This window comes from Hoylesella buccalis ATCC 35310 (assembly GCF_000177075.1).
Taxonomy (GTDB): domain Bacteria; phylum Bacteroidota; class Bacteroidia; order Bacteroidales; family Bacteroidaceae; genus Prevotella; species Prevotella buccalis.
Genome location: NZ_ADEG01000045.1, coordinates 1 through 115,343, shown reverse-complemented (window position 1 = coordinate 115,343; position 115,343 = coordinate 1). Strand labels below are relative to the sequence as shown.

The following is a 115,343-nucleotide window of genomic DNA, read 5'->3' as shown; positions in this document are numbered from 1 at the left end:
TCCAAGGCCGATTGCATGTCCCCCTGGCCGAATGCCGTCACAGCATCATGATATTGTTTTTCGGCTTTACTTTGTTGTAAAGCTTTGTCGAGAGAATGCTGGTCATTGTAAGTCTTTGCAAAACTTGTGATTTCTCGACTGATAAAAATATTTTCTTTCTTGATGGGGGCTTCAAGGTTAATGCCTTCCAACGAGCGGCAACGTGACAGGGCAACGTAAGTTTGGCCTCCAGCAAACACGCCTCCCGATAAGTCGATGTTAACTTGATTGAAGGTTAGTCCTTGACTTTTATGAATAGTGATGGCCCATGCCAACCGAATGGGGAACTGACGAAATGTACCAATTACTTCTTCTTCAATCTTTTGCTCTTTCTCATTGTAGGTGTATCTAACGTTTGACCAAATGTCTTGTTCTACATCTACATCCTCACCTTGTTCAGTCCTCACGTAAATTAAACCATCGCTCTCATCTCCCATGCCAATGACGGTGCCCAAGGTACCATTCACCCATCGCTTGTCCCTGTCGTTCTTGACAAACAAAACTTGCGCACCTGTTTTGATTTCAAGTTTCATGGGAGTGGGCAGATTGTTTTCGGGAAATTCGCCTTCGATGATGCCATAGAAGACAGTGGGTTCGCCTGGTAATTGTTGAAGGTGTTGCTGGTTGATGTAGTCCACGCTATCTCTTCGAGTAGATAAGGTGATTGCCAGTCCGTCATGATTTTGTTGAGAGATGTTTCCTACTCTTTGATTGAGAATGGACAAATCGGTTTGCGATGTGTTGGACGTTCTGATATGGTCTAATATACTGATGAAAAGCGGGTCAGTTTGTCGGTAAACTTTCTGAAGTTCGATACAAATCAACTGCATCTCCCTGAAAACATGAGCATCAAAAAAGAACTTTGACGGATAGAAAGGTTGTAGCAAAGCGCGTTCTTCCTCTTTTAATACCGGCTCTAGTTGATACATATCGCCAACGAGTAATAATTGCTTTCCTCCGAAAGGAACGCGCATGTTCTGGGCATAAACGCGCAGTATCTTGTCAATGAAGTCGATGATGTCGGCTCTCACCATCGAAATTTCGTCGATGATGATGAGTTCTACTTCCTTGATAAGTTTGATTTTCTCGCTGTTATATTTGAGCGTTTTCCGAAGGTTTCGTACGCTATACCTGTTGTCGTTAGGAAATAGAGGATGGAATGGGAGCTTGAAAAAACTGTGCAAGGTGCTTCCTCCCACATTGATGGCAGCAATGCCTGTAGGCGCAAGAATAACATGTTTTTTCTTGGTTGTCTGTGAGATGTATCGAAGAAACGTTGATTTACCCGTTCCAGCTTTCCCTGTTAAGAATAATGAGCGATGGGTATACTGAATAATCTGCAGTGCGTTTTGCAACTCCAGATTATTCAGATCAATGTGTTCGATGTCAGTTTCCTTAGCCATACCCATTATAGATTATCCAAATGGATTACCTTTTCTGTTGGTGTATGGTTTTCATGTGATTTGTCCGAACTGTCTTTTTGTTTCTCATTCTCATCTTTGATGGGTTTTGAGATAGGGTTGCCATCTTCGTCTAGAATGATTTCTTCAGAGATGGAGCTCAAGCTATCTGTTGCAGTTGTGTCCACTCGCGCCTGCTGGTAATAACTCGGACAGTTGTACATGTCGCTGGTGATGTCTTTGTCTTTAGGCTTACCAAACTTGCCATGATATTGTTTGAAGTTTGGATCATCCAATACTGCTTCCAAGAAGTAGCCGCAGATGGGTAGTGCTGTTCTTGATCCTTGTCCCAAAGCACCAGTGCGGAAATGGATGCTACGGTATTCTCCGCCTACCCATGCGCCTACCACCAGTTTTGGACTGATGCACATAAACCAAGCATCTGAGTGGTTATTGGAAGTTCCTGTCTTTCCTCCCCATTCCGTATCATTGTGTTTTCCCACATATCCCCATAGGCTTTGTGACGTTCCGCCTGGTTCTCTTAGTCCGCCCAGCAATAGTTGTTGGACGAGGAACGCACTCTTGTATGGAATTACTTGTTCGGTCTTGTTGGGTGCGATGTAGACTTGTCTCCCATCACGATCAACGATGTGGGTAACCAGGATAGGCTCATGATGCTTTCCATCATCGGCGATAGTACTATAGGCATTTGCCATTTCCAGCAGGTTGACATCGCATGATCCTAACGCCAATGATGGTTCGTCTTGCAGTGGACTCTTGATTCCCATCTTCTCAGCCGTGTCAATGATTCGTTTGATGCCCATCTCTTGTCCGAGTCTCACTGCGATAGAGTTGATGCTTCTCGCAAAGGCACTCTTCAAGGGGATGGAGTCTCCGGAAAAACGTCCATTGGCATTTCCCGGTGTCCATGTAACCTCTTCTTTCTTTTTCTTGTCATATACTTTCATGGAGATGTATTCATCCCGGCGTTTGTCACAAGGTGTCAGTCCTTGGTTCATCGCCTCGGTATAAACAAAGAGTTTGAAGGTGGATCCCGGTTGGCGCATGGCTGTTACTTTATCATATTTCCATGAGTTGAAGTTGATGTCGCCTACCCAAGCCTTTACGGCTCCTGTCTGTGGTTCCATCGCAACCATGGAGCAGTGCATGAAGCGCACCATGTATCGAATGGAGTCCATGGTTGACATTTCTTTCTCTATGGTTCCTTCGTCATAATCAAACAATTTAACTTTGTGGGGCTTGTTCAAATAATAGGTAATGGAGTCTGGATTATTCTGATATTTGGCGGCAAGGTATTTGTACACAGGCTGTCTTTGTGCGATTTGCTCAATGAATCCAGGAATAACCTTTCCGTTTTCATCAATCCATGGATCATTTTTACCCCAGTGGTTGTTGAAGTTGCGTTGAATTTGCTTCATTTGTTTACGTGCAGCCTCTTCAGCATACTTCTGCATACGGGTATCAATCGTGGTGTATATTTTCAGCCCACTGCTATACAAATCATATCCATTCTCCTCGCACCAATCCTTCAAATAGTTGGCGACAGCTTCCCTAAAGTATAATGCCTGACCGTCATAATTAGATTCTACGCTATAACTAAGCTTGATAGGAATGACACTCAGGCTGTCATATTGCTTTTTAGACAGGTCGCCTTTGGTCATCATGTTTTGCAAAACAACATTTCTACGTTTAAGACTATTCTTGGGATTTGCTATCGGGTTATAATGTGTTGTGGCTTTAAGCATGCCTACCAGCACGGCACCTTGCTCAGTTGTGAGATTCGCGGGTGTTGTGTTGAAATAGGTTTTACTGGCTGTTTTGATTCCATACGAGTTTGATCCGAAGTCGACCGTGTTGGCGTACATGGTAAGAATATCCTTTTTATCATACAGCATTTCAAGCTTCAAGGCAATAATCCATTCCTTGCTTTTCATGATAAGTATCTTAATACCAGGTATCTTACCAAGCAATCCAGTGGAATATTGCGTGCGTACGCGGAACATATTCTTGGCCAACTGTTGCGTAATGGTTGATGCACCTCGGGCTTCACTGCCAACAATGGCATCTTTGGCAGCACCAAAGAGTCCTTGAAAGTCAATGCCAATGTGTCTGTAGAATCGTTCGTCTTCGGTATCAATCAGCGCTTTCCAGAACTGTGGATTCACTTCTTCATACTTGACGGGTGTTCTGTTTTCATTAAAATATTTTCCTATGAGCTTCCCATCTGCACTGTAAATCTCTGAAGCCGAGGAGGTGTTAGGATTCTTGATCTGTGCGAAACCTGGTGATTTGCCAAACAACCAGAGGAAATTTAGATCAACAGCTCCAAGATAGATGATAAGTGCTATCAGCCCTGAGAGCAAAGCCACGCCCGTCTTAACATACCAAGGTCGCCCTTGATACAGGCTTTTATACCATGGCCATACGCCGCGTAATTTGATCCACAACCTGCTGAAAAAACTTTTTATTTTGTGAAGCATAATGGGAATAATTGATTTGCAAATATAGCGAATTACTTGATTTCTATCGTTGATCGTCTATATAATTTATGATTTCTTCAATGTTCGTAGGGGAGAACCATTTGATTTGGTTGTCACGTTTGAACCAAGTAACTTGTTTTCTCATATATTGTCTTGTGTTGGATTGTATCTTTAGGATAGCATCATCCAGTGAGATGTCACCGTCGAAATAGGCAAAAAGTTCTTTATAACCTACCGTATTCAAAGCGTTCAGACCCTTCTGTGGATATACCGCTTTGGCTTCTTCAATCAATCCTTGCTTCATCATTTTCAAAACACGGTTGTTGATTCGCTCATACATCTCTTCTCTGGGACGGTTAAGACCAATCTTGATGATATTGAAAGGTCGTATCTTCTTTGTGTTTGTGCGATATGAAGAATAGGTATTCCCAGTCATATAGCATATTTCAAGCGCATGAACCACGCGTCTGGGATTGTGTAAATCCACAATTTTGTAATGCTCTGGATCCAGAACTTTTAACTCTGCAACGAGAGCATCCAAGCCTTCAGTCTCCAGTTTTCGTTTCATCAGCCTCCTTGTTGCCTCGTCGACCGTTGGTATGTCGTCGATACCTTGGCATACAGCATCGATATACAACATACTGCCTCCTGACAGCAAAGCCATTTGTTGCTGGTTGAAAAGCTGGTTTAAAAGTTGTAAAACATCTTCTTCATATTTGGCTGCACTATAATAATCTGTTAGATGCAACGTGCCAACGAAATAATGTTTTACTCGTTCTTGCTGCTCTTTGGTTGGGGCTGCTGTACCAATAGGTATCTCAGCAAATAGCTGTCGAGAGTCGGCATTGATGATAGGCGATTGCAAATGTTCTGCTATTTGCAGCGCCACCTCTGTTTTTCCCACTCCAGTAGGGCCTAAAAGCACAACAAGTGTGTTCATTTATCTGATGATACCTCGTTGAGAACTTTCTACAAAGTCAATGATGTATTGTATTTCTGGGGTAACGTTCAGGTTCTTTCTGATTTCTTCAATTCCTTCTTTTAAAACACCTTTGCTATAAAGCAATCGATAAGCTTGGTGTATCAGTTGGATTAATTCGTTGCTGAATCCTCTTCGTCTCAGCCCGATAATGTTGATGCCGGCATATCGGATGGGTTCTTTGCCCGCCATGACGTAGGGCGGAATGTCTTGTGAAGACCTGCTGCCACCCTGAACCATGACATAACCACCGATGTGACAGAATTGATGACATAAAACTGTTGCACTGATGATGGCGTAGTCATCTACAGTCACTTCACCGGCAAACTTGGTGGAATTGCCAATAATCACATTGCTGCCTATGATGCAATCGTGTGCTACGTGCATGTTTTCCATCAGCAAGTTGTTGCTTCCAACCTTGGTCGTTCCTTTTGATGCGGTGCCCCTTGAAATGGTAACATTCTCACGAATGCTGTTTTTGTCACCAATTTCGCAGATAGTATCTTCGCCAACGAACTTCAAATCTTGCGGCTTCGTGCTGATGCTGGCACCGGGAAAAAACTCGTTGTCATCACCTATTCGTGCTCCATAATTGATGGTGACACTATTCTGTAAGATATTACGGTTGCCCAGTACTGTATTTTTATCAAGATAGCAAAAAGGGCCAATGACATTATTGTCACCGAGTTGCGCTTCTGGATGTACAAAAGCTAATGGGCTTATTTGATTCATAGGGTAATGATGACTTTATGATGATGAAAAACATCGAGTGACATTTCTGTTTATTTGTTTTTGATGATCTGTGCAGTAAACATTGCCTCAGATACCACTTGGTCGCCAACAAAGGCATAACTTTTCATGGTACTGATGCCATGTCGTACAGGTTGAATCATTTCCACGCGAAAGATAACCGTGTCACCAGGAACCACTTTCTGCCTGAACTTCACGCTGTCAATCTTCAGAAAGTACGTCGACCATCGTTCTGGTTCTTCTACTTGGTTTAAAACCAACAACCCTCCACACTGTGCCATGGCTTCAACCTGCAACACTCCAGGCATGACTGGCTCTTGTGGAAAATGCCCCGTAAAGAAAGGTTCGTTGCTTGTAATATTCTTTACCCCAACAATCGTGTTAGAACCAATGGCGATAATCTTGTCAACCAGCTGCATGGGATAACGATGGGGGAGTAGTTCCCTGATTCTCTTGTTATCCATGATGGGTGGCTCATTGGGATCGTAAATCGGTGCTTGTATTTCATGTTTGCGAATCTCTCTGCGCATCAGGCGAGCAAACTTGTTGTTGATGGTATGTCCTGGTCGTGTTGCAACAATTCGTCCTTTGATGGGTTTGCCTATCAAGGCCATGTCACCGATAATGTCCAGCAATTTGTGACGTGTGCACTCGTTTTCCCACATCAAGGGCTTATGCTGAATGTATCCTATCTTGGTCGCATCCATGCGTGGCACTTTCAAGATATCTGCCAGTTGGTCCAGTTGCTCTTGTGACACTTCTCTTTCGTAAATCACGATGGCATTGTCCATGTCACCGCCTTTGATGAGGTTCGCTTCGAGCAAAGGAAGGATGTCCCTGACGAATACAAAAGTACGCGCAGGCGCGATTTCTGTCGCATAATCATCGATATTGTCGAGTGTCGCAAATTGACTGTTGATGAATTTTGACTCGAATGAGCACATGGCCGTTATGCTGAACTGGTCATCAGGAAGTATCGTAATACACGAACCTGTTTCCTCATCCTTCACTTCTATTTTCTTACGAATGATGTAAAAATCTTTCGGTGCATTTTGCTCTACGATACCAATTTCCTGGATTTTATTCACATAAATGCCGGCAGAGCCATCCAAAATAGGAAACTCAGGTCCATTTACTTGAATCATACAGTTGTCTATCCCCATTGCATACAGGGCAGAAAGTCCGTGCTCAACAGTTGAAACGCGCACGTCGCCACGTGCCAGAACCGTACCACGTTGCGTGTCAACCACGTTTTCGGCAATGGCCTCAACGATGGGTTGTCCTTCCAAGTCTATTCGCTGAATTTTATATCCAGTATTTTCAGGAGCAGGATTAAAGGTAACTGTTAAGTTCAGACCCGTGTGCAATCCTTTGCCACACAGGGAAAAACTACCTTTTAGTGTTCTCTGTTTGATTGTATCCATTCTATGATTTATTTATCGAGTGCAATAGTCTTATTTGATGTTCTTTTTCAATCGCTCCACCTCTTCTTTCAGGTTGTTGATTTCTTTATAAAGTTCAGGAAGTTTTCGGAAGATGGCTTGTGAGCGAAAATAGGCTCTCTCCTTCATGGGTGGCGTGCCAATAAGTTGTTGATTGTCCTTAATGCTACCAGGTACACCCGACTGTGCGCCAAGGAACACCTTGTTGCCAATGGTGATATGACCGGCTACACCCACTTGTCCACCAAACATGCACCACTGTCCAACCTTTGACGATCCGGCCACACCCACCTGTGCACTCATCACGGTATGCTCACCGATGTCGGTATTGTGGGCGATTTGAACCAAGTTATCTAGCTTCACTCCTTTCCTAACATAGGTGCTACCCATGGTCGAACGATCAACGCAAGTATTGGCACCTACCTCAACATCATCTTCAATGGTCACGATACCAATTTGGGGTATCTTGTCGTAGCCATCTTTAGATGGAGCAAATCCGAAGCCATCGGCTCCAATGACAGAGCCTGCATGCAGGATGACACGGTTGCCTATCTTGCAGTTGTGATAGACAGTTGCGTGTGGATAGATGATACATTCCGAGCCTACGGATGCATTTTCCAAAACCACTGCGTGTGGGAATATCTGTGTGTTGTTGCCAATCACGACATTCTCACCGATGTAAGCAAATGGGCCAATGTATGCATTCTCACCTATCTTAGCCGTTTTGGCGATGTTGGCCATGGGGTGGATGCCTGTCTTTCGGGGCTTAGTCGACTCGTATAATTGAAGTAATTTGGCGACACTATCGTATGCGTTCTTCACGCGTATCAAAGTCGTCTGGACGGGTTTGTCCAACTTCAAATCCTCATCAATGAGAACAATCGACGATTGTGTATTATATATATAATGTGTGTATTTTGGATTAGATAGGAATGAAATCGCCCCATTGGTACCTTCTTCTATTTTTGCGAAGGTGTGGACGGTTGCATCTTCATTGCCTTCAATTTTGCCTCCTATATATTGTGCTATTTGCTTGGCAGTAAATTCCATACTTTAGGTATCTCAATTGATTATTTTGCAAATATACCTATTTTTACTCAGACTTTTGACTGACGAATGTAATATTTGCGTTTTTTCACTGAAACATTTATTTCTTCCACGCTGTGTCTAACCCCATTGAACCCCAAGTGGTGCAGGTGTTCCCTCACTGTTTATGGGTATCGGTGCACAATGAGAGTCGAGTAAAAAGGGGGCCATTTGTTATTTGCGAGATGATAACCTTTCTAATTCTTTCTCCATTTCTTGCTGAAGGTTCATCGCACTCTTTGCAGCTGCATCAGCAAAGTCCTCTCCTTGGCTGGCATAGATAATGCCGCGTGAACTATTGACGAGCAATCCGCAATCCTTCGTCATTCCATATTGGCAGACGTCTTGCAGGCTTCCTCCCTGCGCACCCACGCCAGGTACTAGCAAAAAGTGATGAGGAGCCACCTTTCTGATTGCCTCAAACATGTTGCCTTGCGTTGCACCAACCACATACATCATGTTTTGATCGGTCCCCCAAGATTGAGAAGTCTTGATGACTTTCTCAAAAAGTTTCTCACCGTTCTTGTCTTCCGTTAACTGAAAATCATGCGATCCTTTGTTGCTCGTCAGTGCCAATACAACGACCCACTTGTCTTCATATTCGAGAAAAGGCGTCACGCTATCTTCTCCCATGTACGGAGCAACGGTCAATGCATCAACATCGTATTCTTCAAAGAAGGTCTTGGCATACATCGCTGATGTGTTTCCGATGTCCCCTCTTTTGGCATCAGCAATGATGAAATGGTTGGGATAGTGCGCTTTCAGATAGCTGACGGTTTTCTCGAACGAGGTCAAGCCTTCAACACCTCTACACTCATAGAACGCTAAATTTGGCTTGTAGGCCACACAATAGGGTGCCGTAGCATCGATAATGGCTTTGTTGAAAGCAAAAATGGGATCCTCTTCATGCAGCAAGTGTGGCGGTATCTTCTTGATGTCGGGGTCAAGTCCTACACATAAGAAAGACTTTTTGTCGAAAATCTGTTTTATAAGTTGTTGTCTGTTCATAAATAATCTGTGAATATATAAGTGGTAAATTTATTGAACGATTTTCCCTTTTGCGATGCTGTTTATAGCCATGCTTCACACAACTCATAGGGGATGGATTTCAATCTCCATGACTTTGACGTCCAATCTCCATGACTTTGCCATCCAATCTCCATGACTTTGGTAGCCAAACTCAATGCTTTTGGAAACCGTCTTCATGTTGTTTACTAATCGTTTGTATATCAGTTTGTTACGTTGATGATTCATCTTGTGCTTGGGACTGACCTTTTGTTGTGATTAGCTGTTTTAAAGTTGTTGTTGTATTGCAACCTATTCTTGTGTAAAAATGAGGACATTTTTGTTTAAAGTTCATTCTCTTTGAGCTTTTCCGCATTCTCTTCTACTGTCAGCGCATCTATCATTGCTTGAATGTCACCATTGACAAAGCCTTGCAAATCGTGGGTAGTGTAGCCAATGCGGTGATCAGTGACACGTCCTTGTGGATAGTTGTAGGTACGAATCTTCGCACTGCGGTCGCCAGTAGATACCAATGACTTGCGTCGGTTGGCAATATCATCAATGTATTTTTGATGCTCACGGTCGTAGATAAAGGTACGCAAGCGTGACAGCGCACGTTCCTTGTTCTTAGGTTGGTCGCGTGTCTCAGTACATTCAATGAGAATTTCCTCCACTTCGCCAGTGTTGGGGTTCTTCCATGGATAGCGAAGACGAACACCCGATTCAACCTTGTTGACGTTTTGTCCTCCTGCTCCCGAACTTCTGAACGTGTCCCATTTAATATCACCTTCGTTGATGTTCACCTCGAATTGGTCTGCTTCTGGCAACACAGCCACCGTAGCAGCCGATGTGTGCATGCGTCCCTGTGTCTCCGTGGCAGGTACACGTTGCACACGATGTACACCACTTTCGTATTTTAATGTACCGTAGACATTGTCGCCGCTCACCGCAAAGTCGATTTCTTTGTAGCCACCCACCGAGCCTTCGTTGACCGATGTGACACTTAACGTCCAACCTTTCGAGTCGCAGTAATGCTTATACATGTTAAATAAGTCGCCAGCAAACAAGGCTGCCTCATCTCCTCCCGTGCCAGCACGTATTTCCATTTGTACGTTCTTGGCATCTTCAGGGTCTTTTGGCACTAATGCTAATTTTATTTCTTCTTCCAATTGTGGCTGCATATCTTCGTTGGCTTGCAATTCCTCACGAGCCATCTCTTTCATGTCAGCATCCGTTTCATTGGCAAGAATATCTTTCGACTCACGTATGGCATTGAGGCATGCAATGTATCGCTTGCGAATGTCCATGATGTCGCCAAGGTCTTTGTATTCCTTGGTTAGCTTTACATAGCGTGGCTGATCGGCTATGACATCTGGGGCGGTAATCAAGGTAGATACTTCTTCAAACCTTGCCTCTAATCCTTCGAGCTTGTTCAGTATGCTGTTGTTTTCTATCATATATTTAATATTCGAATGTTCCTAATTCAGATTGAATGGTGAGAGAGCGTTTTCCTTCCTCGATATGACCGATGATTTGGGCGTCAACATTGAAACTTTTGCTGATTGCAATGATTTCTTGTGCGTACTCGGGAGACACATATATTTCCATGCGATGTCCCATGTTGAAGACTTTGTACATCTCTTTCCAATCGGTGCCACTGCAACGTTGGATGGTTTTGAATAGGGGAGGAACGGGGAACAAATTGTCTTTTACCACTTTGCAATTGTCGCCGACAAAGTGTAACACCTTAGTTTGGGCGCCTCCTGTGCAGTGAACCATGCCATGAATGTGACTTCGGTGTGCATCTAACACCTTCTTTATAATAGGTGCATAGGTGCGAGTAGGCGAGAGTACCAAATGACCTGCATCAATCTCTACGCCTTCTATGCTATCGGTGAGTTGATATTCACCGCTATACACCAAATCATCAGGCACGGCATTATCGTAACTTTCGGGGAATTTTTCTGCCAAATATTTGGCAAAAACATCGTGACGAGCACTGGTCAGACCGTTACTTCCCATGCCTCCGTTGTATGTTTTCTCGTAGGTAGCCTGTCCTGTACTGCTCAATCCGACAATGACATCGCCAGGACGGATGTTAGCATTGTCGATGACGTCGCTGCGTTTCATGCGGCAGGTTACGGTAGAGTCGACGATAATGGTGCGCACCAAGTCGCCTACATCAGCCGTTTCGCCGCCTGTGGGGTAAATGCCAATGCCCATGTCTCGCATCTCTTGCAACAATTCATCCGTGCCGTTGATAATGGCAGAAATCACTTCACCGGGTATTAAGAGCTTGTTACGCCCAATCGTACTCGATACCAAGATGTTGTCTACCGCACCCACACACAGCAAGTCGTCGGTATTCATCACAATGGCATCCTGTGCAATGCCTTTCCATACGCTGAGATCACCCGTCTCTTTCCAGTACATATAGGCCAAGGATGATTTGGTTCCGGCACCATCGGCGTGCATGATATTGCAATAATCAGGGTCGCCTCCCAGTATGTCGGGAATGATTTTGCAGAAGGCTTGTGGGTAAATGCCCTTGTCGATGTTTTTGATGGCGTTGTGAACATCTTCCTTTGCGGCAGAAACACCGCGCATCATATATCTATCCATGTGTATCAATGTTTTTAAAGTTTGGTGAGTAAACCGTTGATGTGATGACGAACAGCTGCATGAACTACTCTGTTCTTCCTGTGGCTATTTGTCTAAACACATCATTTCTTGAGAGAGTTTAGGAAAGAGCAACTAGGCTTCGTGCCAAAACTCCCATGAAACAAAAGCCTGCAACAGCAGCATTTCTAATCCATTTTTGACCGTTGCGCCCTGCCTGGCTCCTTGTTTCATGAAAAGCGTTTCATCTGGATTGTATATCAAATCGTACAGCAAATGATGGCTGCCCATTGCTTCGTAAGGAAGCTGGGGACAAACGTCGGCATGTGGATACATCCCTACGGGCGTACAGTTGATGATGACATTGTATTCTTGAATGATTTCGGGAGTGATGTCATCATATCGCAATACGTTTGGAAGGTTTTGTCGAGAGACATACTTTGTTTCAATTCCCAATGACTTTAGCCCCACATCTACCGCTTTTGCAGCCCCTCCAGTACCTAAAATTAGTGCTTTTTTATGAAACGTGTCGAGCAGCGGTTCGATGCTGCGTGTAAACCCAATGACATCACTATTGTAGCCCTTCAATATGGTTTTCTTCCCCTTGTGTGTGACCTTGATTACGTTAACGGCACCAATAGATTTGGCCTCCGGACTGAGTTCGTCCAGATAGTGGATGACCTTTTCTTTGTAAGGCCTCGTGACATTTAATCCTTTGAGATCGGGGTTGGATGCCAACACTTCTTGAAGATTCTCTATATTTGGAATCTCAAAATTCACATACTTGGCATTGATTCCTTCGTTTTGGAATTTCTCATTAAAATAACCTATCGAGAATGAATGCCCAAGAGGGTAGCCTATCAGTCCGTATTTGTCCATATTCATGTCGTTATTGCACGCAAATCCATTGGCGTAGTTCTTCTAAATCATTCTTTTTCTGCAAAATACATCGTGCAGACACCTAATGTCAATCTCTTGAACTTTGCGTTGGAAAAGCCCGCTTTCTGTAATATCTCAACCATCTGTTCACCTTGTGGAAAGGCTTCGATGGTTGACGTGAGGTATTTGTAGGCGCTTTTATCCTTAGAAAGGAGTTTGCCATAAAAGGGTAGAAGTGTGTGCGAATATACCTTGAACAATTGTTTCATCGGGAACGACACAGGTTGTGTCAGCTCAACAATGCTCAGGTGTCCACCTGGTTTTAGTACCCTATAGATTTCTTTCAGTCCGCTATCTAGGTCCTGAAAATTACGAATGCCAAAAGCTGCTGTTACGGCATCAAACGAATGGTCTGCAAAAGATAGGGCCAGACAGTCTTCTTTTTGAAAGGAAACGATGTGGTCTAAATGCGCTGCAGCAACTTTTCGTTTGCCTATTTCCATCATGCCAACCGAGATGTCTGCACCAATCAATTGTTTGGGTTGCAGCATTTTGGCTGACAAAATGGCGAAATCACCGGTACCGGTGGCTATGTCCAGTATGGTTTGGGGGGCGAAAGGCTGCAGTTGCTTGATGGCTTTTTTGCGCCATCCCCTGTCTATGTTCCATGACAAGCGATGGTTCAACTCATCGTACGTGGGCGCAATGCGATCGAACATTCGCTCTACTTGCTGTTTCTTCTCGCCCTCCTGACCATACGGTTTTATCTTTTCTTGTCCGTACACGCTGTTGAATGAATTGTCTTTTTTTATTTTAGCGAAGCGAGATAATCGCTGACATTCTTTTCAATGCGTGCAGCCAAATCATCATGGTCGGCCGCCTTCTTGAATTTTTCGCCAGTGATGTGCTCGTACAATTCAATGTAACGCTCGCTTACACTTTCAGCATATTCGTCCGTAATCTCTGGCATGGTCTGCCCAGGTTCGTTCATGAAGTTGTGTTCGATGAGCCATTGACGTACAAACTCTTTTGACAATTGCTTCTGTGGTTCACCTTTCGCCAGCTTCTCCTCATAGCCGTCGGCATAGAAGTAACGACTGGAGTCAGGGGTATGAATTTCGTCAATGAGATAAATCTTGCCGTCTTTTTTGCCAAACTCATACTTGGTGTCCACAAGAATCAGTCCTTGTTTGGCTGCAATTTCCTGTCCGCGAGCGAACAATTTGCGCGTGTAATCCTCGATGATGGCGTAATCTTCTGCCGGAACAATCCCCTGACTGATGATTTCTTCTTTTGAGATGTTGAGGTCATGTCCTTCGTCAGCCTTGGTTGTTGGTGTGACGATTGGCTCTGGGAAACGTTCGTTTTCCTTCATGCCATCGGGTAATTTCACGCCACAAAGCTCTCTGGCTCCGGCGTTATATTCGCGCCAAGCGCTGCCCGTCAGAATGCTTCGGATGATCATTTCAACACGAAAGCCTTCACATTTTACGCCTACCGTCACCATTGGGTCTGGTGTGGCAATCTTCCAGTTGGGGCAGATGTCTTTGGTAGAGTCAAGAAATTTGGCAGCTATCTGATTGAGAACCTGTCCTTTGAAAGGAATTCCCTTGGGTAGGATCACGTCGAATGCAGAGATTCTGTCAGTTGCAACCATCACGATCAAGTCATCGTTGATGTTATAAACATCACGTACTTTGCCATGGTAAACACTCTTTTGTCCATCGAAATGGAAATCAGTTTTTGTTAATGCTTTCATTGTTGTATGTTTAATCTTTAAACTCGAGTTTCTTTTCTTGGTTCCTGACATTGTCGTAAGCTTCATAGGCGTTCACTATTCTCGTGACCAATTTGTGGCGAACGATGTCCTTCTTGCCCAATTCAACCACAGAGATGCCTTCAACATCGCCTAATATTCTCAGTGCTTCTTTTAAACCACTTTTTTGTTCGTGCGGTAAATCTATTTGGGTCATGTCGCCCGTGATGATCATTTTAGTGTTCCATCCCATGCGGGTGAGGAACATTCTGATTTGGGCTGGGGTGGTATTCTGCGCTTCATCGAGGATGACGACAGCGTCGCTTAAGGTTCTACCGCGCATGAAAGCCAGGGGGGCAATTTGAATGATGTGTTTCTCCATCATGTCTTGCAGCTTCACGGCTGGAATCATGTCTTCAAGAGAATCGTATAAAGGTTGTAGGTATGGATCAATCTTGTCCTTCATATCTCCAGGCAAAAATCCAAGTTTCTCTCCGGCTTCCACTGCGGGGCGGGAGAGGATAATCTTCTTGGCAGCCTTTTCTTTCAGGGCTTTTACGGCTAAAGCAATACTGAGATAGGTTTTTCCAGTGCCTGCCGGACCAACGGCAAACACCATGTCCGAAGTATTGTATGCTTCGATGAGCTTTTGCTGGTTCTCGCTCCGACTCTTGATAGGGCGTCCCGAAATACTATACACTACAACATCCTTGATGGCATCAGCCTTTGTTTTGTGGTCATGAACGATGTCCAAGATATCTTCTTCCGTGATGGAGTTGTACTTCAAGACGTGCTTCTGCATCAGTTCAATGTCCTCTTCAATCTTGGCCATCTCTTCCTCGTCGCCCAAGATACGGATGACGTTTCCACGAGCAACTATTCGCAATTTGGGAAACAGCGACTTGAGCATCTGCAAATGATCATTGTTAACCCCATAGAATGTAACAGGGTCTATGTCTTCCAGAACAATATGCTTCTCAATCAATGTGATGTATAAGTTTAAATAATTGTTGCAAATGTACGAAAAAGATTAGACTTTAAAGATGTGGTATTGGAGTTTTTTCATAAAAGTGAAAAAAAAGATTGGTACAGGGATTAACTGTTTTCTTTTTATTAACTTTGTCGCTAAGAAACTGTATTGATGAAGATTTCAAAGAAGAGATACTTACAAGGTTTTGCCCTCTGCGTTGTGTTTTTGGGCATGGTACGTTGCGTCTTTCCTGATGTTGCAGGCAATAGGACTGCAAAAGATATCTCTTCCCCGAGTAATCATTTTGATTCGCTGACGCTGAAAGAAAAGTCTCATGAAGATCATGCTGTTAAATCCGTAGCTGCGAACAATCCTGAAGCTCGTCCGAGTATGCGCTCAAAATTTTTCAATGCAGATGGATCACTTGTTAAAAACCGAATTTATAGCGTCCAGAACTTTTCCAAATCGTTTCCTGATCAGAATGATGTTCAGCTCGTTGCCGCCAATAAGTTGGGGGTGAAGCCGGTGCTTGATCGTGCCGAAGCAGAAAGTAGGAAGGCTGAGTTGGTATACATTGGTGCGAATCCTTATTTCTATGTTGATCGTTTAAAAAGCAGTATTCCTTATCTGGTGCCACAGGCTGCCGTCTTGCTTCAAGATATTGGTCGCAATTTCTTTGACAGTTTGCAAGTGAAAGGAATTCCCCTTCACAAAATTATTGTCACCAGCGTGATGCGAAGTCGTGAGGATATTGAGAGATTGAGAGGCCATAATGGCAATGCAATGCCTAACAGTTGCCATCTCTATGGAACAACTTTCGACATTGGTTATAATCGTTATATTACTGTACAAGACCCAAATGGACCTGCCCGCCGACAGGTTCGTAATGATAGTTTGAAGTGGGTGTTAAGTGAAGTGCTGAACGATTTGCGCAATCTTAACCGCTGCTATGTTAAATACGAAATACACCAAGGATGCTTTCACGTTACGACACGATAGGTCAGAAGTGGTACTCGTATTCAGGTAAGGTAACGGTAGCTTGGCCCATCAAGTCGAAATGATGATCCCTGACCATCCATCTTTGTCGTGATTTCGGTGCTCTTGGATTTAAGCACCTGGAGGTTTTGCGAAGAAGAAAACCTTCTTTTGTTCTATCAATTGTAAATCCTGAGGCTATTCGTGTGGATTTTCTGTTAAATGAGTTGATTCGCCATAGTTCGAATCTATCTTCCAGTACCCATCCTGATTTGTTCCCCTTGTCAAGGCAGATGAACATGTATTCACCGTCAGGACTGAGGTAGGAGGATAAAATTTTATCATATTTGTGTGGCGTAAAGTTGAGTTCTTCATTGATGTTGAGCACCACATCCAGACAAAAAAGCTTGTCCTTGCGAATGTAATACAGACTATGACGCTTGTTATCCGTATACTTGGCCACCACTGAGGCATCTTTTGATACATGTTTGGCCGCCTCGTTAACACGGTTAGCAATGGGCGTTTGAGCAGACAAAATCGTTGAGACGAATATGGATAAGAATAATATTTTAAGTCTTCTTAAGAGTATCATAATCAATTGCAAAGGTAAATTAAGAATCTGATACTCCCAAATAATTGATTTATTTTTTGCATTGCGTATTTTACATACTCGTGGGTAGCAGCTCTTGTTATTTGCGAGTTATACACTCAGAATAAATCCTTGTTTACCTTTCAATGAACAACCGCCAGCTTTGAAGATGCAAAGCTGGCGGTTAAGTCATAACCATGAGAGGCTATTGCGGTCTGTTATTTTGTGCAATTAGGCGTCCAAGGTTTCAGTTGTTTGAAGAAATCGTTTCCCTTATCGTCAACTAAGATGAAAGCAGGGAAGTCGACAACGTCAATTTTCCAAATAGCTTCCATGCCGAGTTCGGGATATTCTACGCACTCAATGCTCTTAATGGAGTTCATCGACAGCACAGCAGCAGGACCGCCAATGCTACCCAAATAGAAACCTCCGTGCTTTTGACAAGCATCGGTAACCACTTGTGTGCGGTTGCCTTTGGCAATCATCACCATCGAACCGCCATGATCTTGGAACTCGTCTACATAAGGATCCATGCGGTTTGCGGTAGTAGGACCCATACTGCCACAAGGCATTCCTTCTGGAGTCTTCGCCGGACCAGCATAGAGAATAGGGTGGTTCTTGAAGTATTCGGGCAACTCTTCGCCTGCATCGAGACGTGCTTTGAGCTTGGCATGTGCGATGTCGCGTGCCACGATGATCGTACCGTTGAGACTTACACGTGTAGATACGGGATATTGCGACAGTTCTTTGCAGATTTCTGCCATGGGTTGATTGAGGTTGATTTCCACCACATCGCCTTCACCAGCTTGACGTAATTCCTCTGGAATGAGTGAACCGGGATTCTCGTCCAACTTCTCAATCCACAAACCCTCTTTGTTAATCTTGGCTTTGATGTTGCGGTCTGCCGAACAACTGACGCCCATTCCGATGGGACACGATGCACCATGGCGCGGCAAGCGTACCACCCGAATGTCGTGAGCCATGTATTTTCCACCAAACTGAGCACCCAGTCCAATCTTGTGTGCTTCGTCTAAAAGCTCCTTCTCTAATGCTATATCGCGGAAAGCACGTCCTGTTTCGTCCCCCGAGGTGGGCAGGTCGTCATAATAATGAGTAGACGCCAACTTCACGGTGAGCAGGTTTTTCTCTGCCGAGGTGCCTCCGATGACGAATGCAATGTGGTAAGGAGGACACGCAGCTGTACCCAATGATTTCATTTTCTCTACCAAGAAAGGAACCAAGGTGCCAGGGTTTTGGATAATGGCTTTGGTCATTTGGTACAGATAGGTCTTGTTGGCAGAGCCGCCTCCCTTGGTGACAAACAAGAATTTGTATTCCATTCCCTCGGTTGCCTCTAAGTCAATCTGTGCAGGAAGGTTGCATCTGGTGTTCACCTCGTCGTACATATTGAGGGGTGCATTCTGTGAGTAGCGCAGGTTGTCTTGTGTGTAGGTGTTGTAAACACCACGAGAGATGGCTTCTTCATCGCAAAAGCCCGTCCATACCTGTTGTCCCTTTTCACCGTGTACAATAGCCGTACCCGTGTCTTGGCAAAGTGGCAGTTTGCCTTTTGATGCTACTTCTGCATTGCGCAAGAAGGAGAGTGCCACATACTTGTCGTTGTCCGATGCCTCAGGGTCGGTTAAAATCTTCGCTACTTGTTCGTTGTGAGCGCGGCGCAACATGAAACTCACATTGTGAAAGGCTTGTTGGGTGAGCATGGTGAGTGCTTCCGGAGTCACTTTCAGGACAGGTTTTCCCTCGAATTGACTAACCGATACGCCGTCTTTTGTTAATAAATAATACTCAGTTTCGTCATTGCCCATTTGAAACATGGGCGCATACTTAAATTCAGGAGTTTGTGCCATAATGTTTTTATTGTTGTTATTGTCTTGTTATTCTAAACGTATTTTATTGTTATTTGCGCCATCAATATCCAAATATCTCTTCGGTGGAAAGACGTTTGATGTTGCCGATTTTCTGTAGAGCCTCCATGTTTAAATTCTTCTCATCGCCCAAGATGACGTAACGATAAGGTTTGCGTGCCATGTTTTTTTGCTCGAAATTCACAATATCTTGCATGGTGATGCTGGGCAAGGCTTGATAAATTCTTTCGTTTTCATCATAATCAATGCCTCTTTCTTTGGCATCCAAATACGCTTGTAGTACACCACTGCGTGTGACGCGAAGACTGGCCAGTTGCTTCGTCAAACCCTGTTTGGCAATGTCGAAGGCTGCTTTACTTTGTGGAATGGTGTCTAAGATGTTGTTGAACACCTTGATGCAATCCATCATTTTGTCGTTTTGAGTGATGATATAAGTTTGTGCATACTCAGGATGACCTTTCAACGGACTGTTGTTGTAAAATGCTGATGCGCTATAAGCCAACCCTCTAGCTTCACGCAACTCTTGGAAAACAATGGTGTTCATACCACCGCCAAAGTATTCATTGAATAGAGTTCCTACTGCTACTTGCTTGGCATCAAAAGGTTTGTTCTCGTTGTGATACATCACCATGTAAATGTTTTTAGCATTGTAGGGAGCAATGTACACTTCGTTTTGAGGTGTGGTTTGTTCTTGATATTCTTTGTTTTTCAATGCAGGTTTTCTGTTCTTGGCAGGCTCATACAGTTTGTCAAGGCAGGCAGAAAGCTGCTTTGTACTCGTTGGACCGTAGTATAGCACAGATTGTTCGTATTGTTTGAGCGATTGAAACAAATCAACCAAATGCTGTGGCTGTAAGGCTTTCAACTCTTGTTCGCTTACAATATTGCGCACTTGATTGTACGGTCCGTACATGGCAAACCTTCTTAAAGCATTGAAATTTTTGCGTTGATCATTCTTGTCGTCTTGCCTTGCTTTCAATGTCACCGCAACATATTTTTCGTACGCTTTTGCATCGGGTTTCGCATCGGTCATCAGTTCGTTGAGCAGTTTTACCGCTTTGGGCATGTTCTCATCCAATCCTGACAACAAAATGGCGATCTTGCGCGGATTGGCTATGATGTTGAAGCTGCAAGCCAGTTTGTAAAACTCGCGTTTGATGTCCTCTGCCGATTTCTTAGAGGTACCCAGGTAGTTGATGTAATCACACGCCACTGCATACTCTTTGTTAGCAGTTGTGCCGAAATCCCAATTGAAAACCAGGTTAAAAAGTCCATCATCGCTGTTGTGTTTGTACACAATAGGTAGCTTCTTTTTAGTCTTAGTGAAGGTGAGGTCGCGTTTGAAATCAAGGAATTGTGGTTGTATGGGCGTGGCGTGTGCATTTTTTATGTCACGCAAAAATGCACTGCTCTCGTTGCGGTTGCTGGGGATGGGGGTAATTTGTGGTTTGTCTATCTTCTTTTGTGTGGTGTCTTCGCCTTGCTTCTTGTATACACAAACAAAATTGTCTTTGAAGTGTTTGTTGGCAAAGGCCATGATGTCTTGCTTTGAAATCTTTGCCAATCTATCCAAACGATTGACCACATCTTCCCATCTCTGATTGTTAATGAAAGCGTCGGTCAGCATGGAAACCCGCGAACGGTTTGACTGTAGCGATTTGTAATAATCGCGTTTGGTGTTGTTGATGATTGACGAGAGCAAATCATCGGCAAATGCTCCCTGTTTTAGTTTGTCAACCTCAGCCAATAATAGCTGTTTGACCTCTTCCAAAGATTGTCCCTCTTTGGGTAATCCCTCCATGCAGAAGGAAGAATAATCGGCCAAGGCATTGACGAACGAACCACTTTCCAAAACCTTCATGCTTTGATTGAGGTTTAAATCTAACAATCCCGCATGCCCGTTGCTCAATATTTTATCCACCAAGGTGAGTGTGTCATTTTGCAGTGATGCAGCACCATCGAACTTCCAGGCCAGCAATACATTCTCGGCTTCCAATCCCACCACCGTGGTGTCTACACTCGCTTTCAGGTCGGGTTGCGGTGCGAAGGTAGGGTAGGATAGTGTTGGGTTCTTCTTCCATGTTCCGAAATATTTGTCCAAGATGGCTATCACTTCATCCGGATTCATGTCGCCTGCCATGCAGATAGCCACGTTGTTGGGCACATAGTAGCGCTTGAAATAGTTTTGAATGTTTACGATAGATGGATTTTTAAGATGAGCCTGTGTGCCGATAGTGGTTTGTGTGCCATAGGGATGTGTAGGAAACAGTTTGGCATTGAGAGCGTTCCACTGTTTTCTTCCATCGTTCGATAGCCCGATATTGAATTCTTCGTACACAGCTTCCAATTCGGTATGAAAGCCTCTGATCACCATATTTTGAAACCGGTCGGCTTGTATTTTAGCCCAGTTGTCTACTTCATTGGCCGGAATATTCTCTACATAACAGGTGATGTCGTTGCTCGTAAAGGCGTTAGACCCTTCAGAACCGATGGCTGCCATCAGCTTGTCATATTCATTGGGAATGTTGTATTTGGCAGCCAACTGTGATATACTGTCAATTTCATGGTATGCCTGTTTGCGTTCGGCAGCATCGGTCAGCAAGCGATATTTCTCATATCGCTGCGTGATGTCTTGCAGATAAGCAGCTTCTTTCTCCGCATTGGTGGTGCCAAACTGTTTGGTTCCCTTAAACATCAAATGCTCCAAATAGTGCGCCAACCCCGTAGTTTCAGCTGGATCGTTCTTACTTCCTGTCTTAACGGCAATGTAAGTTTGAATGCGCGGCTTTTCTTTGTTCACGCTCAGGTAAACTTTCAATCCGTTATCCAATGTGTAGATACGGGCTTTCATGGGGTCACCCGTCACTGTTTGGTAATCGTATACTTTTGCATAAAGACTACTTTGAAACAGTATGAGCAGTAAGCTTGACCATATAAATCTTGTTCTCATTTTTATAATAGTTAATGACCTGTTAGTAATATCCAATTTTGTTAGGCTTTGTTTTCTGCGGTTGAACATGCTGTCAATTCTCATATTCACCCTCTCGATCCAGTTTTCCAATGAAGTTATCGAATAAATTTTGTTCTACGTCACCCATGGCAAACTCTTTCTCAGCATCTTTTCTAATCTCGGCTATCCATGCCCGACGCGCCTTGATGTAATCTGTACGAATGCGATCGGCATCAGCCAAGGTGATGGTGTCGAGTTGATAATAATTCTTAATGAGTTCGTATGTCCAAGCCCACTGGTATTCTCGATAGTGTTCGTTGATGTCCGTGAATCTTTGCAGCACATCATCTATCGTCTCGAGTTCGCCATTTTTAATGTCGTCTATCAATCGTTCTTCTTCTGAAACAGGCAGCAGCAGTCCGGCCAGGTCTGTCCATTTTCCCGTTCCAATCGTCGTAGTGGGCGGTGTAAGTGCCGGGTCTTTCTTCAAAACTCGTTTCAAAACCGCACCCATATAGATGTGGAGTGCGATGTCATAGTATTTGATACCTTTTTTTAGCGAACTGGCATTGATGACATATTCATGATAATTATAGGTTGAAACATCATCACCCGAGGCTTCGCGCAGCTTCTCCAGAATCTTTTTTCCTTCCACAATTTCGCCTACAGAGAAGGGAGAAAGCCAATCGAAGTTTACGATACTCTTTTGTGAATGTTGCGGACGCAAATCTCTTTTCGGCCACTTGTTGATGTCTCTGTAAAGGCCAACGGTCGTAATGTTTCGTCCCGGCGACAAGTACATGATGTCACCATAGGCGATGAGGTAGGAGAACGGAAGGCTGCGCGTGTCGGGATGATACATCAATTTGCCGAAACATACAGAGAATGTGCCGATGTTCGCTGGCATCAGCAGATAGGCACCGCTGGCCGTCTTGCATCCACGTTGCAGCACGCCATAGTGCATCGGCCCCATTTTATACGCATGGTTGCTAAAGTTGGTGGCTGAACCAGCATTGTAGAAAGAGAACATTCCGCCAATCAACAGGCTGCTCTTGTGATGACTGGATGAGAAAGGACCACAGAAGGCTGCACAAGCCTCACCGTTTGCCATATAGCTGTTGGCGAAGAATATACTGGAAGATGCCGTAAAACCATTTGTTATCTGGCAGGTTTCACCCACAAAGCAATCTTGCATTTTTACACTATTGATGATGGAAGACCCGTGCGAGATGATGGAGTTTTCGCAAATTACGCCCGTTCCAATATATACACTGGCGGCTTCTGAACTAAGAATCGTACAGTCGCTCAGACGTGATGCACCGTTGATTTCGCAATCATCAAAGATGATGGTGTTGGTGATTTCTTTTGTGTTCACGATTTTCACACGATTGCCAATCCATGCTTGGTCTGACTCGTTTAAAGCCATGCTTTCCTTGATGAGACGGAGTATGGCGTCTTTGAGTGCCTTGTCTTGAAAATGTTGTACCATGAAGGCGGCAAACTGACTGTTTAATTCTCTGAACAACACGACGTTACCATCGCCCACTTCATTTAATACTGAAATGGTGTTGCCTTCGCCATACGTGGCTCCCTCGGTAGTCTCGAGTGTGCAAATGTTTGAAATAAAACAACTGTCGCCAATTGTATAATTATTGATATAATTGCCAACGTTCTCTATCAGGTTGTTATCACCTACGGTTACGTTTCTCAATGTGGCGTTGATAATGCCCGAATGCTTGAAAAACCCCTTCGTTACCTCCAACATTTCTTCAAAGGCACCAAGACGATTCTCGCCATAGAATAGGACGCGACTCAAATACTTTGGACTGAATCCCTCGGCAACCATGACGGATGACCAGTCTTCTGCCCAACAGCCATGACTTTCTAATACATTAATCTCTTCGCTTGTTAATGGCCTGAACTCTTTCATTTATTTCAATTAATCAGTTGGATACAAGAAGTCGTTATACGGATATTTCTGCACATGCAACTGCCGCACGGCTTTGTACAACGTTTCCCTGAATTCGTCAATGTTTTGCTTTTGTTTTGCCGAAATGAAGACACAGTTTTCATTCAACTTAGCCATCCAGGTGCGTTTCAAGTCTTCTAACGAAAGGTTTTCTGGTGTAGGAGGTGTCAAGTCATCAGGAGCTTTCTCAACCCATCTGTATTGATCTATCTTGTTGAAGACGATCATGGTCGGCTTATCTGCTGCATCCAATTCCTTCAGTGTGTTGTCAACCACCCTGATTTGTTCTTCAAAGTCGGGATGCGAAATGTCTACGACATGCAACAGCAGATCGGCCTCGCGCACTTCGTCAAGGGTTGATTTGAACGAATCAACAAGGTCGGTGGGCAATTTCCGAATGAATCCCACCGTATCGGCCAGCAAAAAGGGAAGATTTTCAATCACTACTTTGCGTACCGTGGTGTCTAACGTGGCAAAAAGTTTGTTCTCTGCGAACACCTCACTCTTGGACAACAAGTTCATCAAGGTAGACTTACCCACGTTGGTATAACCCACCAAGGCCACGCGAATCAGTCTTCCACGGTTCTTGCGCTGTGTGGTTTTCTGTTTGTCAATCTCGATGAGCCGTTGCTTGAGCAGCGTGATGCGCTGTAAAATGATTCGGCGGTCCATTTCAAGCTGCGTCTCACCCGGACCACGCAGACCTACAGAACCCTTTCCACCACCTGAACCAGAGCCGCCACCTTGTCGTTCCAAGTGGGTCCACAAGCGTTGCAGGCGAGGCAGCATGTATCGGTATTGCGCCAATTCAACCTGTGTCTTTGCATTGGCTGTCTGAGCCCGCATGGCAAAAATGTCGAGAATCAGGGAGGTTCGGTCTAAAATTTTAACCTGAAGTTCTTTCTCTATGTTTCTGATTTGCTTGGCAGAAAGCTCGTCATCGAAAATAACCATCCCAACAGGGCGGTCGTTTTCTTTCTCGTTTTCTATATACTGCTTAATTTCTTCCAATTTGCCTTTACCCACATAACTCACCATGTTGGGGCCCCCCAGCTTCTGTGTGAATCTTTTGACGGTAACTGCGCCTGCAGTGTCTGCCAGAAATTCCAACTCATCCAGATATTCATTGGTCTTCTCCTCGTTCTGATTCTGTGTGATGAGACCTACGAGTATGGCTGTTTCGGCTTTTGCTTCTGATATGACAAATTCTTTCATTCGGTATATAAATATGGTGATTGCAAAGTTACAATAAAGCGATAAAATGACAAAATAAAAACATCTATTTTGTTGCAGAGGCCAATGCAACCCAATAGCAGCTCATCTACAATGTCAAGATTTCTTCGATGTTTGATGGACAGGGCGTAAAAACATGAGGCTGATTGATTAAAAATTTTCTTGACAACGTCCTCTCTTATCCTTGGCATATTTACAAACTCCGTCGTTGAAGTTTGTAAATACGCCAAGGAATTAGCGATATTTGCAAATACGTATGCCACAATGTTTTATAGATGTATGGTTGCACTATGCGTCTGCATTTCAGACTATTTTGTATCAAAAGCAATGCTTTTTGTACGTAATAGATATGCTTTTACTGGCCAACAACATGCATATTGCGCCATCAAGTAATGCTTCTTGTCGAGTAAACTCAATGCTCTAACGTCATCAAGTCGATTGACAGGGTACCGAAATCGCTTGTTTTGCATCCTCTGTGCCTATCGATTTTTTCTAGATTGGAAGTTTATAAGGGTCGTTTTTTGCCCACTTTTTTGATAAAATATCTTACAAATTTGACGAGATGCGAGATGATTTTTTTTATTTGTAAAAAATATGAAAACTCAAAAAATAGTGCGGATTTTGCGTTTCAAATAGCAGGCCATATGTTAACAAAACTATAAAAATGGATTGAAAACCTTTTTTTTAAGAAACGATGGCAGTCATTTCAATAAATTATGATAACTTTGTGTCATAAATAACCATATTCATCATGAAACCAAAAAAAATAGTATTAGCTTTATTTTTAAGTGCGCTGTCCTTTCAATCTGCGACAGCAAGTTCAGTAGCTGATTACAAGGTAGTTCCCATGCCGAAGGAAATTACCGCAACGGCTAAAAAAGATTTTACGTTGACCGCTGCCACTCCCATCGTTTATCCAGAGGGAAATGCAGATATGAAGCGTAATGCTGAGTTTCTGGCTCAGTATATTCGCGAGGTCACTGGCATTCAGGTGTCAACTACCACGAGTAAATCAAAAAATGCCATCACCCTGTCATTAAACAAGAAAATGAAGGAGGAAGAAGGGTATGTCATCACTGTGACAAACAAAGGAATTTCGGTCGCAGGAAAGACTCCCAATGGTATTTTCTATGGCATACAGACCCTGCGTAAGTCGTTGCCCACACAGAAAACCGAAAACCAAATCACTTTTCCAGGCGTTGTAATTAAAGATGCGCCTCGCTTTGGTTATCGGGGAGGCATGTTAGACTGTGGCCGACATTTCTTCCCACTTGATTTTGTGAAGAAATACATTGATTTGTTGGCGCTTCACAACATGAATGTCTTCCACTGGCATCTGAGCGAAGACCAAGGTTGGCGTATTGAAATCAAGAAATACCCTAAGCTGACTGAAGTTGGATCAGTGCGTTCTGAGACGGTCATTGGGCATAATTCTGCTGTCTATGATGGCGTGCCTTATGGTGGTTTCTATACACAAGACCAAGCTCGTGAAATCGTTAAATATGCTGCGGACAGATATATTACGGTGATTCCAGAAATAGATATGCCCGGCCACATGCTTGCTGCGCTGGCATCTTATCCTGAACTGGGATGTACTGGCGGCCCTTATAAGGTGTCAACGTCATGGGGCATTTTCGATGATGTGCTGTGCTTGGGCAACGAAAAGACCTATCAATTCTGTCAGGATGTGCTGGGTGAACTCATCGATATCTTCCCCTCTAAGTTGATTAATATTGGTGGTGACGAATCTCCACGTGTGCGTTGGGAGAAATGTCCTAAGTGTCAGAAGGTTATGAAAGACCACAATCTACCGGTGAAAAAGCTACAAGGATATTTCACCAACCGCATAGAAAAGTTTGTCAACAGCAAAGGCAGAAGCATCATCGGATGGGATGAAATCCTGGACGGTGACATCAATCAGAGCGCTACCGTCATGAGTTGGCGTGGAGTAGCTCCTGGTATCAAAGCTGCCAAAAGAGGTCATGATGTTGTGATGTCGCCAACTACCTATGCTTATTTTGACTATTACCAGACAGATAAACGGGCTTCGGAACCGCTTTTGATTGGAGGGAATCTCCCCATCGAAAAGACTTACAGCTTTGACCCCTTGCCAGACACCCTGTCGGTTGACGTGCGTAACCATATTATTGGTGTTCAAGCCAATCTGTGGACAGAGTATATTGCTTATCCTAATTTAGCAGAATATCAGCTGCTTCCACGCCTTGCTGCCATTTCGGAGATTCAATGGTCAGATAAGAAGAAAGATTTTCCGGAGTTTAAAGAGCGTCTTACAAGGTTCGTTAGATTCTATGACCTCTATGACTATGTATATGCAAAGCACCTTTGGAAGAAATAATCATTAATAAATTAATTGAAGATGAGAGTCATTATAGAAGAAAATTACGAGTCGCTGTCACGTTGGGCAGCCGAACATGTGATTGAGCGTATTAACAAGTTCAACCCAACACCTGAGCATCCTTTCGTATTGGGATTGCCTACCGGTTCGTCTCCAGAAGGCATGTATGCTCGCTTGGTTAAGGCTTGTCAAGAGGGTAGAGTGTCATTTAAAAACGTGTTGACCTTCAATATGGATGAGTATGTGGGTTTGCCTGAATCGCATCCCCAAAGCTATCATTCGTTCATGGCGCGAAACTTGTTTGACCATATCGACTGTCCAAAGGAAAATATCCATATTCTTAACGGCAACGCAGAGGATTTAGAGGCTGAATGCAAGGCATACGAAGAGAAGATTAAAGCTGTGGGGGGCATCGATTTGTTTATTGGTGGCATTGGTCCAGACGGTCATATCGCTTTCAATGAGCCATGCTCGTCTTTGACTTCGCGCACGCGCATCAAAACATTGACCAGCGATACAATCATCGCCAACAGTCGATTCTTCGACAACGATGTTAACAAAGTTCCAAAACACGCATTGACGGTTGGCGTAGGAACCGTGATGGATGCTAAAGAAGTAATGATACTTTGTAACGGTCATCACAAGGCTCGCGCCTTACAAGCTGTGGTAGAAGGACCGGTTACCCACTATTGGACAATTAGTGTACTCCAGCAACATCCGCACGGAATCATCGTTTGTGATGAACCTGCGACCGACGATCTGAAAGTTGGAACGTATCGCTACTTTAAAGATATTGAAAAAGATAATATTTAATAACCCAAGGGGCGAGTAGTGTATAATAACTACTAGCCCTTTTTTAATATATGTAAAAATATGAATCTAAATCTAAGTTCAGAGATTGTATTAACCAAAATTCCGGTTGAAATATACCGACCTAAAACGGCTATAGACCGTTCGGAGTTAACACGTTATGAAAAGATACACACGAACATCTTTGCCCAAGAGGAAGAGGGCGCTAAGCATGTGGCAGAAAGTATAGCCGCCATCATCAAGAGCAAGCAAAAAGAAGGCAAGTTCTGTGTACTTGGTTTGGGTACAGGTTTGTCGCTCACACCTATTTTTAAAGAGCTGATTAGCATGTACGAAGCTAAACAGTTGAGCTTTCACAATGTCGTTGTCTTCAATGCATACGAATATTTCCCACTCACATCCAAATCGCAAAACAGTAGTATCAGTCAGTTGTGTACACGCTTTTTAGATCACGTAGATATCGATAAGAAAAATATTTTCACCTTAGATGGTAGCATTTCGCAAGACGATGTGCAGAATCATTGTCGCTTATACGAGGAGCGTATCAACACCTTTGGCGGTATTGACGTGATGTTGATTGGTATTGGACGTAGTGGAAACATTGCCTGCAACGTGCCTGGATCAACAGTTACCAGCAATTCGCGCATTATCTTAGTAGACAATGTGTTGCGACAAGAAATGACTTTGAGCTTTGGAACGAACGAGCAAGTGCCTCCTTGTTCCATCACCATGGGTATTGCAACTTTGTTGAAAGCAAAGAAAATATTTCTTGCAGCTTGGAGTGAAGAGAAGGCTGAGGTTGTTCAAAAAACCGTTGAGGGCGTAATTACCGATGCGCTTCCTGCCTCATTCTTGCAAACTCACAACAACGTTGAAGTATTTATCGACCTGCCTGCAGCGTCTCGTCTGACACGTATCGTGCACCCTTGGTTGGTAAAATCGTGCCAATGGACAGATAAATTGGTGCGTTCAGCATTGGTATGGTTATGCCAGCTCACAGGAAAACCTATCTTGAAGTTGACGAATAAAGATTACAACGACCACGGCTTGAGCGAGTTGTTGGCGCTTTATGGTTCGGCTTACAATGCCAATATCAAGATTTTTAACGACTTACAGCATACCATTACTGGCTGGCCAGGTGGCAAACCCAATGCCGATGACACATATCGTCCAGAGCGTGCAAAACCATTTCCCAAACGAGTAATTGTCTTTTCTCCACACCCCGATGATGATGTAATCTCCATGGGCGGCACCTTACGCCGACTGGTTCAGCAGGGACACGACCTGCATGTGGCTTACGAAACCAGTGGAAACATTGCCGTAGGTGATGAAGAGGTAACGCGTTTCATGCACTTCATCAACGGATTTAATCAGATATTCGATGGCGAAAAGGATAAGGTGATTAAGCAAAAGTATGGTGAAATCAAGAAATTCTTAGCAAATAAGAAGGATGGCGATATCGACACCTTAGATGTAAGAACTATCAAAGGGTTGATTAGACGAGGCGAAGCACGCACGGCTTGTACATACAATGGCGTGCCATTAGACCATGTTCACTTCCTTGACTTGCCTTTCTACGAGTCGGGTAAAATTGAAAAACTGCCGATGACGGAAAAGGATGTCGAGATTGTACGCCAACTCTTGCAAGAGGTTAAGCCTCATCAAATATATGTAGCAGGCGACTTGGCCGACCCACATGGTACTCATAAGAAATGTACTGATGCCGTGTTGGCTGCTCTTGAACTTGAAAAAGAAGATGGAGCAGAATGGCTGAAAGAATGTAGAGTGTGGATGTATCGTGGTGCTTGGGCTGAATGGGAAATTGAAAACATTGAGATGTGTGTACCCATGAGTCCAGAAGAGCTGCGTGCTAAGCGCAACAGCATCTTGAAACATCAGAGTCAGATGGAGAGCGCACCATTCCTTGGCAACGACGAACGTTTGTTCTGGCAGCGCTCTGAAGACCGCAATCATGCAACCGCAGCGCTTTACGATAGTTTAGGATTGGCATGCTACGAAGCCATGGAGGCATTTGTAGAGTATAAAGTATAGGTAGGATTTTTTCATCTGTCTGAATGCAAGCAAATATCTTTTTCGGAAGAAAAGATATTTGCGACGCATGAAAGACAGCTGGTCGAGATGAATGATTTACCCCAGTTAGAGGTAGGCTTTAAAAACATTCGAGCTGTTTCAACTCGTTTATAGCCATTCCTTTAACTGGGGTAACTCATGCTTATGCTAAGAGGATAAAGGGTCAGTTCATGGTGACGTTTGGAGGAAGGGTAATCTCACCTGCTATCGATTGTTTCATCTTTTGGCAGATAGTGGCATAGTCATCATATTGAGCCTGCAAAAACATTAACTTGGCAAGAGCGGCTTCAACGGTACTGTCGTAACCGCTGACAACACCAGCATTTTGTAATTGATACCCATTGTCATAACGCGACATCTCCACATTGCCCCATACGCACTGGCTTACATTGACGACAATGACACCTCTTTCCGCAGCTTGGCTAAGCAGATGGGTGAGCCATGGCGTCTGAGGCGCATTTCCGCTTCCATAACTGCGCATCACAATGCCCCTCAAGTTGGGTACTTCAAGAATTTGTTGCACAATATCTTCCTGTAAACCGGGAAACAGTGACAAAGCCATTACATGAGGATCCAAGTGTGTATGGGGAACCATAGGCTTCTTGAAGTTGGGCTTCAAAATAAGATGCTCATGATAGGTGAAGTTAACGCCCGCATCACAGAGGTGTGGAAAGTTGAAAGAATCGAAGGCATTGAATCCATCTGCATTTTGTTTCGTACTGCGATTGCCACGCAACAAACGGCCATTGAAATAAATACACACCTCTGGAACAATGGCCGTTCCGTCTTCGTGATGAGCCGAAGCCAGTTCGATACTTGATATGAGATTTTCCTTTCCGTCTGTTCGCAACACCCCAATCGGCAACTGACTACCTGTCAGCACAACGGGCTTTGTGAGGTTTTCCAGCATGAATGATAGGGCAGAGGCGGTATAGGCCATGGTATCGGTTCCGTGCAGAATGACGAATCCGTCATAATGTTCATAGCGTTCGCTGATGATGGTCACCAGCTTTGCCCACATGGTGGGTGTCATGTCACTCGAATCAATGGGGGGAGTGAACTGATAGACGTCAACATCTGTCTGAATCAATTCAAACTCCGGCACGTTCTCAACCAAATGATGGAAGTCGAGAGGCTCCAAAGCACCAGTCTTGATGTTCTGCCCCATGCCAATGGTGCCACCGGTGTAGATTAGTAAAACCTTGTTTGTTCTTTTCATAGTAGATTTGTTTTAGACTCTGTCTTAGCGTTGCTCAAGCAGTACCACGTTCTCAACATGCGGCGTGTGAGGGAACATATCGACTGGCTGAACGGCCATTACCTTGTACTGCTCATCCAACATTTGCAGGTCGCGCGCCTGTGTTGCAGGATTACAACTAACGTATACAATACGTTGTGGAGCTGCTCCGAGAATGGTGCGAACCACATCTGGGTGCATGCCGGCGCGTGGTGGATCGGTGATGATAACATCAGGTCGGCCATGTTCGGCAATGAATTCTTCGGTAAGAATGTCCTTCATATCGCCTGCGTAGAACTGGGTGTTGTGTATGTCGTTGGCTGCCGAATTGACTTTCGCATCCTTGATGGCATCTTCTACATATTCAATGCCGATGACTTCCCGGGCTTCTCTGGCCACGAAGTTGGCAATGGTACCCGTCCCCGTGTACAGGTCGTAAACCAACTCTTTACCGGTAAGTTGGGCAAATTCACGTGCCACGCTGTATAGATGGTAAGCTTGATTGGTATTAGTTTGATAGAAACTCTTGGCTGCCACTTTGAACTTTAGGTCGCCCATGGTTTCCGTGATATGATCTTTTCCTTTGAACACCACAACAGTTTGGTCGCCAAAGGTATCGTTACACTTCTGGTTGTCCACATAAAGTAGGGAAGTTATCTGTGGAAACGAGTCGGCCACATGCTGCAAAAGTCCATGCGCACGTTGCTCGTCGCCCTCTTCCTGGAACTTAAACTGAACCAGTACCATCCATTCACCCGTGTTCGCACTGCGTATCATGATGTCGCGCAGCAGTCCCGTTTGTGCCCTCAGGTCAAAGAAGCTGATGTCGTGGTCGATGGCATAGTCGCGAATGCAGTTTCTGATTTGATTGCAGAGGTCATCCATGAGCCAACATTTCTCAATGGGATAGATCTTATCAAAGGCTCCTGTGATGTGAAAACCAATGGCATTCATGTGGTCATATTTCACACCGCTGGTCACTTCTTCCCAAGTCAGCCATCGTTTGTTGGAACAACCAAACTCCAGTTTGTTGCGGTATTCATACGTCTTTTCCGACCCCATGATAGGTCTGAATTCGGGTAATTCTATCTTACCGATTCGCTCCAGTTGGTCGTGTACTTGCTTTTGTTTAGCCTTAAGTTGTTCTTCATAGGGCAACATTTGCCACTTACATCCACCACAAATTCCAAAATGCTGGCACTTTGGCGTTTGTCGCACATCACTGTATTTGATGAAACGTACCACCTCGGCTTCGCAATAGTGGTGCTTTTTTTTGCGCACTTGTAAATCTACCACGTCTCCAGGTACAGCAAATGGCACAAATACAACCATGTCGTCTATGCGTGCCAACGACTTTCCTTCGGCGGCCACGTCCGTAATCAGGATATTTTCTAAAAGGGGTAAAGGCTTCTTTTTTCTTGACATCTTGCTTGTTTTGGTTGGTAAAATTAAGCTAAAATCTGTAATTGTCCAAACAATTTGACAATATTTTCTTGAAGAACAATTGAACTGGCTAACCATCTCAAAATTCATGTTCGTATGAAGCCTGTCATCCACACCTTTTCAATAGCATGTAGATTGGCGTGTAAAGTCAATGAGTTTGACCTTGAAAGGCATTGACTTTGGAGGCCAAACTCAATGCTATTGGCAGGCATGAAAAATATAAAAACGGCAAGATGTCATGCATCCTGCCGTTTGATGTTAATAACTTTCTATGGTTTAGCTATATATGAATATCTGAAAAAGCTAAACTATAGCGTTATTTTTTGTTCTTTTCATAATAGGCTCTCATTTCCATCAAGGTAGCCCCCGATGTTTGTGAGGTAAGCTGTGTGGTTCCAATTGGAGCCAAAGCCCAGTTGGGTCCAAAGAGCATAACCTTCTTGTTGACACCCTTGCGCCACAACACTTCTGCGTTATTGTCTAAGAATGTTGTGAATTTTTTGGCATAAGCAGCATTCAAGTTAGGCTCCAAAACCAATTGTGTGAAGTATCTCATGAAGACACCTTTGAACAAACCGCCATCGCCTTCACCCTCGTTACGCAATATATTGTTGCCAATATCAATCATCGAGGCATTGCTGATGCAGTAATAAGCCGCTTTGCGGGCATCGTTCAAGTAAATATCGTCGCCGGTGAGCTTGTACAACTCGTATGCAGCACCCACGAACGTTCCTTGATTGTAGCTTAGGGTCATGGTGTTTAGTTCGCCTGTTTTAGTGTTCAGGTTGTCATAAACGGCACCCGTAGCTTGATTGAAGAGGGTTTGTTTTTCCCACTCGTAGATTTTTTTTGCCCAGTTTAAATCATTCTCATCCTTTGTTGCCTGGTACAACCGAGCTGCTAATATGGCTGCCGGGCCGTTAGAGCAAGCATTCTTGCTGTGTTGATTCTTCTTTCGTTCCCAGGCGATGCCACCTTCTCCCAGCTCGTTCCATCCGCCTTTGATCCAGGTCCAAAGCTCTTTGGTGGCGTCGAGATATTTGGTATCTTTCGTTGCTTCGTAGAGGCGTAGCATGGTGAGTGCAATCCATTCGGAATCATCATAAAAGTCGTTTAGATAATTACGTCCGGGATTGGAGAAGTTTGCAGCTTTGATACCTTCGAACCATTGGTCGAACAATAGTGAATACTTGGCGTCTTTCGTACGCAGATAGGCGTCGATGACCGCATCCATGGCATGCGCCTGTGGCCAGTAATTATTATCGTGGCCGAGCTCAAAGCGGTCGGCGTGATATACAAAATAATGAGCTTTCTGATCCCAGAAGTGCTTGATGAGCGATGACGTTGCACTGTCGGCTGCTGCGTTCCAATCAATAGTATATTGATCACGCCCATAGGTATATTCATCTTCGATGTCAGAACATGACTGCCAGGTTGATGCTCCTAACACGAACAGGAATAGATATAGAAATGTTTTTTTCATTTTATGCTTATTTATTATCAATGAGTGGGGTAGAGGAAGAGCCTGTCAGCTTGTGCAGTTGGCTGGTTGAATGTCAACCAATGTAATAGCTCGTCCTCTACCTCTTTCCATTATTTTGCTATCTCTACAGTGTGACGGTATGCACCATCGCCATTAAGGTAGAATGTGAACTTTGACTTGTTACCGGTCTTCTCCGTGTCAAATTTGTCTTGAAGCTTCCACTTCTGATCCCATTGTGAAGGTCTGTATTCCTTCATTTCGTAGTATGAATCAGCCTCGGCGTCTCCAGGAGCACTATCAAGTCCGGCGTTGGTAGGACCCCAATGGACAGTAGACCGTACGCCATCTTTCTCGAGCACCATTTCAAATTTGTAACGTTGATCACGTCCCCAACCTTCTTGTTTGAACGGTGTAGCCCCCGAACCGATCCATGTTCCGTTGCATTGGTATGCCAGAGGTATGGTTACAGTATTCTTAGGACTGAAGAAGAAGCCTACACTCTCTACCTTTGATAGCTTAGCTGTTGCGATAGAGAAGTCGAGATTGATGCGATACACACCCGTTTCGGCTACTGTAGCCGTACCCAATGTAGCATTGCTCTCTTTCAGAGTAGCGCCGTCAATGAAGAATTTTCGGGGTTCATCTTTCTTGTTGTCAATAAAATAATAGGGCTTTCCGGCTTCCAATTTGGTGAAAATCTCGAATTCACCACTCTTCGGTGCCGAGAATGCCAATGCCTTGTTCACGTCGTTGTGCCCTTCAGAACCTTCTCCGGTGATGAACAGTTGAGTAGGAATTTCTGCAAAACCCAACAGACGAGTTATCTTAATGGTGCGCACTTCTGTGCTGGTTACCTGATTGATGCCACGTGATGATACAACTGTCCACTTCAAGGTTCCAGTTTCACCACTTCCCAATCCAGCCAGCGATGCAATCTTGTCAAGGTTCTTGTGACTGATGGTTGCATAATTGCGAGAGCCGTTGTTGTCAGAAGTAATGCGGTAAACAGGAGTTGAGAAATCGCCATCCTCTTTGGCGAACAACACTTCGTACAGTGGTGTGTTACCGTCTTCGGCCAAGGCGGAAGACCATTCAAAGAAGGTTGTTGCTGTTTCAGAAGCTTTCAGTTGTACGGTCTGTCCGTCTTTTGGCGACATGAGTTGTTTGACAGCTGTAACGTTTACATCTTTATACTCCATGTCTTCTGTGCATGACGTGCCAAGAAAAAGGGCACTAATCATCAGCAGGGATGAAAATATTTTTGTTTTCATAATTTTGTATGTATTATCTTTATTCTTGTTATTAGTTAGCATATCCGGGGTTATTTGGCTTCAAGTTTGGATTGATGTCCATTTGCGACTGAGGCACAGACCATAGGTAGTCACGCGCATCGAGGAACTGATAATTGTCCAAACGAATGTAGGTGTTGTTGGTTCCGTATCTGGCACCATGCATGTACCCATTGAGATATTCGGTTCCGGCCTTCCATCGTTTGATGTCAAACCATCTTAAGCCTTCTAAAGCAAGCTCTGAACGACGTTCTATGCGCAGCGTCTGGCGCATTTCTGTCTGTGACTGTTCTGCTGGGAAGTTAAGAGCTTTTGGCTTTGTAAAGCCGGCACGTTCGCGGATGGGACGAATAGTTTTGTTCCAAACCTCGGCTGTCATCTTTCCTTGTTCATTCATGGCTTCTGCATACATCAATAGTACGTCGGCATAACGCATGGTGATGATGTTTAAACCTGATGCCATACCTGCTTCATGATGCTTGTCATAGTATTTTCGAACATAGTAGCCTGTTGCCGAAGAGTTGCCCGTGAGTCCTTTGTATCCATCGGGTGTGTTCTTCTTAGGATTGGTGTAGATAATCTCACCAACAGAGCCATCCTTGATATTTCCACTCCAGTCGTACCCATCGTAGATAACGGTTCCGGTGAGACGGGGGTCACGATTGACATAAGGACGAGCCTCGTTGTAGGTCTTAGAACTGCTGATAGGGTCTCCATCGAGTGTAATGAAGTTGTCTACCAGTTCTTGTGTCGGAGCCGTGGAGATGACGCGAGCATCTTTAGAAAGTGGAGCCATGTCGTTCATCTCACCCCATGTGCGGGTAGAGGGAACATATGCACAGTCCATAATGACCTCTGAGTTGTATTCATTCTCACTTTCAAACAATCCACTGAAGCTAGGGAACAATTTGTAAGTTCCATGACTTCCATCCATAATCTGTCCGGTATACTTTTCTACATTGGCCCAGTCGTTGTCATAAAGGTAGACACGTGCTTGGAGCATCAATGCGGCTGCCTGGGTGATTTTGCCATTTTCCTCTACAGATAGTTGGTCACGGGTGGGCAAGTACTGCATGATGTCGTCCAGTTCTTGATGAATGAATTCGATGACTTTTGTACGTGGTGTGCGACTAATCGTATTCGCTTCTTCCAGTGTGATGTCCTTGGTGAAAAATGGAATGTCACCATAGAAGTTAGTTAGACGGAAGAAGAGTGATGCACGGATGAATCGGGCTTGTGCCTTCATGTTGTTCTTCACAGCTTCTGTTGCATCCAGGTTATCGATATTTTCCAAGATGACATGTGTGGTCTTAATACCTCCATAGAGATTACTCCACTCGTTGGCAAAGATGGATGTGGCTGGGTCAGCGATACCATTGCGAATGGTTCGTTGGTCAGTGAATCCACGTCCTTGGAACACATTGTCGCTCAAAGCTTCGTCTTGCCACATTTTTCCGGCACTGTACAACTGGTTGTATGCCATATTCAGCATGTACTGTGCCTTATCGATTGATGTCCAGAAGGATTTGTTAGTGTAGCTGTTCGTTGGCTCGTTGTCCATTCCGTTGCAACCAGCCAGTATGAATACAGCTATAAAGCATGTTATCAAATATTTTATTTTCTTCATTTTCGTTCCTCCAAATTAGAATTCAATGTCTAAACCAAAACCATAATACTTCAGCGTAGGGTAGTTGCGCCCGCTATTCGCACCGCCATTTCTCATCTGGTTGTTGAACTCAGAAGACTCTGGGTCGATGAATGAACAGCTACTGAACGTAAACAGATTTTGCCCTGTGACATACACTCTTAGCTTCTGCATTGACATCTTATCTGTCCAAGCCTTAGGCAATGTGTAACCTAGTGTGATGTTTTTCAAACGAAGGTAGGCACCATTAAGCAAGTACATGTCTGATCCCAAACGGAAATTATTGGCTGTAGAGGTAGAACCCGGTGCGCTCAACCGAGGATATTTTGCATCTGTATGGGTTGGAGTCCAATAATCAAGCTGGTGTTTGAAAATCACATACGAGTAATTAGAGTGGAAGGGTTCGAGCAATTCTCCACGTACAACCATGTCACGCTTGCCTACACCTTGTGCAAAAAGGCTGAAGTCTAATCCTTTCCAGGCAACAGCGTAGTTGAAACCGAATGTGTAGCGTGGAAATGCATTACCCAGTATGAATCGGTCTTTAGGGTCGATGATACCATCGTTGTTGCGGTCTACATATTTATTATCACCGGGCTGAACGGTTAAACCCACGGGTAGGGCAGAGGCTTCTATCTCTTCATAACTTTTGAAGAAACCGTCAGTGCGGTATCCATAATATGAGCCCAAAGGTACACCTACACGCTTAAGAATATAAATCTCGTCGGCCTGTGTAATCTGTTCTTCATTAGGAAACTTTTCCAACTTATTGAAGTTGTCTCCAATGTTTGCCATGAAGTTATGAACGAAATCACCTGACTGCAATCTGTAGTTCAGTGCCAGCTCCCATCCGCGGTTGCTGACCTCACCAAGATTATCCATGTTTTGGACGGTTCCGTATACAGAAGGAACAACTGGCTTCATCAAGATGTCAACCGTACGCTTGTTGAAGTAATCGAAAGAAACCGTCAAGTTGTTTTTGAAGAATGTGGCATCAAAACCTACATTGAAGGTTCTTGTCCGTTCCCATTTCAGCTTATCGGTACCAAGCACAAAGCCCGCTCCGGTTACTTCTTTGTTGTTGTAAGCATAGGTGTTATTGAACATGTTGTAAATGGTGTATCGGTCATAAATCCCGATGGTTTGGTTTCCCAGGACACCATAAGATCCTCGAACCTTCAAGTCGCCCACATGCTCTTGATAGTTCTTCATCCATTGTTCATCAGAGATTCTCCATCCCAAGGATAGTGATGGGAAAAATCCCCAACGATAGTCTTTGGCGAACTTGGAAGAGCCGTCGTATCTGAAGTTAATCTCAGCATAATAACGTTCACGATAGTTATAAGCCAGGCGGCCCAATACGGATGTAATACTGGTTCTCCTCATATCTTCCGGGAAGACATGAGAACCATTACTGGTTGTAATCTCTGCCTTGTCACTGGCAGATGTACCCAGATCGGCATTGGCATAGTCTATTCTGACTTGGTTTCCGCGACCTGTCTCCGACTCATTGGTAACACCCAACAAAGCACTTACATTGTTGTTTCCGAAACTTTTGTTATAATCGAGCAACAACTGCGTGTTAATCATATACGAATCATAATTCCAGTTTTCAGTATAGTTCTTATCATTACCGTAACGCGATGGCTTCTCCTGGTCGGCACTATAATAATAAGGTACCCTCAATGTGCGGGTATAACGCGATTGCCCAGCAACGTCAACGCCAAAAACGCCACGTAGTTTCAATCCGTCAATGATTTTATATTCGGCATTAAGGTTGGCTACAAAATCGTTATTGCGGTATTTGTTGGTTCCTCCAGCCTCAAGGTTACCCAATGGAGTAAACTCGGTGAGATAGCTGTTGAGCAAATATTTTCCATTAGATTTCAGCTGGTTATAATAGTAAGGAGGAACACGCGTAGCATCAATTTCCAAGCTTCCACCGGTAGTCGACACGCTATTGTTGCGCGTAAAGGCCAGCAAGGCCTGAATCTTGAAGCGTCCAACTTCGGTCGTAATGTTCGAACGTAAGTTATAGCGTTGTATGCCAAAAGCATCATTCCCCACATAGTTGCTTTCCTGATCGTAGTAACCCAGACTTACCATGTAAGTGGTTTTCTGACTACCACCTGAAACACTTAAGTTATGGCTCTGCTGCAAGGCTGTACGGAAGATTTGATTCATGAACCAGTTTTCCTCATCTCTGTGTTCGTACAGGTCACGAATCTGTGCAGGAGTGAACTCTGGAGTCATGCCCGAGTTGGTCAATGCCAGATTCTTTAGCGTTGCATTTTGGTAACCTTTTACAGGCGTAAACAGAATGTCAGGGTCTTCCCATCCCACTGCAGTGTTCAATCGAACACGCGTAGGCTCATTAACGCGTCCCTTCTTAGTGGTTACCAGGATGACACCATTGGATGAACGAGATCCATAGATGGCAGCGGCACCAGCATCTTTTAAGATGGAGATGTTCTCAATGTCATTAGGGTTCAGGTCATTCAAGCTACCTTCATTGGTCACCAATCCATCGATGACAATCAGGGGAGAGTTGCTGTTGGTGGTGCTGATACCACGCACATTTAGGTTGGTGTTCTCCCCATTGGGGTTATAGCTCTTACGTTGAATGATTAAGTTGGGCGCAGCACCTTGCAAAGCTTGTGTGACATTAGCCACAGGCTTGTTTTCTAAGATGTCGCTTTTCACCTGGTCAACCGCACCCGTAATGCTGCGTCTTGTGGTGGTGCCATAACCAATGACCACCACTTCGTCTAATATTTTCTTGTCTTCCTTTAGGGTGATTTGCAGATTTTTACGCCCTTGAATGTTAATTTCCTGCTCGATGTACCCGACATAGGATATCTGCAACTTCCCTTGCAATGATGCATTGATTTGGAAATTACCATCGATATCGCTCACGGTACCCTCATTACTGCCTGCCACCTTGATGGTAGCACCGATAATGGGTTCGCCGTTCACATCGACAATTGTTCCTTTTACAAGCTGATTGTTGTCTTGTTGCAGGTCACTGATGGTCAGTGACTGCCGTGTTTCGTTCTTTAGAACAGCCTTATCAATGGTGTTCTTCCCCTGTCCTGTATCCACCGTTGCATACGCACTGGGAGAGATAGAGAACAGCGAAACACTCAACAACAAGTACAGCTTACTGCCTTGTTTGCTTTTCATTTGTTTACTTTTAAATTAAAATTGTTAGACTTATTTTTTTGTTATGCTTTTGACAACACTGTTTTGAAGTTGATTAGAAATCAATTTCCAGTTTAGTTCGTCATCTAGTTTATGCATTTAGTAATAGCTTTTCTGAAGTCATTTTTCACAAATGTCTTAGAATAGAAGAATGCAAATTTAAGATAAAAAGTTGGTATACAGAAATAAATAGTTGATTTTAAGCTCAAATTCCAGCGACTTTTGTCAAACAAAGCGCAGAAAGGCAATCATAGCCAGTAAGCGATAGACATGTTGTCGAAGATTTCATGCGAACGCTTTTCATTTGTGGGCTGGATGAAAGAATAATCAGTATCTATGTTGAATTATTTTGACAGTGAAAGCTTTATTCTTTGGCGTATTTGCAAACAAGCATACATGCGATTGCAAATACGGCAAATATGAGCGATTTGTTTATATGTCTGTTACTCAATGAGTTGTTGTTAAAACAAAGATTTAATGAACTGTTTTTCAAACTGTTTAGGCTCAAAAACATTGACTTTAGCGTACAACTAGCATGCTTTTACCATCCAAGAACATGTTATTTGATTGATTAAGGGGTGTCTTTTATAGAAAAAACTCATTGCTTTTGTGCAATGAAATCGATTTTTAGGAAAAATAATGAATGATGTGCTTCCTGCAAGCCTATTGATTTTTTCTAGATTGAAAGTTTTTAAGTGCCGTTTTTGGGCTACTTTTTGATAAAAAAAGCGGACATTGATTTGTGCTGTATTCTATTAATAATGTTTGGCAGTGATGTAGTAAAAGCCAAATTAAATAGAAGTATAAAGCACCTGTTGGTTCAGTTATTCTTGGTTGATACGCTCAAGCTATATGATAGGTTGATGGCTCATATCATAAGCACTTAAGCTAAACGAGTGAAATTAATTTAGCATATCAATCATTCTGTACAAAGATTTGTTGGTGATGAAGTTTACACCTTGCAGACTGACTTATATGCTAAATTAATTTTAGAAACGGTAATATCCTAATTTACATCATCCACAGCAGAACAAAACAATGAGCTGAGCTGTGAAGATTCGGAGGAACATGCTTAACGGATAAACAGTGGAATAACCCGTTGATGGTGCGTCATGCGAACAAACTTGATTGGCGTATGCCAACGCAGGTGGATCGGTATAAGTACCTGCTATCATGCCCATAATGGTGAAATAGTTGAATTTAAACTTCAAACGGGCAATGGTGCCGACAATAAGAATGGGAATGACGGTAATCAGAATGCCTGTGTAGACGTATTTCAATCCGTCACCTTGAATAACAGTGTTAACAAATCCATCTCCGGCTTTAATACCAACACTGGCTAAAAAAAGAACCAAACCAATCTCGCGCAGCATCATGTTAGCCGATGTTGTGGTATAAGTCACTAGTTTCATTCTATAGCCATAGCGCCCAATCAAGATAGCGATGATCAACGGACCGCCTGCAAGACCCAGTTTCATGGGGACAGGCATGCCAGGAATGGCAATGGGGAAACTACCAAAGAGGATTCCTATAAAGATACCGATGAAGATGGTTGCAATGTTAGGTGCGTTGAGGCGTCGCATGGAGTTGCCCATCATGCGTTCTACGCGATTGACGTTTTCTTCATGACCTACCATCATGATGCGGTCTCCTACATGTAAGTGTAGGTCGTGAGTGGCGAATAAGTCGATGCCCTGGCGTGTGATTCTTGTAATGTTAACACCGTAAACACTGGAGAAACGCATCTTGCCAAGTACCTTTCCGTTCATCGACGGACTCGTAATGACTACTCGTTTAGAAATCATAGGTTGTTTCTTTTCTTCTTCAACCCATGGCAATTCTGCTGCGTGTCCAAAGCTTTTGATGACTTCTGCGTCAGCCTCCGCACATACGATAAGCATCTCGTCGCCTTTGTGCACCACGGTTTCGCCATTTGGTATCTGGATGATGTCATCGTGTTTCAGCCTCGAACAGATGAATTCTCGATTCAAGAATTCTGAAATCTCATGCAACGACCGTCCCTCGATGTAGGTGTTGTCCACGCTAAGACGAATTTGGCACGGCTTGACAGATGTATTGTCTTCTTCTGTTTGTATCAGTTTGTCCTCTTCTTCATTCAAGTTAATTTTGCAAATGAAGCGTATGGCAATGGTTGCAGCGATGATACCCAACACGCCAAGAGGATAAGCGCAGGCATAACCACTGGCTATTTGTGGAACGTTGCCATTTGTAAAAACAGAGGTGAGTGCCTCGTTAGCAGCTCCCAAGCCTGGTGTATTGGTTACAGCGCCATAAAGCGTTCCTACCATCATGGGCAGATTGGTCACATCAGAGGTGTCGAAAAAGATAAAATAACAGGCAAACATCACGGCGATGTTGAGCAAAACAGCCGTTGTGGTAAGCATGTTGAGGGTGACACCGCCACGTTTGAAACTTTCAAAAAAGCCAGGACCAACTTGTAATCCAATACAGAAAACGAATAGAATCAGACCAAAATCCTGAATGAATGTCAGCAGACTGACAGGTGCGGTGAATCCAATGTGTCCCGCAACAATGCCGGCAAAGAGCACGAAGGTAACGCCTAAAGAGATGCCACCTATCTTAACTTTTCCCAATAAAACGCCAATAGCGATGACACTTGCGTAGAGTAAAACAATGTGCGCAACTGACTCGTTGTTGGTAAACAATTCAATTATCCAGTCCATGTCTGTGGTTTTATAATTAATAGCTGCGAGCAATGATGACACGATGTTTAGCTGGTTTACCTGAAACCATGTCTACACCTGGTGTTTGTTCAAAGCCAAATGGGACACAGCGAATGGTTGCTTGTGTCTCTTCTTTAATCTTAGCCTCGGTCTCTTCGGTTCCATCCCAGTGGCAAAGGAAGAATCCACCATCTTTTATCTTCTCCTTAAACTCGTCATAGTTATCGCATTCATAAATATGAGCGTCACGATAATCTTTGGCTTTCTTCAGAATGTTTGCTTGAATGTCGTCAAGCAGCTTATAGATGTAATCGGCCAATCCTTCAACAGGGATGGTTTCTTTCTCCAAAGTGTCGCGGCGCATCACTTCAATCGTGTTGTTTTCAAGATCTCTGCCACCCATAACCAGGCGCACAGGAACACCTTTTAACTCGTAATCCGCAAACTTAAATCCCGGACGTTTGTTGTTGCTGTCATCGTATTTCACGGTGATGCCAAGTTTTTTCAAGTCATCCATAAACGGATTCAGCTTATCAGCAATGGCCTTGAGCTGCTCCTCATTCTTAGCAATAGGAATGATGACAACCTGAATGGGGGCGAGCTTTGGAGGCAACACCAAGCCATTGTCATCAGAGTGGGTCATGATCAAAGCGCCAATCAGTCGTGTAGATACGCCCCAACTTGTCGCCCATACATACTCTGGTTTGTTCTCCTTATTCAAATAGGTGACATCAAATGATTTGGCAAAGTTCTGACCCAGGAAATGACTGGTTCCGCTCTGTAATGCCTTTCCGTCTTGCATCATGGCTTCAATGGTATATGTATCCAGAGCTCCTGCAAAGCGTTCGGTCTCGCTTTTCACGCCTTGCACCACGGGAACGGCCATCCATTGTTCTGCAAAGTCGGCATATACCTTGAGCATTTTCTGTGCTTCTTCTTCAGCTTCCTCACGCGTTGCATGGGCAGTGTGGCCCTCCTGCCATAAAAATTCTGATGTTCTCAGGAATGGACGTGTACGCATTTCCCAGCGCATGACGTTGCACCACTGGTTGCACATCAATGGCAGGTCGCGCCAAGACTGTATCCAGTTCTTATACGTATTCCATATAATGGTTTCTGAAGTAGGGCGAATAATCAGCTCTTCTTCCAGTTTTGCAGCGGGATCTACTTCCACACTGTCGCCTGTTTCTGATGATTTAAGTCGGTAGTGTGTAACAACCGCGCATTCTTTCGCAAACCCTTTCACGTGTTCAGCCTCGCGACTCAGGAATGATTTGGGTATTAAAAGAGGGAAATAGGCATTTTGTGCGCCTGTTTCCTTAAACATCTTGTCCAACTGTTGCTGCATTTTTTCCCAGATAGCGTAGCCGTATGGCTTGATGACCATGCAGCCACGCACTGCCGATTGTTCAGCCAAATCGGCCTTAACAACCAAATCATTATACCACTGACTATAGTTTTCAGACCTTTTGGTCAAATCTTTTAATTCTTTTGCCATGTTATCTTGATGAATAGTTATTTTCTTCTATAATAGGGAAAATCATATAACATTTTAGTGATATCCCTTTTGACCATAAGTTTGTATTGCTTAAATTTGTCGCAAAATTACAAAAAATTGTTGACTTGGGCATGATAATGCAATAAAAAGAATTATCTTTGCAAATATAAATATAAACACAAAACTGAGTGATTATGAAGAAAATGAAATTTATGACATTGGCTCTTTGCCTTTTAACCGTCTTTAGTTGTTCTACAAAACAGGGAACTGGAGCCTTGGCAGGTGCTGGCGGTGGAGCCGCCTTAGGAGCCATTATTGGTAAGATAGCAGGTAATGCAGGCGTTGGAGCTGCCATCGGTGGTGCGGTAGGAGCTGGTGCTGGTGCTATGATTGGCCGTCACATGGATAAGGTAGCACAAGAAACAGCAGCACAAGTTGAGAATGCCAAGGTAGAAGAGGTGAAAGATAAAAACGGCCTTGACGCCGTAAAGGTTACCTTTGACAGCGGTATCTTATTCGCCAGCAGTAAGGCTAATTTGAACCAAACCAGCAAGAATGAGCTGGCAAAGTTTTCTACCGTTTTGAAGAACAACAAGGATTGTCACATTGATGTCTATGGACATACCGACTCAACCGGTAATGACGGCATCAACATTCCATTGAGTAACGACCGCGCCCGCAGCGTAGTGAACTACCTCAAGAGCTGTGGCGTTCCGTCCAGTCAGTTCCAGAATGTGGTAGGACAGGGCAGTACACAGCCCGTGGCCGACAATGCCACCAAGGCCGGACGACAACTCAACCGCCGCGTGGAGGTGTTCCTCTATGCCAGTCCGGCTATGGTTGAAGCTGCAAATGCAGGAACTCTTAACTAATAAAACATTAGGTAATATTTATAAGGGGTGCTACAAGGTACCCCTTTTTCGTTGAAACATGAAGGTTATCGCATCATTCTTCCGTTGGGCTATTATTCTCTTTTTGGCAACATCAATCCTCACTGTTGTCGCCTACCGGTTCATACCCGTCTACATAACTCCTTTGATGGTGATTCGATGTTTCGAGAAAGGCGAAATCAAGATGCATCACCATTGGGTGCCAATGGACAATATTTCACGACACATGCCTGTTGCCGTGATGGCCAGTGAGGACCAACGGTTCTTGTTGCACCATGGTTTTGACTACAATGCCATCGAAAAAGCTGCCGTTCATAATATCAAAAACAAGACGGGAAAGAAGCGCGGAGCAAGTACGATTACACAACAAACGGCGAAAAACGTTTTTCTTTGGCCCGGTCGTTCGTGGGTCAGAAAAGGTTTTGAAGTTTACTTCACCGCACTCATTGAGTTGATATGGAGCAAACAACGCATCATGGAGGTGTACTTAAATTCCATCGAAATGGGGGACATGATTTATGGAGTGGATGCAGTAGCACGCTATCATTTCGGAAAAACAGCCAGTGAGTTGTCACGATCAGAATGCGCACTCATCGCCGCAACACTGCCAAACCCCATTCAATTCAGCAGTAAAGCCCCCAGTGGGTATGTCCGGTTAAGACAAAGAAAGATAGAACATGAGATGAAATTCATTCCATCATTCCCAAAAGAAGGAGAGGATATTAATCCAAACACCACCAAAGGAGGCATCTACCACAAGAAAAGATGAAAGATTTATTGTCGCAATTAAACCAAGAACAGCGTTCGGCTGTTACTTATAACGACGGTCCACAACTGGTCATCGCAGGTGCTGGGTCGGGCAAGACGCGTGTGTTGACTTACAAAATAGCTTATTTGGTACAACAAGGCATGCAGCCATGGTCCATCTTAGCATTGACGTTTACCAACAAAGCGGCTAACGAGATGAAGCAGCGCATCGCACAGTTGATTGGGCAAGAGACAGCCAGATACATCCAAATGGGGACCTTTCACTCCATTTTTTCTCGCATTTTACGCATTGAGGCCGATGCTATTGGCTACACTTCGGGCTTTACCATCTATGACGAAAGTGATTCCCGGTCGCTGATCAAGACCATCATCAAGGAAATGGGGCTCGACGACAAGGTGTACAGGCCAGCCGGCGTACATGCCATTATCAGCAAAGCCAAAAACCAACTCATCATGCCTCGCGATTATTCCAGTAGGTCAGAATTCATGAATCGCGACCGAAACAGTCGCATGCCCGAGCTTCATTCTGTTTACGAGGCATATGTGCAGCGATGCCGTAAGGCTAATGCCATGGACTTTGACGACTTGCTTGTTTTGACCTATCAGTTGCTGAAAGAGCATGAAGACATCCGACAAAAATATTGCGAGCGCTTTCAGTATGTACTGGTTGATGAATATCAGGACACCAACTACGCCCAACAATGCATCGTATGGCTACTGACCAAAGAGCATCGTCACATCTGCGTGGTGGGCGATGATGCGCAAAGTATCTACGGATTTCGTGGAGCCAACATCGATAACATCTTGGATTTCCAACAGATATACGAAGGGTCGCGTCTCTTCAAGCTTCAGCAAAACTACCGATCTACACAGAGAATCGTGCAGGCAGCCAACAGTTTGATTAAGCACAACGAACGGCAGATACCCAAAGACGTGTTCAGTGAGAACGATGAGGGGGAGAAGATTATCTTTAAACCCGTTTATTCTGACAAGGAAGAGGCATTTGTGGTTTGCAAGGACATCAAACGAATTGCCAGGCAAGATAATGCACCCTACAGCGATTTTGCCATCTTGTACCGAACCAACGCACAAAGCCGAAGTTTCGAGGAGGAGATGCGAAAGCAAAACATTCCATACCGAATCTATGGCGGTTTGAGCTTCTATCAGCGCAAGGAGATTAAAGACATCATCGCTTATTTTCGTTTGGTTGTCAATCCTGATGATGAAGAGGCCTTCAAGCGCATCATCAACTATCCAACCAGGGGTATCGGGAATGTGACTATCCAAAAGATAGCCGACTCGGCTCGCAGCCATGCGGTGAGTTTCTGGCAGGTCATATCCAATCCTGTACAATATCTCCAGGGGGTGAATCAAGGCACACTTGGCAAAATCAATCGATTTAAAGAACTCATAGAGGGATATATCTTAAAAGCCTCTAACACAGATGTATATCAGTTGGGCAATGAGATCATGAAGACAAGTGGATTCATTGCCGACATCTATTCCAATAGCGATCCAGAAGGACTGGCCCGACAAGAGAACGTAGAAGAGCTGTTGGCGGGTATGCAAGATTTCTGTGAAAGCAAGAAAGAAGAGGGTAGAGAAAACGAAATTTATCTCACCGACTATCTTCAGGAGGTTGCTTTGCTCACTGATTTGGATAGCGATGATGGCGAGGGAAGTAGGGTGTCACTGATGACTGTGCATGCCGCCAAGGGGCTAGAGTTTCCCACCGTCTTCATTGTTGGACTGGAGGAAAACATTTTTCCAAGTCCGCTGTCGATGGGCTCGATGCGGGAGATGGAGGAAGAACGCCGTTTGCTCTATGTGGCCATTACCCGAGCAGAGAAGCATTGTATCATGACAAGTGCCAAAAACCGATGGCGATTTGGCAAGATGGAGTTTGATACGCCAAGTAGATTTATCAAAGACATTGATTCACGTTTTATACACATAGAATCCGAATTCGAAGTCGAAGCGTCCGATGATTCATTCCATACGCCTTACAGTGGAAGCTCCTTCTCGGGCGATGTTTATCGTCGATATAGTGACCGAATGCAGAACTCTCGACCTGTGGCGAGTCAGTTCCAAGCTGATGTCAAACCGAAAATCACTGCTCCGCAGCGTCCTGAACAGGCGGTTGACCCCTTCTCTACCTCCTTTAAGCGCCAACTCCAACAGGCAGGTGGGAACTTTAAGCGGGTAACTGATGCCATGACCAGCGGTGGACGAACAGCGGCAGCCGCTTCCTCCAGTCCTGATGCCTCAGGCTTGCAAGAGGGCTGCACCATTGAGCACCAGCGTTTCGGCATTGGCACCGTACTCCGTCTGGAGGGCAAGGGTGAGAACCGAAAAGCCACCGTGGCCTTCAGGAATGCGGGAACCAAGCAGTTGCTATTGAAGTTCGCCCGATTCAAGGTGCTGTCATAGCAAGGTCAGGATAGCGTATGCAGATTGTATTTTGTTGATTTATTTCATTATTTTAAATTCTCATTCTAGAAAAATATTCGCTGTCACGCGGCTGTTTTCGAGTCGTTTTTCGCGTCTGTCCGTCTAAAAGCATTGCTTTTGGCCTTCTAGAAGGTACAGTTTGGCATGTTAAAGCATTCGGTTTTGTATTGAAAGTCATTGCTTTTCGGGTGTAAAAGCATTGATGTTCACAACCCGCATCAGGCATAGGAATACCTAAGTCACTGATACATACTATACTGCAAAATTCGCGTATTTGCGTGCCATCATGCGTCTGGTTGCAAATACGCGAGTATTTGAGAGGGTAGTCAATATTTTTCATCATTTTCACCCTACCAGTCGAGAATAAGATAAACAGCTTGTGGGGAAATCATCATTACGTCCTTAACATTCAACTCTGTGAGGCCATGGGTGGGGTGTTTTCTACAAAGACGTTTCTTTCTTCATATAATTTTGATAAGTTGCGATTACTGATTGTAGAAATTAATTTATTAAGAGGATGAAAGTCCTCTACACCTTACCAAATAAAAGAATAACTTCCATGTTCACTTTTCATCTGTGTAGGATAACCAGTAGAGTTTAATTTCCACGAGTAGTATTCTACATTTCCTTCGTCATCCACACACTTGACAGGTAGATTTTTAATAGCTTTACCAAGCAGACCTGCATAGTACGCATACTCCATTTCATCCATATCAATACCCAACGTTGTATCAAAAAGCATAATACAACCTTTGTTCACAATAGGAGTGGTTACTTTGTCAGATGTATAGAATATGGTACTTAGGTTTTTATGACTATTATCTTCATTCGAAACTACTAGTGTTTCAACGATATTGCCTTCGTGATATTTCATGGTAGTCGTCTCAAATCCTTCGGATCGTACCATCTTAATTAATTGCCCGTCATTGTTATACGTAAAACTCCATGTGTCTTCATCTGGTTGATCACCTCTATGGTATTGTGTTTCTGTACAATACTGCACAAAGCCTTTCTTATTGAGGAACAAATTGCAGACCAGTTTTTCATCACTTCTTATTATAGTCATAATTACATCAGGACCTTTTTCTATTGAACGCGTAGATTCTTCTCTATATTCAAAAGTAACATTTTCGTCTGAAGATTTCATAGCATAAACACGTCCTTTTGCATCTGTCAGAATTTGTATACCATCAAGTCCTTTAGGTAGTCCACCTGTAAACACGCTTAAAGGATTGATACTTGATGTTGAAACTCCTCCTTGTGATTCATCACCATCTTTACTACATGATGAAAACGTCATCGCTGCACTCAAGGCTATTGTAGCAAAGAACATCGTTATTAAATTCTTTTCCATTATTTTTAATTTAGATTTATATGAAATATGATAGAATCAGTCCGCAGAAAGATGTTGGAGAAAGACAAATAAAAAGCGTGGACTGATAACTTCGCCTATGTTCTTGAGGTATCGCCAAACACCATTGCCACTTAAACGAGTAAAAGCCCACGCCGTTTGACGTGAGCATTAACTTTTACTCTCGTAGCTCTTTTAATTTTGGCGAATTCCAAGAACAAGAATGCAAGCTAACGCTTTTTATTTATATGTCTGCTATCAGTTTTATTCGTTCATAGGCACAATACTTTTTGTTAATCGATTGCAAATATACAATTTTTTATTGAAATGCAATGCTTTTGTTTTTATCTATAGTTCAAAACTAATACATATTCTTGATACAAGGCTGTGATAGTATAACCTCTTGAAGCACGCCCTGCACAATACCATTCCCGACATCAACAAGAGTAAGGAGGTGACGGACAAGGTTACGGGAGAGGCCAAGACCATCAAAGTAAGGGACGGACATGCTATCCAGATGGCAAATGCCAAGATTGAGGAAATCAGGCAGGGCTTTGTTGATTGGCTCGGGCGCACACCCGATATCTTCAAACAGCAACTCTCCGACAGGTACAACCACCTTTTCAACTATTTTGTGCGACCCAACTTTGACGGTACGCACCAGACGTTTCCCGACCTTGACCTCAGACGATTGGGCATTGCCGACCTTTACAAGAGTCAGAAGGATGCCGTGTGGATGCTCAAAACCAACGGTGGCGGCATCTGCGATCACGAGGTGGGAGCGGGCAAGACGCTTATCATGTGTACTTCCCGTCGTTCAAAAAAAAAGAAGGTCATGTTTATCATCCTTTAGATATATTTTTTTTGCAGGTTTATTCTTTTTTTATACCTTTACCACATCAAACGAAAAACAACTTAAACCTAATCATATTAAAAATGACAAAAAATCAACAAATCGTAGAGTGCGTCCCTAATTTTAGCGAGGGTCGCAACATGCATGTAATCAAGCAAATTACAGATGAGATTGAGCGCGTGAAGGGTGTTAAACTATTAGATGTAGACCCGGGTGAGGCCACCAATAGAACGGTGGTGACGTTTGTCGGTTCGCCCGATAATGTATTAGAAGCTGCATTCCAAGCCGTGAAAAAGGCAGCCCAGCTCATTGATATGCGCAATCACCATGGAGCGCATCCACGAATGGGTGCCACAGATGTTTGTCCACTCATCCCAGTGGCTAGCATTACATTGGAAGAATGTGCAAAACTCGCACAGCAGTTGGCAGAGCGGATCGCCAACGAACTCAACGTACCTTGTTATTGTTACGAGGCTGCAGCACGGACGCCCGAGCGTAAGAACTTGGCCGTTTGTCGTGCAGGAGAATACGAGGCACTGCCAGAGAAGATGAATGACCCTGCTAAGGCACCCGACTTTGGGGCTCGCCCCTTTGACGAAGGTGTGGCACGCACAGGATGTACTGCCGTTGGCGCACGTGACTTTCTGATTGCTACCAACTTCAACCTCAATACAACCTCTACTCGTCGCGCCAATGCCATTGCCTTTGACGTGCGTGAGAAGGGACGTCCACGCCGAGAGGGCAACTCTCCTGTGGGTAAGCCCATGAAGGATGAGCATGGCAAAACCATCATGATACCGGGTACCTTGAAAGGAACAAAGGCGATTGGGTGGTATATTGACGAATACGCTATTGCGCAAGTGTCTATGAATATCACAGATATCAACGCCACTCCATTGCACGTTGCCTTTGATGAGGTTTGCCGTTGTGCGCAGAACCGAGGCATCCGTGTCACGGGAACAGAGATAGTAGGACTGGTTCCTAAGCGTACATTGATAGATGCAGGCAAGTACTTCTTGCGGAAACAGAACCGCTCTACTGGTATTCCAGAAGAGGATATCTTGACCATCGCTATCAAGTCGTTGGGATTAGACGACCTCAAACCATTCAATCCTCGTGAGAAGGTCATTGAATACCTGTTGGAGGACGATAACAAGAAAGCCAAACTGATAGACCTTACCGTGAAGGAGTTTGCCGATGAGACTTCGCGCGAGTCTCCCGCTCCCGGTGGTGGAACCATCTCCGCTTATATGGGTGCATTAGGTGCTACCTTAGGAACGATGGTTGCCAACCTGTCAAGTCACAAGGCAGGATGGGATGATCGCTGGGAAGAGTTCAGCAACTGGGCAGACAAAGGACAGGAAATCAAGGTAGAGCTGATGCACCTTGTCGACGAGGATACCGAGGCTTTCAACCGCATCATGGCTGCCTTTGGCTTGCCTAAGAAGACGGACGAGGACAAAGCAGCCCGTTCTGCAGCAATTCAGGAAGCTACTCTTTATGCCACACAGGTACCTCTTCACACTATGAAGGCTGCCTATAAAGTGTTTGAACTCTGTAAGGCGATGGCACAAGAAGGCAACCCCAACAGCGTTTCGGATGCTGGTGTGGGCGTGTTGGCTGCCCGTGCTGCCGTTTTAGGAGCTGGTCTCAATGTCAAGATTAACGCCTCTGGACTGAAAAATCGCGAGGTAGCAGATCAGTTGGTGGGCGAGGCTAACCAACTCATTGACAAGGCAAACCAAGCCGAAGTAGAGATTATGAAAATAGTAGAAAGTAAATTATAAGACCTTAAAGATAAAGAAAATGACGCACGAAGAATTCATGGCGGACATTCGGGCAGGTATTCCTAATACCTTACCCGATCCACAACCGTATGACCATACGGTAAACCATGCACCTAAGAGAAAAGACATTCTTACACCAGAAGAAAAGAAGTTGGCATTGCGCAACGCTCTGCGTTACTTCCCAAAGAAGTTTCATGCCACATTGGCACCAGAGTTTTTGGACGAGTTGAAGACTTATGGACGTATCTATATGTATCGCTTCCGTCCTACGTATGATATGCACGCTCGTCCCATTGACGAATATCCACACAAATGTAAGCAGGCTGCCGCTATCATGATGATGATACAAAACAACTTGGATAGGGCAGTAGCGCAACATCCACACGAACTGATTACCTACGGAGGCAACGGTGCCGTGTTCCAAAACTGGGCGCAGTATCGACTTGTGATGAAGTATCTCAGCGAGATGACAGACGAGCAGACATTGGTGATGTACTCTGGTCATCCACTTGGTTTGTTCCCTTCGCATAAGGATGCACCACGGGTGGTGGTGACGAACGGTATGGTGATTCCCAATTACTCTAAGCAGGACGATTGGGAGAGAGACAATGCACTCGGTGTGAGTCAGTACGGACAGATGACCGCAGGCTCGTATATGTATATTGGTCCACAGGGAATTGTGCATGGCACTACCATTACTGTGATCAATGCGGCACGCAAGGTAGGTGGCGACAACATGAAACTGTTTGTCACGGCAGGTCTTGGTGGCATGTCGGGCGCACAACCAAAGGCTGGCAACATCGCTGGCGTAGTGAGTGTAACCGCTGAAATCAACCCCTTGGCTGCTAACAAACGTTACGAACAAGGCTGGGTAGATGAGCTACACGACAACCTTGATGAACTGATACCTGCTATCCGAAAAGCTGTCGAAGAGAAGCGCGTGGTGTCCATGGCGTATGTGGGTAACATCGTTGACCTGTGGGAACGCCTTGCCGAAGAGAACATCCGTGTGGACTTGGGTAGCGACCAAACATCTTTGCACAACCCTTGGGCAGGTGGTTATTATCCAGTAGGCATGAGCTTGGAGGAGTCTAATCGCATGATGGCAGAAGCTCCTGAGCAGTTCAAGGAAAAGGTTCGGGCGTCATTGCGCCGACAGGTAGACGCTATCAACAAGCTCACCGCAAAGGGAATGTACTTCTTCGATTACGGCAATGCCTTCCTTTTGGAGGCAAGTCGTGCAGGTGCTGACATCCTTCGTGAGGACGGTAAGTTCCGTTATCCTTCGTATGTGCAGGATATCATGGGACCGATGTTCTTCGATTATGGTTTCGGTCCATTCCGTTGGGTATGCTCATCGTGCGACCCGAAGGATTTGGAGGTAACCGACCGCTTGGCAACTGAGGTGCTGGAAGAAATGAGGAAAACTGCCACAAAAGATATTATCGGTCAGTTGGATGACAACATCCACTGGATTAAGGAAGCTGGCAAGAATCATTTGGTTGTAGGCTCTCAGGCGCGCATCCTCTATGCAGACAGTGTGGGCAGAACCAAGATTGCGTTGGCATTCAACGAGGCAGTGCGCAAAGGCGAAATCAGTCAGCCCGTTGTCCTTGGTCGTGATCATCACGATGTCTCTGGTACGGACTCTCCTTTCCGTGAAACCAGTAATATCTACGACGGTTCGCAATTCTGTGCCGACATGGCCATTCAAAATGTCATCGGCGATGCTTTCCGTGGTGCCACATGGGTGTCCATTCACAACGGTGGCGGCGTAGGCTGGGGCGAAGTCATTAATGGAGGATTCGGTATGGTGGTCGATGGCAGCGATGATGCGAATCGCCACATCCGCGAGATGCTTCTGTGGGATGTCAACAACGGTATCGCACGCCGTAGCTGGGCTCGCAACAAGGGTTCTATCGATGCCATTCAACGAGAAATGGAACGCACTCCCGGCTTGAAGGTAACCTTACCCAACTTCGTGGATGATAGCGAAATAGAGAAACTTAACTTCTAAATCAACGTCAAGTCGCAATGCTTCACGCTAAACACTTCTTTGAGCGAGAGGCGTTGCGACTTGGCACATTAACAATCACACTATGATACACAAAATTAGCGCAGCACACCTCACGATTGAGGAGGTGGGAGCGATTTTAGAAAACCATGCTACTTTAGAATTATCTGATGACGCACGTCAACGAATTGTGCGCTGTCGCAAATATTTAGACAAGAAAATTGCCGAGTCGGACGTTCCTATCTATGGCGTTACCACAGGCTTCGGTTCATTGTGCAACGTGTCGGTAGACAAAGATAGATTAGCTCAGTTGCAAGTAAACCTCATCATGTCGCACGCTTGTGGCGTGGGCAGCAGGGTGCCAAATGACATTGTAAAGATTATGCTCTTCCTCAAAGCGCAGTCTTTGAGTTATGGCTATTCTGGCTGTCAGGTAGAGACAGTTGAGCGATTGATCGACTTCTTCAACAATGATATTTATCCCGTAGTCTATACGCAAGGCTCACTGGGTGCATCGGGCGACCTCGTTCCGTTGGCTCACCTCTGCTTGCCACTGTTAGGAATGGGCGAGGTAGAGTATAAAGGTGAACGGATGAGCGGTGAGGCGATATTGCAAAAGATGAACTGGAAACCCATACAGTTGGCTTCCAAAGAAGGACTTGCCCTGCTCAATGGTACGCAGAACATGAACGCCTATGCCGTTTGGGCGGTGTTGCAGAGCGAGCGTCTCTGTGATTGGGCAGACAAGATTGGCGTAATGTCATTGGAAGCCTACGACGGACGTATCGAACCATTCACGCATGCTGTGCATGCTGTCCGTCCACACAAGGGACAGATAGACACCGCTGCACATATTCGAGAGCTGTTAGAGGGCAGTGAACTCATCAAGCAACCTAAGGTGAACGTGCAAGATCCCTATTCGTTCCGTTGCATGCCACAGGTGCATGGCGCATCGAAGGACACATTGGCTTATGTGCGATCGGTCATTGAAATAGAGTTGAATGCGGCAACCGACAACCCAACTGTTTGTCCTGACGACGACTTGGTGATCTCTGCAGGCAACTTCCATGGCGAGCCTATCGCCCAACCTATGGACTTTTTGGCAATTGCCCTGTGTGAATTGAGCAACATCTCCGAGCGACGAATCTATAAGTTGATTTCGGGTACGCGCAATCTGCCCAGCTTCTTGGTGGCAAAGCCTGGTCTTAACAGTGGGTTCATGATACCACAATATGCCGCTGCGTCTATTGTCAGTCAAAGCAAGATGTACAGCACGCCAGCTTCGGTCGACAGCATTCCGTCGTCACAGGGGCAGGAAGACCATGTAAGTATGGGTGCCAATGCAGCCACAAAGTTGTATCAGGTAGTGCTCAACACCGAGCGAGTGCTGGCTATCGAGCTGTTCAATGCAGCCCAAGCCCTTGAATTCCGTCGCCCATTGAAGTCGTCGCCAGCCATTGAGGCTATCTATGCGGCTTATCGCAAGGTGGTGCCATTCATCGAAAACGATGAGTTTATGTCGCCACACATTGCGCAATCGGTAGAATTTTTAAGGAAATAAATCATCAATCCCACTCTCTTCGGACAGGAGGAGTGGGATTTTCATTTTGTTACATGATATGAAACTTTTAGTAACCAACATCGCTTTTCTGGCAGGTATCCAACCCACGGACAAGCTACGACTGGAGGGAAAGGAGATGGCTCGACTTGAAACGATAGCGAATGCCTTTCTCTATGTCGAGGACGGGCGCATCCATTCGTATGGTGCCATGAGCGATTTAGCGAAATGCAGCCTTCCTTCTGATGTACAGCAGATAGATGCCAAAGGCGGAAGTGTGCTGCCCTCTTGGTGCGATTCGCACACCCACATTGTCTTTGCAGGGAGTCGTGAGCAGGAGTTTGTGGACAAGATACGTGGCTTGAGCTATGCCGAAATCGCCAAACGCGGCGGTGGCATCCTCAATTCTGCCGACAAGTTGCACGACATGTCCGAAGACGAACTGTACCAACAGGCAATGCGTCGTGTAGACGAAGTCATCCGAAAGGGAACGGGGTGCATAGAAATCAAGAGTGGATACGGTTTGAACACCGCTGACGAACTGAAGATGTTGCGCGTCATCAAGCGCATCAAAGAGACGACACCGCTCAAGGTGGTTGCCACTTTCTTGGGTGCACATGCCGTTTCGCGCGAATATGCAGGCAGACAAAGTGAATATGTCGACTTGGTGATCCGTGAGATGATTCCTGCTGTAGCCAAAGAAAACTTGGCAGAATACATTGATGTGTTCTGCGATACGGGCTTCTTTACGCCCGAAGAAACCGCACGTATTCTTGAAGCTGGGACAAAATATGGCATGCGAGGCAAGATACATGCCGACGAATTGGCGTCCTCTGGTGGGGTAGAGGTAGGAGTTAGACACAATGCCCTATCGGTAGACCATCTCGAGAGTATGACCGCAGAAACGATAGAGACACTACGTGGCAGCGAAACCATGCCTACCGCCCTTCCCGGTACATCGTTCTTCCTGAACATGCCGTTTGCGTTGGGGCGCAAAGTCATTGACGAGGGGTTGCCTTTGGCGGTGGCAAGCGACTACAATCCGGGGTCGACACCATCGGGAGACATGAAGTTTGTCATTTCTTTGGCGTGCATCAAGATGCGTCTCTTGCCAGCCGAAGCCATCAATGCTGGTACTATGAACAGTGCGTATGCCATGGGATTGAGCAAGGATTACGGTTCAATCACGAAAGGAAAGGTTGCCAATTTTTACATCACAAAGCCCATTCCGTCGGTTGACTTTATTCCTTACGCTTACACCACACCTATAATCGACAGGATATTTTTGCGGGGCGAGGAGTACATTCCACAAACCGTGTAGTAGAAGACAGGCAGATGTTCTGAATTATACTAGTCAGATAGCTTTCTTCTCGATTTCCCTTTCTTTACGTAAAAACGCTCAATAACATTGTTGAGCGTTTTTACGAGTTTAGAGTCATTTTATTTTCGTATCTGACGGTCTCTTTCTTTCAAGAAACCGTGTCGGTAGGCGTACAGTAGTGCTTCGAGGTCCTTGATTTGTTGCTTAATCTCAGCACCTTTGTCCGTGTCGGAAACCAGCATACGGTGGCTGCTCATCTCCACAATCTGCGTGGTGCTTACGATGTCGGTACCCTGCAAGATGGCATCGTTAGTGCTGGTGAAAGGTTCGTGCTGAACAAGTTGCAGGCCACGGCTGTGATAAACCAGCGTATAGCCAGCAATACCCGTTTCCTTGTGATAGGCTTGTGAGAATCCTCCGTCGATGACAATCAACTTACCGTTCGCCTTGATGGGGTTTTCTCCCTTCGTAACATGCACCGGGACATGCCCGTTGATGATGTGTCTGTTCTCGCCCGTCACGCCGAAAGCATCCAAGATGCGGTCGGCGGTTGTTTCTTGGTCGCGCAATTTAAAGTAGTTACCCTTCTCTTCATGGTGCGTCTCTTTGTCGGTAATGAAGTATCGTTCGAAGGTAGACATCTTCGATTTGTTAAACAAAGGACTGTCAGGTCCGCACCACAGGTAAGTAAAGTAGTCGATGGCGTATTCACGTTCTTCTTTACATGTGTCGTTCTGAAATGCCGCACGAATCATCATACCCGTATTGTGCATCAGTTCTTTACCAGCGTATTTCTTACCTGGATATATTTCTACCTCCTTCAAAGAACCATCTTCGTTCAAGGGAATGGATGCATGGAAGAGCAGGTTGCCATTGTAGACGCCATACATACAGCCATGTTGCAGCAAGAGTTTGATGTGTTTGTGCAGTTTTTCACTCACCATGAAAGAATGGTTCAGCCGGTTCATCAAGTCCTGTTCCTCGGGAGTCAACTCATTTGGATGCTTTGGATCAACGGTAGGAAAGTTGTTTCCATGCAGCGGATATTCTTTTCCATCCAGCAGAATGGTTCCTTTTTCATAATCAATATTGTTGAACAGTGCACGGTTTTGCATCTTCCATTCCGGATGTTTCTCAAACAGTTTGCCCTCTTCCTTGAATTGAATAATGGCAATGGCCTTGTGCATCAGCGCTGTGAGGCGGAGCGTCTTCTCGTCCATCTCTTTCGATCCACCCGTGAGACGAGGGTAGAATTCCTCGCATGGATCATCGCCATAGGTCTCCATGGCAAAGGTTGCCAAGGGAACGAGGTTGATGCCGTAGCCTTCTTCCAGTGTAACGAGGTTGGCATACCGTAGCGAAAGACGGATGACGCTGCAGATACAAGCATTGTTTCCGGCGCTGGCTCCCATCCAGATAATGTCGTGGTTTCCCCATTGAATGTCCCAATTGTGATACTTTTCCATGAAGTCAAGGATGATGTGTGCACCGGGTCCTCGGTCGTAGATGTCGCCAAGGATGTGCAGTTGGTCAATGACCAGTCGCTGAATGACATTGGCCAAGGCGATAATGAAATCGTCAGCCCTGCCGGTAGAGATGATGGTTTCAATGATGACTTTATAATAAGCAATCTTGTCATCCTCTTGTGAATCCTCGTGCAGCAGCTCTTGTATGATGTAACTGAACTCCTTCGGCAGCGCTTTGCGAACCTTGGAGCGCGTGTATTTGCTCGAAACATCCCTGCATACCTTCACCAATTGATAAAGTGTAATGTGGTACCAGTCGTAAATATCCTTCTCTGTAGCTTTCACCAATTCGAGCTTTTGCTCGGGATAATAGATAAGTGTGCACAGCTCGCATTTCTCGCTTTCACGAAGTGAGTTGCCGAAAAGCTCGTTCACCTTGCGCTTGATGTTGCCTGACGCATTCTTCAATACATGTTGAAAAGCTTCGTCTTCTCCATGAATGTCTGCCATGAAATGCTCTGTTCCCTTGGGAAGATGGAGAATGGCTTGCAGGTTGATGATCTCTGTACTTGCTTCAGCAATGGTTGGAAACGATAATGATAACAAATCTAAGTATCGCAAATCTTGTTCAATTTCCTCATGTTTCATATTCATCATCTGTTTTTATCTTTCGTTCATTATATATTGCTTGTTGGGTTGATGGCCTCTTTAATTCTTTGAGTTTGTTTGTCATTCAGTGGATCTAACGGCATGAAGCCTTCGGTAAGTTGGTAATCTTCACTCAAAACCTGCATGATACGAGCCGCAAATTGTGCTTCATTCTGTTGCTCCAGCATGTTGTTGAGTACGTCTTCATCGTATTCCAAGCTGTTCAGTGTATCGTTCAGTTCTTGTAACGATTGTTTCTTGATGTTGCGACGGTGATATTGATAACGCAGATAGAGAAGAGCATGGCACACCTCTTTTTCAGGACTGTTGTCATTGGGAAAGATGTTTAATTTCTCCTGGATGCGTTGGTGTGTCAGCCGATCGTGTGCCTCGAAGATTTCATGATACAGCTTCATCGTTTCATGAGCCATCTCTTCGGGCGAGATCAAGGAGGTAGTCACGGCATTGGGTATGACGTGGAGCTGTTCATTCCATTTCCTCTTTTCCATTTCTTGCTTTTCAAGTTCTCCCCAAACGATGAGGGCCGAAGCCTGTTGTGTTGCTTTTTTCTGGGCAGATGTCTGCAAAACTTGGGCGGGAGTGGGGTGTTTGGGGAAATGCCACGGAGCCAGTTGTCCCAAGGAAGAGAAGACTGTTGGAATTAATAATCTGTGACATTGTTCCAATTTCTTATGAGCCGAAGCATCCCAAGCTCCGAAAACATGCACGATGTCGGGGAACTCATGAGACAGTTCTATCTCGTTGTATCTTTGAAGATACTGTTGAAGCATCGACAGATGAACTTGATAGTCGGGACTGCCAGCTGTCTTCTTGGACATGTATAGTTCTACTCTCATCACTATAGTTTATGGCTGGTGAAATCGTTTTTGTCTGCTCTGGCGTATCTCAAACGGTAAGATAGATTTCTCCACATCATGCTGATTTCAAAGGGTATGACCTTCCAAAGTGCGATATCTTCCAAGAAATATGTAAGCGTTCTCTTGGCGAATCGTACACGCAGGATGATTGTAAGGAGCAAAGAAACCACGGCTGTCAGCAGTAACGTGTAATTCATGAGTACACCACCATACACCATCATGGCCAAGATGAATAGGTAGGAAGTATGCAAGAGTATCGTATCCAGATTGAACAGCATGCGCATGGGCGTTGAACGGTTGAGGTATTTGCGTGTTTCTTGATAGAAAAGATGCTTGTTGAGCCATTTCTTTTGCAGTGGTTCGTCTTCTATAATCCAGGCATCTTGCTCCATCATGAGTGCGGATGAGCCTTCGTCTGCATACTTGTTGACGATGAAATCGTATTCACCGCGTAGCAGGTGAAGGTTGCCCCGATAGCCTTCTCCTTGTAGAAACATACTTTTTCGAAACGCCAAATTGGCAGAATTGGTGCGATAGGCAGTAGCGTTCTCAGCTTTCCTCATAAGGTATAGTTCTGTATACAGCTGCTCAAGTCGGCGAAAGTCAGCTGTTTCCGTCATGTAATTGCTATACCCCAGCACCAGTTTGTTGTTCTCATTGCAAGCCTTCGACATGCATTGCAGCCAGTAAGGAGATGCGGGTGTACAACCGGCATCGGTCATGATGATCCATTCATACTTTGCCGCCTTTACTCCAAGGGTAACTGCCAACTTCTTTTTACTCATGTAGCGTGAGGATGAAGGGATGAAAGTTGCGTAAAGATGTGAATCGTTTTCATACCGCTTCAATACGTCTTCTGTCTCGCTGTCACCTTGCTCGGCTACGACAACGACCTGAAAATCGTTGTCAAACTCTTGTGAAAGAAATGAAGATAGGTGCATCTCCAGCTCCTTGGCTTGGTCGTGTACGGTCAGCAGTACGGTGATGGGGACTGATGTTTTCGCAGGAATTGAGCAAGCTTTTGATGGTTCTTGGGCAGAGTTCTCTTCTTGAAAGCTGTCCAAAGCGGCAGATTCTTTCTCCTCGAAGTCAGAGGATTGAAACCTCTTCACGATTTTCCTAAACCGGTAGAAGGGAGAACAAAAAGGAGCAGCCACTGCAAGCAGCAGCGTGATAGAGCTTAATATGATGGTCAACTGGTCAAAAAACATAGACACGAATGATTCTACAATATTATAAATCCTCTGTTAAATAACCTTTGGGTAGTTTCCTACAATTGTATTGGCTGGCCATCACTTCGCCGTAAGCACCGGCAGACCGGATGGCCAACAGGTCGCAGCGATGACATTGGTTCAAATCAATGGCTTTGGCAAACACGTCACTCGACTCACATATTGGTCCCACCACGTCATAGGTTTCATGAGCGTCATTGCTGGAAAGATTCTCTATTTGATGCCGCGATTGATACAGAGCGGGTCTGATGAAATCGGTCATACCGGCGTCAACGATACAAAACTTTTTGCGTACACCTTGTTTGACGTACAGCACTTTGGTGATTAAACTTCCACATTGTGCGACGATAGAGCGTCCAAGTTCGAAGTGTAGCGTTTGATGTGGGTACAACTTCAAGTGTTGGGCGTATGTCTGAAAATATGCTTTGAAATCAGGAATGGGTTGCTGGTCAGGATGTTCGTAGTTCACACCCAATCCTCCGCCAACGTTAATGCTTTCAACATGAACATGATGTTGATGCAGTTCTTCCTGCAATTGATTGATTCGATCGCACAAAGAAACAAAGTCACGCATGTCAAGAATTTGTGAACCGATATGAAAATGTAGGCCGGTAAACCTTACATTCTTCATCCGCAAACACGCCTCGAGGGCGGTTTTCATCTCGCACAGGGCAATGCCAAACTTGTTTTCGGCCAGTCCTGTCGTGATGTTCGCATGGGTATGAGCTTCCACGTCTGGGTTGATTCGCAAAGCAATGCGTGCTATTTTACCTTTCTTTTCAGCAATCTCATTGATGACCTCAAGCTCGGCAATGCTCTCAACGTTGAAGCAAAGAATCTCTTGGTCAATGCCCAAAGCGATTTCCCAGTCACTTTTGCCAACACCAGCATAAACTATCTTGTTGGGTGAGAAGCCTGCATCAATCGCAGCCAATATCTCTCCGCCACTCACGCAATCAGCCTCTAATCCAGCCTGACTGATGATGTTGAGCAGCTTTGCGTTGGCATTTGCCTTGACGGCATAATGAACTTGGAAACGTTCATACTGCTCAATTTCAGTCTTGATGGCTTGGAGCGTTTCTTTCAGCAAGGCCGTGTCATAGTAATAGAACGGCGTTTGCTTGGTGCTAAGTTTGTCTAATGAAACTAACTGATGCATAGCTTCCCGTCAATTACCATTCGCGCAGGTTGTTTCAAACAGCAGGTTACTCAGGCTTTGCAATGCTCGCTTCTTGTCAGCTTCCCTTACCAAGAAAGAAATGTTATAATTGCTGCCACCATAGGAAATCATGCGAACCGGAATATCCTTCATGGCATCCAAGGCAAGTGTTTCGAATCCAACATTGCTCCAGTCTAAATCACCAACCACGCAGATGATGCACATGTCGGTGTCAACGGTCACGGTACCGTATTTTTTCAATTCATCAACGATTTCATCCAAATGCGTGGCGTTGTCAATGCTTATGGACAATCCCACCTCGCTGGTCGCAATCATGTCAATGGGCGTTTGGTAGCTTTCAAAAATCTCAAACACTTTTCTCAGGAACCCAGTCGCAAGCAACATCCTGGACGATTTGATTTTGATGGCAACGATGTTGTCTTTGGCCGCAACGGCTTTGATTTTTCCGCGAACGATCACGTTGTCAATGATCGTGCCGTATGCATCGGGTTCCATTGTGTTCTTCAATCGAACGGGAATGCCTGCGTATTTGGCAGGCTGTATGCAAGTAGGATGGAGGATTTTGGCCCCAAAGTAAGCCAGTTCGGCGGCTTCTTCAAAGTTGAGTTGTTGCACGGCATCGGTCTTGTCGACGATACGTGGGTCGTTATTATGCATGCCGTCAATATCGGTCCAGATGACAATTTCTTCAGCGTTGAGTGCAGCTCCAATCAGAGAAGCCGTATAGTCGGAACCGCCCCGCAGTAGGTTGTCTACCTCACCATAAGCATTTCGGCAGATAAAGCCTTGAGTAATATAAATTTGGTAGCCCTCATTGTCAGCCATGATGGCGGAGAGTTTTTCCTTGATGTAGGGTGGGTCTGGCTCTGCATTTTTGTCTGTTCGCATAAAATCCAAAGCCGATAGAAGAACTGCATGAACACCCTGTTCCTGCAAATAGTTTACCACCATGTTGGTACTCATGATTTCGCCTTGCGCTACAATGCACTTCTCTTCGAACGATGTAAAAAGATCTTTGGTAAACGAACGAAGATATTCGAATTCGCTTACCAGGAACTGGCGGGTTTTCGTCTTGTATTCATCCGTCGCATACAACTCGTCTACGTGCTGCATGTATTTCTCTTCCAATGTGTTGATTACCTCATTGGCACCTTCCGGATTCTTCTTGTAGAGATAATCGGCTATCTCTATCAGTGTGTTGGTAGTGCCGGACATGGCCGACAGGACAACAAATGTCTGCTCACCCGACCGTGTTACGAGTGAAGCTACATTCTTCATTCGTTCTGGAGAACCTACAGAGGTTCCCCCAAATTTCATCACCTTCATCTTTTATTATATTTACATTGCTTCGTAAAAGAATTGTCTATCACTCAACCGATGGACATGATTGGGAGTCGCTTTCGGCTTCTTCTTGCAAGTCTATTTTGTTGTATTCGTTCGTAATGTCTTCGATGTGTCCATTTTTGCAACGATATACAATACCCGGAAATTTGTCTAACATGGGGATGTTGTGCGTGGACATCACCACCGCTGTTCCCGTTTGAGTGATGTCTTTCAGTAACTTTACGATGTGACTTGCCGTTTCGGGATCCAAATTACCGGTAGGCTCGTCGGCGATGATGATCTTCGGCTTGTTCAACAAAGCTCTCGCAATGGCTATACGTTGCTGCTCACCGCCAGAGAGTTCGTAAGGCATCTTGTGCTTTTTCTCAATCATACCTACATCATTGAGCACTTCATCAATTCGCTGGTTAATCTCGTTCTTGTCTTTCCACCCCGTGGCTTTCAAGACAAAATACAAGTTTTTGTAAACATCCCGGTCATGAAGAAGCTGGAAATCTTGAAAGATAATCCCCATTTCTTTTCTCAATGCAGGCACTTCGTTGCGTTTTACCTTTATGATGTCTCTGTCAAGGATTTCAGCTTTTGTATCTGAATCGCCTTCGATATCCAATTCGCAATACATGGTTTTAAGCAGTGAACTCTTGCCAGAACCTACCTTCCCGATGATATAGATGAATTCTCCTTCGTCTACTTTGAAGTCAACGTTTTGCAAGATGTGATTGTCTGCTTGAAATATTTGAACTTTTTGATAATCTACTAACATATCTGATTTTTCCTTTTGATGATTTTGTTTAATGCCAGTTGGGGTATGACATAGCCAAGAATGGTTGTCCTACAATTGAGGTCGATGGTGGTCTTCTTACTTTTAAACGAAACATTTTATACGCTTGAAGTATGATGCAAATTTAGGCAATTTTTCCGAATTATACGCCTCTCGGGGTAGAAAAGAGTGGGTTGACGTACTCACATGGCTTTTTCATGTAACAATGTTGCTTTTCGTTTTGTTTTCATCAAACGGATTATTCGTCCGTGAAACGTCTTCTGTCGCCAACGTCTTTTTAACACAAATGCTGGACGTTTTTTCAACCAACTTGTTCGTGTGTTGTAAATAAGCGAATCATGGTAGAGTTTTGTTATCTGTTTGATTGTTAGTATCTTATGTGATTTTTAGTCCCAAAGAGAAATCAAAAATCAATGTGTTTGGGGCATAAAACGCTCTATTTTGTGTAAAAAAGAACATTTATAGGATTGAGATTGGGCGGCTAAAGCATGCAAATTGGACGGTAAAAGCATGCTAATTGCTGATTAATTCCATGTGAATAGGGTACAAGGTGATGCGTTTAAGGGTTTGAATACCTAAAATAACTCCCAATTTTATCTATTTTTCAATTTTATTTTGTCAAAGAAAATGAATCGGTTTAACAAACGAAAGGTTTGTTAACAAACAAGGCGGGTGTCGTTGATTGTCCTCCAGCATTATTTTCACATCGCGTCGAAAATGGTAGTTACATTCGTGTTCATACAAAAGAACATGGTGTTTTTTTTACACCGAACAACCTTGTTTCAATGAAAGATCCTTGGGTTGACGTATCATCTTGCGGAGTTTAAAACTTGTTAAGGTGTTGGATATTTCATAAAACAATCTGTAGAGTATTACTGATTTTCCGAGATTTATTGTAATTTAGCAGCAATGATGACATATATTCAAATATGTGTTGGTTGAATTAATTCGACCAAGTGGGTCGTGATGTATCAATCTATTTCAAGAGTAGACTCTTCCACATAGATGATTTGTCCCATGAGCCAAGCGAAATTACATGAGTAACAACTATAAAAAACATAGAATATGAAAAAGTTAGTCTTACTGACAGCTGCTGTTAGCTTAACATCTGTAGCATTCGGACAGAATGCAAGTTCTTCTCCCGTAGATGAATACGAGTGCATCTACGAGTATCAAGTAAAGAATACCAAAGGTTCTATCGATGCAACCTCTACCATTCTCCAAATCGGTAGAAACACAGCAAAGTTTTCTGATTATACCACCTTTCAAGTAGACTCTGCCATAGCTTGCAAGGCTCCAGAAGCGGACATCCAGAAGTTCAAGGCACAAGAAACGAGAAACGATATACTCTTCGACCAGTCTGTTTCCCAAAATGAACCTAAAGGTAAGTTGACGGTTTATAGCGTCATCACACCTAATTATTACAGTTATACCGAGAGTGCCACACCCATCAATTGGAACCTTTCAGAGGAAACTAACACTGTCTGTGGATACACTTGTCAAAAGGCAGTGGGAGAATATGGTGGCAGAGCATGGACGGTTTGGTATTCTTCTGAGATACCAGTGTCCTTTGGACCTTGGAAACTTTGCGGTTTGCCAGGATTGGTATTGGCGGCTAACGATGCAGAAAACATACATCAGTTCAAGGCAATCACATTCCGTAAATCCAACACTCCGATGAACTTGAAGCCATACGCCAATCCCATCAATATTTCAAGAGAGCAATTTATTAAAGCGAAGAACAAGTTTGAGATAGATCCGATGGGTAACATCCCTGGGGAAGCCATCAGCGAGATGAGCGTTCAGAAATTTGATAATGGCGAATATAAAACCTTGATCAATGGTGTGGTGGTGAGAGTTCGCCCAAATGGATATGTTCCGCTCGAATTGAAGTAAACCTTGCACATTGATGAATAGGCGAATATTCTCGATTTTGATGCTGTTGACATGCCTCTGTAACTCCTCTTTTTCCCAAAGTGTAGTTACAGGAATAGTGCGTGATACCACTGGCTTGGCTTTGGAAGGTGTCATCGTAAAGGCTACTGCTGACAAAGCAACTTTAGCCTTTGCACGAACATCCGAGAAGGGGACTTATCAGTTAACGCTGAAGACAGATGCCAAACAGCTCATCATTACAGCCGAAACCATTGGATATGAGAAAGCCAAGAGAGAAATCAAGAATATCTCACAGAAGTGCGACTTCATCCTGAAAGAGAAAATAACTGCATTGAAAGAAGTCGTGGTAAAAGCTCCTGCCATCTACCAACGAGGTGACACCCTGTCTTACAACTTAGCCTCGTATATAGGAAAGAATGACTATACTTTGAAAGATGCCATGAAGAAACTCCCAGGCATTGAAGTTGAGGACAAAGGTTCCATCAAATATCTGGGCAAGGAGATTTCTAACTTTTACATTGACAACATGGATTTGTTGGGTGGACGCTATAACATAGCAACCACTAACATTCCTGCTTCGTTAGTAAGCACCGTGCAAGTGCTGAGCAACCATCAAGCTGTGAAAGCTAAAAAGGATGTCTTTTCCGACAAGGTGGCAATCAATGTAAAAATGAGCAACAAGGCAAAGTTCAAACCAATTGGTTCTTATAGTGTGTCACTTGGTGTAGGCAAGCATACTTTGTATGAAGTGAATGGTGCAGGAATGCTCTTCATGTCAAACTTCCAAATGTTGGCTTCACTAAAGGCTGGCAACATCAATCAATTTGCTTTGACAGACGGAACCAATCACTTTGCCAATAGAGAAACATCATCTACGGTATCTAATTTATTGGGGAATCTCTCTGCTTCCACACCTCCTATTGATGTTGACAGATATGCTTCACCAACAGACAGGTTGGTATCTTTCAACCTATTGAAAAAGATTCAAAAGGATGTTACCTTAAAAGGGAATATTGGGTATAGTTATGTCAAAAGTAAGTACGATTATAGTTTGACGAGAAGTTATGCGGATGCAGACCATCATATCATCATCGCTCAAGCGTATTCACCTCTATTAACCGTACATCGCCCAAGCATTCTGTTGGAATATAAGGACAATTCGGATAAGACTTATCTCAGCAACACGTTGTCTGGCACTGGTTCTTTTCTAACATCTGAGTTGCCAACTAAAGAAAATGAATCTTTCTTTAACCAGAAACAGAAGATGCGAGCGTTTGATTTGAACAACAAGTTCTCTACCTTGTGGAATCACAAGGACTTGCGTTGGTCGGTTACATCTGTATTGTCATATCAAGGTTCGCCTATGGGAAAGATAATGCTTGACAAGGAAACTGCTGGTGGTGTAGTGCAAAATGCCAATGGACAAACGTTCAGAACAGAGAACACCATCTCTGTATCAAAGAAGCATCTCAACTCTCGCATCTATTTGCCATTGTTGTTGAACTACTATATAGATAAGGTGAAAACGAACTTGCAGCCCACAGATGAAGGCAACGATGTGAGTATGCAGAACCTCAGAATGGCGTTGGCACCACAATATGAGTATTCGCATCCTCAGTACAAATACGTCTTTCGATTGGGAATACCGATGCGCATAGACTATATAGCTCATAGAGACCACATGTCAGCATCATCGTCTGGATCTTGGTATTATTCCATTTGCCCAAGCGTGTATGGCAACTATAAGGTAACCTCCCGTTCTGTGCTGCGTACCAACCTGTTCTATTCCCGTAACTTTGGCGACATATTGGACTTCTTGAAAGCACCTGTCAGAGTCAATGACACCTCATTGAAGATTGGCTCTGGTGTATTGGCAGACAACAAAAGTTGGGATGCCTCGCTACATTACGACTATAAGATACCACTGAAAATGTGGTTTCTCAATGTAGATTTTCTTTATAATCAGGAAAAGAACAACTTGCTTTTGAGCCAAAACGCAAGCTCGAAGCTCGTCACCATGTCGAAAATATACGCCCCAAATACAGGAAGAAGTTTGATGGAGCAAGTAGGTATCACAAAATTTATAGAGCCTATCAAGACCAAAATTTCATTAAATGCTGTTTATCAATGGAAGCGACAAACGACTTTGCAGAATGATGTTCAGCAGAAGTACACCTGGAAAAGTTGGATTCTCTCTCCAAAACTTACTTCACAACCTTTTAAGTATGTGGAGTTAGATTATCATGGAATGTTTGCTAAGACTTATCTTTCTACCGAGTATCAGAGCAACAGCTATCTAAGTCAGCAGCACAAGATTTCCTTGAAAATCATGCCATTCGATGGCTTCACATTCGACACTTCTGCTGATATTGTGAAGAATGAATTGACGAAAGATTTGACGAAGACCATGAGTCTATTGGATATGGGATTATCTTATCGAAAGAAAGCACTCAAGGTTTCTCTTGACATCAGAAACATTCTGAACCAACAACAATATGGATATACCATTTACAACTCTGTCAATACATTTACCTATAACTATCAATTGAGAGGAAGAGAATGTGTTTGTTCCGTGAAATTAACCATGTGAGCCTTACATGACAAGTGTTGCAAAAGAGAGTATTATTATTTCTCGATTCTGAAGAGAAATTCAGCCATTGATGGCAAGGGTTTTGAATGCTATACAAAAAAAATATTAACTATGAAGAATCTACTATTAAGCGCAGCAATTGGCGACATCGCAGGAATGCCGTACGAATTTGAAAATCGAACAAAAAATTATAATGCGGTCGATTTACTACTTTCATCGAATACTTATACTGATGATACCGTTTGCACGTTTGCATGTGCGGAAGCATTTATAAAGAATCTGAATATGGCAGAAAACCTTTGGAAGAGATGCCGTGCAGACTTTTATCGTGGATTTGGCGGACGATTTGCAAGATGGCTGATTGCAAAAGATATTCAACCTCCGTATAATTCCTTTGGCAATGGTAGTGCGATGAGGGTTTCATCGGCTGGATTTATGGCTAAGGATGTCAAAGAATGTATAGAACTGGCTACACAGACAGCGATGCCTACCCATAATCATCCCGAGGGAATTAAAGGAGCAGTAGCAACTGCTTTGGCTATATTCTACGGTATGCAAGGGCAAAACAAAGATTTTATTAGAGAGCATGTACTTGAAAAATACTACCCAAATTGGTCGGACTTGACCTATCAAGGTATAAAACCCAACTATGACTTTGATGAGACCTGCCAACAGACTGTCCCTGCTGCCCTTATCTGTTTTTTAGAAAGTACAGATTATGCGGACTGTTTGAAGTTGGCAATTGCCTTAGGCGGTGATGCAGACACTTTGGCTGCCATTTCTGGCCCCATGGCATACGCTTTTTACAAGACCATGCCAAAAGAATTGGTTGATAACGCAATCGCTAAACTTCCCGAATGGATGCTTCAAGTGAACAAACAATTTGACGAGTTTGTGAACAAATAACGAATAGCGAATGTAACATCTTCATCCATTTTATAGTGCAACGCTTTTGTGTTGTATCGTTAGGCCTATCACGCTTGGAAGAAAGAACTGTCTGTTCTGTGATAGCAATGAGGGAGCGGAGAATTAAACTCCAGACTAAGAAAGTCTAACAATATTGAAAAAATATGGCACGTGACTCGCTTTTTATTCGTCATCCTGGTCAGACGTTCGTAAAATAATGCTGGTTGCCCCGATGGTAAACAGCGACCCTTCTTGAATGATTCTGCGTTCGCGGTCGCCCAGTAGTTGGTTGTTTACGAATGTACCGGTATAGCTGGGGCCGTCGCTGAGCTCGTATTTCAGCTTGCCATGCTTGTCTTTGGACACCGTGATGTTGCAGTGTGTCAGGTCAACGCTTGGATCGGTCGTTTCGATAGGGCACTCAATGTCGTTTCCTTTGACGTAACGTCCAATGTGGTTGACACCGAACTGAAGGGGTAGAACTTGTTTGTAGTGGAAAACGTTCTCAATAACTACAATAGCTCCGTAGGCCTGTTGATGAGCGTTTTCATCGAATTTCATGTCCTTTTGTCTTTCTTTCAGTTTGGATAATCCTATCTTAATCTTGAATTGCTTGTTACATTCAGGACATTGGAAAACTAAAGATTGACCGTTAGAATATTTTGTCTCGTCAAATGTGATGTAATTGTCACATTTGGGACATCGAACTCTTTTCAATGTTACAGGTTATTAATGAGAGGAAATGGGGGATAGTTTTAAAACCCAACCATCCGCAAATTCCTTTTGATTTTGAAGGTTATTCAAGGCATTGTATGCAGCCCTTTCGGTTTCATACTGTCCGTAGATTACTCTTGTGCTTTTATTCTTCGTGTAAACTTTTGCCTGAGTATAGCCAGCTTGATGTAACTTTTCTACAAATGCGTTTGCGTTTCTTAGCGTTACCCTACTGGCCAAAACAATCACATAGGCGGTTATTTTCTCTTCTACCTCTTTTTTAATAGGTTCAGTTGCTTTCGTTTCTTTTAAAATGGGCTTTGCTTCGGTTCTCTCAGGTGCATCATTTGGCAAGTCGACAGAGCCCGTGATAATGTCTTTGGGCATGATATGATACAGCAAGCTGGTATCAATGTTGCCAAACAATTTGGCATTGTTTCCCTGGTGGTTTAGTGTTGCCGGAAACAAAAAGAACGCCACGGCTACTAAACAAGCTGCAACCAGGTTTCTGATGACGCTGACCTTTACCTGGATGGTTTTGCTCGTGTCATCATCAGTGTCAGGTAGCTTCACTTCTGTGGGCATGAGCTGCTCTTTCGATGGGTCTGAGGCATCTGCATGTTCAGTCTTATTGCGCTGTGATTCAGCTTGTTCAATAAAGCTTGTTTGAGTAGCTTGTTGCGTAGGAGTGACGCTTGAGATCGGGGCTATATCCAATGAACTCAGCCCATATAGGGTGGGGGTCAGGATGCCGGCTTCACATGGTATGAACGTAAATATCCCCTCGCTATTATTATAATGTAGCGTGCCGATGTCTGACAAATGGAACTGTCCCTCGTTTGAGAGATGCTCTTTGATTTCAATAACCTCACGTTCAATCCGCCGAAGAGCCTCGGGGTAGCTGATATCGTATACGTCTACATACGACTGCGCCAGTAATGAATCGTTGATGGTAAGTTGTGGATTGAACCCAATGGTACGGAGTGGGGGATAGTACAGCTGATCCTGCTCTTCATAGTGAGCATGAACGGGATGAGCCATGAACCCACCAAAATTTGGAATGATGACGCAGTCATTGTCCAAAAGCAGCGTTTCGATATGTTTTTCTAATTCAATCACGTTTGCAAATTTATTGTTTTTTTACGAATAGAGCAACTAAAAACGTGAAAATTGCAACGGTGACAAATAAAAGCAACAAAAACTTTGCAGTTCTGTTGAATTGTGGTACCTTTGCTATGTAGATTACGTTCAGAAGAGTCAATAATGAAGTACACAGAGTCAAAAATAAAAGGAGTATGGATCATCGAACCAAAAGTGTTTGAGGATGCGCGTGGTTATTTTTTTGAAGCATGGAAGCAAGCTGATTTTCAGAAACAGATTGGACAGGTTGATTTTATTCAAGACAATGAATCGAAATCCAGTTTTGGGGTTTTACGTGGATTGCATTATCAGAAAGGTGAGTATTCGCAAGCTAAATTGGTAAGGGTTATCAAAGGCCGTGTGCTTGATGTGGCAGTTGATCTTCGTAAGTCGTCACCAACTTTCAGCCAGTACGTCAGTGTAGAGTTGAGCGAAGATAACAAGCGTCAATTGTTTATTCCCCGCGGCTTTGCTCATGGCTTTTTGGTATTGAGTGACGAGGCCATCTTTACTTATAAAGTGGATAATCCCTATGCACCAGCACAAGAGGCAGGGATACGTTGGGATGATGAAACGATTAATATCAGCTGGCCCATAGACAAAGATAAGATAGTGACCAGTGAAAAAGATTTAAAAGCGTGCTCTTTAGCTGATGCTGAACTTTTTGATTGATTCTGCATTAGGATTTTGACACAAAAACGTCTTTATGTAGCGATGAAAACATCTATCTCCACAACTGTCATTCTAGTCGTCCTTATGTTCTTTGCTGCTGGTTGCGCGAATAAGAGTAAACAGGACGAGAACGCATTGTCGCAAGAAGATATGAAGGCCAAGCAACTCCTGCAAGGCATTTGGTTGAATGAAGACGAAGAAGATGTTGTTTTCAAAGTTCAAGAGGATACGATTTATTATCCTGACTCAACCAGCATCCCTGTCTATTTTAAGATTGTTCAAGACTCACTGATTTTACAAAGCTCGTCGGCCGTCAAATATTCTATCGTACGCCAGACGGAGCATCTTTTTGAATTCAAAAACCAGTATGGTGACGTGGTTCGTTTGGTCAAGAGTGACAATCCGGAGAATGAATTTTCCTTTATGCGCAAACAACCTGTGGCTTTAAACCAAAATAGTTTAATCAAACGCGATACTGTCATCAATGCCGGTAAACAGCGTTACCACCTTTATGTTCAGGTAAACCCTACAACGTATAAAATCATCAAGAATTCTTATACCGACGAAGGTGTTGAGGTGGGCAACGTTTACTATGATAACATTGTACACATCAGTGTTTACAATGGTGCCAATAAATTATTCTCACGAGATTTCAAAAAAGCAGACTTTCAAAAATTCATCCCGCAACAATTTTACACGCAATGTATTCTTTCAGACATTGTTTTTGATCATCATTCCTCACAGAGCGTGAATTTTAAAGCATACCTGCCAATACCCGACTCTACAACAAGTTATGTAATTAAAGTATACATCACGTTTGAGGGAAAATATGAGCTGAGCATTTAGTTGTATAATAATACCAAACAGCTACTAACAATATTCTACTTAATGACTTGAAAGGTACTTGTAAACAAGATACCTGTAAACAAGGTAGGCAGTGATAGGTGTGGGCAAGAAAAACAAGCTGCCTGGATTTTAGTGTTTGTCTTGATGCTTTTGGATGAGAATGTAACCGACAATACCAAAAAAAATGAGCAATAAAGCCGTGAGCAATAGACCGTTCATCCTGTTCCAGCCAGTAACGTGGCTGAGTACGAGGATAAACACCCCTAGGTATACGCAGTAGAGTGCAATCGAGGGAGATAACTTGTTTCTCATCAGTAATCTGTATTTGTCGACAAAAGTACGAAAATTATTTGGCAGACTTGCAAAAAAACAGTACCTTTGCACCGCAATTTGCAAAAAATATTTAATCATTAATTTTTAAAGTAGTATGAATCAATACGAAACCGTTTTCATTTTGACTCCCGTTTTGTCTGATGAACAGATGAAGGAAACGGTCGCTAAGTTCAAGAAGCTGCTCACCGACAATGGTGCTGAGATTCTGAATGAAGAGGCCTGGGGTATGAAGAAACTGGCTTACCAAATTCAGAAGAAAAACTCGGGCTTCTATTGCCTGTTTGAGTTCAAGGGTGAGCCCACATTGGTACAAACGCTCGAAACCGGCTTCCGTCGCGACGAGAAAGTAATTCGTTATATGACTGTTAAGCTCGACAAGTATGCTGCAGAGTATGCATTGAAGAGAAAGCAGAAATATGCAAACAAAAAGGAGGCATAATCATGGCAGCACAGAATAAATCAGAAATTCGTTATTTGACTCCACCTTCAGTGGACACTAAGAAGAAAAAGTATTGCCGTTTTAAGAAGAGCGGTATCAAATATATTGACTATAAGGATCCTGAGTTCCTCAAGAAATTCTTGAACGAGCAAGGCAAGATTTTGCCACGTCGTATTACTGGAACATCTTTGAAGTATCAGCGTCGTGTGGCACAGGCTGTTAAGCGTGCTCGCCAGATTGCACTGCTTCCTTACGTAACCGATTTGATGAAATAAATAAGGAGGAGGAAACAGAATGGAGATTATACTGAAAGAAGATATCATCGGTCTTGGATACAAGAACGATATAGTGAACGTAAAGAAGGGTTACGGACGTAACTATTTGATTCCAACTGGCAAGGCTGTCATCGCATCAGAATCGGCTAAGAAGGTTCTTGCAGAGGACATGAGACAGCAGGCTCACAAGCTGGCTGCTTTGAAGGCCGAGGCTGAGAAGAAGGCTGCCGCATTGGAAAATGTAGCTTTGGAAATACTGGCCAAGGTTTCTGCTACTGGTGTTACCTACGGTTCGGTTACCGCTGCTACTGTGGCTGAAGAACTGGCAAAGAAAGGCTTTGACGTCGACCGCAAGATTGTCACCATGCGTGACGTCAAGAAGGTAGGTGACTATGAGGCTGTCATTCACTTCCACAAGGAAGTAGAAGTGAAGGTTCCTGTGAAAGTAATAGCTGAAAACGCTCCAAAGGAAGAGCTAGCAGCTGAAACGAAGAAGGTTTCAGAACCTGCTGAAGAGGCAGCAAATGCTGAAGCATCTGTTGCAGAAACTGAAGTAACAGAAGAGGCAGAAGCCCCAGCAACTGAAAGCGCTGAAGAGGCTGCTGAATAAGTGGCGGGATGTGTTGTGCGCATTATTGATTGCCCTACACCCATCCATGTTGTTCAGTGGATATTATTTTTAGATATATAATTGCACTGTAAAGCAAATCTATATGTATTCCCGATTGGTCGCATTGCTGACCAATCGGGATTTTTGATTTGACTAGCTTGTGCGTTGTTTGTAACTATTTGAGTGCTGATAGTTTCTCTTTGATATCAAACAAGGCAAACTTGTCAAAGAGGCCTCCTTCATTTTTTATAAGTAAACATCACGGATTAAAAATAAAGACGACCAGTAGCACCTTGACAAGTGTTCTTATTTGTTTGAGCGAAATGTAATACATGTATTTTATAGTATTGACAGAAACATTTAACATGTTGGCAATTTCAGAATTAGAATAATTGCTAAGTTTTAGTTTGAATATCTTCTTTTGTTGTGGGGGTAAGGCTTCCACAGCTCGCATCACCTTTTTCCATTGTTTTTCTCTTGCGAATCGCTGCTCATCGCCATCATCTTCGGATACCAATTCTTTGAGCCAGAAGTTAGCTCCTGCTATTTTCTTCTTATTGTCGCGGAGAGTATTTATGATGTCGTTTTTGAGAATGCAGAAAAGATAATTTTGGATGGGGCAAGACTCATCAAGCGTTTGTCGATTATTCCATAACTTGATAAATGCATTTTGAACAGCATCTTCTGCCATATACTTGTCGCCGAAATATTTAAATGCAAGAAGATAAGCTCGGCTGGCATATAGTTTATATATGCTAGCAAATGCAAGTTGACTGCCATTTTTGAGTTCTTTTATCGATTCTACGTCTTCTTGATTCATGCAAAACTGGTATTTCATGTACATTTACTGACGAATTAACTCTTCAGCTTATGACATGACAAATCTATAAAAAAGAATGGTTATCAACAACTTTAATATGCTAAAATGTGATGAAGTTTACGTTACAAGAAGAAATTTCAGGTGGTAAGAACCTATATTCCATATTTTTGAATAAGATAACGGCAGAACTGTTGAACATGACTTGTTTCGACACAATCTATCTTTTCTGTTGAGTTAACCCAGTTTTGTTCAAATTCACCTATTGCCTTGTCAAGCTGTTGCTGATCGAACGGCTTTCCTGACATAACAGATGCTGTCAACTCGTCAATATACATACTCCACCTACGAACGTAGTAGGTTCGAATAAGACCGCTCCACGTTCTATTGGCATAGTCGTTAAGTGAGCCTCCCCATGTCGTAATGAGATTTCGTGCATTCTTTTCATAGTATGCTTTTTCCAGGTCATTATTTCCATAGGCACGCGCATCATCAATCCATTTACCAATGGAGCAGCGAGAGTTGCCAGCAGTGAGATAATCCAAGTCGACCAAAACCTCTTTCATTGTGTTTCCCGTACGTTGCAAGCCAACTAAATCTTTATTTACATAGCATGAATCAAGTTCCAACTTTAACTTTAAAAATTTATTGCCTAAAACTTGTCTGCCAACAGCAATAAGATCCAACTGATATTCATTTCTATCACATTCGGAAACGTCACTCATCAGTTTCCAAACCTCTTCCAGGCGTTTTGTTGGGTAAGTAATTTCAGTTCGACGCTCCTGATACTTCCCTAATATGGGTCGTAATGCAGGCAGTATGCCCAATGATCTCGGAATTTGAGTATAAATATCATTAAACAATATCTGCCAAGCCTGCCGCAATTTAGGAGATGAAAAGCCGACATGTCGATCTGCAAGGTTGTCTATCCACTCCTTGTCAGCAGGTGTTGCCGTCCATGCTTGTGTCAAAATATATTCGTAAGGAAACTGTATAACGTCAAGTCCTTCGAGTGTGGAGCCTATACCTATCAGGTTTTTGTTCTTCTTGTTCAGAGCCTCGTTCAGCCTCTGCCCACTTTCTTTAACATTACCAGTAATCGTTGTGTTGCCTCCAAAATTTCCCAAATAGCACCAAATATATGGCTGCCCATAAAAGTTATTGGTTGTCTTCCATAGCTCTACATTTTCACAATGATAATCCAATAGAGACATTTTCCCTCGTGAAACCCCCGTTAGCAACGCTTTTATTCGTTTTGGTGTCCATTGTTTCTTGTTATGGTAGAACATCCACGACATCTGCATCCACTCAGCTCCAGGATCAACAGATGTAACGGTACGATATATATTATGTGATATTTCTTTTAAATATTCAGGCTTCCAACTGGGCGGGTCTACTTCATTGAATGGGTCGATTCCGTAGATATGGTCTGTTCCGAACAAAGCCTTTTGTTCCTCGAGATACATTTTTTGGATTTTGGCAAACAGAGGGTCTTCGGGATTGAGGAAGTGACACCGGTAATTATCACTGAAGCCTGCCCATCTACCCAGATACTTAATATTGGCCTGGGGATATAACTCCTTGAGTTTTGCAGGTACATGTCCGGAAAAAGCAGGGAGCACCGGCTTCATATTCAGAGAGCGTTCGCGCAGCAGAATTCTTTGCTGAAGCTCTTTTTGCTGTTCGAGCCAAGACATTGGAAGGGGACCGTTCCATTTGTCAATATTGGCCATTCTATTCCACGGTAAGTATGTCGGCCCTGTGAAATAGCTCCTAATTTCACTGTCAGACATGCCCATTTTTTCCCATACAGCATACCAAACAGCCTCCTGTCCTGTGATGGCCAAGGGCATGTTTACCCCATTCAGAGCCATCCAGTCTATGAGTCTTTCCCATTCTTTCCAACTGAAGAAAGGCATCGTGTAACCGTACGTACAGTAGTTAAGGAAAAATCTTCTCTCTACTTTAGCATTCGATTTAACGAGAGTAGGTACACCTGGGAGTTTATCAGGAACCACCACCGGAACCTCTGCATACCAGGACACGGTAGTATGGCAGTAGTTATTCAGATAGTAATTCAAAGCCACAGCCATTGAATTTGCATTGTTCCCAGCAATATGAATCCTGCCATCCTTTCCGCTTTCAAGCGTAAACGCATCTGCTTTTACCTTTGACTTGCTTTTGGTAAATTCGAATTGTGACTCGTGCTTTGGTAGAATTCGACTTACCAAAGCCTTAATCGACACAATATCTTGATCCTCTGCATTGCAATAAAATGGTATGAATAACAGACAACCCAAAAGGAATAGTTTCTTAGCAGCACTCATTGATGTTAGAATTTTAATGGTTTATTGTTGATATGATTCTTCTCAGTTCTTTCAAAGGGTTGGCCAGGGGGAGTTGCTTTTCTGTTTGTCCGTGTTTGTTTATCCAGTTTTCCTCCCATTGATCCAGCATCTTCCGTTGGTTTGAAAAATATATTTGTATTCTTGGAATATAATAGTCTTTGATAAGTCCGCTCCAGCATCTGGCAGCATAGTCTTCTTGGTGACCTCCCCATGTGGTAATTAATCGCTTGGCATTCGCTTCATATTGATTTTTTTCCTGAGGCGTGTGTCCTTGACTTCTGGCTTTTGCTATCCAAACATCAAGTCGGTCGGTAGGGTGAGATGCTAAAATCTTATCGGCAAACAGCAGCAACTCAATAGCCTTACTGAGCTGCTTATTTGCCTCAACATGTTTGTTGAGAGAGCCATAGCGGAGTGCATTCTCGTAATATATATCAGCTTTTGCACCAAGGTATTGCGCAGCGAAAAGTATCGCATCGTCTTGGTAGAATTTTGCCCCTCCCAACTCGTCAGCGCACGACAAAAAGTCCTCAACAGCTTTGAAATAAGTTTCATTTAAATCGTGTCTACTCTTGCGCCGAGTGTCAGGAATGACAGTTTGCCACGTAAATCTTGGATATGAATACAAAGAGGAGTATACGCTTTTTCTGAATCCGTTCCACGCTGCTTTCATCTTGTCGGGATATTTGCCATATCGCGCCATGCAATAATTCGCAATCCACTCATCAAGATTTATCCCCTTGTCAGTCCATGCGGCATCACTCAAAAGCTCATAGACCACCTCGTTATTCTCCAATCCCTCGGGAGCAGATCCTATTCCAACTAGATTACCTTTGTTGGCTGCCGACAAAGCCAGAGAAGCATCGGTAGCATACATTTCCAAGTCGCCTGTAAGAAGCGTCTTTCCCCCGAAGTTAGGAACGTAGCTGAATATCCACTGTTTGCCATAAAAACCATTGTGACGCTTCCAAGTTTGCTCGGTATGCCACACCCATTTGGGATAATCGTTGCCCAAATCAATGATAATCATTCGATCGTTTGGCACCTGGCTGAGTAAGGCACTAAGACTTTTTCGGTTCCAAAAATCATGCTGGTAACCAAAGGTCCATCCCTGAGTTACCCAAATCGCATGAGGATTTCCAGCGTTTATTGACTGATAGATTGCCTTGCCATATTCAGCCAATAGTCTGCATTTTTCCTCCTCGTCATTAGGATTTACAGGGAGCTTCATCTCATTGAAACTGTCAGAAAGATAGTAGGTGTTTTCACCAAACTCCCTTTCCCATTCCTCAATAAATAATTTGCCCAACTGTTTGAAGTATGATGACTCAGGTGGTAAAACATAAGCGTTCAAGGAATCAGCAAAACCTCCCCATCGAAGGTGTTTGAAATTAATCTCTGGATGCTTTTTGGCAAATGCCTTTGGCACAAAACCTGCAAAAGCTGGTGCAATGGGATGCATGCCCAACTCTCGCATGCGTGATATGATTTTGTGTTGTAACGTTATTTGTTGCTTGTGCCACGCATCAGACAGAGGGCCGTCCCATTGGTTGAGGTTACCCATTCTGTGCCAAGGTAGATATGCTGGTCCGGTGAAGAACTCCCGTATTTGAGCTTTTGAAAGCCCCATTCTCGTCCACACTCGTTCTGCTATTGCCTCTGATGCAACAGATGCCAAAGGCATGTTCACTCCATGAAGTGCCATTAAGTCGAGTTCTTTTTCCCAACGCTCCCAGTCCCAATAGGGCATTGTATACCCAAATGTACATACGTTAAGAAAATAGCGGAGCTTGAACGGACTATTGATGACACCAGAGTGGTAATTTGGAAGTTGCTTAGGCAATTTTATATTATTTCCACTCCATGTGGCCATGACATGGCAAGCATTGCGCACATAGGTGTAAAAAGCATAAGTCAATGCCGTTGTACTTGTTCCGCTGAGTGTTAGACAATTGTTCTCACAACTGATAGAGAAAGCATCCAGACCTTCCTGACGTGGTAAAACCTTATATACTATGCGGTTTTCAGGAACCTCTAAAATACGATCGAGAACTCTTTTTGCTGGCACTGTGATATCATTATCAGCGGCAAGAAAAACTTGCGGTAATAATAGAAACAACAGTAAAAGTCGGTATTTCCTAAACATCATGATTCATATCTTGAGCAAAGGTTATCTTTTAAGAATAATTTCCGATACGATTGGAAAATGGTCTGACAAGTACGACCGTACCGTTTGACTTGTTTTCACCTCCCATCTATTCTTAGGATAAGCATATATATAGTCTATTTTGATCTTTGGAGTTGTCGATGAATATGTCTGATCCATAATTGTCATGTTGCGTCCCCATTTGTCCATAACCTTCTCTATAGCAGGTTCGGTAGGACCAGCATTGAAATCTCCTCCAATCAAGACCGGATAATTACACTTTTGAAGTTCTTGTACGATAAATTCTGCTTGCTCCTTTCTGGCGTCCTTTCCGCTTATATCAAGATGGGTTACAGCAAACACGAGCGTGTCTGTACCTACTTCGTAAGTGGCATACATAACGGCTCTTTGCTCTGACTTGGAAGGATTGGGCAGCATTACTTTTTTCATGTCAATGCATGGATACCGAGCCAGCATACCAATACCATAATAGCCCCCCGAGTAGTCGATGGTTTTTCCATACAAACCAAACATACCCGTGTGATAGGCTAATTCTGATATAAAGTTCTTTCCGTTCTGCTTGGGAGCACGTTCACGATGAGTGTTGCAGTCTACTTCTTGCAAGGCAACAAAGTCTGGCTTGAACGCTTTAATGTGATAAGCCAACTCCTCGAGTGATGCCAATTCTCCAAAGCGCAAGTTATACGTCATGACTCTTAACTTGAGTGGTCCTTGCGCCCCTACACAAAGTGAGATAAGTAGTAGGTAAAATGAAATTAAGATTCTCATATTAACTTTATTTAATTTTCAATACTGAAACTATTGGTAAATGGTCTGATGCGTTAATCCCGGTAAAGACCGTGTGAGATACAACATCTACTGCTGTTGATGGTTTATAGGCAATATAATCCAACTCACGATTTGGCTTATCAGAAGGAATGGTAAACTTGTTGGGATCTTTGTTCGTACGAGTAAAGCCGTTTGCTTCCAACATGGTTATAGATGCATCAGTTGGACGGCTGTTGAAGTCGCCACCTATAATGATCAATTTATGAGCGTATGGTTCTAAGCATTCTAAGTACTTGGGAAATTGCTTAAGCCGCTCACTCTCTGTAACGGAGAGATGCATTGTCGCAATATAAATATCTTTTCCTGCGAACACGATTTTTGCACTACCCAATATGTTGCTGCCTTTAATCGTTTGACCATCTATCATTTTGGGCAAAGGGTGGTTTATGATATTCTTCATTTCATATTTAGACAATATCGCAGCGCCGTAAGCTCCACCCTGATAGTCTTTTTGCTTGAAAAATTTGTGATATTTATACCCTGCTCGCTTGGCAAGTTCTTTTGCCTGATCAATATTGAAGGCACGTGTGGTCATGGAATCAACTTCCTGCAAAAGCACCACATCGGCATTTTTATCCTTCAAGACCTTAGCCACATTGCCAACTTCTGCCGGAGAGGGAACACCTGAACCTATATACGGGGAACAGTGACGAATATTATAACTCATTACCGTTAAATTATTTTTACTCTTTTGATGGTCCCAACCATCATCTCCAGAAGTATTGAAGTCTGTGCTGGCTTTGGAGCATCCTGACAAATTTATCATCAGAATACTCATGATAAGAATTATATTTTTCATTTTATTTTTTATTATGTTGATACTTATAAAAGTTTAATGTGAGAATATATTACTCCTCCCATCCTGGATTTTGTCCCAATAAAGGATTCTTGAGCCTTTCCTCATACGGCACAGGCCACAAATAATGCTTTTTAGGATCGAAATATCGGATTCCGCCTTCGGCCGTAGACTTTTCATGAACAATGTCACCAAACTCATCCACACCATTGTCAGGATACGGATTCCGCCCTAAATCATTCATGCATACAGTTAAGCTAGGTCCCGTTATAGCACGACCAAATCTCAGTTCACCTTCGCGCCAACGCATAATATCTGCATAACGCATACCGTCGAAACTCATTTCTACTCGGCGCTCACGCTTCAATTCTGTCCATAGATCCATGTTCCATTTCTTCAACTCGTCGAGTTTCATAGGATGCATGCCCACCCGGTTTCTCAACTTATTGACAGTTTCGTCAATCTCCTGCTGAGTTAAGGTGCCGTTTAATTTGTACAAGGCCTCGGCATAAGTGAGTAAAACCTCAGGATAACGAATGACGTTATAGTTGTTATGTCCTTTTCTATAAGCTATATTGTTAATGATGCTGTACTTTTTAAAATAAAAACCCGTATAGCTGTTAGCCCCCTTGCGGTTGTTGTTACTTAGCGAAGCAAAACGTGGTAATTTAAAAATAGGATTTGCGTTGTCTACATCCTTGTCACCATCGTCGCCGCCGGGCCACTTGTCACCAGGAGCATAGAGTGTCATCCTCATACGCGGATCCCGGTTTTTAAAATAGTCTGCATAATGTTTCTCGGGGTATGTGTACAAATCAGAAGTTACGACATTATTATTGTGATAATATTCCAATCCTGCCTTAGCCGGTTTACCGTCTGTACACAAAAACGCATCTACTAAAGTCTTGGATGCCATAAAACGCACATAGTCAACCGGACTGCATATTTCTCGCGAGGTGTTGTGCATGCGAACATCTTTCACATAGAGGCTGAAGATAATAGATTCATTGTTCTTTGGATTTGTCTCTACGTCTCCCTCTTGCTGGTATAGCTTAGCATAGTCGTACAGTCCATAGGGACTATTATCCATAATCTCCCGGCAGGCATCTCTTGCTATCTCATAACGTTCGTTCTGCAAGGCAATACGAGCCTTCATGGCTAAGGCTCCCCAACGGTCAATGCGACCAACATTAACTCCTAACTGTCTCTTCGCAGGCAAGCGTTCAGCAGCCCAGTCAAGATCAGCCAAGATATGATCAATGACTTGACTACGGCTCGTTCGAGCGATATAGGCCTCTTTGGATGTTATCACATGATCCACCCATGGTACGTCACCAAAGAAAGTGGTCAACATGAAATACTCATAGGCTCTAATGACCTTCACTTCACCGGCATACACATCTTTAACTTCCTGTGGGATAGGGGCGGAGTTGTAGTTGTCAAGAAAATTATTGCAAGTGTATATATTGCTATACGCCCTTGACCAATATGAGCTCATAGGAAACCCGTCGCTATAGGTGTGTTTACCTCCGGAAACCTTGCTCAATCCACTTTTAACATCACCCCACAACACCGTTTCAGCAGTTGCCTCAGCCCATTTGATTAGAGTCTCATAGTCAAAAGCATCATAACACGGGTACAAGGCCGAACGTAGCTGTTCCTCCGTTTTCCAATATGTTTGGTTGGTAACCGAATCCAAAGGGTATTTATCTAATATATCGCTGCATGAAACTGTTATCATCAAACCGATGAACAGAATGCCAAAATATTTAAAAGTCTTCATAACACATCATTTTAAAAGTTAACGGATAGTCCAAAAACATAAGTTTTGACTTGTGGATATATACTTCCAGAAGTTTCACGTACTTCTGGATCATAAGAACCAAAATATTTGGTAAACGTCAGCAAGTTATCAGCTGAAAAATATGCCCTCACATGATTCATGCCCAACTTGGACACCCATTTATTAGGGAAGGTATAACCCAACTGCACGTTCTTCAAACGTAGATATGATGCGTCCTCGAGCCAATAATTGCTAAACATGAGGTTGTGCGACTGTCCTTGATACAATCTCGGATAAGTTCCATTGGGATTATTAGGTGTCCAACGGTTCAAGTGTTCAACTTTTGGAACCGAATAGTCATTGATGAAACAGTGACGGGCTTCGTCTGAAAGATAACCATTCACTTTCCCCACGCCCTGAAAGTAACAACTGAAATCCCAGCCTTTCCATGCAATATTGGCCTTGATTGCATAGGTGTAATGAGGGAATGGCTCGCCAAACACCACCTTATCATACTCGTCAATCATACCGTCAGGCTTGCCCTCTGGACCGCTAACATCCCGATACTTAATGTCTCCTGGTTGAACAATTGACTTATGTGCGTTTGGCACAACAAATTTAGGATTGATATACTTTCCATCTTCGTTTCTTCCTTCGAAATCGCTCGTTTGAGCCAAACCGTCAGTCAGATACCCATAATAGGCATTGATAGGATCACCTACACGCCGGATATGGTTACCAAGACTTGGTTCGCTATTGCCCAAATCAGTAATTTTATTTTTCGAATCGGATATATTTAAACTCAGTCCATATCTTACTTCACCGATATGGTCTCGCCAAGAAGCACCAAACTCCCAGCCTTTGTTCTCTATACGTCCCATGTTTTCAAACGGAAGATTATTCGAACCAACAACACCTACAATAGTCGGAAAAATAGGTTTCACCAGTGCATTGATATTTTCCTTCTTAAACCAGTCGAACGTCAAGGACAATCTATTGCTAATAAAGTTCAAGTCCAAACCGACATTCATCATGCGTATCGTCTCCCACTTGATGTTTGTATTTCCCAGTTTCCTTTGCTCAAATCCAACGTTGTTTGTATCACCGATAGGATATGCCTTTTCCCTACGTTCGATGGGAGTAACATAAGGATAGAATGTACTGCCCACATTCTGGTTACCCAATTCTCCCCAGGATGCACGCAGCTTTCCCATCGACATATAAGAATCGAGGAACCGCATGAAATCCTCTCTGAAGAAATTCCAGCCAACAGAGAACGAAGGGAAATAGCCCCAACGGTTGTTCTTTGCAAAACGAGAAGTGCCGTCTATACGAAGGTTGGCTTCAAGCAAATATTTATTGTCAAAAGCATAATTCAGTCGGCCAAAATAAGATTGTAATGCCCATTGTCCTTTGGTGCCGCTATTTGTAATGTCTTCCGTACCCATACTAAGCACATAAATATCATCTACGAGAATGTTTTTTCGACTTCCACTCAAATTGCTGTTATCATACCATTCTTGTGAAAAGCCCAGCAATGCTCCAATATCGTGCTTCCAGAACTTCTTGTTGAAAGTAGACGTGATTTGGAAGCTTTGCGTCAATGCATCTTGATGACTTTGCTGAACTGAATTTTTCATCGTCTTGTTGTCGGGGCTTGGCTCGCCATCTGCATTAAACTTTAGCAACGTGGGCGAAAACTCATCTATTTCACGGAAATAGTAGTTTGCAGAGTATTGTCCATTCAAATATAACCCGTCTACGATCTTAAGATTGGCTTCAACGATAGCATTTAACGTTCTCGACTTAGATTTCTGTGAACCACCTTCATACGCGACATACAATGGGTTGCCTACCGATCCGTATGACCAGTACGGCGTATCTTCCCATTGTCCGGCATCGTTCTTCTGCTTCCATTTGATTGGCAGCAACGGTGAGATTCTCTGGGCTAGACGAAATACTCCACCCGTTCCTGAAAATCCAGATACCTGGCGGTTGAAATCCACAAAACTAACCGTTCCGTTCAGTTTCAAGCGAGATCCTATTTCTGTATTCACATTGATACGAGCATTATGACGCTTGGAATTGAACGCATCGCCAACCACCAAACCATCTTGGTTTAAGTAGCCATATGATAAAAAATACGCACTTTTGTCACCACCACCTCTTACACTAACTGCATGGGAGGTCTGTAAAGCATTCTTTTTGAAAATCTCATGCACCCAGTCGGTGTTGGAATATTCATTTGGATATTCTCCTGAATCATATTTTTGGAACGCATCCTCGCTGTATGGCTTGGAGAAGCCAGCTGCTGCCATGGACTCGTTGTAAAGCTCCATATATTGCCTTCCGTTAACCAACTTTGGTAAGGCTGTAGGGGTTTGCATTCCCACATATCCACTGTAAGACACATGGGCATTCTCTTTTCTCTTACCTTTTTTCGTTGTGATTAATATCACACCATTTGCAGCGCGGGCACCATAGATAGCTGACGAGGCTGCATCCTTGAGCACCGATACACTCTCGATGTCCAACGGATTCAGAAGGTTTAAGTCGCCTCCTGCCACTCCATCAATTAAAATCAATGGCGAGGTGTTGCTGCTGATGGTGTTGATACCACGAACCCTAATACTGGGGACTGCACCTGGTTGTCCGCTCGAAGACTCAATGGTTACCCCTGGCAGCATTCCTTGCAAACCTGATGTAACGTTAGCTATCGGTCGATTTTCCAACGCATCGCCCTTAATCATTGAAACAGCTCCAGTTAGATTAATTTTCTTTTGTGTGCCGTAGCCAACAACAACGACCTCATCCAGCCCCGTGGCATCTTCCTGCATCACAAGGGATATGGTCCTGCCATCCCTAACTGTGTACTTAATCTCCTCACAACCTACATAGTTAATCTTCAGTACTGTACCAGGATCTACTTTAATGCTGAACTGTCCTTCTTGGTCAGTGATGGCAATAACTTTTTGGTCAAGTGTCGAAATAGTCGCTCCAACAAGAGGTTCACCATTTTTATCCTTTACCCTTCCGTAAACAGCTGGCTGTGCATCATTCGCTACATAAGTTGGTGAAGGCTTGGTCTTAGCGTCCTTTTTCAGCCTGTTTGTCCTATACAACATAATGGTACCGTTCTTGATGCTGTAAGCCACATCAATATTATGGAACAAGGCATCCAGCACCTTATCTACCCTTTTATTCTTGGCAGACAGGCTTACCAGCTTATCCAAGTCGACAAATTCCTTGCTATAGGCAATCTTTAGATTCGATTTCTTGCCTATAACCTTCATCGCTTTTCCAAGGGGCATGTTGTTGAACTTCACACTTATCACCTGACTTTGAGCACAGAGCCAAAGAGGTAACAATGTTGCCACAAAAAACACACATAGTCGTTTGACAATGTTTAATTGAGTTGTTGTCTTCATAGCTATAATTAATTGATTATATATGTTTGTTCGTCTTGCTTTTTAATTCTTATCGGTGTGATTGTCTCCATTGTTTCTATCACTTCTTTGATATCGTTCGAACTGCAGTTGAATGTATAGCTGTATTTTTTAGCAGCGTTCTCTTTGATGATGAAAGTGACATTGAAATTGCGTTCGAGCGTCAGCAGCACTTCATCCATCGGCGTATTAATGAAAGACAGTCTGTTGTTTTTCCAATCAGACGAACCATTATTGCTCGACACGTTCCTAATCGCACATGATGCCGTTCTACGTGCATAGATGGCCTGTTGGTTGGGCTTCATAGACCGTAAGGTGTGTTCCTTACCTGATTTTCCCACCAGAACATGTCCTTCATCCAAAGTTGTTACGATATCTTTGTTTTCTGGATAGGCTTTGATATTAAATTTTGTTCCCGTAACCTTCACCATCATATCGTAAGTTCTGACTATGAATGGATGCCTGGCATCTTTGGCGACTTGGAAATATCCTTCACCTTCGAGTCCAACTTCCCTGAGTCGGTCATAAAACCTATCGGGGTAACTAAGTTTAGAGTCAGAATTAAGAAATACCTTTGTGCCATCAGGGAGAACCACGAGCAACTTCTCACCTTTTGAAGCATAGATTTCATGGTGTTTAACGCTGGAATTGAGAAAGAGGTAATAAGAACTAAATCCGAGCATAAAGACAATAATCGCTGCTGATGTCCACTTGAGGACATTCGCAATTGGATGATGCTTCTTTTGCGTGATTACTTTCATGATGTTATTGAAAACACCGTCCATATCAAACTCTGGTGCACCAAGTTCTTCGCTGGCTCCTTCCTCATGATTGGTAAGCTGGTCAATGTCATGATCTAACATGTCCTCTATATTTTTAAATAGCTTCTCTCTATCTTTTGTATTCTTCATGCCTGTTTTTTTATAGAATACACATGAGGAAAATAATTGTATGTAAAATAAACGTTAATTAACCTTAATAGCATTCTAGACAGATAGTCAACTCTTCGAACAGTCAGTATGTTTTATTTTACAAATCCGAAGGATGAATTGGTGATGAAGAAATAAAACTTGGCGCTCATCACACTATCTCATTACTCTTTTAATGAGGCTCAAAAGAGGTGAAGGTTAATAGAAGTGCAAACCTCTGCTGTGTTTTTCATGGTTTTAATACAATCCAAACACCAACAAGTTTTGCACTTCGATTATTAATCTTCAAATAAAAGCACGAAACCGCCGTATGCCGAACGGCATGTACGGTGGTGTGGAGTTTGGTTAATGTGAAAAGTAGGGTAAGTATCCAACATTAGACGTTTACTGTGTTAATCAAAAAGAAGAGAATGCATGTGTAGAAACTTGCATTCTCTTCTTATCTAATATCTCTTTTGGGAAATACTTAACTTTGTTTAAAAGCTTAGCGATTGACCGTCACAGCAAAGTAGTCTCTCTTGCCAGATGGCCAGATGCCTTTGATGTAAAGCACGGGATCTTTACTTGTTGATGCCTTTTTTACAGCAGTTTGCAAGTCCTCTAATGCCTTCATTGGTATGTCATTCACCTCCAGAATAATGAAACCCTTCGAGATGCCAGCCTCTTTTAGTGCCCCTTTGTTAATTTTAATCACTTCCAAGCCGTAGCTCGTGCGCATCTGTTGCTTTTGTGCTGAGGTTATTTCTCTGAAGTTGCCCCCAAGCACATCAAGGTCTGCCACCTTGACAATGCTTGTGTTGCCCTGTGCGTTTTTCAGCGTAACGGTCTTTGTATTCTTTTTCTTGTTGTGCAGATAAGTGATGGTTATCTTCTCGCCAGGCCGCTTGCTGTAGATAATTTCCTGCAACTCGGCCATTTTGTTGATCTTTTTGCCATCCAGATTGGTGATGACGTCGCCTTCTTGCAGACCAGCTTCAGCACCCGCTCCTTCGCTCTCAACCTTGGCAACGTATACGCCAGAGTTGGTTCCCAGATCCACATCTTTATCCTGTTCTTTTTGCATGTTGATGTAGTTCAGCACGTCTTGCCCTTGAATTCCGAGCATTGCACGCTGCACTGTACCAAATTTCTTGAGATCGCTCACCACTTTGTTCATGATGCTTGTCGGAATGGCAAATCCATAACCGGCATACGAACCCGTTTGAGAATACAGCATGGCATTGATGCCTACCAGCTCTCCTTGTGCGTTAACCAAGGCACCACCCGAGTTACCTGCGTTGATGGCTGCATCGGTTTGGATAAAGCTTTCTACACCATTAGCGTACAAAGATCTTGCTTTTGCGCTGACAATTCCAGCCGTTACTGTATTGTTTAGACCAAATGGGTTGCCCACGGCAATGACCCATTCGCCAATTTTCAGTTTGTCAGAGTCGCCAATGGGTAGGGTAGGAAGCTTGCTTCCGTCAATCTTGATGAGTGCCAGGTCGGTAGTTTTGTCGGTACCAACCAGTCTTGCAGAGAACTCTCTATTGTCTGTCAACGTGACAGTTAGTTCATCGGCACCCTCAACCACGTGGTTATTCGTAACGATGTATCCATCATCAGAAATCAGCACGCCCGAACCAGTTGCTCTCTTCGGTGGTGTTTGCATTTGTCGCTTTTGTGTTCCACCTTGTCCTTGTCCGAAGAAATCGAATGGAAAACCAAAGAAATCAGAGAATGGATTGCTCGGTACCTCCACGGTTCTGGTCTTCGAGTTCTGTACATATTTAATGTGAACCACTGCCGGCAACGCTTTATCAGCAGCATAGGTTAAGTCTACTGGTTGTCCTGCAGCGGGAACTTGATCGCCAGCTGCGTTCACCTTAATAAACGAGCCGGCAGAAAAAGCAAGTGCGATGAGGCACATTGCTGTTAGCAAATAGTTAGAATACTTTTTCATTTAAATATGATTTAATTGTTCTTTATTTCTTTCATCGAGAATGTTCTGCCTGATAAGATGGCAAGCAATATTCTGTCATTTGTTTATAAGTGATGCAAATTTAAGCGCAAAAAACGTTAATCTGCCATTTTGTCCAGTTTCTTTATTCCAATTTAACAATTTGTTTTAACACATTAACGGCTCTTAAGTCATTGTCATGTGTTTTTACAAATATTGAAGATTCCAGGGCCTTTGTTTTTCAATTATCCCCAATGATTTAGGTTCGTCCAAACGATTAAGCGATGACGATGTCAGTCGTTTGGCCGCGTGTGTATTATGGTTTTCTGTTGGTGTGCTTCCTCGTTGCAATTCAATGCCCCAGAAGTAAAAACTTTTTGTTTCAACTCTTCATCTCTGTATTTTTTACTATCTTTGCGCTCATAAGTAAGTGTTCCGGCTCTGCCGCTGGTATCTTTTGGATGCGAGAGGAAAGTCCGGGCAACACAGGACGCTCCACTTCTGAAACTAGAAGCTATTGGTGACAGTAGGTGTCGGTAGAAGAGAATAACCGCCCGCAAGGGTAAGGGTGAGAAGGTGGTGTAAGAGACCACCAGCTGATGGGTGATCATCAGGCTGTACCATCTGGAGGTTGCAAGTTCGCGTATACCATTGTTTGAAGGTTGTCCGCCTAAACGTTCGCGTACAATGGAGGGTAGAATGCTAGAGTTGGAGGGCGACTTCCAAAGTAGATAAATGGCAGAGCGCCAACATCGTTGGTTACAGAACCCGGCTTATAGGAACACTTCTTATTTTTATGAAATCAAATAGCATCACCAAGGCAAGACATCAGTGTTTTGTCTTGTAATGAAGTACAATCTATGAACAAGTACATACAGCAAGTTCAGCGCTTCCTGACAGTAGATATCTGGCGTATTACACCCAAAGACGTCTCGCCTTTGCAATATCTGCTCATTAGCATCGTCAAAAAACTATCATTAGCTGTCAAGTTCTTCCTCACCAAGGGAACGGGCGATTTAGCTGCCGCACTCACTTATTCCACGTTGTTGGCCATTGTTCCCATCTGTGCGGTAGTGTTTGCGGTGGCGCGAGGTTTTGGTTTTTCTAAGTACATTGAACAGTGGTTCCGCAATGCCTTGTCAGGGCAGTCGCAGGCAGCTGAGATTATTATTGGCTTTGTTAATTCGTATTTGGTGCACACACAGAGTGGCGTCATCCTTGGCGTAGGCTTACTCTTCATGTTGTGGACGGTGCTTCGGTTGACGCGAACCATTGAGCAAACTTTCAACAACATTTGGCAGGTGAAGCACGAACGCACGCTGTTTCGCACCGTCACCGACTATCTTGCCATGGTCTTTTTAATGCCCATCTTGATTGTCTTGATTTCTGGTATTTCTATCTTCATGACCGCATTCGTCGACCGTGCGCAAGGCTATATGCTGCTCGCACCCATGTTGCAGATAGGGTTGAAGGTGATGCCTTTTATCATCATGTCGTGCGTGTTCATCGGTTTGTACATCTTCATGCCCAACACCAAGGTCAAGATTACCGCTGCCATCGTGCCAGGCATCCTCGCTGGTGTGGCCATGCAGGTGTTGCAGTTGTTTTATATCCATGGTCAGATGCTGCTGTCCAGTTACAATGCCATTTACGGGTCGTTTGCCGCACTGCCATTGTTCATGCTTTGGGTGCAGATATCGTGGACCATTTGCTTGTTTGGCGCACAACTGTGCTACACCAATCAGAACTTGGAAGATTTAGCCTTTATGGCCAATCCAAATGAAATTAGTCATCGCTATCGGCTCTTGATGAGTGCCGTGCTGCTCAGCAAGATATGCAACCGATTCGTTGAGGGAAAGAAACCTTATACCGCTCTTGAATTAAAACTGGAAACAAATATTCCGATTCGCGTCACCAACGACTTATTGTACAATTTGACGGAGGTGAATCTCATCAATTCGAGTGTTTGCCATGAAGATCATGATGGCGACCTAATCTACCAGCCAGCACAGACGTTGGATCATATAACGGTAGGCGACATGGTCGATAGATTGGAAGCATTGGGGCGGTGGGACATGCAACTTGATTTGCACGAGCAACTCACTTCAACGGATTGGAAGCATCTGTTCGACTTACGCAAGACCTATTTGGATCAGCTGCGTGATGTTCCAATCAGGGCGTTATTCCCCCAAGAAGTCATGCAAACAAATAATAATGCGTGAAAATACCCGTTATTTAATTAGGTATTGGTATCTTACCAACCAATTATAAACTAAATGATTGTTGAGTTTAATCTGCTTCATCATTATAACAGTAGAAAGGATTAACGTATGGAAATGAATTTGCCAGATTTTATGAAGTATAAAGACAAGTTCTCTAACTCTGGTTTTGTCGAAAAAATATCACGCATTGCAAAGCGTGCGGGTGCAAAGCTTGTCTATGCCGCACTCATTCTTTATTACACCTTAGAGAACGACAAGGTGTCGGTTAGGGATAAAGCCATCATCATTGGAGCGTTGGGCTATCTCATCAGTCCGCTTGATGTTGTGCCAGATGCCATCCCTATCGCAGGCCTCAGTGACGACTTGGCGGTATTGATTTACGTACTCCATAAGGTTTGGGGTGAGGTTTCTGACGAGGTCAAGCAAAAGGCCAAGGCAAAAATGAGTCAGTGGTTCGACCTTGACGAGATCAACTCGGCCGACGATATCTTTACTGAGCGTCCCGAAGACACGCCTGTTTAGAAGGCTGTACAGCTTGTCGTTACATATTAAAAGAATGTAAGATAAGAGTTCTTGTTGCTGTGCTAAAGATTCTTTGTTGGGCCTAAAGGCTTGAAAGACGTAAACCGTTCTTTTGCTTTATGTCATCCAGCCGCGTAGCCTTTCACCGTGTTACACCTCATTACCATTAAGCATACAAACCTGTGTGGGTACTGGATTCGTGTCTGATAGATGATGAATTTTCTTGACAACCAACTTCTCTGTGCTTGGCTTATTTGCAAGTAGATCTATCTGTTATCGCAAATAAGCCAAATATAAGCAGATTTCGTATATACCTATAATACAATTTGTTACCCGAATATCGTACTGTTTCGCCCATCTTTTTCATCATCTTTCCTGCCAAAAGCATTGCTTTTGGGCTTTAATATGCATGCTCTTGTGAGACAATCACCTATCTATTAACAGGCAAAGTGATGCTTGTAGTGCAATAAAAGCATTGCTTTTTCCTGTCAACACCCAATTTTTTCCTACCAAATCTCAATTGTTTGCTTCCTCATTGCCTATCGTTTTTTGCTAGAATGAAAGTTTTCATGGGGCGTTTTAAGGGCAAAAAACGGTTATAAAATCGTACATTTCTTGGACTTTGTGGCTCGAGGCATATCCTCGTTTTAGTGTGGTTATCAGTAACAGGGTTGTCGTTTTGCTCAACTATATGTGGTATCAGACCAAGTACAAGCAGTCGTTGTGCTTATTTTTACAAAGGGAAAATGAAATAGGGTAGAGGCATCAGGGTAAGATAAAAGAAGATGTGTAATTTGTATTTTTTTCACATTGAAATTGTTGTATCATTCTTTTATTTTCTGTATCTTTGTCATATCAACATTATAGAATACTAAGATTATGACAAAAAGAAACGAGATTTACAAATGTGAAAAGTGTGGTAACATGGTTGAAGTGGTGAATGAGGCTGCTGGTGAACTTACTTGTTGCGATGCTCCTATGAAACTTTTGAAGGAGAACACCGTTGACGCTGCGACGGAAAAGCACGTTCCTGTGATTGAAAAGATAGAAGGTGGCTACCGTGTAACCGTGGGTGAGGTAGAGCATCCGATGACGGAGGGACACTACATCCAGTGGATTGAGCTGATTACACCGACCGAAGTTCTTCGCAAATATCTTACACCATCTGACAAACCAGTGGCTGAGTTTAAGACCTGTGCGACGGAAGTTTGTGCACGTGAGTACTGCAATCTGCACGGTTTGTGGAAAGCAGAATAAGGCATTGCTTTGTCTTTCGCTTTGAATCATATAAAAAGAGACAATCACCAGCGTGGTTGTCTCTTTTCTTTCACTTTCAAATTCTTCTTATTCTGCAAGGCTGAAAAACGCCTCTATGCCTCATGTGCGTTCTGATAAAGATACCTCTTGATGCTCTTCTTCGGCGTTTTTTCAAACTCTTCATCATGTAATCTGATGGCACTCAGCTTGCTATAGGCTGGCAATTCGTTGTTCAGTTGTAGTCTGTTTTGTTCCATGACTTCTTCAATATCCGACCTTGTCAGCCCAATAGACTCTGCTTCATCCAAGTCAGGACATACCAATCCTACCAGTTTGTTGTTTTCTTGAATCACCACACTCTCGCTTACCATGGGCATAGCGTTGAGCCTATCTTCTATTTCTTCAGGGTAAATGTTTTGCCCACTCGCACCCAACAGCATGTTCTTCAAACGTCCCTTGATGAAAATATTGCCTTCTGCGTCCATTGTTCCTAAGTCGCCAGTGTGATACCAGCCATCAGCATCCAGTGCTTCTGCTGTAGCTTCAGGATTCTTGTAATAGCCCAGCATCACGTTTGTGCCTCTGGCCCAAATCTCACCGGGAACGTTCTGCGGATCGTTACTGTTGATCTTTACTTCCATGTGGTAGGCAGCACGACCGCAACTGCCGGGGACAAACGTCTCATGGTTGGCGTATGCGATGATTGGAGCACACTCGGTTGTGCCGTATCCAACGGTATATGGGAAACCTATCTTCTGCAAGAAATTCTCGATGTCCTTGTTGAAAGCAGCACCGCCAATAATGACTTCATGGAAATTGCCACCAAAAGCGTTGATAACCTCTTGTCCAATCTTCTCGTGAATCTTGGTGTTGATGACAGGCATGTTAAGCAACAGCTTCATCATGTTGTTCTGTATCTTTGGGTAGACCCGCTTCTTGATAATCTTTTCGATGACCAGCGGTACAGCAATAATTAAGGCAGGCTTGATTTCAGCGTATGCTTGAGCAATGACGGCTGGGCTCGGCAGACGGGTAAGATAGAAGATGTGGCAGCCCGTAATAAACTCATAAATGAACTCAAAGGCCATGCCATACATGTGAGCCATGGGCAGAATGCTTAACACATGATCGCCTTCGCGCATGATGCCGCGCAACTCGTGCTGGGCAAAGTCTGCGTTTCCCCACATGGCACGATAGGGAATCATCACGCCTTTCGAGAATCCTGTCGTTCCGCTCGTGTAGTTAATCAGTGCCAATTCTTCTGGATCTTGCTCGATATAGTAGTTGACATGTTCTGGTCTGAAGTACTTAGGATACTTTTTTCCGAACATCTCGTTAAGATGTTCTCGGGCATACGTCAACTTCTCTGTTCTGGAAACGAACAATGAATAATCGGGAATATAAACGATTCCTTCCAAGTCTGGCATCTCTTTTTCGTCGATGACGGTTGCTACTACGTCGCCGACGAACAGCAATTTTGCTTCGCTGTGATTGACAATGTTGTGTATTTGTTCGGCGGTAAATTCGTGCAAAATGGGAACAGCAACGGCTCCATAAGTCAGTGTTGCTAAGAATGCGCATGCCCAAGCCGCACTGTTTCGTCCACAGAGGGCAATCTTGTCACCCTTCTGAACACCGCTATTTTCAAACAAGATGTGCAGCTTTTCTATTTTTCGAGCCACATCGTGATACTGAAGAGTAACGCCTTTATAGTCAGTTAGGGCGTTCAAAGTCCAATGGTCGATAATGCTCTTTTGAATGAGGGCATTAAAACTCGGAATTTCTTTCATGCTACTTTCGATTTATCTTAGTTGGATTTTATTTCTGATATGAAAATCATTTAGTTGAATTTTTCGATGTCAGTGTAAATAATTCTATTGCACAATATTTAAGTTTGTGTGCAAAGATAATGTCTTATTTGCACATGTACAAGAAAAATGTGCATGTTTTTTCGTTATATTCAATACATATTTAATGTTTTGATAACTTATCTTTCTGGCAATAAAAGATAAAAGCAAGCCTGCCGTCACGAAAATGTTATGTTAAAGTAACAGGTGGAAAGTGGCGTAAAATGAGTGAAAGTGCTTATTCGTACCTCATGGATTTGGCCGGATGTATGTGGGAAATGAGGTAGCTTGGGGCTATTAAAACCACAACACTGATTAAGAGTGTCGCCACGTTTAGCAGTAATAAAACGGGGATATTGATTTCGACTGGTACCGTTGTTACATAATAAGTTTGTGGATCCAGACCGACTAAACCGGTATATCTCTGCAACAATACCAACCCAATGCCGATAAGATTGCCGATGAGAAGACCGCGCGTAATGATAAAGACGGCAAACCATAAGAACGTATGTCTAATCATCGCGTTCTTGGCTCCCATGGCTTTCAGTACGCCAATCATGGTAACACGTTCAAGAATGATAATGAGAAGTCCTGAAATCATGGTCACTCCGGCCACGGCAATCATCAAAGCAAGAATGATCCAAACGTTCAGATCGAGCAAATCCAGCCATGAGAAAATCTGGGGACTGATATCTCTGATGGTCTTTGATGAATAAGTTTCGCCGTATTGATCTACCGTTCTGTTTAAGCGATTGATGAAGATAGCTTCTGTTTCATCAACCTTATTGAAGTCTTTCACCGTGATTTCAGCACCTGATACCTGGTCTTTTTCCCAGCCATTAAGCTTCACAGCCGTGTAAAGGTCCATGAAGCAAGTGACATCATCATATTGAGCCAGGTTGGTTTGATAGATGCCTGCAATGGTGAAACGCCTCACTCTGACCCCAGCGTGGTCAATGAAATAAGCAAATATCCTGTCACCTGTTTTTAATTTCAGCTTCTTTGCCATCGACATGGACAGCAATATTTTGTTGCTGCTTTTTGTGTCAGAGAAGGCAGGGATGCTTCCTTCCATCAGATTTTGGTGGATAAAGGTTGAGTCAAAGTCAGGCCCAACCCCTTTAAAAACCACGCCAAGGAAGTCGGAGTCGGTTTTCAATACACCTTGTTTGGTTGCAAATCGTTGAACATGCTCTACGCCTTGTGTGTTTTTCAGCACCTTGATCAAGGAGTCTGTCATCTGAATGGGATACGATTCTGAGGTCTGCAGCGTCATGAAGTTAGCCACTTGGATGTGGCTTCCAAATCCAATGACCTTCGCACTGACAGCATGTTTGAAACCAAACACCACGCATACAGAAACAATCATCACAGCAAGACCGATGGCAATGCCAGCGGTAGCAATCCTAATGGCAGGTTTGGAAACCTCCGCCTTGTCACCGTTTACACTGTAAATTCTTCTTGCTATGAATAAAGGTAAATTCATCTCTGATTCTGTCGTTATAGGACGATGTCATTTGACGCATTGCTTGTGGAAAGAACTGGCTTGGCAATTCTTTACCAACCCTATGTTACAATCGTTCTGTATCCACTCTTCCCGGGTATTTATCTAGTGCCTCACGCAGCACTATCAGTGCTTTTTCAAGATCGTGTTTGTTGAGAACATAGGCGATGCGCACTTGATTGATTCCTGCTCCTGGTGTGGTGTAGAAGCCCGCTGCCGGTGCCATCATCACCGTTTCACCTTCAAATGAGAATTCTTCTAGGCACCATCGGCAAAACTTTTCACTGTCATCGACAGGCAATTTCGCTACCGTATAAAAGGCTCCCATAGGTATAGGAGAGTACACGCCCGGTATTTTGTTCAATCCATCAATAAGACATTTGCGCCGTTCAACATACTCATCGTACACCGTACGGTAATACTCTTCAGGTGCATCGAGCGATGCTTCTGCCACAATCTGTCCAAGAAGAGGAGGAGAGAGACGTGCCTGACAAAACTTCATCACGGCCTTTCTCACCTCAATGTTGCGTGTAATTAGCGCTCCAATGCGTATGCCGCATTCGCTATATCGCTTGGAAACCGAATCAATGAGGATGACATTGTCCTCAACGCCCGTCAAGTGCATGGCACTGATGTATGGTGAACCAGTGTAGATATACTCCCGATAAACCTCATCTGAGAACAAAAACAGGTCATATTTCTTTACTAAGTCCCTGATTTGGTTCATCTCTCTGCGGGTGTACAGGTAACCAGTAGGGTTGTTAGGATTGCAAATCATGATGGCACGGGTATGCTCGTTAATCAGCTCTTCAAACTTTTCAACCTTGGGAAGCGAAAAGCCTTCCTCGATGGTCGTTGCGATAGTCCTGATCTTCGCACCCGCACTAATAGCAAAAGCCATGTAGTTTGCGTAGGCAGGTTCAGGCACAATGATTTCGTCTCCAGGGTTTAAGCAACTCATGAAGGCGAACAATACCGCCTCACTGCCACCAGATGTAATAATAATGTCATCGGCCGAAACGTTGATGTCGTACTTTTTGTAATAGCCTGTTAGCTTCTCTCTATACGACAGGCAGCCCTGACTGGGCGAATATTCCAAGATGGTTCGCTTGATATGTTTGAGTGCATCCAAACCAACTTGTGGCGTCGGAAGGTCGGGTTGCCCAATGTTGAGGTGGTAAACCTTGATACCACGTGCCTTTGCTGCTGTCGCCAAAGGCGCCAACTTGCGTATGGGAGACTCCGGCATCTCTAATCCTCGAACAGATATTTCTGGCATATAATTCAATTATCTTGTGGGGTATTGTATGATGGACTTTTCCCTTTTGTCCTGACAATCGTGCAAATGAGTGTGGTACGTGTCATCATTCATGCCCACAACTCACTAGCATGTATGATGCAAAGGTAACAAATAAATCTGAACACCAAATGAAGTGTGGATATAAAATACCAGAGTTGGCATGAAATAATATTATCCACACGGTCTTCACAAGTCGTTCTTTCCATTTGTGGGATTTGTCGATTTTTACTACTTTTGCATCCACATCATTCAAGCAATATAATAACTTCATTTAAAAGATATAACAATGAGAACAAGAAATGCCAATTGGTTTGAAACAAATGTACAATATGAGCGTCAGGCAGAAGACGGACTCTTTGCCAAGGTAAGAGAAACTTATGTGGTAGACGCCTTTACTTTTGGCGAGGCTGAAGATGCCATCACCAAAGAAATGGCGAGCTATTCAAGCGGTGAGTTCGTCATCAAGAACATTACGCCGGCTGTCTACAGCGAAATCTTTTTCAGTGACAGAGAGGCCGATGACAAATGGTATAAAGCCAAACTGATGTTTATCACCATTGATGAGGAAAAAGGTAAGGAGAAACGTACGGCCGTCAGTTATCTCGTTCAGGCCAAGAACATCGAAGGAGCCCTTCAAAATATCGGCGAAGTGTTCTCAAGTAGCGTGCTCGATTACGTAGTGGCCAATGTTTCAGAAACCAAAATCATGGATGTTTTTGAACACGATTTGAAGAAGGAACCCGATGACCAGCCTGAAGTATAAACGGCTGAAGTGAATAGGAGTGTGGTTCGTTTAAATTTACATAATCATGGTTGATGTAGCAAAAAACTTGCACGACGTGCAGAAAAGGCTGCCCGATGACGTTTGTTTGGTAGCCATCAGTAAGTATCATCCCAAAGAGATGATAGCGAGTGCTTATGCGGCTGGGCAGCGCGTCTTTGGTGAAAGCCGTGAACAAGAGCTCGCTGAAAAAGTGGAAGCACTGCCCAACGACATTGAATGGCACTTCATTGGACACCTGCAAACCAATAAGGTGAAATATATTGCTCCTTACATCAGCATGATTGAGTCGGTCGATTCGCCAAAGCTTTTGCGAGAAATTAATAAGCATGCAGCTCGCAGCAACCGTGTTATCGACGTGCTGTTGGAGTTGCACATTGCTGAGGAGGCCACCAAATATGGCTTCACCTTGGATAAATGCCGTGATTTCTTGGAGGTCGGCGAATGGCGTGAATTGTCGAATGTGCGTATCTGCGGACTGATGATGATGGCGTCAAACGTGGACGATGAACGACAGATACGCCAAGAAATGTTGACGGCCAAAGACTTTTTTAACGAAGTAAAGGAGCGGTATTTCGCTGACCAACCATCTTTCAAACAGCGTAGTTGGGGTATGAGTCACGATTATCTCATCGCCGTGACGTGTGGCTCTACCATGGTAAGAGTGGGTAGTGCCATATTTGGCGAACGCTAAATCACATCATAAAATAATGCAGCATCCTTTCCCTATCAATCCTTTCTGATTAATAGTGGAAAGGATGAATGTATACCTTCTTGCCTCCAATGATGTATATGCCTTGTGGCAAAATCGATTTGTCGGTTCCCATATATTTGCCATCAATGCTGAAAATACGTTTGTCGCTTGTCGCTTGTTGGGAGAATGTAGGCACAATGCCTTGTGTAGAGAACTTTTTGAGGAAGTCGAAATAAACGATTCCCTCTTTTTCAGAGATGTTATAAATAGGCTTATCTAACGTCGCACCCGTCCACGGTTGATAGTTGGGCAGCTTTGTGTTGTTGGTCAGTTCGGTCACATTGTCAACACCAGGAAACAAGTCACCCTTCAGTTGTTCTGTGTATTTTTCACGTTTGTTATTGTACGAACTGAACAATAAACTATCGGCAGGTATCACTGTCATACGGGGTTTGCCCTTTATGTTGTTAACGCTGTTATTCCTTAAACTAAATGCTTGGGCATCATAATTAACGCGATACATCATCATGCCATGCCCACCCAATTTAGAATTCCAACGTTTGTTCTGAATATTCTGGATGATGTAGTATTCGTTTTTGCTCTTCTCCTTGTCGGTATAAATGCGATAGGCTTTCCCACCTTCATCAATGTTCTCCAGAGTTACTTGTTGTGCGTCTTGCAGTTCTTCAATGTTCATCCATCCCATGGCTTCACGTTCCCATGCCGTGTAGGCCGTGGGGCACCACCCATTGGCAGTATATTCACCGTCGTCCATTAAGCTCCATGCCTCCATTCCCTGATTGTCGCCCCTTGAATCGGCGAAGGTAGGGTAGAAGTCGGGCAAACCCATGCAATGACTAAACTCATGACAGAACAGGCCTATGCCCGAAATCATTTTTTGTTTAGGACTTTTCTCGTTACCAATCAGTTCGTTGCTGATACCAGATCGATACACTATCTTGTCATCTACAGTAAGAGTAGGATAGATGGTTCCTGCCTTTGGCCACATCGTTTCGTTTTTTGCGCCCATGTTCTGGCCATATCCTGCGTATACAACGTACACCAAGTCTACATAGCCATCGTTGTTGGCATCGTATGCAGAGAAGTCAAGCGAGTCGTCCATGAGCTTGCAAGCATCGGTAATCAGTTCGGTAAACTTTTCACCGCCACCGTTGGGATCGGTTCCTCCATAATAGGCAAGCTCGTGTGGAAGTGTCACTGGACCATAGATATCAAACTGTGGACAGAACGTTCCAAAGCTCATGTCTTTAAAATATTGTTGTACACTGGATGCATTCCTGTTTTCACCATGACCATAATCTTGAGGATGTCCTTCGCCATTGAGAAACTGTTGGAACGATTTGCGAGGATTGGGGAGGGTGAATGTGGTGTCTTGGTAGGCAGCCAAAATGACAATTGCCTTAGGCGAACCCGTGTGTGGAAAGTAGGTGTTGTCTGATTTCACCGGCTCTCTTCGCATGGCACGAGTTTGCAGCTGTGTGTTTGCTTGTTCAAAGAAAAGCTTTTTATCTTGTGCGGCAACTAACTCTTTTTCAGCAGCTTGTCGCCCGTTTTCTTCATGTGCCAACTGCTTACTCGCCGTTATGCGTCCAAATTTGTCAATCGCTGCGATGTAGAAAGTGTTTTGCTCGCGCACCAAAATTGCACCGTCTTGCGTGCTATACCAGTTAAAATGTTCATCTCCATGCTGGTAAACTTGTAGAGTGGTTCCGTCTGGTTGGGTGACGATAAGCGGCATGCGCCAAGCTTTTGCAGCCCACGAGCAAACGGAAAGTATGAGTGCGAGTATGATAAATAACAGCTTTTTCATTTGTATGGTATGTTTCTTTCCATGGGCAAATGTACGAAAATAGTTTTGAATATCAATTGGTTTCGTCTTATTTTCGACCATTGAGCATTTGTTATAGGCAAGATTTGAGAACGCATTGACAATGGGGCTGTCTATCGTGTCATCGTCCTAAGAAAGACAAGGGGTTCTGTTCAGTTGTCCAAACTCATTGACTTTGGTCTCTAAAGTCAATGCTATTGGAAGGTAAACCCATTGAGTTTGGCGGTTAAAGTCAATGAGTTTGCCAGGACGTTTAAATGATTACTGCAAAACAAATAAGACAGGCGGAGAATGACCTGACGTCTGTTCACAGGATTGCACCAATCCCACAAAACAATTTGCTAGCGTTACTGGTGTTCTGCTTTATTTGCCGATACAAAAGTGTTTGAAGATGTTTTCAAGTACCTCTGGTGTAGTGATTTGCCCTCCCGTGATGTCTGCCAGCTGGTCAAGGCAAACACGCAGATCTTCAGCTATGAGATCTCCGCTGAGGTCTGCTTTTAACCCATTGATTACTCGAGTGATGCTTTCTTTGGCATGGATGAGGGCATCGTAATGGCGAGCACTTGTGATGATGACATCATTCTCCGTGATTTCGGGTATATTTGCTTTTTGGTAGAGTAGGTTTTCTAATTGGCCGATGTTCGTTCCTAGTTTGGCACTGATTTGTATGGTTGATAAGTTGTTTGTTGACAACTTGTCAGGAATCGTTCTGATATCTATCTTATTTTGAACGAGAATCACTTGTTTGTCCTCACAATACTCCAACATTTCTTGAATCTCACTACGGTTAGGCTGTTCATCAACCAACCATAAGATGATGCGTGCTTCGTTCAGCTTCTTATAAGTGCGTTCGATACCGAGCCTCTCTATCTCATCATTCGTTGAGCGAATGCCCGCTGTGTCAATAAATCGAAACGTGACACCTTTAATTTCGGTCGTGTCTTCAATGACATCTCTGGTCGTACCATGAATGTTGCTCACGATGGCTTTCTCTTCCTTCAACAATTGATTGAGAAGTGTGCTCTTTCCTACGTTCGTTTTACCAACAATAGCCACAGCTACACCTTGTTTATAAGCTTTTCCTGTTTCAAAAGAGCGAGCAAGTGTATACAATCGTTGGTCAATAGTTTGTGCCAAATCAAGCAATTCTGTTCTGTCAGCAAACTCAAGTTCTTCGTGATCGCTAAAATCGAGTTCAAGTTCGAGCAATGAAGTTATCTTCAGCAGCTGATTCCTTAACAACGCCAACTCATCGGAAAAATGACCTTTCAATTGACTCATGGCCATTTGGTGTGTGGCACGATTGGTAGATGCAATTAAATCGGCTACTGCTTCAGCCTGACTTAAATCCATTTTGCCATTCATGAAAGCTCGCTGCGTATACTCTCCAGGATTTGCTTGGCGGCAACCATTTTGAATGAAGGTTTTAAGAATTTGTGAGATGACATACTGTGAGCCATGACAGGATATTTCAACAGCATTTTCGCCAGTATAGGAATGGGGTGAGCGAAAAACAGAGACCAACACCTCGTCAATCACTTCTCCATCTTGGTTTGTCAAATGCCCAAAATGCAATGTCTGCGGTTTTGCTTCTGTTAGTCTGTGATTGGATTTGGAAACAAATACCTTGTCTGCAATGTTGATGGCATCATTACCTGATAGACGAATCACGGCTATAGCGCCACCAGCCGGTGTGGATAAAGCACAAATTGTAGAACTTGCGTCCACTGAAGATAGATTGTGCGTGCTGTTGCTTTGAGTAAGTTGCATCGAATGATTTAATAATGGATTGAGTATAAAAACAAGTTGTCAGACCCGCCATATCATGGGTCTGACAATCGGAACGTTCAGATTGTCCCTTGTATAGATGAGGTTAAATAGTCGCTCGTTAAATTCTATCAAGTACAATTTGTATTAACCCGTCAATAGAATTTTTGTATTCTACATTTGCCTTTTGAGCACGACGATTAGCTATCACCATGCAACACGTCATAGCCTTGTGTCCCATGAGCTTAGCAAGGCCTGCTAAAGCACTACTCTCCATTTCGAAATTGGTGATGCGGTAACCGTTGTATTCGAAATTCTCGATTTTTTCATTTTGTTTCGCGTCGGCCAGAGGTATGCGCAACTCTCTGCCTTGTGGACCGAAGAAGCCACCACAAGCAATCGTCACACCGCGTACCATATCGTCACCCGCAACGCGATTGAGTGTTTCTTTATCTGAATCAATGACATACGGGGCACCTTTTTGAGGGTTCCAGTCCATGTGTTTTTTGAAAGCTTCTTCAAATTCTAAGTCACAGGCTTCGTCTCTTCCGGCGTAATAGTTCAGCAAGCCATCAAATCCGATACTCTTCTCACTGGCAATGTATGTTCCTTCTGGCGTATATTCTTGCAATCCGCCACAGGTACCAAGTCTGACCAAGGTGAGTGACTTAAGCGGTGATTTCTCATGACGGGTGGTAAAATCAATGTTAGCCAATGCATCCAGTTCGTTCATGACAATATCAATATTATCACAGCCAATGCCCGTGCTGACCACACTGATTCGTTTTCCTTGGTAGGAACCTGTAATGGTATGGAATTCTCTACTTTGTATGTCGCACTCTACTTTTTCAAAATGAGAAGCTACCAGCGACACGCGGCCAGGATCGCCTACCAGAATGACCTTGTCGGCCAATTGTTCGGGCTTGACATGTAAATGGAAAACACTACCGTCGGCATTGATGATAAGTTCTGATTCTGCAAAATATTTTTTTTCCATCATTGTAGGGATTTAGTTGGTTAACAATTTGTTTTCTTCGTTTCTTACAGACTTTTCAAAAGTTTGCACATCTTTTCTTTGTTGCTGTATGGTTTCTTCCGCTTTCAACAAATTAGCTCTCATTCCTTGTTGATCGGATATGGATGCTCGGCTATAATCGAATCTCATTTTGGCCAAAGTTTTTTCATTCTGTGACAATTGGGATTTCATTTCAGTCAATTGAGTGTACAATTCTTTTGTCTTGTTGCTTTTGAAATCATCAATCTTAGTATAGACAATCTTGTCATTAACTGGGAACAGAAAGCCTGGCTTTGAATTTGCTTGGTTATTGTTTTGCTTCAAACTTTCCAATCTTCTCAGTGCTGTATCCCTGTTTCCAAAGGCCCATGTGTCTTTAATGCTCGTCAACTTGGCAAAAGACTTGAGCTGTTCTTCACTAAGATTATCTTGACTGAAATTAAGGCGCGGCATTGTTGGCACGAATGTATAGATGCACACTTTACCTTCTGGTTGATAGCGGTCACTGACTAACCAGCCCAAGGCATACATGTCATCAATGGCCAACAAATAATCGTTAGCAGTAGAGTTGAATGGCAATCCATAATTCTCTGGTTTATAAAAAGTTCCGTCTTCATTGTTGAACAATGTCATGAAGATGTCATAACCACCCAAACTCTTTTCTCCTTGACCGGAAAAGAATAAGGTCATACCGTCAGAAAGTAGAAAAGGGTAGTTGACATTGTCTACCTCTTCATCCAATTCTACTAATTGTTTTGGTTTACTCCAGATGTCTCCTAATAGATCAGTTGAATACAGGTGGTATCCCTGTACGGTATCACCATCGGCATAGATGCGGTGATTGCCAAGTTCGTTAGTATAGGAGGATTGGCCATTTTGTTCAGAAAGCGTACCGGCATCCTTGCTCATAGGAATTTTAGATAAGAAATTTTTCTTGTCTACCACGATGCTATCGATGAACATGACTTTAGCAGTTCCTTCTACCATCGTCTCAAATAATCTGTCAGCAGGGGTTTTCTCTGTCTTAGTCACCTTCGAAGGAACTGACCTCTTCCCATGCTTTTGAGCTTGCATGGGAAGAGGTGAAAAAAGCAGTAATATCAATAAATATAATGTATACTTCATATTTGTCATGTTGACAAAGATACAAATTTATTTATGAAGTTAGTCATAAAGAATGCAAAAATGTAGTGACTTGTAAAGAAGCCGTTTTAACCTACAAGCTGTCTCTTTATCAATCACTTTTCAGCTCTTAGTTGCATATCCATATTTGCAGCAGCTCTTCTGCCATCACCCATGGCTAGAATCACCGTTGCGCCTCCGCGTACGATGTCGCCTCCTGCATAGATTTCTGATCTACTGGACTGCATCTGGTCGTTGACGACAATGGTGTTTTTGCGACCAAGTTCCAGTCCCTGGATAGATTTTGGTACCAGAGGATTTGGAGATACGCCGACAGCCACAACAACCTGATCTACTTCAAGCGTAATCGTTTGTCCTTCAACTGGCACAGGGCTGCGACGGCCACTTGCATCAGGCTCTCCCAATTGCATGACTTGTAACACGGCGGCGCTGACAGCACCTCTTTCATCCGTGAGATATTCAATAGGGTTATGCAGGCACATGAAATGGATGCCTTCTTCCTTGGCATGTTTAACTTCTTCAAGTCGGGCCGGCATTTCTGCTTCAGAGCGACGGTAGACCAGGGTAACGTCAGCTCCTAAGCGTTTGGCTGTTCTACAAGAGTCCATGGCTGTGTTGCCACCTCCAACGACCATCACTTTCTTTCCAAGATTGATGGGTGTGTCTGCATTAGTATTGGCGGCATCCATAAGATTGATACGGGTCAGGTATTCGTTGGATGACATGATGTTAATGGCATTCTCTCCTGGTATTCCCATAAAATTAGGAAGTCCTGCACCCGATCCCACAAAGATGCCTTTGAAATCTTTTTCTTTGAGTTCTTCAATAGAAAGGGTTTTTCCAATGATGCAGTCTGTTAAGAAATGAACACCCATTTTCTTGAGATTTTCAATCTCAACGTCGACGATGGCATTAGGAAGGCGGAACTCTGGAATTCCATATTTCAGCACGCCACCTATTTCATGCAGCGCCTCAAACACATGAACTTGATAGCCTCGCTTAGCCATATCCCCAGCGAAGCTCAAGCCTGCAGGCCCTGAACCGACCACAGCCACCTTAATACCGTTGTCAGGTTGCATATCAGGGATTGACGCGTTTCCACTTTCCCGTTCATAATCGGCGGCAAAACGTTCAAGATAACCAATGGCGACAGCGGGCTCGTTCATCTTCAAATGAATACATTTGCTTTCGCATTGTTTCTCTTGTGGGCAAACTCTGCCACATACTGCGGGTAGGGCAGAGGTGTTCTTCAACACTTTGGCAGCTGCTAGGAATTGTCCTCGCTCTATATTCTTGATAAAAGAAGGAATGTTGATGTTGACCGGACAACCTTCCACACAGGTCGGTTTAGCACAATCCAAGCAACGTTTGGCTTCAGTCATGGCCATTTCTTTCGTAAGTCCTAGATTGACCTCTTCCGTCCTGGTCGTTGCCCGATATGTTGGATCTAACTCTGGCATTTGCACGCGAGCGATGCTCTTCCGCTCTTTCGGCTTCATGGAATCCCGTAATGCCTTTCTCCATTCAGCATTTCGATCGGTTAGCATCGAGATACTCTCTTGTGTAGGCTCTACATCCATTTTAATGGTAGACGCATGTTTCTCCTGTGCGCTTTCTAACTCATTAAGGTGATCTTGCAAATGTTCTACCTCATCTTTTTCAACATCCTTGAATGTGTTCATGCGCTTGAACATCTCATCCCAGTCAACCAATGCGCCATCAAATTCAGGTCCATCGATACACACGAATTTTGTCTTGCCGCCAATCGTTAACCGGCAGGCACCACACATGCCCGTGCCGTCAACCATGATGGTGTTGAGAGATACATCTGTAGGTATGTTATATTTTTGCGTAAGAAGACAGCAAAACTTCATCATGATGGGAGGTCCAATAGCAAATGCCTTGTCGATATGTTCCTGTTTTATCAATTTTTCCATGCCCACCGTGACGACACCTTTCTCGCCATAGCTGCCATCATCGGTCATGATGATTGTTTCATCAGAATTCGCTCTTACTTCATCTTCTAAGATAATGAGATCTTTGCTGCGTCCTGCCAACACCGACAGCACCCTGTTACCCGCTTCCTTCAAGGCTTTAATGATGGGCAGCATAGGGGCAACGCCAACGCCACCACCCGCACAGAGTACGGTGCCAAACTTCTCGATGTGTGTGGCATTGCCCAAGGGACCTACCACATCAGTAACATAGTCACCTTCATTCAAATTGCAGAGCTTCATGGAGGACAGACCAACCTTCTGCACAACCAATGTGATGGTTCCGCGTTTGATGTCTGCATCGGCGATGGTCAGTGGCATGCGTTCGCCTTTGTGACCTACACGGACGATAACGAAATTGCCGGCTCTTCTGCTTTTAGCAATGAGCGGAGCCTCAATCTCAAAGAGAAAAACTTTCTCAGAGAACTGTTCTTTTCGGATAATTTTATTCATAGTATGTTTTAATAGATTGTTATAGTTCAAATTGATAGTCTAAGGAAAACAGATGTTTAACAGCCGCTTCTCCATGTCAGCCCAGCCATGATGCTGTTCCTGCAATCAAGGTCACCGTTGAACATGGCCGCATAGCTCACTCCTCCATACGGTTTGGTGGTTGTGACGCCATTCGCATGTTGGGCAGCACAATTCATGGAGAAGGTCAGAAGAAAAGAGATGAGTATGTATTTGAAGTTTCTCATCACGGCTGTCTTCACCTTAGAAATTTTGATCGTCAATCATCTCGAATCCACAGTAGGGGACAAGTACTTTCGGTACACGAATGCCTTCTGGTGTCTGATTGTTTTCCAAGATGCTGGCAACGATACGTGGCAAGGCCAATGCCGAACCATTAAGCGTGTGGCAAAGTTCTATCTTGCCATCTTCTGCATGACGATAGCGACATTTCAGACGGTTAGCTTGGTAACTTTCGAAGTTTGATACGGACGAAACCTCCAGCCATCTTTTCTGAGCTGCGCTCCATACTTCAAAATCGTAGCATATCGACGACGTGAAACTCATGTCTCCGCCACATAATTTCAAGATATGATAGGGGAGTTCCAGTTTCTTACATAATCCCTCTACGTGTTCAAGCATTTCGTTAAGAGATTCATAAGAATGTTCTGGCTTGTCAATACGGACAATCTCCACTTTATCGAATTGATGCAAACGATTGAGTCCGCGTACATCTTTTCCATACGAACCTGCTTCACGTCGGAAGCAAGCTGAATAAGCACAGCGCTTGATAGGCAGGTCTTTCTCATCGAGAATCTCGTCACGGAAAATGTTCGTTACAGGAACCTCTGCGGTAGGAATCAGATACAGGTCATCCAGCTGTACATGGTACATCTGGCCTTCTTTGTCAGGCAGCTGACCTGTGCCATAGCCAGATGCTTGATTCACAACAAATGGAGGCTGAACCTCGAGATAGCCAGATTTACGAGCCTCTTCAAGGAAAAATGCTTCGAGCGCTCGTTGGAAACGGGCCATCTTGCCAATGTATAAGGGGAAACCCGCACCCGTGATTTTAACGCCCAGGTCAAAATCTATGAGGTTAAACTTCTTACATAAGTCCCAATGGCACAATGCGTCTTCACCAAGTTCAGGTATCACTCCTCCTTCTTTCACAACGACGTTGTCTGATGCATCTTTACCTTCTGGGACATCTTCGTTTGGGATGTTAGGAATGGTATAAAGTAGGGTAGTGAGGTCGTTTTCAGCTGTTTCCATTGACTGTTGAAGACCTTTAGCTTCTTCTTTCAACTTTGCAACCTGCGCTTTCACCTCATTGGCCTCATCCAATTTCTTATCTTTCATGAGCCCACCTATCTTCTTGGCGAGCAAATTAGCTTGTTGCTTATTCTTGTCAAGTTTTTGTTGGGACTCCCGACGTAGCTTGTCAATGGCGAGCACCTGATTGACAGTTTCTCTTGCTCCCTCAAAATGTTTCTTCTCTAATCCTTTGATCACACGTTCAGTTTCTTCACTGATGAGTTTTAGTGTAAGCATATTTATATTTTTTTGAAAAATTTCCTACTGCTGACAAAGTTACTAATTATAATTAAATATTATTCATTAAATGCTAATATTTTAATGGAACTTTCTACAAAGTAAGAGCCCAGTACCAAATATCGATACCAGGCTCACTCTTTTTGTTGATATGATTAATCATTCAATTCATGTGTCTATCTTACACTGTAAGAAGGTTGTAGCGCGACAGCTACGCTGAATAGTGTAACATGACTTCATGTCTTCTTATATTCCTAATGTTTGCTGATTCTGTAAATCACGCCGAACGTTCCATATACAGGATAAAGAGTTTGTTCTATCGTTTTGAATGAACGCTTGAAGATGCCGTTGAGACCCCAATTTAAATCGGCATATAAACCAAAACGGCGGTAAATATGACAGTCTATCCCAGCGGATATGCCAACTTGGAACCGTCTCATGTGTTCAGAAAAGTCATAGATACCCCTTGTTCCAGGATCGCTACCCATCTCGATTCTGGGCCCCGTTGGATCTCCTACCCGCAGGTATCCATCATACACGCTTCCTTCAAAGTCTTTAGAGAGCAAGTACGATATATACGATCCCATGCGCAGTTGAATTCTGTCGCTTACATCGTAGGTAGCTTGAATGGGAAGGGTTATCATCCATTGCCGCACCTGTGTCTGCACATAGCCTGTGAACACCCCTTTCAATGACTCGCCTCCGCGAATCATTTCCATGTGGTAGTTCTTCACCTTGGCATCCACGTCCATATCTTTATTCTCCGCCCGAAGGCCTATCAGGCCACCCCATTTGCCATCGATGATTTTATGGCCATCAAGTTCTATGGTCACATTATTATGCAACTTGTATGATTCAAGCGACCTGACGGTTGCAGGTAAGCCGATGGGAGCGGTTCCTCCCAGATTATATCCTATGCGAGCCTGGAGCTTCACATCCTTCAGAAAAGAATCTGCCATGCTGTTCAGCGACAAGCATCCCATCCACAATATGATTAATATAAACTTACGCATGCCGTTATTCCTCCTTTGTACAAATGATTCTTACTTCATCAATAGACAACTCACTGCCGATAGCTCCCTCAAACTGAGCACCTCTTTCGCTGGACGAGAAGACTACGGTTAAATTGTATCCGCGGTTGGCCAAGATTCTTTCATCAGGTTGTTGTGTATAGTCGAAAACCACTTCAAAAGGCGTCCATTGGTCAGTAGTCTTCACTTCTGCCAACTTGGCGATGGCCAAGATGTGCTTGTTCGTCAATACATCGTCCCCATACAGCGTTATGGGATTGTCCTGTTCGTCAGCATTTCTATAAAACACAGCATAGATAGCCGCGCTGTCCGTGCGGTTGGGAACTATTTTTCGATTCTTGTCTTGATACTTTTTACCTGGCTGATACCGGTACCATCCCGTCAGTTTGATGGGCTTTTTATCAAAAGGAATACCAAACTTGGTCGCTTTCATGGCATCGCGCATGGCCATTCCAAAATCGAAAGATCCCAGATACAGATTGCCTGCTGCCAGGGGCTTACCAACCAATGATCCTAACAAGCCTGTGCTTTGGGTGGTCAGTTTGGCATACGACCCACTGTAACCGTCCTTCGCAGGAACACTGGGATAGCCCTCTGGTGGTGCCGATTCCCTGCTCATTCTAAACCCTGGATTACCCGTAGCCCAATAGTCGTGTCGCTGACCATCTTCACCTATATAATACCAGGTATAATATTTCAGTTCTTTCTGCTCCAACTCATAATGTTCAAAGTCAAATCGAATGGTATCACTAACCGTCTGGACAACCGGAATGAAGCTAACGGCATAGCGCCTATTCCACTGTTTGTCCTCAGAAGTTACCGTATAGATGACGGGACCTTTACTGAAATCTTGAACCGAACCGTTTGCCGGAACGATGGTTGCCCCGTCCGTCAATGTGAAGTGAGGAGCGATGGCGTTCAAGGCTGTATGACGTCTTACATTGAAAATAATGGTACTGTCCGTGTAAGGAACATGAAGCTTGCTATCTGAAGGGTGATAGAACATCTCCTCAGGCTTACTTACCGAAACAGAAGCCTCTAGAATATCACACTCTGCATTCAATGGTTCGTCCTTAAAGCATGAGGTGAACACGGATGAAAGTGCGATAACCAATAAGTTTTGATAAAATTTCATTGTAACATAATCTTTTCGACTGCAAAGTTATGCTTAATATCTTAACGGGGCAAACGAATGTCTTTAAAACTATTCAAATATAGGACAAAAATGGTGGATTTAATAACAATTTCTGATATAGCATTGTACCCAATTCGGTCAAACAGAAAGAAATGCGATGATAATTGCGCTATGATGACCGTTGCTTTGTTATATTCCTATTACGCCAGCCGTCAAAAATGATGTTTAAAATTAGCATGATTAATAATCATGAAGCGGGGAATCGCGCCTGGGTAGTTCGGTCAACCTCACTTTCCATTGTTTATTAAGTTGTACCAGTTGCAGTGTGTAGGTGGCAGATTCAACAAAATGTCCCACGGCTTCTAACGAGTCCATTGACAAGAAGTTTTCAATCTTCATGACCACTGAAGCCACCGAGTCACCCTCATCATAATGTATTTTCTTGATTTCCGACCTGGCACCTTGCTCAGCACTCCTTAGTTTGTCAACATCATCTTGTTTTACCTGTGAGGCCGCATAACTAATCCATCTTTGTGAAGATGGGGTACAATGAGCTAATGCATCGTTGAATTGCCAGTTGAAATAAGCTTGCGCAAAAGTGTTGGCGGTATCCCGGAGCTGCTCTTCATTTTTATGGTCTGTACAAGCGCAGAGGCCTATCAACACGCTGCCTACTATCGTGAGTATAATTGTCAATCTTATTTTCATCCGAAAAAACGTTTTATTGATGCATCAACTGTGCAAGCCAAAGGATAAGAGGGTTCACTGTCTGATGCAAAGGTACCAAAAACTTTGTTCATGTCAAGCCTTTTGTTTACTTTTGTGCCAAATATTTCAAACATGTTAAAATTCATTTGTTTGGGAAGTGGTAGCAGTGGAAACTGCTATTGTCTTTTTACAGAGAATGACGGCTTGATGATTGATGCTGGAATAGGCATCAGGCTATTAAAAAGGTCATTTAAAGAGTATGGACTATCACTTTCTCAAATTCACCATATTTTAGTGACGCACGACCATGCAGACCATGTGAAATCAGTGGGGGCGATAAGCCTTGATTATCATTTAGCCGTCTATGCGACGCATCTTGTTCATGCTGGGATAGAGCGCAACTATTGTGTGCATAAGAAGGTTGCACCGGCATACATGGAGGTCATAGATAAAGGACAACCGTTTCAACTGGGTGATTTCACCGTTACACCCTTTGGTGTGCCACATGACAGTTCTGACAATGTAGGTTATAAAATAGAATGCGGTAATATCGTCTTTACACTGATGACAGACATTGGTCATGTGACAGACGAAATGAGGGCCGTCATCTCCGAAACGAATTATCTGGTCATAGAGGCCAATCACGACCCGAAGATGTTGATGTATGGCCCCTATCCCCAACATTTAAAAATTCGCATATCGGGCCCAAATGGGCATTTGGCCAACCAGGATTGTGCGCAAGCTTTGGCTGAGAACATGACCGAGCGGATGCGCCATGTGTGGCTGTGTCATTTAAGTGAAGAGAACAATTGTCCTGATTTGGCACACGAAACGGTAGCGCATATTTTGCGAACGAAAGGTATAGAGGCAGGAACAGACGTACTGTTGGATGTGTTGAAGCGGAAATCGCCCAGCTCGCTATATAATTTGGAGTAATTATTTGCCTATTCCCCATTTGTTCGATTTTTTCCTCATTTTAGGGTCATAAAACGGCCCTTATAAACTTTCAATCTAGAAAAAAATGATAGGCCGGAAGGAAGCAAATATGCGCTAATTTTGTGACAAAAAATGGTTTTCACCGCAAGAGCATTGAGTTTACCTCACTAAACGTATCACTTTAGCGGACTATTCCCATGCTTTTGCTCGTCAATAGCATGCAAAAAACTCGCTTTAAGCAATGCTTTTGGCTTAAAAATGCTTGAAATAAAGCTAAACAACTTTAATATAAAAGCATAATTCATTGTGTATGAACGATGTAAGAAAAGTGCTCACATTTCGCTTATTTACGCCCATCAACATGTTTGTTTGTAAATAAGCCAAGGAACGGAAGGCATGTTGTCAATAAAATTCAGAAAGATTTTCAATCCTTATTTTATATTGTCTTCTTTCATACCGTTTGCCACAACAACAAACATTGCTGCCAAATAACAAAATGAGACGAATGAAATGCACCTACGCGAAAGACCGAGAGAAAAATTAAACTTTTCTACACCAAAACGAGAGTTCTTAAACACGTTTTGTAACTTTGCACTTGCTGGTTGACTCTACGGGGGAGAATCTACCACTCGAAAGTTCCATGTATTTGGTAATATTCATGGGATTCATCAAATTTATTTGATAGATAGATGATGAAAAAAGTTATATTATTATGTATATGTCTTGCTCTTGCATCATGTAGCAGATATTATAAAAACTATAATATTACAGGTGTGGAGCTAAGACATATAGTTATTGCCGATTCACTAGAATTAGGCAAGGACTATTATTTATTAAAATTCAACATCA

The 115,343-nt window shown here is 43.6% G+C and carries 82 protein-coding genes, 1 other RNA gene and 1 pseudogene (1 of these 84 running past the window's edge); 27 read left to right on the top strand and 57 right to left on the bottom strand.

The genetic code is table 11. The features are described from left to right. The 13 genes from HMPREF0650_RS05200 to HMPREF0650_RS05140 form a co-directional block, all read right to left on the bottom strand. Positions 1-1,448 carry the 5' portion of an ATP-dependent DNA helicase gene (locus tag HMPREF0650_RS05200; RefSeq protein ID WP_004348914.1) on the bottom strand. It extends 310 nt beyond the left edge of the window, so only the first 1,448 of its 1,758 coding nucleotides appear in the window; the start codon lies at positions 1,446-1,448; its stop codon lies off the left edge, out of view. Beyond that, positions 1,448-3,940, bottom strand: a complete 2,493-nt coding sequence (locus HMPREF0650_RS05195; protein WP_004348912.1) for a transglycosylase domain-containing protein — start codon at positions 3,938-3,940, stop codon at positions 1,448-1,450. Before HMPREF0650_RS05195 ends, HMPREF0650_RS05200 begins: the two co-directional genes overlap by 1 nt. Positions 3,941-3,983: 43 nt before the next feature. Next, the gene (gene miaA / locus HMPREF0650_RS05190; protein WP_004348910.1) at positions 3,984-4,880 is read right to left on the bottom strand and encodes a tRNA (adenosine(37)-N6)-dimethylallyltransferase MiaA; all 897 of its coding nucleotides are present in this window, start codon (positions 4,878-4,880) and stop codon (positions 3,984-3,986) included. Further along, positions 4,881-5,651, bottom strand: a complete 771-nt coding sequence (gene lpxA, locus HMPREF0650_RS05185) for an acyl-ACP--UDP-N-acetylglucosamine O-acyltransferase (RefSeq protein WP_004348908.1) — start codon at positions 5,649-5,651, stop codon at positions 4,881-4,883. Between the two features lie 50 nt (positions 5,652-5,701). Then, positions 5,702-7,093, bottom strand: a complete 1,392-nt coding sequence (locus tag HMPREF0650_RS05180) for a bifunctional UDP-3-O-[3-hydroxymyristoyl] N-acetylglucosamine deacetylase/3-hydroxyacyl-ACP dehydratase (protein WP_004348907.1) — start codon at positions 7,091-7,093, stop codon at positions 5,702-5,704. 30 nt (positions 7,094-7,123) lie between these two features. Further along, positions 7,124-8,161 carry a UDP-3-O-(3-hydroxymyristoyl)glucosamine N-acyltransferase gene (gene lpxD / locus HMPREF0650_RS05175; protein ID WP_004348906.1) on the bottom strand — a complete coding sequence of 346 codons (1,038 nt, stop codon included), beginning with the start codon at positions 8,159-8,161 and terminating at the stop codon, positions 7,124-7,126. A 210-nt stretch (positions 8,162-8,371) separates the two neighbouring features. Then, the gene (gene pyrF / locus HMPREF0650_RS05170; RefSeq protein WP_004348904.1) at positions 8,372-9,205 is read right to left on the bottom strand and encodes an orotidine-5'-phosphate decarboxylase; all 834 of its coding nucleotides are present in this window, start codon (positions 9,203-9,205) and stop codon (positions 8,372-8,374) included. Positions 9,206-9,546: 341 nt separating this feature from the next. After that, positions 9,547-10,659: a peptide chain release factor 1 gene (prfA, locus tag HMPREF0650_RS05165; RefSeq protein WP_004348901.1), complete on the bottom strand. Its 1,113-nt coding sequence runs from the start codon at positions 10,657-10,659 to the stop codon at positions 9,547-9,549. A gap of 4 nt (positions 10,660-10,663) precedes the next feature. Beyond that, on the bottom strand, positions 10,664-11,824 hold the full coding sequence (locus tag HMPREF0650_RS05160; RefSeq protein ID WP_004348899.1) for an AIR synthase-related protein: 1,161 nt from the start codon (positions 11,822-11,824) through the stop codon (positions 10,664-10,666). 132 nt (positions 11,825-11,956) lie between these two features. Then, positions 11,957-12,700 (bottom strand): shikimate dehydrogenase family protein, encoded by a 744-nt coding sequence (locus HMPREF0650_RS05155; RefSeq protein WP_040562522.1) that lies wholly within the window; start codon positions 12,698-12,700, stop codon positions 11,957-11,959. 47 nt (positions 12,701-12,747) lie between these two features. After that, complete coding sequence (gene ubiE / locus HMPREF0650_RS05150) at positions 12,748-13,485, bottom strand: bifunctional demethylmenaquinone methyltransferase/2-methoxy-6-polyprenyl-1,4-benzoquinol methylase UbiE (RefSeq protein ID WP_004348896.1); 738 nt, start codon at positions 13,483-13,485, stop codon at positions 12,748-12,750. A 23-nt stretch (positions 13,486-13,508) separates the two neighbouring features. After that, positions 13,509-14,459, bottom strand: coding sequence for a phosphoribosylaminoimidazolesuccinocarboxamide synthase (locus HMPREF0650_RS05145; protein WP_004348895.1), 951 nt, complete (start codon positions 14,457-14,459; stop codon positions 13,509-13,511). Positions 14,460-14,469: 10 nt separating this feature from the next. Next, positions 14,470-15,441 carry a PhoH family protein gene (locus HMPREF0650_RS05140; RefSeq protein WP_004348893.1) on the bottom strand — a complete coding sequence of 324 codons (972 nt, stop codon included), beginning with the start codon at positions 15,439-15,441 and terminating at the stop codon, positions 14,470-14,472. 156 nt (positions 15,442-15,597) lie between these two features. Between HMPREF0650_RS05140 and HMPREF0650_RS05135 the strand changes: the two genes are divergently transcribed. After that, positions 15,598-16,425 carry a DUF5715 family protein gene (locus HMPREF0650_RS05135; protein ID WP_004348891.1) on the top strand — a complete coding sequence of 276 codons (828 nt, stop codon included), beginning with the start codon at positions 15,598-15,600 and terminating at the stop codon, positions 16,423-16,425. 1 nt (position 16,426) lies between these two features. Here the strand turns inward: HMPREF0650_RS05135 and HMPREF0650_RS05130 are convergent, their stop codons facing one another. The 5 genes from HMPREF0650_RS05130 to hflX form a co-directional block, all read right to left on the bottom strand. Next, on the bottom strand, positions 16,427-16,993 hold the full coding sequence (locus HMPREF0650_RS05130) for a hypothetical protein (protein ID WP_004348889.1): 567 nt from the start codon (positions 16,991-16,993) through the stop codon (positions 16,427-16,429). 215 nt (positions 16,994-17,208) lie between these two features. Continuing rightward, positions 17,209-18,858: a fumarate hydratase gene (locus HMPREF0650_RS05125; protein ID WP_004348888.1), complete on the bottom strand. Its 1,650-nt coding sequence runs from the start codon at positions 18,856-18,858 to the stop codon at positions 17,209-17,211. 61 nt (positions 18,859-18,919) lie between these two features. Continuing rightward, complete coding sequence (locus HMPREF0650_RS05120) at positions 18,920-21,826, bottom strand: M16 family metallopeptidase (protein ID WP_040562519.1); 2,907 nt, start codon at positions 21,824-21,826, stop codon at positions 18,920-18,922. A 73-nt stretch (positions 21,827-21,899) separates the two neighbouring features. Beyond that, on the bottom strand, positions 21,900-23,756 hold the full coding sequence (locus tag HMPREF0650_RS05115; RefSeq protein WP_004348885.1) for a DUF4954 family protein: 1,857 nt from the start codon (positions 23,754-23,756) through the stop codon (positions 21,900-21,902). Positions 23,757-23,765: 9 nt separating this feature from the next. Beyond that, positions 23,766-25,010 carry a GTPase HflX gene (gene hflX, locus HMPREF0650_RS05110; protein WP_004348883.1) on the bottom strand — a complete coding sequence of 415 codons (1,245 nt, stop codon included), beginning with the start codon at positions 25,008-25,010 and terminating at the stop codon, positions 23,766-23,768. Positions 25,011-25,779: 769 nt separating this feature from the next. Here hflX and HMPREF0650_RS05105 point away from each other — a divergent pair. From HMPREF0650_RS05105 to HMPREF0650_RS05095, 3 genes are read left to right on the top strand one after another with little or no spacing between them, the layout of a single operon-like run. After that, a complete protein-coding gene (locus HMPREF0650_RS05105) occupies positions 25,780-27,384 on the top strand; it encodes a beta-N-acetylhexosaminidase (RefSeq protein ID WP_004348880.1) in 1,605 nt (534 codons plus the stop codon). A gap of 21 nt (positions 27,385-27,405) precedes the next feature. Further along, entirely contained in the window at positions 27,406-28,197 is a 792-nt protein-coding gene (gene nagB / locus HMPREF0650_RS05100; protein WP_004348878.1) for a glucosamine-6-phosphate deaminase, read from the top strand. 60 nt (positions 28,198-28,257) lie between these two features. After that, positions 28,258-30,246 (top strand): glucosamine-6-phosphate deaminase, encoded by a 1,989-nt coding sequence (locus HMPREF0650_RS05095; RefSeq protein WP_004348876.1) that lies wholly within the window; start codon positions 28,258-28,260, stop codon positions 30,244-30,246. Positions 30,247-30,448: 202 nt separating this feature from the next. Here HMPREF0650_RS05095 and HMPREF0650_RS05090 read toward each other — a convergent pair whose 3' ends face one another. The 8 genes from HMPREF0650_RS05090 to proS all read right to left on the bottom strand — a co-directional run bounded on the left by HMPREF0650_RS05090 (position 30,449) and on the right by proS (position 44,786). Next, positions 30,449-31,504, bottom strand: a complete 1,056-nt coding sequence (locus tag HMPREF0650_RS05090) for an asparaginase (RefSeq protein WP_004348875.1) — start codon at positions 31,502-31,504, stop codon at positions 30,449-30,451. Between the two features lie 24 nt (positions 31,505-31,528). Continuing rightward, positions 31,529-32,947, bottom strand: coding sequence for a 23S rRNA (uracil(1939)-C(5))-methyltransferase RlmD (rlmD, locus tag HMPREF0650_RS05085; protein WP_040562516.1), 1,419 nt, complete (start codon positions 32,945-32,947; stop codon positions 31,529-31,531). Positions 32,948-33,281: 334 nt separating this feature from the next. Then, positions 33,282-34,448, bottom strand: a complete 1,167-nt coding sequence (locus tag HMPREF0650_RS05080) for a glycoside hydrolase family 76 protein (RefSeq protein WP_004348871.1) — start codon at positions 34,446-34,448, stop codon at positions 33,282-33,284. A 110-nt stretch (positions 34,449-34,558) separates the two neighbouring features. Continuing rightward, complete coding sequence (locus tag HMPREF0650_RS05075; protein WP_040562547.1) at positions 34,559-35,719, bottom strand: SusE domain-containing protein; 1,161 nt, start codon at positions 35,717-35,719, stop codon at positions 34,559-34,561. A gap of 31 nt (positions 35,720-35,750) precedes the next feature. Beyond that, positions 35,751-37,364, bottom strand: coding sequence for a RagB/SusD family nutrient uptake outer membrane protein (locus tag HMPREF0650_RS05070; protein ID WP_004348868.1), 1,614 nt, complete (start codon positions 37,362-37,364; stop codon positions 35,751-35,753). A gap of 15 nt (positions 37,365-37,379) precedes the next feature. Then, positions 37,380-40,565 (bottom strand): SusC/RagA family TonB-linked outer membrane protein, encoded by a 3,186-nt coding sequence (locus tag HMPREF0650_RS05065; RefSeq protein ID WP_004348867.1) that lies wholly within the window; start codon positions 40,563-40,565, stop codon positions 37,380-37,382. A gap of 1,034 nt (positions 40,566-41,599) precedes the next feature. Beyond that, entirely contained in the window at positions 41,600-43,288 is a 1,689-nt protein-coding gene (locus HMPREF0650_RS05055; RefSeq protein WP_004348865.1) for a putative transporter, read from the bottom strand. A gap of 16 nt (positions 43,289-43,304) precedes the next feature. Continuing rightward, the gene (proS, locus tag HMPREF0650_RS05050; protein WP_004348863.1) at positions 43,305-44,786 is read right to left on the bottom strand and encodes a proline--tRNA ligase; all 1,482 of its coding nucleotides are present in this window, start codon (positions 44,784-44,786) and stop codon (positions 43,305-43,307) included. Positions 44,787-44,980: 194 nt separating this feature from the next. Here proS and HMPREF0650_RS05045 point away from each other — a divergent pair, with 194 nt between their 5' ends. The 3 genes from HMPREF0650_RS05045 to HMPREF0650_RS05035 are packed head-to-tail and all read left to right on the top strand — an operon-like array spanning position 44,981 to position 48,874. Beyond that, entirely contained in the window at positions 44,981-45,658 is a 678-nt protein-coding gene (locus HMPREF0650_RS05045; protein ID WP_040562512.1) for a YiaD family glycine zipper/OmpA-like lipoprotein, read from the top strand. Between the two features lie 58 nt (positions 45,659-45,716). Further along, positions 45,717-46,445: a monofunctional biosynthetic peptidoglycan transglycosylase gene (mtgA, locus tag HMPREF0650_RS05040; protein WP_004348860.1), complete on the top strand. Its 729-nt coding sequence runs from the start codon at positions 45,717-45,719 to the stop codon at positions 46,443-46,445. Continuing rightward, the gene (locus HMPREF0650_RS05035) at positions 46,442-48,874 is read left to right on the top strand and encodes an ATP-dependent helicase (RefSeq protein ID WP_004348859.1); all 2,433 of its coding nucleotides are present in this window, start codon (positions 46,442-46,444) and stop codon (positions 48,872-48,874) included. The genes mtgA and HMPREF0650_RS05035 overlap by 4 nt, the downstream gene beginning before the upstream one ends. Before the next feature lie 556 nt (positions 48,875-49,430). Here HMPREF0650_RS05035 and HMPREF0650_RS05030 read toward each other — a convergent pair. Continuing rightward, positions 49,431-50,249 carry a DUF4595 domain-containing protein gene (locus HMPREF0650_RS05030; RefSeq protein ID WP_004348855.1) on the bottom strand — a complete coding sequence of 273 codons (819 nt, stop codon included), beginning with the start codon at positions 50,247-50,249 and terminating at the stop codon, positions 49,431-49,433. Positions 50,250-50,643: 394 nt separating this feature from the next. Here HMPREF0650_RS05030 and HMPREF0650_RS05025 point away from each other — a divergent pair. The 5 genes and pseudogenes from HMPREF0650_RS05025 to hutI form a co-directional block, all read left to right on the top strand. Then, positions 50,644-51,075 (top strand): annotated as a pseudogene (locus tag HMPREF0650_RS05025) (DUF8437 domain-containing protein); the annotation flags it as partial. A 107-nt stretch (positions 51,076-51,182) separates the two neighbouring features. Next, positions 51,183-52,886, top strand: coding sequence for a glutamate formimidoyltransferase (gene ftcD, locus HMPREF0650_RS05020; protein ID WP_040562510.1), 1,704 nt, complete (start codon positions 51,183-51,185; stop codon positions 52,884-52,886). 19 nt (positions 52,887-52,905) lie between these two features. Next, the gene (hutU, locus tag HMPREF0650_RS05015; protein WP_004348851.1) at positions 52,906-54,903 is read left to right on the top strand and encodes a urocanate hydratase; all 1,998 of its coding nucleotides are present in this window, start codon (positions 52,906-52,908) and stop codon (positions 54,901-54,903) included. Between the two features lie 82 nt (positions 54,904-54,985). Beyond that, positions 54,986-56,461: a histidine ammonia-lyase gene (hutH, locus tag HMPREF0650_RS05010; protein ID WP_004348849.1), complete on the top strand. Its 1,476-nt coding sequence runs from the start codon at positions 54,986-54,988 to the stop codon at positions 56,459-56,461. A 58-nt stretch (positions 56,462-56,519) separates the two neighbouring features. Further along, positions 56,520-57,779 carry an imidazolonepropionase gene (gene hutI, locus HMPREF0650_RS05005; RefSeq protein ID WP_004348847.1) on the top strand — a complete coding sequence of 420 codons (1,260 nt, stop codon included), beginning with the start codon at positions 56,520-56,522 and terminating at the stop codon, positions 57,777-57,779. Between the two features lie 119 nt (positions 57,780-57,898). On the opposite strand, the gene HMPREF0650_RS05000 is transcribed toward hutI, so the two are convergent. The 6 genes from HMPREF0650_RS05000 to HMPREF0650_RS04975 form a co-directional block, all read right to left on the bottom strand. After that, a complete protein-coding gene (locus HMPREF0650_RS05000; RefSeq protein ID WP_040562544.1) occupies positions 57,899-59,893 on the bottom strand; it encodes a fructose-bisphosphatase class III in 1,995 nt (664 codons plus the stop codon). Between the two features lie 29 nt (positions 59,894-59,922). Next, entirely contained in the window at positions 59,923-60,750 is an 828-nt protein-coding gene (locus tag HMPREF0650_RS04995; protein WP_004348844.1) for a glycosyltransferase, read from the bottom strand. A gap of 2 nt (positions 60,751-60,752) precedes the next feature. Further along, entirely contained in the window at positions 60,753-61,883 is a 1,131-nt protein-coding gene (locus HMPREF0650_RS04990) for a glycosyltransferase (RefSeq protein ID WP_162013122.1), read from the bottom strand. Positions 61,884-62,004: 121 nt separating this feature from the next. After that, entirely contained in the window at positions 62,005-63,162 is a 1,158-nt protein-coding gene (gene lysA / locus HMPREF0650_RS04985; protein WP_004348841.1) for a diaminopimelate decarboxylase, read from the bottom strand. A 9-nt stretch (positions 63,163-63,171) separates the two neighbouring features. Further along, positions 63,172-64,509, bottom strand: a complete 1,338-nt coding sequence (locus HMPREF0650_RS04980) for an aspartate kinase (protein WP_004348840.1) — start codon at positions 64,507-64,509, stop codon at positions 63,172-63,174. A gap of 40 nt (positions 64,510-64,549) precedes the next feature. Beyond that, positions 64,550-65,290 carry a cell division ATP-binding protein FtsE gene (locus HMPREF0650_RS04975; RefSeq protein WP_004348838.1) on the bottom strand — a complete coding sequence of 247 codons (741 nt, stop codon included), beginning with the start codon at positions 65,288-65,290 and terminating at the stop codon, positions 64,550-64,552. A gap of 1,083 nt (positions 65,291-66,373) precedes the next feature. Here HMPREF0650_RS04975 and HMPREF0650_RS04970 point away from each other — a divergent pair. From HMPREF0650_RS04970 to HMPREF0650_RS04960, 3 genes are all read left to right on the top strand, one after another. Beyond that, positions 66,374-67,204 (top strand): GLPGLI family protein, encoded by an 831-nt coding sequence (locus tag HMPREF0650_RS04970; protein WP_004348835.1) that lies wholly within the window; start codon positions 66,374-66,376, stop codon positions 67,202-67,204. A gap of 13 nt (positions 67,205-67,217) precedes the next feature. Next, positions 67,218-69,794, top strand: a complete 2,577-nt coding sequence (locus HMPREF0650_RS04965) for a peptidase associated/transthyretin-like domain-containing protein (protein ID WP_245543460.1) — start codon at positions 67,218-67,220, stop codon at positions 69,792-69,794. 111 nt (positions 69,795-69,905) lie between these two features. Then, on the top strand, positions 69,906-70,700 hold the full coding sequence (locus HMPREF0650_RS04960) for an ADP-ribosylglycohydrolase family protein (RefSeq protein ID WP_004348830.1): 795 nt from the start codon (positions 69,906-69,908) through the stop codon (positions 70,698-70,700). Positions 70,701-70,883: 183 nt separating this feature from the next. On the opposite strand, the gene HMPREF0650_RS04955 is transcribed toward HMPREF0650_RS04960, so the two are convergent. Together HMPREF0650_RS04955 and HMPREF0650_RS04950 are read right to left on the bottom strand one after the other, a co-directional pair. Then, on the bottom strand, positions 70,884-71,417 hold the full coding sequence (locus HMPREF0650_RS04955; RefSeq protein WP_004348826.1) for an FHA domain-containing protein: 534 nt from the start codon (positions 71,415-71,417) through the stop codon (positions 70,884-70,886). A 12-nt stretch (positions 71,418-71,429) separates the two neighbouring features. Then, positions 71,430-72,533, bottom strand: a complete 1,104-nt coding sequence (locus HMPREF0650_RS04950) for an HU domain-containing protein (protein WP_004348824.1) — start codon at positions 72,531-72,533, stop codon at positions 71,430-71,432. Positions 72,534-72,677: 144 nt separating this feature from the next. Between HMPREF0650_RS04950 and rfbC the strand changes: the two genes are divergently transcribed. The 5 genes from rfbC to rplI all read left to right on the top strand — a co-directional run bounded on the left by rfbC (position 72,678) and on the right by rplI (position 75,729). Next, complete coding sequence (gene rfbC / locus HMPREF0650_RS04945) at positions 72,678-73,226, top strand: dTDP-4-dehydrorhamnose 3,5-epimerase (RefSeq protein WP_004348823.1); 549 nt, start codon at positions 72,678-72,680, stop codon at positions 73,224-73,226. Between the two features lie 42 nt (positions 73,227-73,268). Then, on the top strand, positions 73,269-74,072 hold the full coding sequence (locus HMPREF0650_RS04940) for a DUF4738 domain-containing protein (protein WP_050774841.1): 804 nt from the start codon (positions 73,269-73,271) through the stop codon (positions 74,070-74,072). A gap of 427 nt (positions 74,073-74,499) precedes the next feature. After that, on the top strand, positions 74,500-74,844 hold the full coding sequence (gene rpsF, locus HMPREF0650_RS04930; RefSeq protein WP_004348820.1) for a 30S ribosomal protein S6: 345 nt from the start codon (positions 74,500-74,502) through the stop codon (positions 74,842-74,844). A gap of 2 nt (positions 74,845-74,846) precedes the next feature. After that, on the top strand, positions 74,847-75,119 hold the full coding sequence (rpsR, locus tag HMPREF0650_RS04925) for a 30S ribosomal protein S18 (RefSeq protein WP_004348819.1): 273 nt from the start codon (positions 74,847-74,849) through the stop codon (positions 75,117-75,119). A gap of 19 nt (positions 75,120-75,138) precedes the next feature. Next, a complete protein-coding gene (rplI, locus tag HMPREF0650_RS04920; RefSeq protein ID WP_004348818.1) occupies positions 75,139-75,729 on the top strand; it encodes a 50S ribosomal protein L9 in 591 nt (196 codons plus the stop codon). A gap of 259 nt (positions 75,730-75,988) precedes the next feature. Here the strand turns inward: rplI and HMPREF0650_RS04915 are convergent, their stop codons facing one another. The 9 genes from HMPREF0650_RS04915 to HMPREF0650_RS04875 form a co-directional block, all read right to left on the bottom strand. Continuing rightward, on the bottom strand, positions 75,989-76,549 hold the full coding sequence (locus HMPREF0650_RS04915; protein ID WP_162013121.1) for an RNA polymerase sigma factor: 561 nt from the start codon (positions 76,547-76,549) through the stop codon (positions 75,989-75,991). A 152-nt stretch (positions 76,550-76,701) separates the two neighbouring features. Continuing rightward, on the bottom strand, positions 76,702-78,873 hold the full coding sequence (locus HMPREF0650_RS04910) for an alpha-N-acetylglucosaminidase (RefSeq protein WP_004348815.1): 2,172 nt from the start codon (positions 78,871-78,873) through the stop codon (positions 76,702-76,704). Positions 78,874-78,886: 13 nt separating this feature from the next. Beyond that, positions 78,887-81,040 carry an alpha-N-acetylglucosaminidase gene (locus HMPREF0650_RS04905; RefSeq protein WP_004348814.1) on the bottom strand — a complete coding sequence of 718 codons (2,154 nt, stop codon included), beginning with the start codon at positions 81,038-81,040 and terminating at the stop codon, positions 78,887-78,889. 24 nt (positions 81,041-81,064) lie between these two features. Then, positions 81,065-81,751, bottom strand: coding sequence for an endonuclease/exonuclease/phosphatase family protein (locus HMPREF0650_RS04900; protein WP_004348812.1), 687 nt, complete (start codon positions 81,749-81,751; stop codon positions 81,065-81,067). Between the two features lie 85 nt (positions 81,752-81,836). Beyond that, positions 81,837-82,688, bottom strand: coding sequence for an endonuclease/exonuclease/phosphatase family protein (locus HMPREF0650_RS04895; RefSeq protein ID WP_004348810.1), 852 nt, complete (start codon positions 82,686-82,688; stop codon positions 81,837-81,839). A 49-nt stretch (positions 82,689-82,737) separates the two neighbouring features. Beyond that, a complete protein-coding gene (locus HMPREF0650_RS04890; protein ID WP_004348809.1) occupies positions 82,738-84,468 on the bottom strand; it encodes a RagB/SusD family nutrient uptake outer membrane protein in 1,731 nt (576 codons plus the stop codon). Between the two features lie 11 nt (positions 84,469-84,479). Beyond that, the gene (locus tag HMPREF0650_RS04885; RefSeq protein WP_004348808.1) at positions 84,480-87,896 is read right to left on the bottom strand and encodes a TonB-dependent receptor; all 3,417 of its coding nucleotides are present in this window, start codon (positions 87,894-87,896) and stop codon (positions 84,480-84,482) included. Positions 87,897-87,904: 8 nt separating this feature from the next. Beyond that, complete coding sequence (locus HMPREF0650_RS04880) at positions 87,905-88,825, bottom strand: FecR family protein (RefSeq protein WP_004348807.1); 921 nt, start codon at positions 88,823-88,825, stop codon at positions 87,905-87,907. Positions 88,826-89,327: 502 nt separating this feature from the next. Beyond that, positions 89,328-90,785: a Do family serine endopeptidase gene (locus HMPREF0650_RS04875; protein ID WP_004348806.1), complete on the bottom strand. Its 1,458-nt coding sequence runs from the start codon at positions 90,783-90,785 to the stop codon at positions 89,328-89,330. 424 nt (positions 90,786-91,209) lie between these two features. Between HMPREF0650_RS04875 and rnpB the strand changes: the two genes are divergently transcribed. The 4 genes from rnpB to HMPREF0650_RS04860 all read left to right on the top strand — a co-directional run bounded on the left by rnpB (position 91,210) and on the right by HMPREF0650_RS04860 (position 94,783). Further along, an RNA gene (rnpB, locus tag HMPREF0650_RS12435) (RNase P RNA component class A) lies at positions 91,210-91,574 on the top strand. A 68-nt stretch (positions 91,575-91,642) separates the two neighbouring features. Beyond that, a complete protein-coding gene (locus HMPREF0650_RS04870; RefSeq protein WP_004348805.1) occupies positions 91,643-93,004 on the top strand; it encodes a YihY/virulence factor BrkB family protein in 1,362 nt (453 codons plus the stop codon). Between the two features lie 114 nt (positions 93,005-93,118). After that, positions 93,119-93,526 carry a YkvA family protein gene (locus HMPREF0650_RS04865; RefSeq protein ID WP_040562542.1) on the top strand — a complete coding sequence of 136 codons (408 nt, stop codon included), beginning with the start codon at positions 93,119-93,121 and terminating at the stop codon, positions 93,524-93,526. A gap of 879 nt (positions 93,527-94,405) precedes the next feature. After that, positions 94,406-94,783 carry a desulfoferrodoxin gene (locus HMPREF0650_RS04860; RefSeq protein ID WP_004348801.1) on the top strand — a complete coding sequence of 126 codons (378 nt, stop codon included), beginning with the start codon at positions 94,406-94,408 and terminating at the stop codon, positions 94,781-94,783. Positions 94,784-94,896: 113 nt separating this feature from the next. Here HMPREF0650_RS04860 and HMPREF0650_RS04855 read toward each other — a convergent pair whose 3' ends face one another. From HMPREF0650_RS04855 to HMPREF0650_RS04845, 3 genes are all read right to left on the bottom strand, one after another. Continuing rightward, positions 94,897-96,573 carry an AMP-binding protein gene (locus HMPREF0650_RS04855; protein WP_004348800.1) on the bottom strand — a complete coding sequence of 559 codons (1,677 nt, stop codon included), beginning with the start codon at positions 96,571-96,573 and terminating at the stop codon, positions 94,897-94,899. A gap of 295 nt (positions 96,574-96,868) precedes the next feature. Next, complete coding sequence (locus HMPREF0650_RS04850) at positions 96,869-98,116, bottom strand: ABC transporter permease (protein WP_004348799.1); 1,248 nt, start codon at positions 98,114-98,116, stop codon at positions 96,869-96,871. 85 nt (positions 98,117-98,201) lie between these two features. After that, positions 98,202-99,413 (bottom strand): pyridoxal phosphate-dependent aminotransferase, encoded by a 1,212-nt coding sequence (locus HMPREF0650_RS04845; protein WP_004348798.1) that lies wholly within the window; start codon positions 99,411-99,413, stop codon positions 98,202-98,204. 307 nt (positions 99,414-99,720) lie between these two features. Here HMPREF0650_RS04845 and HMPREF0650_RS04840 point away from each other — a divergent pair, with 307 nt between their 5' ends. Further along, on the top strand, positions 99,721-100,197 hold the full coding sequence (locus HMPREF0650_RS04840; protein ID WP_004348797.1) for a DUF4494 domain-containing protein: 477 nt from the start codon (positions 99,721-99,723) through the stop codon (positions 100,195-100,197). A 46-nt stretch (positions 100,198-100,243) separates the two neighbouring features. Beyond that, on the top strand, positions 100,244-100,909 hold the full coding sequence (locus HMPREF0650_RS04835) for a YggS family pyridoxal phosphate-dependent enzyme (protein WP_004348795.1): 666 nt from the start codon (positions 100,244-100,246) through the stop codon (positions 100,907-100,909). Between the two features lie 49 nt (positions 100,910-100,958). Here the strand turns inward: HMPREF0650_RS04835 and HMPREF0650_RS04830 are convergent, their stop codons facing one another. The 10 genes from HMPREF0650_RS04830 to HMPREF0650_RS04785 form a co-directional block, all read right to left on the bottom strand. Then, complete coding sequence (locus HMPREF0650_RS04830) at positions 100,959-102,740, bottom strand: M6 family metalloprotease domain-containing protein (RefSeq protein ID WP_040562541.1); 1,782 nt, start codon at positions 102,738-102,740, stop codon at positions 100,959-100,961. A 381-nt stretch (positions 102,741-103,121) separates the two neighbouring features. Continuing rightward, positions 103,122-104,531 (bottom strand): tRNA uridine-5-carboxymethylaminomethyl(34) synthesis GTPase MnmE, encoded by a 1,410-nt coding sequence (gene mnmE / locus HMPREF0650_RS04825; RefSeq protein WP_004348792.1) that lies wholly within the window; start codon positions 104,529-104,531, stop codon positions 103,122-103,124. Positions 104,532-104,649: 118 nt separating this feature from the next. Continuing rightward, positions 104,650-105,528: a nucleoside phosphorylase gene (locus HMPREF0650_RS04820; RefSeq protein WP_004348790.1), complete on the bottom strand. Its 879-nt coding sequence runs from the start codon at positions 105,526-105,528 to the stop codon at positions 104,650-104,652. A 9-nt stretch (positions 105,529-105,537) separates the two neighbouring features. After that, on the bottom strand, positions 105,538-106,668 hold the full coding sequence (locus HMPREF0650_RS04815) for a hypothetical protein (RefSeq protein WP_040562537.1): 1,131 nt from the start codon (positions 106,666-106,668) through the stop codon (positions 105,538-105,540). Positions 106,669-106,781: 113 nt separating this feature from the next. Next, positions 106,782-109,133, bottom strand: coding sequence for a bifunctional dihydroorotate dehydrogenase B NAD binding subunit/NADPH-dependent glutamate synthase (locus tag HMPREF0650_RS04810; RefSeq protein ID WP_004348786.1), 2,352 nt, complete (start codon positions 109,131-109,133; stop codon positions 106,782-106,784). A 56-nt stretch (positions 109,134-109,189) separates the two neighbouring features. Beyond that, positions 109,190-109,414, bottom strand: a complete 225-nt coding sequence (locus tag HMPREF0650_RS04805) for a hypothetical protein (protein WP_040562498.1) — start codon at positions 109,412-109,414, stop codon at positions 109,190-109,192. Then, positions 109,395-110,684 carry a serine--tRNA ligase gene (gene serS / locus HMPREF0650_RS04800; protein WP_004348783.1) on the bottom strand — a complete coding sequence of 430 codons (1,290 nt, stop codon included), beginning with the start codon at positions 110,682-110,684 and terminating at the stop codon, positions 109,395-109,397. The genes HMPREF0650_RS04805 and serS overlap by 20 nt, the downstream gene beginning before the upstream one ends. Positions 110,685-110,938: 254 nt before the next feature. After that, positions 110,939-111,697: a porin family protein gene (locus tag HMPREF0650_RS04795; protein WP_040562496.1), complete on the bottom strand. Its 759-nt coding sequence runs from the start codon at positions 111,695-111,697 to the stop codon at positions 110,939-110,941. A 4-nt stretch (positions 111,698-111,701) separates the two neighbouring features. Continuing rightward, positions 111,702-112,850 (bottom strand): PCMD domain-containing protein, encoded by a 1,149-nt coding sequence (locus HMPREF0650_RS04790; RefSeq protein WP_040562494.1) that lies wholly within the window; start codon positions 112,848-112,850, stop codon positions 111,702-111,704. Positions 112,851-113,090: 240 nt separating this feature from the next. Further along, positions 113,091-113,558 carry a hypothetical protein gene (locus tag HMPREF0650_RS04785; protein ID WP_004348779.1) on the bottom strand — a complete coding sequence of 156 codons (468 nt, stop codon included), beginning with the start codon at positions 113,556-113,558 and terminating at the stop codon, positions 113,091-113,093. Between the two features lie 132 nt (positions 113,559-113,690). Between HMPREF0650_RS04785 and HMPREF0650_RS04780 the strand changes: the two genes are divergently transcribed. Then, positions 113,691-114,494, top strand: coding sequence for an MBL fold metallo-hydrolase (locus tag HMPREF0650_RS04780; protein WP_040562492.1), 804 nt, complete (start codon positions 113,691-113,693; stop codon positions 114,492-114,494). Positions 114,495-115,343: the final 849 nt, after the last annotated feature.

Bases quoted from the DNA above. Each gene is read 5' to 3' on its own strand.
- HMPREF0650_RS04785 (WP_004348779.1), bottom strand. From the start codon at position 113,558: ATGAAAATAAGATTGACAATTATACTCACGATAGTAGGCAGCGTGTTG.
- HMPREF0650_RS05135 (WP_004348891.1), top strand. From the start codon at position 15,598: ATGAAGATTTCAAAGAAGAGATACTTACAAGGTTTTGCCCTCTGCGTT.
- HMPREF0650_RS04845 (WP_004348798.1), bottom strand. From the start codon at position 99,413: ATGCCAGAAATATCTGTTCGAGGATTAGAGATGCCGGAGTCTCCCATA.
- HMPREF0650_RS05130 (WP_004348889.1), bottom strand. From the start codon at position 16,993: ATGATACTCTTAAGAAGACTTAAAATATTATTCTTATCCATATTCGTC.
- nagB (WP_004348878.1), top strand. From the start codon at position 27,406: ATGAGAGTCATTATAGAAGAAAATTACGAGTCGCTGTCACGTTGGGCA.
- HMPREF0650_RS05125 (WP_004348888.1), bottom strand. From the start codon at position 18,858: ATGGCACAAACTCCTGAATTTAAGTATGCGCCCATGTTTCAAATGGGC.
- hflX (WP_004348883.1), bottom strand. From the start codon at position 25,010: ATGAAAGAATTTGTCATATCAGAAGCAAAAGCCGAAACAGCCATACTC.
- HMPREF0650_RS04895 (WP_004348810.1), bottom strand. From the start codon at position 82,688: ATGAAAAATATAATTCTTATCATGAGTATTCTGATGATAAATTTGTCA.
- mnmE (WP_004348792.1), bottom strand. From the start codon at position 104,531: ATGCAACTTACTCAAAGCAACAGCACGCACAATCTATCTTCAGTGGAC.
- HMPREF0650_RS05030 (WP_004348855.1), bottom strand. From the start codon at position 50,249: ATGGAAAAGAATTTAATAACGATGTTCTTTGCTACAATAGCCTTGAGT.
- rlmD (WP_040562516.1), bottom strand. From the start codon at position 32,947: ATGTCAAGAAAAAAGAAGCCTTTACCCCTTTTAGAAAATATCCTGATT.
- HMPREF0650_RS04875 (WP_004348806.1), bottom strand. From the start codon at position 90,785: ATGAAAAAGTATTCTAACTATTTGCTAACAGCAATGTGCCTCATCGCA.
- pyrF (WP_004348904.1), bottom strand. From the start codon at position 9,205: ATGAACAGACAACAACTTATAAAACAGATTTTCGACAAAAAGTCTTTC.
- HMPREF0650_RS05155 (WP_040562522.1), bottom strand. From the start codon at position 12,700: ATGGACAAATACGGACTGATAGGCTACCCTCTTGGGCATTCATTCTCG.
- HMPREF0650_RS05035 (WP_004348859.1), top strand. From the start codon at position 46,442: ATGAAAGATTTATTGTCGCAATTAAACCAAGAACAGCGTTCGGCTGTT.
- lpxA (WP_004348908.1), bottom strand. From the start codon at position 5,651: ATGAATCAAATAAGCCCATTAGCTTTTGTACATCCAGAAGCGCAACTC.
- HMPREF0650_RS04850 (WP_004348799.1), bottom strand. From the start codon at position 98,116: ATGAATTTACCTTTATTCATAGCAAGAAGAATTTACAGTGTAAACGGT.
- HMPREF0650_RS04910 (WP_004348815.1), bottom strand. From the start codon at position 78,873: ATGAGTGCTGCTAAGAAACTATTCCTTTTGGGTTGTCTGTTATTCATA.
- HMPREF0650_RS04940 (WP_050774841.1), top strand. From the start codon at position 73,269: ATGAAAACATCTATCTCCACAACTGTCATTCTAGTCGTCCTTATGTTC.
- HMPREF0650_RS05095 (WP_004348876.1), top strand. From the start codon at position 28,258: ATGAATCTAAATCTAAGTTCAGAGATTGTATTAACCAAAATTCCGGTT.
- rplI (WP_004348818.1), top strand. From the start codon at position 75,139: ATGGAGATTATACTGAAAGAAGATATCATCGGTCTTGGATACAAGAAC.
- HMPREF0650_RS05065 (WP_004348867.1), bottom strand. From the start codon at position 40,565: ATGAAAAGCAAACAAGGCAGTAAGCTGTACTTGTTGTTGAGTGTTTCG.
- HMPREF0650_RS04780 (WP_040562492.1), top strand. From the start codon at position 113,691: ATGTTAAAATTCATTTGTTTGGGAAGTGGTAGCAGTGGAAACTGCTAT.
- HMPREF0650_RS04905 (WP_004348814.1), bottom strand. From the start codon at position 81,040: ATGTTTAGGAAATACCGACTTTTACTGTTGTTTCTATTATTACCGCAA.
- HMPREF0650_RS04855 (WP_004348800.1), bottom strand. From the start codon at position 96,573: ATGAAAGAAATTCCGAGTTTTAATGCCCTCATTCAAAAGAGCATTATC.
- HMPREF0650_RS04970 (WP_004348835.1), top strand. From the start codon at position 66,374: ATGAAAAAGTTAGTCTTACTGACAGCTGCTGTTAGCTTAACATCTGTA.
- HMPREF0650_RS04980 (WP_004348840.1), bottom strand. From the start codon at position 64,509: ATGAAGGTGATGAAATTTGGGGGAACCTCTGTAGGTTCTCCAGAACGA.
- HMPREF0650_RS05070 (WP_004348868.1), bottom strand. From the start codon at position 37,364: ATGAAGAAAATAAAATATTTGATAACATGCTTTATAGCTGTATTCATA.
- HMPREF0650_RS04900 (WP_004348812.1), bottom strand. From the start codon at position 81,751: ATGACGTATAACTTGCGCTTTGGAGAATTGGCATCACTCGAGGAGTTG.
- HMPREF0650_RS05080 (WP_004348871.1), bottom strand. From the start codon at position 34,448: ATGAAAAAAACATTTCTATATCTATTCCTGTTCGTGTTAGGAGCATCA.
- HMPREF0650_RS04865 (WP_040562542.1), top strand. From the start codon at position 93,119: ATGAATTTGCCAGATTTTATGAAGTATAAAGACAAGTTCTCTAACTCT.
- HMPREF0650_RS04880 (WP_004348807.1), bottom strand. From the start codon at position 88,825: ATGAAGAATACAAAAGATAGAGAGAAGCTATTTAAAAATATAGAGGAC.
- HMPREF0650_RS05145 (WP_004348895.1), bottom strand. From the start codon at position 14,459: ATGAAAGCATTAACAAAAACTGATTTCCATTTCGATGGACAAAAGAGT.
- HMPREF0650_RS04835 (WP_004348795.1), top strand. From the start codon at position 100,244: ATGGTTGATGTAGCAAAAAACTTGCACGACGTGCAGAAAAGGCTGCCC.
- HMPREF0650_RS05195 (WP_004348912.1), bottom strand. From the start codon at position 3,940: ATGCTTCACAAAATAAAAAGTTTTTTCAGCAGGTTGTGGATCAAATTA.
- hutI (WP_004348847.1), top strand. From the start codon at position 56,520: ATGAAACTTTTAGTAACCAACATCGCTTTTCTGGCAGGTATCCAACCC.
- HMPREF0650_RS04870 (WP_004348805.1), top strand. From the start codon at position 91,643: ATGAACAAGTACATACAGCAAGTTCAGCGCTTCCTGACAGTAGATATC.
- HMPREF0650_RS04810 (WP_004348786.1), bottom strand. From the start codon at position 109,133: ATGAATAAAATTATCCGAAAAGAACAGTTCTCTGAGAAAGTTTTTCTC.
- HMPREF0650_RS04965 (WP_245543460.1), top strand. From the start codon at position 67,218: ATGAATAGGCGAATATTCTCGATTTTGATGCTGTTGACATGCCTCTGT.
- HMPREF0650_RS05120 (WP_040562519.1), bottom strand. From the start codon at position 21,826: ATGAGAACAAGATTTATATGGTCAAGCTTACTGCTCATACTGTTTCAA.
- HMPREF0650_RS04915 (WP_162013121.1), bottom strand. From the start codon at position 76,549: ATGAATCAAGAAGACGTAGAATCGATAAAAGAACTCAAAAATGGCAGT.
- proS (WP_004348863.1), bottom strand. From the start codon at position 44,786: ATGGCAAAAGAATTAAAAGATTTGACCAAAAGGTCTGAAAACTATAGT.
- HMPREF0650_RS05055 (WP_004348865.1), bottom strand. From the start codon at position 43,288: ATGGACTGGATAATTGAATTGTTTACCAACAACGAGTCAGTTGCGCAC.
- prfA (WP_004348901.1), bottom strand. From the start codon at position 10,659: ATGATAGAAAACAACAGCATACTGAACAAGCTCGAAGGATTAGAGGCA.
- serS (WP_004348783.1), bottom strand. From the start codon at position 110,684: ATGCTTACACTAAAACTCATCAGTGAAGAAACTGAACGTGTGATCAAA.
- HMPREF0650_RS05105 (WP_004348880.1), top strand. From the start codon at position 25,780: ATGAAACCAAAAAAAATAGTATTAGCTTTATTTTTAAGTGCGCTGTCC.
- HMPREF0650_RS04815 (WP_040562537.1), bottom strand. From the start codon at position 106,668: ATGAAGTATACATTATATTTATTGATATTACTGCTTTTTTCACCTCTT.
- HMPREF0650_RS04960 (WP_004348830.1), top strand. From the start codon at position 69,906: ATGAAGAATCTACTATTAAGCGCAGCAATTGGCGACATCGCAGGAATG.
- lpxD (WP_004348906.1), bottom strand. From the start codon at position 8,161: ATGGAATTTACTGCCAAGCAAATAGCACAATATATAGGAGGCAAAATT.
- lysA (WP_004348841.1), bottom strand. From the start codon at position 63,162: ATGCATCAGTTAGTTTCATTAGACAAACTTAGCACCAAGCAAACGCCG.
- HMPREF0650_RS04890 (WP_004348809.1), bottom strand. From the start codon at position 84,468: ATGAAGACTTTTAAATATTTTGGCATTCTGTTCATCGGTTTGATGATA.
- ftcD (WP_040562510.1), top strand. From the start codon at position 51,183: ATGACAAAAAATCAACAAATCGTAGAGTGCGTCCCTAATTTTAGCGAG.
- HMPREF0650_RS05090 (WP_004348875.1), bottom strand. From the start codon at position 31,504: ATGAAAAGAACAAACAAGGTTTTACTAATCTACACCGGTGGCACCATT.
- rfbC (WP_004348823.1), top strand. From the start codon at position 72,678: ATGAAGTACACAGAGTCAAAAATAAAAGGAGTATGGATCATCGAACCA.
- HMPREF0650_RS04860 (WP_004348801.1), top strand. From the start codon at position 94,406: ATGACAAAAAGAAACGAGATTTACAAATGTGAAAAGTGTGGTAACATG.
- HMPREF0650_RS04795 (WP_040562496.1), bottom strand. From the start codon at position 111,697: ATGCGTAAGTTTATATTAATCATATTGTGGATGGGATGCTTGTCGCTG.
- HMPREF0650_RS04840 (WP_004348797.1), top strand. From the start codon at position 99,721: ATGAGAACAAGAAATGCCAATTGGTTTGAAACAAATGTACAATATGAG.
- miaA (WP_004348910.1), bottom strand. From the start codon at position 4,880: ATGAACACACTTGTTGTGCTTTTAGGCCCTACTGGAGTGGGAAAAACA.
- HMPREF0650_RS05000 (WP_040562544.1), bottom strand. From the start codon at position 59,893: ATGAAACATGAGGAAATTGAACAAGATTTGCGATACTTAGATTTGTTA.
- HMPREF0650_RS04790 (WP_040562494.1), bottom strand. From the start codon at position 112,850: ATGAAATTTTATCAAAACTTATTGGTTATCGCACTTTCATCCGTGTTC.
- HMPREF0650_RS04995 (WP_004348844.1), bottom strand. From the start codon at position 60,750: ATGAGAGTAGAACTATACATGTCCAAGAAGACAGCTGGCAGTCCCGAC.
- HMPREF0650_RS05160 (WP_004348899.1), bottom strand. From the start codon at position 11,824: ATGGATAGATATATGATGCGCGGTGTTTCTGCCGCAAAGGAAGATGTT.
- mtgA (WP_004348860.1), top strand. From the start codon at position 45,717: ATGAAGGTTATCGCATCATTCTTCCGTTGGGCTATTATTCTCTTTTTG.
- HMPREF0650_RS05075 (WP_040562547.1), bottom strand. From the start codon at position 35,719: ATGAAAACAAAAATATTTTCATCCCTGCTGATGATTAGTGCCCTTTTT.
- rpsR (WP_004348819.1), top strand. From the start codon at position 74,847: ATGGCAGCACAGAATAAATCAGAAATTCGTTATTTGACTCCACCTTCA.
- HMPREF0650_RS04830 (WP_040562541.1), bottom strand. From the start codon at position 102,740: ATGAAAAAGCTGTTATTTATCATACTCGCACTCATACTTTCCGTTTGC.
- hutH (WP_004348849.1), top strand. From the start codon at position 54,986: ATGATACACAAAATTAGCGCAGCACACCTCACGATTGAGGAGGTGGGA.
- HMPREF0650_RS05180 (WP_004348907.1), bottom strand. From the start codon at position 7,093: ATGGATACAATCAAACAGAGAACACTAAAAGGTAGTTTTTCCCTGTGT.
- HMPREF0650_RS05115 (WP_004348885.1), bottom strand. From the start codon at position 23,756: ATGAAAGAGTTCAGGCCATTAACAAGCGAAGAGATTAATGTATTAGAA.
- HMPREF0650_RS04885 (WP_004348808.1), bottom strand. From the start codon at position 87,896: ATGAAGACAACAACTCAATTAAACATTGTCAAACGACTATGTGTGTTT.
- HMPREF0650_RS04820 (WP_004348790.1), bottom strand. From the start codon at position 105,528: ATGATGGAAAAAAAATATTTTGCAGAATCAGAACTTATCATCAATGCC.
- hutU (WP_004348851.1), top strand. From the start codon at position 52,906: ATGACGCACGAAGAATTCATGGCGGACATTCGGGCAGGTATTCCTAAT.
- rpsF (WP_004348820.1), top strand. From the start codon at position 74,500: ATGAATCAATACGAAACCGTTTTCATTTTGACTCCCGTTTTGTCTGAT.
- HMPREF0650_RS04975 (WP_004348838.1), bottom strand. From the start codon at position 65,290: ATGTTAGTAGATTATCAAAAAGTTCAAATATTTCAAGCAGACAATCAC.
- HMPREF0650_RS05045 (WP_040562512.1), top strand. From the start codon at position 44,981: ATGAAGAAAATGAAATTTATGACATTGGCTCTTTGCCTTTTAACCGTC.